This is a genomic window from Tardiphaga sp. OK245 (assembly GCF_900108575.1).
GTDB classification, from domain to species: domain Bacteria; phylum Pseudomonadota; class Alphaproteobacteria; order Rhizobiales; family Xanthobacteraceae; genus Tardiphaga; species Tardiphaga robiniae.
Genome location: NZ_FNWZ01000004.1, coordinates 308,420 through 421,744, shown reverse-complemented (window position 1 = coordinate 421,744; position 113,325 = coordinate 308,420). Strand labels below are relative to the sequence as shown.

The 113,325-nt window shown below is 62.4% G+C and carries 108 protein-coding genes and 1 riboswitch (2 of these 109 only partly in view); of the genes, 66 read left to right on the top strand and 42 right to left on the bottom strand.

Annotated elements, in window-relative coordinates:
• The 3 genes from BLW80_RS20605 to BLW80_RS20595 form a co-directional block, all read right to left on the bottom strand.
• A protein-coding gene (locus tag BLW80_RS20605) for a TonB-dependent siderophore receptor (protein ID WP_093759413.1) crosses the window boundary here: on the bottom strand, positions 1–1,642 show its 5' portion. 605 nt of this gene lie to the left of the window's left edge; only the first 1,642 of its 2,247 coding nucleotides appear in the window; its start codon is at positions 1,640–1,642; the stop codon falls past the left edge of the window.
• A 184-nt stretch (positions 1,643–1,826) separates the two neighbouring features.
• The gene (locus BLW80_RS20600; RefSeq protein WP_092139189.1) at positions 1,827–2,630 is read right to left on the bottom strand and encodes an SDR family NAD(P)-dependent oxidoreductase; all 804 of its coding nucleotides are present in this window, start codon (positions 2,628–2,630) and stop codon (positions 1,827–1,829) included.
• A gap of 95 nt (positions 2,631–2,725) precedes the next feature.
• Complete coding sequence (locus BLW80_RS20595; protein WP_093759412.1) at positions 2,726–4,900, bottom strand: TonB-dependent siderophore receptor; 2,175 nt, start codon at positions 4,898–4,900, stop codon at positions 2,726–2,728.
• Between the two features lie 331 nt (positions 4,901–5,231).
• On the opposite strand from BLW80_RS20595, the gene BLW80_RS20590 reads away from it, so the two are divergent.
• Entirely contained in the window at positions 5,232–5,879 is a 648-nt protein-coding gene (locus BLW80_RS20590) for a glutathione S-transferase family protein (protein WP_093759411.1), read from the top strand.
• Positions 5,880–5,884: 5 nt separating this feature from the next.
• Positions 5,885–6,250: a nuclear transport factor 2 family protein gene (locus tag BLW80_RS20585; protein WP_093759410.1), complete on the top strand. Its 366-nt coding sequence runs from the start codon at positions 5,885–5,887 to the stop codon at positions 6,248–6,250.
• A gap of 47 nt (positions 6,251–6,297) precedes the next feature.
• Here the strand turns inward: BLW80_RS20585 and BLW80_RS20580 are convergent, their stop codons facing one another.
• Positions 6,298–7,059, bottom strand: a complete 762-nt coding sequence (locus tag BLW80_RS20580; protein ID WP_093759409.1) for a pirin family protein — start codon at positions 7,057–7,059, stop codon at positions 6,298–6,300.
• 136 nt (positions 7,060–7,195) lie between these two features.
• The gene (locus tag BLW80_RS20575; RefSeq protein WP_093759408.1) at positions 7,196–7,789 is read right to left on the bottom strand and encodes an isochorismatase family protein; all 594 of its coding nucleotides are present in this window, start codon (positions 7,787–7,789) and stop codon (positions 7,196–7,198) included.
• 31 nt (positions 7,790–7,820) lie between these two features.
• Here BLW80_RS20575 and BLW80_RS20570 point away from each other — a divergent pair, with 31 nt between their 5' ends.
• The 16 genes from BLW80_RS20570 to BLW80_RS20495 all read left to right on the top strand — a co-directional run bounded on the left by BLW80_RS20570 (position 7,821) and on the right by BLW80_RS20495 (position 25,440).
• Positions 7,821–8,807 (top strand): LysR family transcriptional regulator, encoded by a 987-nt coding sequence (locus BLW80_RS20570; RefSeq protein WP_244528360.1) that lies wholly within the window; start codon positions 7,821–7,823, stop codon positions 8,805–8,807.
• A 265-nt stretch (positions 8,808–9,072) separates the two neighbouring features.
• Positions 9,073–9,489: a YciI family protein gene (locus tag BLW80_RS20565; protein ID WP_093759407.1), complete on the top strand. Its 417-nt coding sequence runs from the start codon at positions 9,073–9,075 to the stop codon at positions 9,487–9,489.
• 27 nt (positions 9,490–9,516) lie between these two features.
• The gene (locus BLW80_RS20560; protein ID WP_093760011.1) at positions 9,517–9,942 is read left to right on the top strand and encodes a YciI family protein; all 426 of its coding nucleotides are present in this window, start codon (positions 9,517–9,519) and stop codon (positions 9,940–9,942) included.
• Between the two features lie 163 nt (positions 9,943–10,105).
• Complete coding sequence (locus BLW80_RS20555) at positions 10,106–10,810, top strand: TetR/AcrR family transcriptional regulator (RefSeq protein ID WP_093759406.1); 705 nt, start codon at positions 10,106–10,108, stop codon at positions 10,808–10,810.
• A 107-nt stretch (positions 10,811–10,917) separates the two neighbouring features.
• Positions 10,918–11,397: a DUF2852 domain-containing protein gene (locus tag BLW80_RS20550; protein ID WP_093760009.1), complete on the top strand. Its 480-nt coding sequence runs from the start codon at positions 10,918–10,920 to the stop codon at positions 11,395–11,397.
• 388 nt (positions 11,398–11,785) lie between these two features.
• Entirely contained in the window at positions 11,786–12,499 is a 714-nt protein-coding gene (tolQ, locus tag BLW80_RS20545) for a protein TolQ (protein WP_089261977.1), read from the top strand.
• A 37-nt stretch (positions 12,500–12,536) separates the two neighbouring features.
• A complete protein-coding gene (locus tag BLW80_RS20540) occupies positions 12,537–13,010 on the top strand; it encodes a biopolymer transporter ExbD (protein WP_093759405.1) in 474 nt (157 codons plus the stop codon).
• Positions 13,011–13,056: 46 nt separating this feature from the next.
• The gene (gene tolA / locus BLW80_RS20535; RefSeq protein ID WP_502688626.1) at positions 13,057–14,094 is read left to right on the top strand and encodes a cell envelope integrity protein TolA; all 1,038 of its coding nucleotides are present in this window, start codon (positions 13,057–13,059) and stop codon (positions 14,092–14,094) included.
• Between the two features lie 76 nt (positions 14,095–14,170).
• A complete protein-coding gene (gene tolB / locus BLW80_RS20530; protein ID WP_093760005.1) occupies positions 14,171–15,496 on the top strand; it encodes a Tol-Pal system beta propeller repeat protein TolB in 1,326 nt (441 codons plus the stop codon).
• 186 nt (positions 15,497–15,682) lie between these two features.
• Entirely contained in the window at positions 15,683–18,010 is a 2,328-nt protein-coding gene (locus BLW80_RS20525; RefSeq protein ID WP_089261975.1) for a putative bifunctional diguanylate cyclase/phosphodiesterase, read from the top strand.
• A 161-nt stretch (positions 18,011–18,171) separates the two neighbouring features.
• Positions 18,172–18,912 carry an N-acyl amino acid synthase FeeM domain-containing protein gene (locus BLW80_RS20520; protein WP_439057254.1) on the top strand — a complete coding sequence of 247 codons (741 nt, stop codon included), beginning with the start codon at positions 18,172–18,174 and terminating at the stop codon, positions 18,910–18,912.
• A gap of 269 nt (positions 18,913–19,181) precedes the next feature.
• Positions 19,182–19,676: a peptidoglycan-associated lipoprotein Pal gene (pal, locus tag BLW80_RS20515; RefSeq protein WP_068733555.1), complete on the top strand. Its 495-nt coding sequence runs from the start codon at positions 19,182–19,184 to the stop codon at positions 19,674–19,676.
• A 164-nt stretch (positions 19,677–19,840) separates the two neighbouring features.
• Positions 19,841–20,848, top strand: coding sequence for a tol-pal system protein YbgF (ybgF, locus tag BLW80_RS20510; RefSeq protein ID WP_093760003.1), 1,008 nt, complete (start codon positions 19,841–19,843; stop codon positions 20,846–20,848).
• 47 nt (positions 20,849–20,895) lie between these two features.
• On the top strand, positions 20,896–21,927 hold the full coding sequence (gene tilS, locus BLW80_RS20505; RefSeq protein ID WP_093759403.1) for a tRNA lysidine(34) synthetase TilS: 1,032 nt from the start codon (positions 20,896–20,898) through the stop codon (positions 21,925–21,927).
• Positions 21,928–22,160: 233 nt separating this feature from the next.
• Complete coding sequence (gene ftsH, locus BLW80_RS20500) at positions 22,161–24,077, top strand: ATP-dependent zinc metalloprotease FtsH (RefSeq protein WP_093759402.1); 1,917 nt, start codon at positions 22,161–22,163, stop codon at positions 24,075–24,077.
• A gap of 166 nt (positions 24,078–24,243) precedes the next feature.
• Positions 24,244–25,440 carry a glycosyltransferase family 87 protein gene (locus tag BLW80_RS20495; RefSeq protein ID WP_170849746.1) on the top strand — a complete coding sequence of 399 codons (1,197 nt, stop codon included), beginning with the start codon at positions 24,244–24,246 and terminating at the stop codon, positions 25,438–25,440.
• Here the strand turns inward: BLW80_RS20495 and BLW80_RS20490 are convergent.
• The gene (locus tag BLW80_RS20490; protein ID WP_093759400.1) at positions 25,412–26,053 is read right to left on the bottom strand and encodes an HD domain-containing protein; all 642 of its coding nucleotides are present in this window, start codon (positions 26,051–26,053) and stop codon (positions 25,412–25,414) included. The genes BLW80_RS20495 and BLW80_RS20490 overlap by 29 nt on opposite strands.
• A 172-nt stretch (positions 26,054–26,225) precedes the next feature.
• Here BLW80_RS20490 and BLW80_RS20485 point away from each other — a divergent pair, with 172 nt between their 5' ends.
• Complete coding sequence (locus BLW80_RS20485; protein ID WP_093759399.1) at positions 26,226–27,185, top strand: GlxA family transcriptional regulator; 960 nt, start codon at positions 26,226–26,228, stop codon at positions 27,183–27,185.
• 6 nt (positions 27,186–27,191) lie between these two features.
• Here BLW80_RS20485 and BLW80_RS20480 read toward each other — a convergent pair whose 3' ends face one another.
• On the bottom strand, positions 27,192–27,389 hold the full coding sequence (locus BLW80_RS20480; RefSeq protein ID WP_093759398.1) for a hypothetical protein: 198 nt from the start codon (positions 27,387–27,389) through the stop codon (positions 27,192–27,194).
• Positions 27,390–27,566: 177 nt separating this feature from the next.
• A riboswitch (cobalamin riboswitch) is annotated at positions 27,567–27,781 on the top strand.
• Positions 27,782–27,900: 119 nt separating this feature from the next.
• Here BLW80_RS20480 and BLW80_RS20475 point away from each other — a divergent pair.
• The 5 genes from BLW80_RS20475 to BLW80_RS20455 all read left to right on the top strand — a co-directional run bounded on the left by BLW80_RS20475 (position 27,901) and on the right by BLW80_RS20455 (position 34,123).
• On the top strand, positions 27,901–30,831 hold the full coding sequence (locus BLW80_RS20475; RefSeq protein ID WP_093759397.1) for a ribonucleoside-diphosphate reductase subunit alpha: 2,931 nt from the start codon (positions 27,901–27,903) through the stop codon (positions 30,829–30,831).
• Positions 30,832–30,977: 146 nt separating this feature from the next.
• Positions 30,978–32,102, top strand: coding sequence for a ribonucleotide-diphosphate reductase subunit beta (locus BLW80_RS20470; RefSeq protein ID WP_093759396.1), 1,125 nt, complete (start codon positions 30,978–30,980; stop codon positions 32,100–32,102).
• Between the two features lie 111 nt (positions 32,103–32,213).
• Positions 32,214–32,963 (top strand): AzlC family ABC transporter permease, encoded by a 750-nt coding sequence (locus tag BLW80_RS20465; RefSeq protein WP_093759395.1) that lies wholly within the window; start codon positions 32,214–32,216, stop codon positions 32,961–32,963.
• On the top strand, positions 32,960–33,277 hold the full coding sequence (locus BLW80_RS20460; RefSeq protein WP_089261953.1) for an AzlD family protein: 318 nt from the start codon (positions 32,960–32,962) through the stop codon (positions 33,275–33,277). Before BLW80_RS20465 ends, BLW80_RS20460 begins: the two co-directional genes overlap by 4 nt.
• 171 nt (positions 33,278–33,448) lie before the next feature.
• Positions 33,449–34,123, top strand: a complete 675-nt coding sequence (locus BLW80_RS20455; protein ID WP_089261951.1) for a TetR/AcrR family transcriptional regulator — start codon at positions 33,449–33,451, stop codon at positions 34,121–34,123.
• A 68-nt stretch (positions 34,124–34,191) separates the two neighbouring features.
• Here BLW80_RS20455 and cycA read toward each other — a convergent pair whose 3' ends face one another.
• Entirely contained in the window at positions 34,192–34,587 is a 396-nt protein-coding gene (gene cycA, locus BLW80_RS20450; RefSeq protein WP_089261949.1) for a cytochrome c-550 CycA, read from the bottom strand.
• A gap of 203 nt (positions 34,588–34,790) precedes the next feature.
• Here cycA and BLW80_RS20445 point away from each other — a divergent pair, with 203 nt between their 5' ends.
• The 6 genes from BLW80_RS20445 to BLW80_RS20420 all read left to right on the top strand — a co-directional run bounded on the left by BLW80_RS20445 (position 34,791) and on the right by BLW80_RS20420 (position 41,787).
• Positions 34,791–36,284, top strand: a complete 1,494-nt coding sequence (locus BLW80_RS20445) for an FAD-linked oxidase C-terminal domain-containing protein (RefSeq protein ID WP_093759394.1) — start codon at positions 34,791–34,793, stop codon at positions 36,282–36,284.
• Positions 36,285–36,492: 208 nt separating this feature from the next.
• Positions 36,493–37,731, top strand: a complete 1,239-nt coding sequence (locus BLW80_RS20440) for an FAD-binding protein (RefSeq protein WP_093759393.1) — start codon at positions 36,493–36,495, stop codon at positions 37,729–37,731.
• A 12-nt stretch (positions 37,732–37,743) separates the two neighbouring features.
• The gene (gene glcF / locus BLW80_RS20435) at positions 37,744–39,057 is read left to right on the top strand and encodes a glycolate oxidase subunit GlcF (RefSeq protein WP_093759392.1); all 1,314 of its coding nucleotides are present in this window, start codon (positions 37,744–37,746) and stop codon (positions 39,055–39,057) included.
• A 100-nt stretch (positions 39,058–39,157) separates the two neighbouring features.
• Positions 39,158–39,751 carry a hypothetical protein gene (locus BLW80_RS20430; protein WP_089261941.1) on the top strand — a complete coding sequence of 198 codons (594 nt, stop codon included), beginning with the start codon at positions 39,158–39,160 and terminating at the stop codon, positions 39,749–39,751.
• 466 nt (positions 39,752–40,217) lie between these two features.
• A complete protein-coding gene (locus BLW80_RS20425; protein ID WP_089261939.1) occupies positions 40,218–41,204 on the top strand; it encodes a TorF family putative porin in 987 nt (328 codons plus the stop codon).
• Positions 41,205–41,274: 70 nt separating this feature from the next.
• Complete coding sequence (locus tag BLW80_RS20420; RefSeq protein WP_093759391.1) at positions 41,275–41,787, top strand: HPP family protein; 513 nt, start codon at positions 41,275–41,277, stop codon at positions 41,785–41,787.
• A gap of 16 nt (positions 41,788–41,803) precedes the next feature.
• Here the strand turns inward: BLW80_RS20420 and BLW80_RS20415 are convergent, their stop codons facing one another.
• On the bottom strand, positions 41,804–43,549 hold the full coding sequence (locus BLW80_RS20415) for an ABC transporter ATP-binding protein/permease (RefSeq protein ID WP_093759390.1): 1,746 nt from the start codon (positions 43,547–43,549) through the stop codon (positions 41,804–41,806).
• 277 nt (positions 43,550–43,826) lie between these two features.
• Between BLW80_RS20415 and BLW80_RS20410 the strand changes: the two genes are divergently transcribed.
• Both BLW80_RS20410 and BLW80_RS20405 read left to right on the top strand, forming a co-directional pair.
• The gene (locus tag BLW80_RS20410) at positions 43,827–45,494 is read left to right on the top strand and encodes an L-lactate permease (RefSeq protein ID WP_093759389.1); all 1,668 of its coding nucleotides are present in this window, start codon (positions 43,827–43,829) and stop codon (positions 45,492–45,494) included.
• 167 nt (positions 45,495–45,661) lie between these two features.
• Positions 45,662–46,057 (top strand): META domain-containing protein, encoded by a 396-nt coding sequence (locus tag BLW80_RS20405; protein ID WP_439062707.1) that lies wholly within the window; start codon positions 45,662–45,664, stop codon positions 46,055–46,057.
• A gap of 194 nt (positions 46,058–46,251) precedes the next feature.
• On the opposite strand, the gene BLW80_RS20400 is transcribed toward BLW80_RS20405, so the two are convergent.
• The 3 genes from BLW80_RS20400 to BLW80_RS20390 all read right to left on the bottom strand — a co-directional run bounded on the left by BLW80_RS20400 (position 46,252) and on the right by BLW80_RS20390 (position 49,764).
• A complete protein-coding gene (locus BLW80_RS20400; protein WP_093759388.1) occupies positions 46,252–47,460 on the bottom strand; it encodes a hypothetical protein in 1,209 nt (402 codons plus the stop codon).
• Positions 47,461–47,661: 201 nt separating this feature from the next.
• Complete coding sequence (gene groL / locus BLW80_RS20395) at positions 47,662–49,317, bottom strand: chaperonin GroEL (protein WP_068733597.1); 1,656 nt, start codon at positions 49,315–49,317, stop codon at positions 47,662–47,664.
• Positions 49,318–49,467: 150 nt separating this feature from the next.
• Positions 49,468–49,764 (bottom strand): co-chaperone GroES, encoded by a 297-nt coding sequence (locus BLW80_RS20390; RefSeq protein WP_089261928.1) that lies wholly within the window; start codon positions 49,762–49,764, stop codon positions 49,468–49,470.
• 311 nt (positions 49,765–50,075) lie between these two features.
• Between BLW80_RS20390 and BLW80_RS20385 the strand changes: the two genes are divergently transcribed.
• Both BLW80_RS20385 and BLW80_RS20380 read left to right on the top strand, forming a co-directional pair.
• Positions 50,076–50,603, top strand: coding sequence for a hypothetical protein (locus BLW80_RS20385; protein ID WP_068733601.1), 528 nt, complete (start codon positions 50,076–50,078; stop codon positions 50,601–50,603).
• Positions 50,604–50,665: 62 nt separating this feature from the next.
• Positions 50,666–51,874 (top strand): MFS transporter, encoded by a 1,209-nt coding sequence (locus BLW80_RS20380; RefSeq protein WP_093759387.1) that lies wholly within the window; start codon positions 50,666–50,668, stop codon positions 51,872–51,874.
• A gap of 29 nt (positions 51,875–51,903) precedes the next feature.
• On the opposite strand, the gene BLW80_RS20375 is transcribed toward BLW80_RS20380, so the two are convergent.
• Positions 51,904–52,677 (bottom strand): protein phosphatase CheZ, encoded by a 774-nt coding sequence (locus tag BLW80_RS20375; RefSeq protein ID WP_089261924.1) that lies wholly within the window; start codon positions 52,675–52,677, stop codon positions 51,904–51,906.
• Positions 52,678–52,974: 297 nt separating this feature from the next.
• On the opposite strand from BLW80_RS20375, the gene BLW80_RS20370 reads away from it, so the two are divergent.
• On the top strand, positions 52,975–53,766 hold the full coding sequence (locus BLW80_RS20370) for a L,D-transpeptidase (RefSeq protein WP_093759386.1): 792 nt from the start codon (positions 52,975–52,977) through the stop codon (positions 53,764–53,766).
• A gap of 255 nt (positions 53,767–54,021) precedes the next feature.
• Here BLW80_RS20370 and BLW80_RS20365 read toward each other — a convergent pair whose 3' ends face one another.
• Complete coding sequence (locus tag BLW80_RS20365; protein WP_093759385.1) at positions 54,022–54,831, bottom strand: DUF2076 domain-containing protein; 810 nt, start codon at positions 54,829–54,831, stop codon at positions 54,022–54,024.
• A 136-nt stretch (positions 54,832–54,967) separates the two neighbouring features.
• Positions 54,968–55,873: a LysR family transcriptional regulator gene (locus tag BLW80_RS20360; protein ID WP_093759384.1), complete on the bottom strand. Its 906-nt coding sequence runs from the start codon at positions 55,871–55,873 to the stop codon at positions 54,968–54,970.
• A gap of 135 nt (positions 55,874–56,008) precedes the next feature.
• On the opposite strand from BLW80_RS20360, the gene BLW80_RS20355 reads away from it, so the two are divergent.
• Positions 56,009–57,082, top strand: a complete 1,074-nt coding sequence (locus BLW80_RS20355) for a tartrate dehydrogenase (RefSeq protein ID WP_093759383.1) — start codon at positions 56,009–56,011, stop codon at positions 57,080–57,082.
• A gap of 75 nt (positions 57,083–57,157) precedes the next feature.
• The gene (locus BLW80_RS20350; RefSeq protein WP_093759382.1) at positions 57,158–58,126 is read left to right on the top strand and encodes a tripartite tricarboxylate transporter substrate-binding protein; all 969 of its coding nucleotides are present in this window, start codon (positions 57,158–57,160) and stop codon (positions 58,124–58,126) included.
• Here BLW80_RS20350 and BLW80_RS20345 read toward each other — a convergent pair.
• From BLW80_RS20345 to BLW80_RS20325, 5 genes are all read right to left on the bottom strand, one after another.
• Positions 58,123–58,968 (bottom strand): ChbG/HpnK family deacetylase, encoded by an 846-nt coding sequence (locus tag BLW80_RS20345; RefSeq protein WP_093759381.1) that lies wholly within the window; start codon positions 58,966–58,968, stop codon positions 58,123–58,125. The genes BLW80_RS20350 and BLW80_RS20345 overlap by 4 nt on opposite strands.
• Positions 58,965–60,008 (bottom strand): glycosyltransferase family 2 protein, encoded by a 1,044-nt coding sequence (locus BLW80_RS20340; protein WP_170849769.1) that lies wholly within the window; start codon positions 60,006–60,008, stop codon positions 58,965–58,967. Before BLW80_RS20340 ends, BLW80_RS20345 begins: the two co-directional genes overlap by 4 nt.
• Before the next feature lie 93 nt (positions 60,009–60,101).
• Positions 60,102–61,079, bottom strand: coding sequence for an ATP phosphoribosyltransferase (gene hisG / locus BLW80_RS20335; protein WP_093759379.1), 978 nt, complete (start codon positions 61,077–61,079; stop codon positions 60,102–60,104).
• Positions 61,076–62,242 (bottom strand): ATP phosphoribosyltransferase regulatory subunit, encoded by a 1,167-nt coding sequence (locus BLW80_RS20330; protein ID WP_093759378.1) that lies wholly within the window; start codon positions 62,240–62,242, stop codon positions 61,076–61,078. The genes hisG and BLW80_RS20330 overlap by 4 nt, the downstream gene beginning before the upstream one ends.
• Positions 62,243–62,355: 113 nt before the next feature.
• Positions 62,356–63,120 (bottom strand): 16S rRNA (uracil(1498)-N(3))-methyltransferase, encoded by a 765-nt coding sequence (locus BLW80_RS20325; protein WP_093759377.1) that lies wholly within the window; start codon positions 63,118–63,120, stop codon positions 62,356–62,358.
• 205 nt (positions 63,121–63,325) lie between these two features.
• Between BLW80_RS20325 and BLW80_RS20320 the strand changes: the two genes are divergently transcribed.
• The 9 genes from BLW80_RS20320 (at position 63,326) to BLW80_RS20280 (ending at position 71,949) form a co-directional block, all read left to right on the top strand.
• A complete protein-coding gene (locus tag BLW80_RS20320) occupies positions 63,326–64,033 on the top strand; it encodes a hypothetical protein (RefSeq protein WP_244528406.1) in 708 nt (235 codons plus the stop codon).
• Between the two features lie 25 nt (positions 64,034–64,058).
• Positions 64,059–64,991 carry a 4-hydroxybenzoate octaprenyltransferase gene (gene ubiA / locus BLW80_RS20315; RefSeq protein WP_093759376.1) on the top strand — a complete coding sequence of 311 codons (933 nt, stop codon included), beginning with the start codon at positions 64,059–64,061 and terminating at the stop codon, positions 64,989–64,991.
• Between the two features lie 33 nt (positions 64,992–65,024).
• Complete coding sequence (locus BLW80_RS20310) at positions 65,025–65,963, top strand: LysR substrate-binding domain-containing protein (RefSeq protein ID WP_093759375.1); 939 nt, start codon at positions 65,025–65,027, stop codon at positions 65,961–65,963.
• 147 nt (positions 65,964–66,110) lie between these two features.
• The gene (locus BLW80_RS20305) at positions 66,111–66,653 is read left to right on the top strand and encodes a thiamine pyrophosphate-binding protein (RefSeq protein ID WP_089261903.1); all 543 of its coding nucleotides are present in this window, start codon (positions 66,111–66,113) and stop codon (positions 66,651–66,653) included.
• Positions 66,641–67,237: a thiamine pyrophosphate-dependent enzyme gene (locus BLW80_RS20300; RefSeq protein WP_093759374.1), complete on the top strand. Its 597-nt coding sequence runs from the start codon at positions 66,641–66,643 to the stop codon at positions 67,235–67,237. The genes BLW80_RS20305 and BLW80_RS20300 overlap by 13 nt, the downstream gene beginning before the upstream one ends.
• 115 nt (positions 67,238–67,352) lie before the next feature.
• Entirely contained in the window at positions 67,353–68,348 is a 996-nt protein-coding gene (locus BLW80_RS20295; protein WP_093759373.1) for a Bug family tripartite tricarboxylate transporter substrate binding protein, read from the top strand.
• A 20-nt stretch (positions 68,349–68,368) separates the two neighbouring features.
• Positions 68,369–69,805 carry an FAD-binding oxidoreductase gene (locus BLW80_RS20290; protein WP_210185342.1) on the top strand — a complete coding sequence of 479 codons (1,437 nt, stop codon included), beginning with the start codon at positions 68,369–68,371 and terminating at the stop codon, positions 69,803–69,805.
• A 63-nt stretch (positions 69,806–69,868) separates the two neighbouring features.
• Positions 69,869–70,525 carry a GDSL-type esterase/lipase family protein gene (locus BLW80_RS20285; RefSeq protein ID WP_244528358.1) on the top strand — a complete coding sequence of 219 codons (657 nt, stop codon included), beginning with the start codon at positions 69,869–69,871 and terminating at the stop codon, positions 70,523–70,525.
• A gap of 35 nt (positions 70,526–70,560) precedes the next feature.
• A complete protein-coding gene (locus tag BLW80_RS20280) occupies positions 70,561–71,949 on the top strand; it encodes a tetratricopeptide repeat protein (protein WP_139285869.1) in 1,389 nt (462 codons plus the stop codon).
• A gap of 54 nt (positions 71,950–72,003) precedes the next feature.
• Here the strand turns inward: BLW80_RS20280 and BLW80_RS20275 are convergent, their stop codons facing one another.
• On the bottom strand, positions 72,004–72,528 hold the full coding sequence (locus BLW80_RS20275; protein ID WP_093759370.1) for a DUF6101 family protein: 525 nt from the start codon (positions 72,526–72,528) through the stop codon (positions 72,004–72,006).
• A 284-nt stretch (positions 72,529–72,812) separates the two neighbouring features.
• Between BLW80_RS20275 and BLW80_RS20270 the strand changes: the two genes are divergently transcribed.
• From BLW80_RS20270 to lpxK, 6 genes are all read left to right on the top strand, one after another.
• Positions 72,813–74,213: a TldD/PmbA family protein gene (locus tag BLW80_RS20270; RefSeq protein ID WP_093759997.1), complete on the top strand. Its 1,401-nt coding sequence runs from the start codon at positions 72,813–72,815 to the stop codon at positions 74,211–74,213.
• Positions 74,200–75,009: a 3'(2'),5'-bisphosphate nucleotidase CysQ gene (locus BLW80_RS20265; protein ID WP_093759369.1), complete on the top strand. Its 810-nt coding sequence runs from the start codon at positions 74,200–74,202 to the stop codon at positions 75,007–75,009. The genes BLW80_RS20270 and BLW80_RS20265 overlap by 14 nt, the downstream gene beginning before the upstream one ends.
• Positions 75,010–75,070: 61 nt before the next feature.
• The gene (locus BLW80_RS20260) at positions 75,071–75,316 is read left to right on the top strand and encodes a DUF4170 domain-containing protein (RefSeq protein ID WP_068733639.1); all 246 of its coding nucleotides are present in this window, start codon (positions 75,071–75,073) and stop codon (positions 75,314–75,316) included.
• Positions 75,313–76,026, top strand: a complete 714-nt coding sequence (locus BLW80_RS20255) for a lysophospholipid acyltransferase family protein (protein WP_089261893.1) — start codon at positions 75,313–75,315, stop codon at positions 76,024–76,026. Before BLW80_RS20260 ends, BLW80_RS20255 begins: the two co-directional genes overlap by 4 nt.
• Entirely contained in the window at positions 76,019–77,323 is a 1,305-nt protein-coding gene (locus tag BLW80_RS20250; protein WP_093759995.1) for a 3-deoxy-D-manno-octulosonic acid transferase, read from the top strand. The genes BLW80_RS20255 and BLW80_RS20250 overlap by 8 nt, the downstream gene beginning before the upstream one ends.
• Complete coding sequence (gene lpxK, locus BLW80_RS20245) at positions 77,316–78,326, top strand: tetraacyldisaccharide 4'-kinase (protein WP_093759368.1); 1,011 nt, start codon at positions 77,316–77,318, stop codon at positions 78,324–78,326. The genes BLW80_RS20250 and lpxK overlap by 8 nt, the downstream gene beginning before the upstream one ends.
• 118 nt (positions 78,327–78,444) lie before the next feature.
• Here lpxK and BLW80_RS20240 read toward each other — a convergent pair whose 3' ends face one another.
• Positions 78,445–78,672, bottom strand: coding sequence for a DUF2093 domain-containing protein (locus BLW80_RS20240; RefSeq protein ID WP_089261889.1), 228 nt, complete (start codon positions 78,670–78,672; stop codon positions 78,445–78,447).
• Between the two features lie 121 nt (positions 78,673–78,793).
• Positions 78,794–80,392 carry an exodeoxyribonuclease VII large subunit gene (xseA, locus tag BLW80_RS20235; RefSeq protein WP_093759367.1) on the bottom strand — a complete coding sequence of 533 codons (1,599 nt, stop codon included), beginning with the start codon at positions 80,390–80,392 and terminating at the stop codon, positions 78,794–78,796.
• A 122-nt stretch (positions 80,393–80,514) separates the two neighbouring features.
• Between xseA and BLW80_RS20230 the strand changes: the two genes are divergently transcribed.
• From BLW80_RS20230 to BLW80_RS20200, 7 genes are all read left to right on the top strand, one after another.
• A complete protein-coding gene (locus BLW80_RS20230) occupies positions 80,515–81,501 on the top strand; it encodes an alpha/beta fold hydrolase (RefSeq protein WP_093759366.1) in 987 nt (328 codons plus the stop codon).
• 4 nt (positions 81,502–81,505) lie between these two features.
• A complete protein-coding gene (locus tag BLW80_RS20225; protein ID WP_244528355.1) occupies positions 81,506–82,057 on the top strand; it encodes a hypothetical protein in 552 nt (183 codons plus the stop codon).
• A 1-nt stretch (position 82,058) separates the two neighbouring features.
• Positions 82,059–82,361, top strand: a complete 303-nt coding sequence (locus tag BLW80_RS20220; protein ID WP_093759365.1) for a winged helix-turn-helix domain-containing protein — start codon at positions 82,059–82,061, stop codon at positions 82,359–82,361.
• A gap of 35 nt (positions 82,362–82,396) precedes the next feature.
• Positions 82,397–82,900, top strand: a complete 504-nt coding sequence (locus BLW80_RS20215) for a DUF6622 family protein (RefSeq protein ID WP_093759364.1) — start codon at positions 82,397–82,399, stop codon at positions 82,898–82,900.
• Positions 82,901–83,003: 103 nt separating this feature from the next.
• Positions 83,004–84,287, top strand: coding sequence for a phosphoribosylamine--glycine ligase (gene purD, locus BLW80_RS20210; protein ID WP_093759363.1), 1,284 nt, complete (start codon positions 83,004–83,006; stop codon positions 84,285–84,287).
• Positions 84,288–84,325: 38 nt separating this feature from the next.
• Complete coding sequence (locus BLW80_RS20205) at positions 84,326–85,396, top strand: CBS domain-containing anti-phage protein (protein ID WP_244528353.1); 1,071 nt, start codon at positions 84,326–84,328, stop codon at positions 85,394–85,396.
• A gap of 152 nt (positions 85,397–85,548) precedes the next feature.
• On the top strand, positions 85,549–85,803 hold the full coding sequence (locus BLW80_RS20200; RefSeq protein WP_093759362.1) for a DUF6894 family protein: 255 nt from the start codon (positions 85,549–85,551) through the stop codon (positions 85,801–85,803).
• Here the strand turns inward: BLW80_RS20200 and BLW80_RS20195 are convergent.
• Positions 85,774–86,220 carry a nucleoside deaminase gene (locus BLW80_RS20195; RefSeq protein WP_170849744.1) on the bottom strand — a complete coding sequence of 149 codons (447 nt, stop codon included), beginning with the start codon at positions 86,218–86,220 and terminating at the stop codon, positions 85,774–85,776. The genes BLW80_RS20200 and BLW80_RS20195 overlap by 30 nt on opposite strands.
• A 160-nt stretch (positions 86,221–86,380) precedes the next feature.
• Between BLW80_RS20195 and BLW80_RS20190 the strand changes: the two genes are divergently transcribed.
• From BLW80_RS20190 to BLW80_RS20180, 3 genes are all read left to right on the top strand, one after another.
• On the top strand, positions 86,381–88,729 hold the full coding sequence (locus BLW80_RS20190; protein WP_093759360.1) for a pseudouridine synthase: 2,349 nt from the start codon (positions 86,381–86,383) through the stop codon (positions 88,727–88,729).
• 197 nt (positions 88,730–88,926) lie between these two features.
• A complete protein-coding gene (gene rsmD, locus BLW80_RS20185) occupies positions 88,927–89,481 on the top strand; it encodes a 16S rRNA (guanine(966)-N(2))-methyltransferase RsmD (RefSeq protein ID WP_093759359.1) in 555 nt (184 codons plus the stop codon).
• A 23-nt stretch (positions 89,482–89,504) separates the two neighbouring features.
• The gene (locus BLW80_RS20180; protein ID WP_089261869.1) at positions 89,505–89,894 is read left to right on the top strand and encodes a VOC family protein; all 390 of its coding nucleotides are present in this window, start codon (positions 89,505–89,507) and stop codon (positions 89,892–89,894) included.
• Positions 89,895–90,005: 111 nt separating this feature from the next.
• Here the strand turns inward: BLW80_RS20180 and mutL are convergent, their stop codons facing one another.
• The 3 genes from mutL to arfB all read right to left on the bottom strand — a co-directional run bounded on the left by mutL (position 90,006) and on the right by arfB (position 92,856).
• Positions 90,006–91,826: a DNA mismatch repair endonuclease MutL gene (gene mutL / locus BLW80_RS20175; protein ID WP_093759358.1), complete on the bottom strand. Its 1,821-nt coding sequence runs from the start codon at positions 91,824–91,826 to the stop codon at positions 90,006–90,008.
• Positions 91,827–91,996: 170 nt separating this feature from the next.
• Positions 91,997–92,392 (bottom strand): VOC family protein, encoded by a 396-nt coding sequence (locus tag BLW80_RS20170; protein ID WP_093759357.1) that lies wholly within the window; start codon positions 92,390–92,392, stop codon positions 91,997–91,999.
• A 47-nt stretch (positions 92,393–92,439) separates the two neighbouring features.
• Positions 92,440–92,856 (bottom strand): alternative ribosome rescue aminoacyl-tRNA hydrolase ArfB, encoded by a 417-nt coding sequence (gene arfB, locus BLW80_RS20165; protein ID WP_093759989.1) that lies wholly within the window; start codon positions 92,854–92,856, stop codon positions 92,440–92,442.
• Positions 92,857–93,011: 155 nt separating this feature from the next.
• On the opposite strand from arfB, the gene BLW80_RS20160 reads away from it, so the two are divergent.
• The gene (locus BLW80_RS20160) at positions 93,012–93,695 is read left to right on the top strand and encodes an ROK family protein (protein ID WP_093759356.1); all 684 of its coding nucleotides are present in this window, start codon (positions 93,012–93,014) and stop codon (positions 93,693–93,695) included.
• Here the strand turns inward: BLW80_RS20160 and BLW80_RS20155 are convergent.
• From BLW80_RS20155 to BLW80_RS20120, 8 genes are all read right to left on the bottom strand, one after another.
• Positions 93,692–94,594, bottom strand: a complete 903-nt coding sequence (locus BLW80_RS20155; protein WP_093759355.1) for a ketopantoate reductase family protein — start codon at positions 94,592–94,594, stop codon at positions 93,692–93,694. The two genes, BLW80_RS20160 and BLW80_RS20155, sit on opposite strands and share 4 nt — an antisense overlap.
• A 9-nt stretch (positions 94,595–94,603) precedes the next feature.
• Positions 94,604–95,938, bottom strand: coding sequence for a M16 family metallopeptidase (locus BLW80_RS20150; RefSeq protein ID WP_502688625.1), 1,335 nt, complete (start codon positions 95,936–95,938; stop codon positions 94,604–94,606).
• Positions 95,939–95,967: 29 nt separating this feature from the next.
• Positions 95,968–97,365, bottom strand: a complete 1,398-nt coding sequence (locus BLW80_RS20145) for a M16 family metallopeptidase (protein WP_093759353.1) — start codon at positions 97,363–97,365, stop codon at positions 95,968–95,970.
• A gap of 129 nt (positions 97,366–97,494) precedes the next feature.
• On the bottom strand, positions 97,495–98,208 hold the full coding sequence (locus BLW80_RS20140; RefSeq protein ID WP_089263592.1) for a hypothetical protein: 714 nt from the start codon (positions 98,206–98,208) through the stop codon (positions 97,495–97,497).
• A 100-nt stretch (positions 98,209–98,308) separates the two neighbouring features.
• Positions 98,309–98,806: a signal peptidase II gene (lspA, locus tag BLW80_RS20135; RefSeq protein WP_093759352.1), complete on the bottom strand. Its 498-nt coding sequence runs from the start codon at positions 98,804–98,806 to the stop codon at positions 98,309–98,311.
• Entirely contained in the window at positions 98,803–101,835 is a 3,033-nt protein-coding gene (gene ileS / locus BLW80_RS20130; RefSeq protein WP_093759351.1) for an isoleucine--tRNA ligase, read from the bottom strand. The genes lspA and ileS overlap by 4 nt, the downstream gene beginning before the upstream one ends.
• A 179-nt stretch (positions 101,836–102,014) precedes the next feature.
• Positions 102,015–102,575: a sugar O-acetyltransferase gene (locus BLW80_RS20125; protein WP_093759350.1), complete on the bottom strand. Its 561-nt coding sequence runs from the start codon at positions 102,573–102,575 to the stop codon at positions 102,015–102,017.
• A complete protein-coding gene (locus BLW80_RS20120) occupies positions 102,572–103,543 on the bottom strand; it encodes a bifunctional riboflavin kinase/FAD synthetase (RefSeq protein WP_093759349.1) in 972 nt (323 codons plus the stop codon). Before BLW80_RS20120 ends, BLW80_RS20125 begins: the two co-directional genes overlap by 4 nt.
• Before the next feature lie 260 nt (positions 103,544–103,803).
• Between BLW80_RS20120 and BLW80_RS20115 the strand changes: the two genes are divergently transcribed.
• Positions 103,804–104,199 (top strand): response regulator, encoded by a 396-nt coding sequence (locus BLW80_RS20115; RefSeq protein WP_089263591.1) that lies wholly within the window; start codon positions 103,804–103,806, stop codon positions 104,197–104,199.
• A gap of 1,145 nt (positions 104,200–105,344) precedes the next feature.
• Here BLW80_RS20115 and BLW80_RS20110 read toward each other — a convergent pair.
• From BLW80_RS20110 to BLW80_RS20095, 4 genes are all read right to left on the bottom strand, one after another.
• Positions 105,345–106,199: a TIGR01459 family HAD-type hydrolase gene (locus tag BLW80_RS20110; protein WP_093759348.1), complete on the bottom strand. Its 855-nt coding sequence runs from the start codon at positions 106,197–106,199 to the stop codon at positions 105,345–105,347.
• A 14-nt stretch (positions 106,200–106,213) separates the two neighbouring features.
• Positions 106,214–107,689, bottom strand: a complete 1,476-nt coding sequence (locus BLW80_RS20105; protein WP_093759347.1) for an EAL domain-containing protein — start codon at positions 107,687–107,689, stop codon at positions 106,214–106,216.
• Positions 107,690–107,842: 153 nt separating this feature from the next.
• Entirely contained in the window at positions 107,843–108,970 is a 1,128-nt protein-coding gene (locus BLW80_RS20100) for a YihY/virulence factor BrkB family protein (RefSeq protein ID WP_093759346.1), read from the bottom strand.
• The gene (locus BLW80_RS20095) at positions 108,970–109,563 is read right to left on the bottom strand and encodes a phage holin family protein (RefSeq protein WP_244528351.1); all 594 of its coding nucleotides are present in this window, start codon (positions 109,561–109,563) and stop codon (positions 108,970–108,972) included. Before BLW80_RS20095 ends, BLW80_RS20100 begins: the two co-directional genes overlap by 1 nt.
• A 185-nt stretch (positions 109,564–109,748) precedes the next feature.
• Here BLW80_RS20095 and hisS point away from each other — a divergent pair, with 185 nt between their 5' ends.
• Together hisS and BLW80_RS20085 are read left to right on the top strand one after the other, a co-directional pair.
• On the top strand, positions 109,749–111,257 hold the full coding sequence (gene hisS, locus BLW80_RS20090; RefSeq protein ID WP_093759345.1) for a histidine--tRNA ligase: 1,509 nt from the start codon (positions 109,749–109,751) through the stop codon (positions 111,255–111,257).
• 130 nt (positions 111,258–111,387) lie between these two features.
• On the top strand, positions 111,388–111,594 hold the full coding sequence (locus BLW80_RS20085; protein WP_093759344.1) for a tautomerase family protein: 207 nt from the start codon (positions 111,388–111,390) through the stop codon (positions 111,592–111,594).
• Between the two features lie 4 nt (positions 111,595–111,598).
• On the opposite strand, the gene BLW80_RS20080 is transcribed toward BLW80_RS20085, so the two are convergent.
• The 3 genes from BLW80_RS20080 to BLW80_RS20070 all read right to left on the bottom strand — a co-directional run.
• Complete coding sequence (locus BLW80_RS20080) at positions 111,599–112,390, bottom strand: thioesterase family protein (RefSeq protein WP_093759985.1); 792 nt, start codon at positions 112,388–112,390, stop codon at positions 111,599–111,601.
• A 115-nt stretch (positions 112,391–112,505) separates the two neighbouring features.
• The gene (locus tag BLW80_RS20075; protein WP_502688624.1) at positions 112,506–112,997 is read right to left on the bottom strand and encodes a DUF3617 domain-containing protein; all 492 of its coding nucleotides are present in this window, start codon (positions 112,995–112,997) and stop codon (positions 112,506–112,508) included.
• Positions 112,998–113,098: 101 nt separating this feature from the next.
• Positions 113,099–113,325: the 3' portion of a hypothetical protein gene (locus BLW80_RS20070; RefSeq protein ID WP_068731365.1), read on the bottom strand. 67 nt of this gene lie beyond the right edge of the window; 227 of the gene's 294 nt are visible here — the last part of the coding sequence; its start codon lies beyond the right edge, outside the window; it ends in the stop codon at positions 113,099–113,101.

Below are 113,325 nucleotides of genomic sequence, written 5' to 3'. Positions count from 1 at the left end.
CGAATACCGGGTTGAACGATTGCGCCCAGGACACATAGGGCGTCACGCCGAACGGCAGCTCATACATCAGCGCGGCGCGGCCGGTGGTGGCCCTGTCATTCTGGGTGGGCAGTCCCTCGACACTATAGCTGACATAGTCCTGCCGTACGCCGAGCAGCGCGAGCCATGGTCCCAGCCGCATCTGGTCCTGGGCATAGAAGCCGGTCTGGCCCTGTTGTGCCTGCCGATCGTCGGTCAGCGAGGCTGAGAAACTGCTATAGACCGGCGCATACAGATCGAACGGCCGCGGATCGAGGCCGGTGCCGCTGCGGGTTTTCTCGTGCAGGCCGAGATAGTCGATGCCCACCAGCACCTTGTGCGACACCGCTCCGGTCTGCAACTTGATTTCGGCATTGCTGTCGGAGGTGAAGGCGTCCTTCGCGGCCTGACGGGCATAATAGATCCGCTGCACGGTACGCCGGCCGGCGTCGAGGAATGGATTGGTGGGGTTGGAATACAGGTCCGGATACATGATGGCGTAATCGCCGTCGGTGTGGCTGTAGCGGAAGCTCTGCTTGATCTTCAGCGCATCGCCGAAGCTCTGCTCGTAGAGGCTGGTGATGCCGCCGGTGGTGATGTTGTAGCGATCGTAATTCGGCTCGCCGGCGAAGCGGTTGACCGGGATATAGCCGTTCGGGCCCGGCTTCAGCACGCCCTCGATGGGCAGGAAGGCGCTGAACGAGCTGGAACTGTCCTTCTGGTAGTTGCCGAGCACGGTCCAGGAGATGTCATTGGTCGGGCGCCAGGTCAGCGACGGCGCCAGCAGGATGCGGTCGTTCGGCACGTAGTCGACCTGCGAGTTGGAGTCGCGTAGCACGCCGACGAAGCGATACAGCCACTCGCCGTCCTTGGTCAGCTTGCCGGTGGAGTCCATCTGCAATTGCTTGCGGTCGAAGGAACCATATTGCACGCCGATCTCGTTGCGGGATTCGGCCTGCGGGCGCTTCGATACTTCGTTGAGAACGCCACCGGTGGACGAGCCGCCATACAGCACGGACGATGGCCCGCGCAGCACTTCGATGCGCTCCAGCGCGTAGGGATCGCGGCGCCATTCCAGCACCTGGCTCAGCCGCGAGCCCTGCATGCCATCGAGATAGCGGCTCGGTTCCTGGCCACGGATCAATGTGTAGTCGCCGCGGGCATCGCCGCCGAACGGATCGGCGGTCACGCCGGGCACATAGCGCAGGGTTTCCTGCACGGACAGGCCGCCCTGGTCGGTAATGCGATCGGCGGTCACGACCGAGATCGACTGCGGCGTCTCGCGCAGTGGCGTGTCGGTCTTGGTGCCGCCCATGCCGCGATTGGCGAGATAGCCCTGCACCGGCCCGGTGGCGGTTTCCGCACGAACGCCGGAAGCCGCGGCGGCAGCAGCAACTGGCGCGTTGTTGCGCGCAGCAGCCTGGCGCGTTGCACGCGCGCGTGCCGTCGATGGGCGGGTCGCGCGTGCACGCGCGGCCTGTCGAACGGGTTGATCCACCACCACGGCTGGCAACGCTGTGCTGCCTTGCGGCGATTGCGCCTGCGATGGCGTCGTGATCAACGCCAGCATTGGCAGTGCCGTCCCGACCAGCCATCCCAGATGTGTGGAAGATTTGAATGTCATTTGCCCGCACCCCATTACCAAGTGATGCAGGCGACTTATCACGCAGCGACGCAGCCGAAAGACGTCCGGGGCGTCATACAATTAGTCTGGAATTAGTATCTCTCTAAGTTGGCAAAGCTGCGCGATCGAATCGGCAGCCGCGCAATCCGGATGATGCTGCACGTCATCCGGGCACGGACCTTCGCTAGCCGTTGATGCCCTCGCGCCGCAGCGTCGGCAGGCCGATGCCCGTGGCGTCAAAACCGCCGTCGACCGCCAGCATCTGGCCGGTGATATAGCTCGACCGGTCGCTGCACAGGAAGAAGATCGCGTCGGCGAGTTCGTCCTCGCCGCCGTAGCGATTGAGCGGAATCGCATCGTGATAATCGGCGCGGATCGCCGGCGTATGCACGGCCTTGGCCATCGCGGTTTCCACCGGGCCCGGCGCCACCGCATTGACGCGAATGCCGAGCAGCGCAAGCTCGACAGCGGACTGTTTGGTGAAGTGAATGATGCCGGCCTTGCTGGTGCCGTAGGCGACGCGCAGGGTGGACGCGCGTAGCGCCGAGATCGAGGCGATGTTGACGATGGCGCCGCCGCCATGCTCGCGCATCAAGGGGGCCGCCGCCTTGGTGCACAGGAACGGGCCGGTAAGGTTCACGGCCATGATGCGTTCCCACTCCTCCAGCGTCGTCTCGAGCAGAGGCTTGAAATTCGCAATGCCGGCATTGTTGACCAGCGCATCGAGCCGGCCGAAGCGGGCCTGCGTGGCAGCAAAGGCCTTGTCGACAGCAGCGGCGTCGGAGACATCCGTATGCAGCGCCAGCGTGTTGTCGGGATCGTTCAGCGCCTTGACGCTGGCGTCGAGCAGCTCGCGTTCGATATCCAGCAGCGCGACACGATAGCCCTCGCCGAGAAAGCGCTTGGCGACCGCAAGGCCGATGCCGCGCGCGGCGCCGGTGACGAGTGCAACCTTGCGAATCTGTTCCTTGCCGTCAGCCTTGGTCATGTCCTGCCCTGTCGTCTTGATCGTTGCAGGCTGTTTAGAGAACGACAACGGCCGGGACAAGCCCGGTCGCTCTTCGATCAGGTGACGTGTGGAGTTCAGAACCGATAGGTTGCGGAGCCCAGCACCGTGCGTCCCATGCCGGGGAAGCAATCGCCGCGGGCAAGGCAGGTGGTCATGTGGCGCTTGTCGGCGAGGTTGCTGGCATTGATCTGCAGCCGCCACGGACCGGTCTCGTATTTGATCATGGCATCGAACAGCGTGTAATCCGGCGTCTGCAGCGTGTCGGTGCCATCCCAGGAAACGCCAATGTAGCGCACACCGCTGCCGATGGTGACCTCTTGCAGGCCGAGCGCGGACAGCCGATAGGTGCCCCAGAGCGAGGCCTGCTGTTCCGGCACGATCTCGACGTGCTTGCCGGCATTGTCGCCGCTCTCGACCTTGGCATCGAGATAGGTATAGGCGCCGATCAGGTTGAGATCCGGTGTGACCTTGGTGATGACTTCAAGCTCGGCGCCGCGGATGCGAACCTGGCCAGTCTGGATCGACAAGTTCGCGTTGTCCGGATCGGCAGCGAGCCTGTTCTTCTCGACGGTGTCGAAGATCGCGCCGTTGATCGCAGTTCCGGGGAACGGATTGTACTTGAAACCGACCTCATAGATTTCGCCGCGCTGTGCCTTGCAGATATCGGCACAGACATTGGCGCCGAACACCGGATTGAACGACGTCGCATAGGTCACATAGGGATTGAAGCCAACCGGCGTTTCATACATCAGGCTGGCGCGTCCGGTGGTTGCGCGGGTGTCCTCGTCGGGGCTGCCGATGACGTCGTTGCCGACGAAATCCTGCCGGATGGCAAGAGTGGCGAGCCATGGACCATAACGCAACTGATCCTGCACATAGAGGCCCAACTGGTTTTGCCGGACGCGGGGATCGTCGAGCAGCGTCGGGGCTACGGTCGTCGTATAGACTGGCGCATAGAGATCGAATGGCGTCAGGTCGTCGAACTGGCCGCTGCGGCTGCGTTCGTTGATCTCGCGATAGTCGGTGCCGACCAGCATCTTGTGACTGACCGGACCGGTGAAGAACTTGAACTGCAGATTGTTGTCCATCGTCAGCATATCGCGTGTCGTCTCATTGTTGGAGACGACACGCGCAACCGTCCGGCGTTCGGGATCAAGGAAGGGATCGGCCGAGAAGCTGTTCGAATAACCGGTGCGATAGATGCCCTCGACATGGGCGTAGCGCAGGTTCTGCGTGAACTTCACCGCATCGTTGAAGTGATGCTCGAAAATGCTGCCGATGGCGGCGGTTTCGGTCTGGTACAGATCGTAGCCGGGATAGCCGGCGAAGCGGGTGATCGGGATCAGGCCATTGGGGCCAGGATAGAGCATGCCTTCATGCGGCAGGAAGCCGGTCCCCGTGCTGGTCTTGTCCTTCTGGTAGAAGCCCTGAATGGTCCAGTTGGTGTTGGTGGTCGGTCGCCAGGTCAGCGACGGGGCGAGCAGGATGCGGTCATCCGGCGTGAAATCGGTCTGCAAGTGACCGTCCCGGAACACGCCGACGAAACGATAGAGCCAGTCGCCGTCTTTGGTCAGCTTGCCGGTCGTGTCCAACTGGATCTGCTTGCGTCCGAAGTTGTCGAACTGCACGCCGATCTCATTGAAGCCTTCTGCTCGCGGCCGTTTCGAGATCAGGTTGATCAGGCCTGCCACCGAAGTGTCGCCATACAGCACGGAAGGCCCACGAAACACCTCGACGCGCTCCAGCATATAGGGGTCTTGCCGCCATTCGCCGAACTTGAAGGTGTTCACGACGCGGGTGCCATCGAGGAAGATGTTGGGGTCCTGACCGCGGACGCGCGGATAGTCGCCGCGCGAGTCCATGCCATAGGGGTCGGCGAGCACGCCGGGCACATAGCGTATGGCTTCCTGAACATTCGTGACCCCTTGATCGGTCATGCGGTCGGCGGTCACCACCGAGATCGATTGTGCGGTCTCGCGCAGCGGCGTGTCGGTCTTCATGCCGGTGGTGCTCTGCCCGGCGAGATAACCCTGGACCGGACCCGTGCCGGATTCGAAAGCCGCAGCAGCCGGAGCGGCGGTCGCGGCCGGCGCCGTCGGCCCCCGCGCTGCAGTTCGACGGCTGGCGGCGGAGTGCGCCGCTTGTGACCGCTGCGGACGTGCCGGCGTGGCACGCGGTTTGGCCTGCTCGACAACGACGGGCGGAAGCTGGCTCTGCGCCTGCGCCGGAGCTTCGATCGCGAAGGTCATAAGAACTGCGATAGACGCTCCGAAGAGTCGCTGTGAGGTTTGGGAAATGGCCACGCTTACGCTCCTTAGCTAATTTTCAGCTAAGTCGGTAACGCGCGCGTGAAGCGGTGTGAACGGCAAATGGCCATTTCCACAGGCTGCCAGCTTAGTATCGTTCTACTTTTCGAGCTCTGAATATGTCCAAGGCCCCCATGGAAGGATTTTGGCTCCCCTGTCGCGAAAATAGGCCGATACTTGTCGGGACGCGTCGAGCCCATTCGTCCTTGGTTGACGTCATTCGCCAGGCTCATGCAGCGGCGATGTATTTCATCCATCCTGACAGGAGGTTCCCTTGTCCCTCACACTGCATTTCCATCCGCTGTCGTCCTATTGCTGGAAGACGCTGGTTGCGCTGTACGAGAACGACACGCCGTTCACGCCGCATATGGTCAATCTCGGCGACGAAGCCGAGCGTGCTGCGCTGTTGAAACTGTGGCCGATCGGCAAATTCCCCGTGCTGCAGGACGATGCGCGCGGCGCGATCGTGCCGGAGTCCTCCATCGTCATCGAGTTTCTCGACCGGCATTTTCCCGGCCGCACGCGTTTCATCCCCGATGGCGACGCCGGCCTGCAGATGCGGTTACGCGACCGCTTCTATGATCTCTATGTGCACACGCCGACGCAGAAGATCGTCGGCGACCGTCTGGTGCCGGCTGACAAGAAGGATCCGCATGGCGTCGCCATGGCGCGGGCCCAGCTCACCACGTCCTACGGCATGATCAACAGGCAGATGGCGACGAACGTGTGGGCGATGGGCACAGCGTTCACGCTCGCCGACTGTGCGGCTGCGCCGGCGCTCTATTACGCGAACAAGGTGCATCCGTTCGGAGACGCGCATCGCAACGTCTCCGCCTATCTCGGCCGGTTGCTGGCGCGTCCATCATTCGCACGGGTGGTGAAGGAGGCGGAGCCGTACGCACACATGTTTCCGGAGGAGTGAGCATCATGAGTGCCGACAAGGCCAGGATCATCCGAGACTTGTTTGCAGCCTATCTGCGCAATGACCGCAAGGCCGTCGAAGATGCGTTCACGGACGACTTCACCTTTACGAGCCCGTTCGATGACGGGATCGACAAGGTGACCTATTTCGCCCGCTGCTGGCGTGTCGCCGACTGGATCGCGCAGCATGATCTTGAGCGTATCGCCGTCGATGGCGATACGGCTTTCGTGACCTATCGTTGCGTGGCGAAGGACGGCAAGAGCTTTCGCAATACCGAAGTCTTCGGCTTCGAGGGCGATCTCATCCGGTCGATCGATGTGTATTTCGGCGCGACATACAGGGATGGGGTATTCCAGAAGCAGGCGTCGTAAGGTCGCAATCATATGAGCGCGGACAAGATCCGAACCATCCATTCGGATCAGCCGCTGATAGTTCCTCCACGCGAGAACTTCGCGTTCCGATCGACGAGGAAAACAACGAGGTCCGTTTCCTGGACGGCGGTAACGTTCATCTCGGCCTGATCCGCGGCAAGCATCAGCGCGGTATGTGTTCCGACGTCGTGCTGTCCCGCAGATATTCTGCCCTGAAAAACATATAGCCAACGATCGAACCCGGGTTTGGACGGGAGGTCGATACTTTGACCTGCCGATAAGTGGGTATCGTACAAATAGACGGCCTGACGTACGAAGGTCGGGGCGTCGGATCCTTTCGGTCCGGTCAGCAACCGCCATTGATCGTTTCGCTTGATCTCATCGAGTTGGACAAATTGAACGATTGGCTCTTCGTCTGCGGCCTCAGGCCGAACGAAAATCTGCAGCATTTCGATCTGGTCGTCTCCGACAACTCGTTCTTCATGATGAAAACCGCGGCCTGCGTTCATCACCATCAACCGGTCGGGCGATATAAGTTCACTCTTTCCGGCGGAGTCGGTGTGTTGCATGCGGCCTGCGCGCATGTAGCTTATGATCTCGTCATTGCGATGCTCGTGCATCCTCACGACGAGGCCGGGTTGCAGCCGGGCGTGGTCGATAACGCCAAGCCCGCCGAAGCCTGCGTCATTTGGCTGTCCCAGAGAGATACCGGGATGGATTCGACGCAACTGGAATGGCCCTTGCGACCGGACCTGATGGCTTTCGGGCGAGACGACACCGATCCCTGCGATGGTTGGTGCTGAGGTCATGTTTTTTCTCCTTATCGCGTTTTCGAGCGAAGTGGATGCCGGTTCGCGTCAAGAAAACGCGTCAAACAAAAAGCTGGAGCCCGGTTCTGCTTCAATCAGAACCAATGAGGCTCCAGCTTCGGCGGGCGCGATGTCGTTACGGATTGATCGGCGGAAGGACCTCGGTGAACAGCAACTGGATGAGCTTTTGCCCATTGGGCGTGCCCCAGTTCTGAGCGAGCTCGGCGATCATCGTGTTGGTTGCTGTTAAAACAACGCCAGCATCCTGCATGCGCCGGCGGGACATATCCTCGGAGAGCTCGAATGGAGACCCGGAAGCGTCCATGACTGCCTGGACGCTGTAGCCTTCGGTCACCGCATCGATCGCCGGGAAGACGAGGCAGACGTCGGTCGTGACGCCGGCCATGATCAGGTTCTTTCGTCCCGTCGCTTCCACCGCTGCCTTGAAGTTGACGTCGGTCCAGGCATTGACGATGCCTTCGCGCTTGACGCGCGCTTTGAAGGCGTCTGGCAGGATCTCCTGCAGCTCCGGCAACAGCGGCCCCTGCAGGCGATCTTCCTGGCTCGACGTCAGGACGGTTGGAATGTTCAGGATGCTCGCTGTTTTCGCCAGTGCCAGCGACATGCGCTTGGCCCGGGCGACGTCGATGTTCTTGATCAACTGCATCGTGCCGATCTGATGATCGATGAGCAGAAGCGCGGAATTTTCCGGGGTGAAGTACTTGGGCATGATCTGACCTCGTTTGGCTCAAAGAGCGTCATTGCTCGCCCATAAGGGTAGAAATGAAACAAAGCCTGCGGCAGACTTGAAAAATGACCTCATCATGTTTCATAAATGGAACATGACAATCTTCGGAGATTTCGACGGCCTTGCGCTATTCACCCGCATCGTCCAGGCGGGAGGGCTCGCGGCGGCCGAGCGTGCGACGGGCATTCCGAAAGCGACGCTGTCCCGGCGACTGTCGGTGCTGGAAAATACCTTGAACGTCCGACTCGTCCGGCGGACGAAAAAGGGCGTCGTGCTCACAGAGCAGGGGCAGCAACTTTTCGAACGAAGCCGTGCGGCCTTCTCGCTCGCTGAAGAGGCCGTAGCCGAGGTTCAGGACGAGCGCGCAGCCCTGTCGGGCAACATTCGTCTTTCCTTGCCGCCCGATATCGCCACTGCAGTGCTTGCGCCTGCGTTGATCCGGTTCGGAGTCAGACATCCCGATGTCACGATTGAGATAACGCTTGCCGATCGCAGAGTGTCGCTGATTGAGGAAGGATATGACTTGGTGGTTCGGATGGGGCCGGTCGCGGACTCCGAACTGGTCTTCAGGAGAATTGCCACCTTGCCGAGAGTGCTGGTCGCCAGCCCGGACTTTTTATCGGCGCACTCCAGTTTGAACGAGCCGCAGGACCTCAGGGAAATTCCCGCGCTTGCGATCCGTCGCGATCTGGTCGAATGGGACCTGCGAAACGACAAAGGCGTGACTGCAACTGTCCATCCCAAAATCGGCTTTGCGATCAACCGGCAGACGATATTGGTGGACGCAGCAATTGCGGGCCTCGGGATTGCCAACCTGCCATTCTTTTTGGTTGAAGCCGCACTGACATCCGGTGCGCTTGTTCGCGTCCTGACGGGGTGGGAGCCATCTCCTGTCGAGATGACGGCGCTGTGGCAAAAGGATAGATTCAGCGGCCGCCTGATAAAGGCAATCGTGACCGAATTCGCAGATGCGCTGAAAGATGATCGGGCGTCGCGCTAGTCGATCATTCGAAATGCTGTTGAGCGATGATTGCGTTTCCGGGAGAGCCACACGGGCGGCCAGTTGTGATCCGGTAATTGTAGAAGCCTGGACCAGGCCGATTGGGCAGCAGCATAGCCCAATTTCGCAGCGGGATTGCCGCTGACCATGGTTGAAGGAAAAAATCTATTGGTCATGACGTCTGAAATAATTTCACCGGTCATGTCGGACTGGCAAAAGCTGCTTCGTCATCCTTGCAGTCGAACCTTCCAACGGAGAGAGACCGATGCGTTTCATGGTGATCGTGCATGCGAACAAGGACACCGAAGCCGGCGTGATGCCGACGACGGAACTGCTGACCGCGATGGGCAAGTTCAATGAGGAGATGTGCAATGCCGGCGTGATGCAGGCCGGCGAGGGGCTGCACCCGACGTCGAAAGGCGCGCGCATCACCTTTACCGGCAGTGAGCCAGTGGTGAAGCAGGGGCCGTTCGATGTGACGCGCGATCTGATAGCGGGCTTCTGGCTGATCGACGTCGCCTCGAAGGACGAGGCGATCGCGTGGATGAAGCGCGCGCCGTTTGCGGCCGGCGACGAGATCGAGATCCGTCAGGTGTTTGCGGCCGAGGATTTCGGTGACGCCCTCACACCCGAATTGCGCGAGAAGGAAGAGCGCCTGCGCGCGCAAGCCGCCAAGAAATAAGCGACGAGATCAACGAGGATAATGTCCATGCGATTCATGATGCTGATGATCCCCAGCGGCTATGAGACTGCGGCGCCGGGCACCGTGCCGGAGGATGTCGAGCGCGTCGCCGCGATGATGGCCTATAACAAGGCGCTGATGGATGCCGGTGTGCTGATCACCTGCGACGGATTGCACCCGCCGTCGATGGGCGCGCGGGTGTCCTTTCCATCCGGCAAGCCGGTGGTGACCGATGGGCCGTTCGCGGAATCCAAAGAAGTGCTCGGCGGCTACTGGATGATCGACGTCGCCTCGCGCGACGAGGCCATCGCCTGGGCCAGTCGCTGCCCGGCGACGCCCAACGAGGTGATCGAGGTCCGCCAGGTGCAGGAAATGGCCGATTATCCGGAGGACGTGCAGGCCGTCGCCTCAGGATTCGAGGTGATGCAGACCACCGCAAAGCGGCTCGGCTGAGGCAAAATCACTGCGACGGGCATGAAACGGTCGTGTCGCAACACGGCCGCATGCCTGCCGCAGGATTTCCGCATGCGGCGGGCGTTGATTTGTTGAGGGAATTTGCGCCGGTCACACCGTTTTGGTGTGACCTTTTGGCCCGGCTCATGTTAAAGCCCTTCACATGAGCTGGCGCAAAGACAGCCGCGGCGAGCGCGGTTATCACCACGGAAATCTGAAAGAGGCCCTGCTGCAGGCAGCGCTGGGGCTGATTGCGGAGAAGGGGCCTGCGGGCTTCACCTTCGCCGATGCCGCGCGCACGGCCGGCGTCAGCGCGGCCGCGCCCTATCGCCATTTCCGCGATCGCGACGATCTTCTCGCCAGCATCGCGCAGCGTGGCTTCGAGCAGTTCGAGCTGGTGCTGACGGCGGCGTGGGATGATGGCCGTCCGAATACGGTCACGGCTTTCGAGCGGATCGGCAAGGCGTATTTGAACTTCGCCCGCACTGAACCGGCCTTCTATTCGGCGATGTTTGAATCCGGAATCCCCGTAGATTCCAGTCCTGAACTCGCCGCGGCGGGAGAACGCGCCTTCGGTGTCATCCGTGCGGCGGCAGAACGTTTGGCCGCCTTGACGCCGCCCGGTGTGACGCGTCCACCGGCGATGATGATGGCGCTGCATATCTGGTCGCTGGCGCATGGCGTGGCCTCGCTGTTCGGCCGCGGCGATGCCGCGCGGCGCAAGCTGCCGATGTCGCCGGACGACCTGCTGGAGGCCGGCGCGCTGATTTATTTGCGCGGACTGGGCTTTCCAACCGACCAAAACGTCCACAAGTCCGACACATCTACAGCGCCCAAATCGGGTCCTTGGGGAACCGCCCCAAAATAATTCGCGGCGCTCCCCTTGCGGTCGCCTTGACAAAATCTGGCCGTGAGCTACGTATGTAAATGTTATTTACATTCACAAGCGGCATGGTGCCGCTGATGGAGAGGAAAATGGCCAACGCTGCAGATTACAATCGATGGGGTCCACCCGCCGATGATCGGGTGTCCTACCAGATGCGCTCACCATGGCACATCGTATTGATCGTGCTCGGTTTTATCATCTGGTGGCCGGTTGGCCTCGCACTTCTCTTCTTCACACTCGGGAGCAGAAAAATGGGTTGCTGGGATCGTCACGGCCGTTTCGAGAACAAGATGGAGCGAATGCAGTACAAGATGGAGCGCATGCGCAACCGCATGGAGCGCTCAGGCTTCGGGTCGGGCTTCGGCTTCGGCCCGCCGACCTCGGGCAACCGCGCCTTCGACGAATATCGCGTCGAAACCCTGCGCCGCCTCGAGGAAGAACAGCACGAATTCAAGAACTTCCTCGATCGTCTGCGTCACGCCAAGGACAAGGAAGAGTTCGACCAGTTCATGGCGCAGCACCGACCAAAGCCGACCCCGCCATCGGATAACAATCAGCCGCAGGGCTAACAGCCCGAAACTGATAGGCGTCAGGCGGTAGCGCCCCCTTCGCCCGATGCCGACATCGCCGCCCGTCTGATCATTCAGGCGGGCGGTTTTGCTTTGTCACGGGCCCTTCACGAACAAGCGAATACCGCTTCATTTCTCGGCCAAAACACGCTTTGGTAACTCTGCATTAACCATGACTGGCGTCTGTTAAAAGCCGCAGAAACGCGTGCAAGCCCTTGTTTTGACATGTTGGCAGGGAATTTAGGGCTCGGCTTCGGACAAGCCCTCCATGCGACACAACAAGAACATTGCACTGGCGTTCCGCGCCGCGCGCGATGCGTGGCCGCGGCACCAGCGATGAGCAAGTCGCTGGCAAATTGAGGATTTTTGCGTTGAGAGGATACCGTTCATGAATCCGGCCGATGTGGCGCAGTCAGCCCTGCCGCTGGCTTCATCCGACGTTTCGCTGATCGCGCTGTTCCTGCAGGCCCACTGGATCGTGAAAGCGGTCATGCTGGGACTGCTGGGCTGTTCGGTGTGGGTCTGGGCGATCGCGATCGACAAGATGTTCCTGTATGCGCGCACACGCCGCGCGATGGACCGGTTCGAGCAGGCCTTCTGGTCCGGCGAGTCCATCGAGGATCTGTACCGCGCGCTGTCCGCCAAGCCGACGCAGTCGATGGCGGCGTGTTTCGTCGCGGCGATGCGCGAGTGGAAGCGGTCTTTCGAAAGCCAGGCGCGCTCCTTCACCGGTCTGCAGATGCGCATCGACAAGGTGATGAACGTCTCCATCGCCCGCGAGGTTGAGCGGCTCGAGCGCCGGCTTCTGGTGCTGGCAACGGTCGGTTCGGCCGGCCCCTTCGTCGGTCTGTTCGGCACCGTCTGGGGCATCATGTCGAGCTTCCAGGCGATCGCGGCGTCCAAGAACACATCGCTGGCGGTGGTCGCACCAGGCATCGCGGAAGCGCTGTTTGCCACGGCCATCGGCCTTATCGCCGCCATCCCGGCGACTATTTTCTACAACAAATTCACGTCAGAAGTGAACAAACAGGCCCAGCGCCTGGAGGGGTTTGCCGACGAGTTTTCAGCGATCCTGTCGCGCCAGATCGACGAGCGCGTCTGATGGGTGACGAATTGAACCTTGAAGTGAGCACCCTGTCATGGGGATGAATATGGGCTCGGGCGGTGGTGGCGGAGGTCGGCGCGGGCGCCGGCGTGCTGCCGTCATGGCCGAGATCAACGTCACCCCGATGGTCGACGTCATGCTCGTGTTGATGATCATCTTCATGGTGTCGGCGCCGCTGATGACCTCGACCATCGATATCGACCTGCCGATCGCGAGCGGCGGCAAGTCGATATCGCAGAATGCTCCGCCGCTCACCGTGTCGGTGAAGCGCACCGGCGGTGGCTGTAATTCGGCGGTCGAAATGTATGTCGGCGACGCCCTGGTGCCGGTGAGTGAGCTCGACGCCAAGATCAAGGCGATCCGGGCGACGCGTTCGGAAACAGACAACACCGTGTTTCTCCGTGGTGACAAGGACGTCTGTTACACGGACATGATGAAATTGCTCGGCACTGTTCGCTCTGCCGGATTCAAGGCCAATATCGTGATCCTGCCGGAGCAGGGGACGTAAGCTCGTGGAACAGCCGGTTGATCTGGGCAGGAGCAGGATTGGAAATCTGATCGTGAAGGTCGACAAGACACTCATCGCATCGGTAGCCCTGCACGTCATCGTGATCGGGTGGGGACTTCTCACGTTCTCTTCCAAGGCATTGGAAGTGATGCCGGAGGATTCCGTCGGGGTCGACATCAGCGTCGAAAGCCAGTCCATGGTCGGTCAAAAGACCGGCAAGAAGGAAAATCCGAAGCCGAAGGTAGAGAAGGTTGCCGAGGCCAAGCCGCCGGTCGAGGATACCGTCGGCAAGATCGACGACAAGAAGCCGCCGGTGATCACCGAGACGGCGCCGAAGGAACAGCCGAAAACTGACGAGAAAGCGGCGGCCGAAGCGGCGAAGGCGGAGGCTGCGGCAAAAGCCGAGGCTGCAGCGAAAGCCGCGGCCGATGCCAAGGCAGAGGCAGAAGCCAAAGCGGCGGCGGTTGCCGACGCCAAGGCAGAGGCTGAAGCGAAGGCCGAGGCTGACGCCAAGGCGCAGGCAGAAGCCAAGGCGAAGGCCGAAGCGCAAGCCAAGGCTAAAGCAGAAGCCAAAGCGAAGGCTGAGGCCAAAGCCAAGGCTGACGCCGAAGCGAAAGCCAAGGCCGAAGCACAGGCCAAGGCAGCAGAGGCCAAGAAGGCCGAGCGCGTGTTCGATCAGTCAAAGATCGCGGCGCTGATCGATAAGCGCGATCCGACCCGGAATTCGGTGACGGGGTCCGACCTCAATCCGAACGAGGCTCTGGGTTTGGCGAAAGGCAATGCGAGCAACAACGTCGCCACTTGGGGCGCAATGTTCAAGTCGCAGGTCGAGCGCTGCTGGAAGAAGCCCTATGGCGGCATCGAAGCGCAGATGACCGAGTCGATTTTCAGCGTCAAGCTGAGGCGTGATGGGTCGTTGGAAACGACGCCGGTTGCCATCAGCAATCCATCGACGCCGTATTTCCGCGTCTATCAGGAGAGCGCACTGCGTGCGATCATCGAATGCGCGCCGTATAAACTGCCTACGGCGTTTTTTGACGAGTGGAAGTTTTTCGAACCCGTTTTCACCGAACGACGGTCATGAGCACGTCACTCCTGGTGACGATCACGAATACCGAGCAAAGCCCGCAATAATGACCGACAAGAATGGATTGCCCCCGATGTTGTTTCGCCCAAGTCGCCGACAGATCATCACAGGAATGGCGGCGACAGGTCTGCTGATGGGCACCAGTGCGCGAACCGCCTTCGGGCAGGCGCGCGTGCAGATCACGGAAGGCAATGTCGCGCCGCTGCCGATCGCGATCCCGAACTTCTCCGCCGGCACCGGTGCGGATAACGAAGTCAGCGTCGGCGTCTCCCAGGTCATCACCAACAATCTGAAGCGCAGCGGCCTGTTCGCGCCGATCGATCCGGCCGCCTTCGTCGAGAAGGCCATCAATATCGACGCGCCGCCGAACTTCGTGAACTGGAAGACCGTCAATGCGCAGGCGCTGGTCACTGGCCGCATGACCCGACAGGGCGATGGTCGCCTGAAGGCCGAATTCCGGCTGTGGGACGTCGCCACCGGTCAGCAATTGGCTGGCCAGCAATATTTCACCTCGCCGGAATACTGGCGTCGTATCGCCCACATCATTTCCGACCAGATCTATGAGCGCCTGACCGGCGAGAAAGGCTATTTCGATAGCCGCGTGGTCTTCGTTGACGAAACGGGCTCCAAGGAGCGCCGCGTCAAGCGATTGGCCCTGATGGATCAGGACGGTGCCAATGTGCGCTACCTGACGCGCGGGGCGGATCTGGTGCTGACGCCGCGTTTCTCGCCGTCGACGCAAGAGATCACTTATATGGAATTCGGCCAGGGTGATCCCAAGGTCTATCTCTTCAATATCGAGACAGGCCAGCGTGAGGTTGTCGGCAACTTCCCGGGCATGTCGTTCTCGCCGCGTTTCTCGCCGGATGGCCAGCGTGTCATCATGAGCCTGCAGCAGGGCGGCAATTCGAACCTGTTCGTCATGGATCTGCGGTCGAAGTCGACGACGCGCCTGACTGATACGCCGGCGATCGATACCTCGCCGTCCTATTCGCCGGACGGGGCACGGATTTGTTTCGAATCCGATCGCGGCGGCAAACCGCAGATCTATACGATGGCGGCCACCGGCGGCGGTGCCCAGCGCATCTCGTTCGGCGAAGGCAGCTATTCGACCCCGGTCTGGTCGCCGCGCGGCGACTATATCGCCTTCACCAAGCAGGGCGGCGGGCAGTTCTCGATCGGCATCATGAAGCCCGATGGCTCCGGTGAGCGGCTGCTGACGTCGGGCTATCATAATGAGGGTCCGACCTTCGCGCCGAACGGTCGCGTGATCATGTTCTTCCGCGATACGGGCGGGGGCCCGTCACTGTTTACGGTCGACGTGTCCGGCCGCAACGAGCTCAAGGTCCCGACCCCCGGCTTCGCGTCCGACCCGGCCTGGTCGCCATTACTATCGTAAACAAACGATTGGCGACGACGGGCGGATTACCGGCTATTCCCGGCAAACTTTGCCCACCGCGCTGAAATCACGAGCAGATTTGCTGTTTATGCGAATGCGTAAACAGTTCGCTAACGATGTTCCCTCAGAAAGACTTCATCAGGACCCGGTACCAATGTGCGCCTGAACAGGACGCATTTACGCCCGATGCAGCTCGCCGACCACAACCGGACGAACAGCAAATCGATGTCGCCGTCGATCTACACGGCGCTCGTCGATTCCTTGTTCGAAAACCCGATTCCGATGCTGGCCGGTGCGGTCTGCGCCGGGACCGGCGCAGTCATGACTGCGGTGAAGACCGGCAACCCTTTGCTGTGGCCATGCGCCGCCCTGATCATCGTCATTGGCGCTTTGCGGGCCCTTCAGCTTAGCCGCTATGAAAAGCGCGAGACCGCGCTGACGCCTGACGAGGCGATCCGCTGGGAATTCAATTACATGGTTGGCGGCTCGCTCTATGCAGCCGCGTTGGGCCTGTGGTGCTGGGTCGTTCTGCTCGGCAGCGATGATCCGGTCGCGCATATGCTGGGTACGGCAGTCACCGTCGCCTATATCGCGGCCGGTGCCGGCCGAACCTATGGCCGTCCGAAGATCGCGCAGTTGCAGGTGCTGCTGGCGTGCGGTCCGATGGCGCTGGCGCTGATTATCCACGGTGACTTCTACTATATCGGCTTTGCGTTTCTGAACGTCCTGTTCTTTGTCGGCCTGCGCCGGATCACGCTTCGTCTGCATGACGTCTACGTCAAAGCGCTGCTGGCCACCGAGCGGGTCGGCTCCATCGCCGGCCAGTTCGATACGGCGCTGAACAATATGCCCAACGGCCTGTGCATGTTCGGCGCCGATGGTCGGTTGGCGGTGCTCAACAATCGCTTTACCGCGATGATGGAGATTTCAGAGGATCTCGTGCAGCGCGGCGTGACTGCTCGCGAAGTCGTCTCGCTCTGCGTCAATGCAGGGACAGTGTCATCGGCCAGCGCGATGACCATCATCACCGAGATTGAAAGCTCGAAGGCAGCCGAAATCACGACCCTTGATCATGCCCACGAGAGTGAACGTGCATTGTCGTGGAAGTTTCAGCCGATGGTCGGCGGCGGCACGGTCGTTCTGCTTGAAGATATTACCGAGCGCCGCAATTCCGAAGCGCGTATCAGCCACATGGCGCGTTTCGACGAATTGACGGGGCTGCCGAACCGGGTCAGTTTCCGGAACGAAATCGGCCGCATGCTGAAGAGCTCGGACCAATCCACGCTGTCGGCCCTGCTGTTCGTCGATCTCGATCAGTTCAAGCAGGTCAACGATACGCTTGGTCATCCATGCGGTGATCAGCTGTTGTGCATGGTCGCCGATCGGCTGCGCGAAATGTTGCGCGCGGATGACTTCGTGGCTCGTTTCGGCGGTGACGAATTTGTCGTGTTCCAACGTGCCATCAAGACAAATCATGATGCAGCCGATCTGGCGCGTCGCATCGTCGAACGGCTCAGTGAGCGCTACGAGGTCGACAATCATCAGGTCGAGATCGGCGCCAGCGTCGGCATCGCCTTGACGGAACCCGACGTCAGCGCCGACAACCTTTTGAAGAACGCCGATATGGCGTTGTATCGTGCGAAGGCCTCCGGCCGTGGCACCTTCTGCTTCTTCCGCGACGAGATGGCCCAGACGGTCGAGGCGCGCCGCGTGCTCGAACTGGATCTGCGCCAGGCGCTCGCCAATGAAGAATTCGAGATTTACTACCAGCCGCTGGTCAATCTGAAGTCGGGACGCATCTCGACCTGCGAAGCGCTGCTGCGCTGGAATCATCCTGTCCGCGGCACTGTTTCGCCGGTCGATATCATTCCCGTCGCAGAAGACATGGGCCTGATCGTCGATCTTGGCCGCTGGATTTTGCGCAAGGCCTGTATCGAATGCATGAAGTGGCCGGACGCGGTCAGCGTCGCCGTCAACTTCTCGTCGCAGCAGTTTCATCAGCGCGATGTGTTGAGCGAGGTACGCTACGCCCTCGATGTGTCCGGGCTGCCGGCGCGTCGTCTCGAGATCGAGATCACCGAATCGTCGCTGCTGCGTAATACGCAGTGGACCCACGATGCCCTCGCGCAGCTTCACGCAGCAGGTTGTCGGATTTCGCTCGACGATTTCGGTACCGGCTATTCGAGCCTGAGCTATCTGCACAATTTCCCGCTGCAGAAGGTGAAGATCGATCGCTCATTCCTCGAAGGGATCGATACGGACCGTCCGTTGACGCTGCTGCGCGGCGTTGCGCGCCTCAGTGCCGATCTGGGAATGACGGTTGTCGTCGAAGGCATCGAGACCAACGAGCAACTCGAGCTGATCAGTGCCGATGGCACGATCAGCGAGGCGCAGGGCTATCTGTTCAGCCGCCCGGTGCCTGCGACCCGGATCAGGCAGCTCCTGGACGCATCCCACGGACGTCGCGTGATCGAGCCCGGCGCCAATGTCGAGGCCACGCGCGCACCGGCCTGACCAGCCGCGGGCCACACTCTCGAATTTCCATTTCCATTCGTTTCGCGCGCCGAATAGGCCAAAAGGGTTAACCACATTGTGGCAGAACCTTTGACAACTTTTAAGAAAGCTTTAACCTTTCCTTACTCGCGTAGTCATGGCGTTGGTGCGTAGGAGACGGAATGATGGCTTCGGCCGATCAAGCGACTGAAGCTTCGAAGCGCAGCGATATTCTCGACCGGGTTGACTACCGTCTTGCCGAAACCGAAGCTGAGAAAGAGGCGATCTATAGCCTGCGCTATAGAGCCTATCTCCATGAGGGAGCCATCGAGCCTCGCGCGGATCGCCGTCTCGCCGACCGTTTCGACGATTTGCCGAATTCATGGACTTTCGGGATATTCGTTGATGGCGAGCTCGCCAGTTCGCTGCGCGTTAGCGTAGCGACGCCGGACAATCCGGAAACGCCTGCCGTCGATGCATTCGGGGACTTGCTGCGTCCCGAGCTGGACAAGGGGAAGATCATCGTCGACCCGAACCGCTTCGTGGCCGACCCGAACAACCGCACCAAGTTTCCTGAACTGCCCTATATGACGGTTCGGCTGGGCTATGTAGCCTGCGGCTATTTCAAAGCCGATATCGGGACGGCGACCGTGCGCGCCGAGCATCGCGCATTCTATCGCAAGGTTTTTCTGCAGACGCCGATGTGCGAGCCGCGGCCCTATCCGACGCTGACCAAGCCGTTATGCCTGATGGCGGCCGACTACGCCGCGGTGCGCGAACGCATTTTTATGCGCTACCCGCATTTCCGCTCCAGTCTCTTCGAGCAGCGGGCTCTGTTCGAGCGCAAGAGCGAGCCCCTGGCGCCGGATCTTCATTCATCCGAGTTCCATATCGCCCAGGCCGCGATGTTGCCCCGCACCTGAGGGTGAGGGGGGCGACGGTCCCATCGCTGGCCATTGCTGACTATCCCAGCAGTCCCGCCGCAGGATTCTGCCTAAAACCAGCTGCTTTCTCAGAACCTTCACCGTCGCGCCACATTTGCCAACCATTAACCACGTCGTTGCTTTTTCGCGGCCTGTGGCTTTTGATCGGTTTTGGCAACACCTCATCAAGGTTGACGGAACGTTCGCTTAACCAACGCCCTGTAGACCGAATGACAGTTGGGTAAAGCGTGAGCGTGGAGGCTCCGGGAATGAAGCATCAGATGCGTATCCTCCAGGGATTAAAACTGGCTGCAGTGCTGGCCGTGGCGCTGTCGATGGGCGCCTGCGCCAACAAGAACGGTTTGGGTGCCGATGGCGCGATGGCCAATGCCGCCACGCCGGGCAGCCAGCAGGACTTCGTCGTCAATGTCGGCGATCGCGTGTTCTTCGAGAGCGATCAGACCGAACTGTCGCCGCAGGCGATCGCGACCCTGGACAAGCAGGCGCAGTGGCTGCAGCAGTACAACCGCTATTCCTTCACCATCGAAGGTCATGCGGACGAGCGCGGCACCCGCGAATACAACATTGCCCTCGGCGCCCGCCGTGCCCAGTCGGTTCGCACCTTCCTGGCCTCGCGCGGGATCGATGCCAGCCGGATGCGCACCATCTCTTACGGCAAGGAACGTCCGGTCGCGGTGTGTAACGACATCTCGTGCTGGTCGCAGAACCGCCGTGCGGTCACCGTGCTGAACGCCGGCGCGTAAGCGACGTCTGATATCAAACAAAACGGCGTCTGCCCCCGGGGCAGGCGCCGTTTTTGTTTTCAACGGGCGCCTTTGTCGCTGTCGAAAGTCACATTTTTGGCGTAGTGAAATCCTCATCGTGATGCGCGCCAATGGGGCGCGAAACCGGTCATTTTCAGGCTCAAATGTCATCCAGATCTCATTCGCTCGCCGGCGCCGCACTCGTCTCCATGCTGCTCGTCACGGCTTCGCCGGTTTGGGCGCAGTTGTTCGGTCAACCGGCTCCCCGTCAGCAGGGCTACGGCCAGCAGTCGGGCGACGACGATGCCGATCAGGGCTTGCAGATCGAGCGGTTGCAGAACCAGCTGCGGCAGCTCACCGGCCAGAACGAGGAGCTGCAGTTCCGTAACCGCCAGCTCGAGGATCAGCTTCGGCAGCTGCAGGCCGGCGGCGCCCCGGCCGGTGCGCCTCCCGGTGCTGCCGGCGGCCGGCCCAATATCGCTGCCGCCCCGGTGCAGCAGGCACCGCAGCCCGGTTACAATCAGCAACAGCCGCAGATCGCGGCACCTGCACCAATTGCTCAGGATCCCGCGCCAGCTCCTCGCGCTGGCCGTCGCAACGATGCGTTCGATCCCAATGCAAACCCCAATGCGCCGGGCGTGCCGCGCGCGCTGGGTGGCGGGCAGCAGCCTATGCCCGCAAACGCACCGGTCGGTGTACAGGGCGGTCGTGGAGCCGGCGAGCCGCTCCCGCTGGGTAATGCCACCCCGGCCGGAGCAGCGCCAGCACTGACGACCTTACCGCCGGGCGCGACCCCGAAGGACGAGTTCGATCTCGGCATCGGCTATATGCAGCGTCGTGATTACGCGCTGGCCGAAGAGACCATGCGCAACTTCGCCCAGAAATATCCCGGTGATCCAATGATTGCGGATTCGCAGTATTGGCTCGGCGAGAGCTTCTTCCAGCGCCAGAAATATCGCGATGCCGCCGAGACATTCCTGGGCGTGACCACGAAATACGACACCTCTGCCAAGGCGCCCGATGCGTTGCTACGGCTCGGCCAGTCGCTGGCCGCGCTGAAGGAAAAGGAAGCGGCCTGTGCCGCCTTCGGTGAAGTGACACGGAAATATCCCCGCGCCTCGGCTGGCGTGAAACAGGGCGTGGACCGCGAGCAAAAACGCGTTAAGTGCTAGGTGATCGCCCCGGACGATGAGCCGGGTCGCAACCGGTTCCGACGCGCATGTCCGACGACGACCAGTCGCCGATTTCGGCCCAGATGGCGAAACAGCTATTCGCTGACTGGGCGTCCGCACCAGCATTGGTCCTGGCCGTGTCCGGCGGTCCTGATTCCGTCGCCCTGATGTGGCTCGCCGCGCGTTGGCGGCGTGCGCTCAAACGCGGCCCCGACCTTATTGCCGTGACCATCGACCATGGTTTACGACCTGAAGCGGCCCGCGAGGCCCGCGACGTGAAGCGGCTCGCGGCATCTCTCGATATTCCTCACCGCACTCTTCGCTGGACTGGCGCCAAGCCGAAAACCGGACTGCCTGCCGCGGCCCGCGATGCGCGCTATCTGCTGCTTGCCAAGGCCGCGCGCAGCGTCGGAGCATTCCATGTACTGACTGCTCATACCCGCGACGATCAGGCCGAGACCCTGCTGATGCGGATGGCGCGGGGCAGCGGTATCGCCGGGCTCGCAGGCATGGCGCGACTAACCGAGCGTGACGGCATCCAGCTCGCGCGTCCCTTTTTGCACATCGCGAAGGCGCAGCTTGTTGCCACGCTGACCAAAGCGAAAATCGACTTCGCGACCGATCCGAGTAACTCCGATCCGAGCTACACCCGTCCGCGGCTGCGGGCTCTGATGCCAGCGCTGGCGTCCGAGGGCTTCGATTCGCGTAACCTCGCCCGGCTGGCGACGCGGCTCCGGCGTGCCGATGCCGCGCTGGAGCTGATGGTCGACGGGGCAGAGCGGTTTCTGGCACTGCACAGCCCGGGCAGGGTGCCTGAAGCCATCGATGCGCGAGCATTTGCGGGGCTCGCGGAGGAAATTCGCGTTCGGTTGTTGCTGCGGATGATCGATCAGGTCGGGCACGAAGGGCCGGCCGAGCTCGGCAAGGTCGAAACGCTTGTATTCGCCATCGTTCAGGCCGCGCGATCGGGCGGGAAAGGTACTCTGCTGAAGCAGACGCTCGCCGGTGCCATGATCACGCTGACGCAGGACCGCCTGAGAATCGTTCCGGCGCCGCCCAGGCGTCGCCGCGCCGATTGAGTGCAAAGACCTACCTGTGGCCCCACAGTACCTTAACCACCGTGGGAAAACCCTGTCAGCACTGCCATTATTTGAACCGGAAATGCGCGTAGATGCGTTAAATAGTCCATCCCAGTTCCCTTGGCAGCGCCCTCGGTCGCACCTAGATTGTATCGGACCGACCCAGGGTGAACCCTTGTGGCGACCCACAAGGGAATAAGGCCGCGATTTCGCGCGGCGACGAAGGAAGATCGATGAACGCGAACCTGCGCAATTTTGCCCTCTGGGTCATTATCGTTTTGTTGCTGCTGGCGCTGTTCACGCTTTTCCAGAATCCTGGTCAGCGCACCGCCTCGCAGGACATTTCGTTCTCGCAGCTCCTCACCGAAGTTGATCAAAATCACGTCCGCGATGTCGTAATCCAGGGTCCCGAGATTCACGGCACCTTCACCAACGGCTCCAGCTTCCAGACCTATGCCCCGAGCGACCCGACCCTGATCAAGCGTCTCTATGACGCCAAGGTCTCGATCACCGCCAAGGCTCCGGGCGACAACGTGCCGTGGTTCGTGTCGCTGCTCGTCTCATGGCTGCCGTTCATCGCGCTGATCGGCGTGTGGATCTTCCTGTCGCGCCAGATGCAGGGCGGCGCCGGCAAGGCGATGGGCTTCGGCAAGTCGCGCGCCAAGATGCTGACGGAAGCGCATGGCCGCGTCACCTTCGAGGACGTCGCCGGTGTCGATGAGGCCAAGCAGGACCTGCAGGAAATCGTCGAATTCCTGCGCGACCCCGGCAAGTATCAGCGCCTCGGCGGACGTATCCCGCGCGGCGTGCTGCTGGTTGGCCCTCCCGGCACCGGTAAGACGCTGATCGCGCGTGCGGTCGCGGGCGAAGCCAATGTGCCGTTCTTCACCATTTCGGGTTCGGACTTCGTCGAAATGTTCGTCGGCGTCGGCGCATCCCGTGTGCGTGACATGTTCGAGCAGGCCAAGAAGAATGCGCCCTGCATCATCTTCATCGACGAAATCGACGCCGTCGGTCGTCATCGTGGCGCCGGTCTCGGCGGCGGCAATGACGAGCGCGAACAGACCCTCAACCAGTTGCTGGTCGAGATGGACGGCTTCGAGGCCAATGAAGGCGTGATCCTGATCGCCGCCACCAACCGTCCGGACGTGCTGGATCCCGCGCTGCTGCGTCCCGGCCGTTTCGACCGTCAGGTCGTGGTACCGAATCCGGACGTCGTCGGTCGCGAGCAGATCCTCAAGGTCCATGTCCGCAAGGTGCCGCTGGCGCCGGATATCAACCTCAAGACCATCGCACGCGGCACGCCCGGTTTCTCCGGCGCGGACCTGATGAATCTCGTCAACGAGGCCGCACTGACTGCCGCGCGCCGTAACAAGCGCATGGTGACGCAGAGCGAGTTCGAAGAGGCCAAGGATAAGGTGATGATGGGCGCCGAGCGCAAGTCGCTGGTGATGTCCGAGGAAGAGAAGATGCTGACGGCCTATCACGAGGGCGGCCACGCCATCGTCGGCCTCAACGTCGTCGCCACCGACCCGATCCACAAGGCGACTATCATTCCGCGCGGCCGTGCGCTCGGCATGGTCATGCAGCTGCCGGAACGCGACAAGATGTCGATGTCCCTGGAGCAGATGACCTCGCGCCTCGCCATCATGATGGGTGGCCGCGTTGCTGAAGAATTGATCTTCGGCCGCAACAAGGTCACCTCGGGTGCGTCCTCCGATATCGAGCAGGCCACGCGGCTGGCTCGCATGATGGTGACGCGCTGGGGCCTGTCGGAAGAACTCGGTACGGTGTCGTACGGCGAGAACAACGACGAAGTCTTCCTCGGCATGCAGATGAACCGCACCCAGGCGGTCTCGGAATCCACGGCGCAGAAGATCGACTCCGAAGTGAAGCGTCTGGTCGCCGAAGGCTATGACGAAGCGACCAAGATCCTCACCGAGAAGCGCGATGACCTCGAAACGCTGGCCAAGGGCTTGCTCGAATTCGAAACCCTCTCGGGCGACGAGATCACGGATTTGCTGAACGGCAAGAAGCCGAACCGCGAGTCGGTGCTGGAGCCGTCGGGTCCGCGCACTTCGGCTGTGCCGCCCGCTGGCAAGCCGCGCCCGCGTCCGGACGGTGGCCTGGAGCCGCAGCCGCAGGCGTAAAGTCGTTCACACGCAAATATGCAAAACGCGGCCGAAAGGCCGCGTTTTTTGTTATCTGTAGCTCAAATGGAGCGAGGCTCGATCTGGGGACCACGTCCCACTTAAACCTTCCTCAAACTTCCCTCGGCACTGTCGCCCGGCGCCCTTGATGCGCATTGGGGACCCTATGCCAGCGCCGCTCACCATGACTTCGACACCCGAGCGTGGCCCAATTCCGCCGGCGCTGCTGATTGTCTGCATCATCCTGGCGATGTTGCATCTCGCCTTCTTCCCGACCTTCTACGGTCGCGGCTGGATCTATGAAGACGGCCTCGGCTCGCCCACCGATTTCGTCAATGTGTGGTCTGCCGGGCGATTGGTGCTCGATGGTCATCCGGCCTGGGCCTATGACTGGGACATCCAGAAAAAGGTCCAGATCGCTGTTCTCGGTCAGACCTATCCCGGCAATTTCGCCTGGCACTATCCGCCGCCGTTCCTGTTCATCGCGGCACTGCTCGCAAAGCTGCCTTATGCCGTGGCCTTTGCCGGCTGGGCTGCAGTCAGCTTCGTGCCGTATCTGGCGGCGATGCGTGCGATCGTCGGTCGTCCCTTTGGCCTTTTATTGGCTGCGGCTTTTCCGGTGGTGATGACCAACGGCCTTGTCGGGCAGAACGGATTTCTGACAGCGGCGCTGATCGGCGGGATGCTGGTGCTGCTGCCGACCCGGCCGATCCTGTCGGGGATCTGTCTGGGCCTGCTCAGCTACAAGCCGCAATACGGATTTCTGTTTCCGCTGATGTTGATCGCGGCGTCACAATGGAAGGCGTTTGTCAGCGCAGGTATCACCACCGTGCTGCTGGCCGCGGTGTCGTGGCTCGCTTTCGGCACCGAGAGCTGGCAGGCGTTTTTTCACTGGATGCCGATGTTCTCGCAGGCCTTCCTCACCGAAGGCCGCGCGCCATGGGGCAAGATGCAGAGCATCTTCGCACTGGTGCGCTATTTCGACGGTAGCGAGCCGCTGGCCTGGACATTCCAGTGGATCATGATCGGCGCTGTTGTGATCGTGCTGGTGTCGTTGTGGCGCAGCAACGTGCGCTATGAACTAAAAGCCGCTGCGCTGGCAGTCGGCGCCTTGCTCACGACGCCCTACCTTTTCCTGTACGACGTGATGGTGCTTGCGATTGCCATCGGCTTCATCGCCCGTATCGGTCTCGCCGAAGGCTTTCGCAGCCACGAACTGCCGGTCCTCGGCCTTGCTGCTGTGCTCCTGATCGCCTATCCGTTCCTCGGCGCCCCCACAGGTTTTGGCGCAACGCTGCTGGTGGCAGCGTTGATCGCCATGCGCGTCCGGGAGTCTATTCGCTCCACGCCGAGTTCAGGATGATGCTGCAGAAATTCGCGCGCTTGTAGGTGGGGTCGCGGAGGTCGAGCACGTCGGCCTTGACGTTGCCGAAGGTGGTCTCCGGCTTGTGGATCGTCCCTGCAGCGAACGCATCGATGATCCCGTTCTTGAAGTCATGGCCGCGCGGATGGCACGTGCACACTTCTTGGCGCTGATGTTCGGTGAAGGCATCGTAGTCCAGACCCAGGACGTCCATCTCGACGCCTGCGGTCACCAGCGCGACGACAGGCCGTTTGTGCTTGGGAATGCCGGGTGTCGTGTGAAGCGCGATGGCGTCCCAGACATCGTCGATGTCGCGCTCATCGATCCTGTGGCTGCGCAGAAAGTCCGCGGCAGCATTTGCACCATCGACTTCGAAACGTTCATCCTTGCTCGCATAAGGCGCCTGCAGGCCCATGTCGTGAAACATCGCGCCGACATAAAGTAACTCGGAATCGACCTTGAGACCCTTGCGCTGTCCGGCGAGCGCGCCGAACAGGAAAACCCGATTGGAATGATGATACAGAAGATCGCTTTCGGTATCGCGCACCAGTTGATCGACCTGGCGGGCGAGGGCGCTGTCGGGGACTTTGATGCCGGCGATGGTCTTGCTCATGGGATGCTCCTTGCACTGTCGCTATGATGCATCCGTTGTCGTCCGGGGGCTGTGTCCTCGCAATCGCGCCGCACCCTGCAAAGCTGCCATTCGCCCGTGATTTCCTGCCGCAAGACGACTATCTATTCAGAATGACTTGGGCCCGTCCTCGCCGTTGGAATGAAGCCTCACCATGAAGAGCGTTGCCCTCGCGATATTCCCCGGCGTCCAGTCGCTGGATGTGGCCGGTCCGCTCGATGTGTTCATGGAAGCCAATGGCTTCGTTGCGCCGGGCGACGGCTACGACATCACACTTGTCGCTGCAGACTGCGCGCCGCAGCGTGCATCGAACGGTTTGCGGATATCCGCCGATCTGGCGTTCAGTAATGCGAACAAGCCCTGGGATCTGGTGCTGGTGGCCGGCGGGCCTGGGCTGCCGACGGCCGAGGCCGACCCGCAGCTTACAGAGTGGCTGGCCAATGCGGCGCTCCAGGCGGGGCGTTATGGTTCGGTGTGCACCGGGGCATTCGCGCTCGGCCATGCAGGCCTGCTCGACGGAAAGACGGTGACGACGCACTGGCAGAATGCGCCGCTATTGGCGGTGCGTTTCCCCAAAGCGCATGTGGAGTTCGATCGCATCTATAGTCGTGACGGCGCGCTGGTGACGTCGGCCGGCGTCACCGCAGGGATCGATCTCGGTCTCGCACTGGTCCAGGAAGATCATGGCGCGGACGTTGCGTTGGCTGTGGCCAAGCGTCTGGTCGTGGTGGCGCAGCGCCAGGGTGGCCAGTCGCAATTCAGTCCGTATCTGGTACCGCCGGCCGAGCCGGACTCGCCGATCGCGCGAGTCCATGCCCATGTGATGGCGCATCTGCGTGACGCACACAGCGTGGATGAACTGGCCGATGTGGCGGGCATGAGCGCGCGCACCTTCGCGCGGGTGTTCAAGCTCGAGACCAAAATGACGCCGGCAGATTTTGTGGAGGGCGCCCGGATCGACACGGCACGCAACCGCCTCGAAGGCAGCGATCTGCCGCTGAAGGTAGTGGCTTATGAATCCGGTTTCACCACCGCCGAACATATGCGTCAGGTCTTCGTGCGGCGGCTGGGTCTGACACCCAGCCAGTATCGGGCCAGCTTTCGCGCGGTCTGATTCTGCTCAGGCGAGTTGCAGCGAAGAAATCGGATCGCTCGCAGGAAAGCTGTCCATCAGCGCTTCGTTCAGCATCTCGTCGAGTCGGCGCCGGGCGATCTGCTCCGGTGTCTCGAACGCCGTGAGCGCGCCTGCGTGCTCCACGAAAGCGTTGAACTCGGTTCTCTCAGTGCTCGTTGCCAGGTTCCGCACGGCATCCTCCATCGATTGATGTGGCTCTTCTGCGCCTCACGGTCCTTTCGGACAACGAATCGCATCGTGCAGAAACCGCCAACGATCCCGCGGTTTCCGCCACACAAGCGGTTGTCCACTGAACCAACAGCCCTACCGAATTTGTTGCGTTCGGCGCCAATGCTCGCTTGACACTTCACCGCGGGTCACACCAAATGTAGATGTCACGGTCCGCCTGGTCGCAAGACTTGGTGGCTAAGAGGGAAGCCGGTAAAGACGCTGTTTTGCGTCATATTCCGGCGCTGCCCCCGCAACTGTAAGCAGTGAGTCTGTTTCGATTGAAGTCACTGATGCGCAAGCATCGGGAAGGCTGAAACAGACATTGACCTGCGAGCCAGGAGACCTGCCGCGACACCAGAACGTCCATGGGCGGGGTGTCCCAGCGGTCGCTTGCAGGCAATGCCGGCGGATCTCCGCCGTGTATTTTGCAGCGTCCTTTCGGCCCCAGCCCCCATTGCTTGATGCATCACACGGGGTCTTGCCGATGCCTACTTCCTCTTCCGCTTTGTCCAACGGACGCGATGCGGCTCATGCGCCGCTGATTCAACTGTCGCCGGAAACGCTCGCTGCGCCTGCGCGCGAACCCTCGATGCAGATCATCCGGCGCAACGGCACCGTATCTCCCTTCGACGGCAGCAAGATTTCCGTGGCCATGACCAAGGCCTTTCTGGCCGTCGAGGGCCACACGGCAGCGGCCTCGCGCCGCGTCCATGAGGCGGTGGAACAGCTGACCGGCGAAGTCGTGGCGGCGCTGACTCGCCGCGTCGGTGAAGGCCGCACCTTCCATATCGAGGACGTCCAGGATCAGGTCGAGCTGGCGCTGATGCGCAGCGAGCACCACAAGGTGGCGCGCGCCTATGTGCTGTACCGCGAGGAGCGCGCTCGCACCCGCGCGGAGGAACTGGCGGCGAAGCCGGCGCTCGTCTCCACCGCACCGGTGCTGCATGTCACGCTCGCCAACGGCACCCGCGCCCCGCTCGATTCGGCGCGTCTCGCGCTGATCGTCAACGAGGCCTGCGCCGGCCTTGACGGCGTCGATGCCGCCCCGGTGCTCGAGGAAACCCGACGCAATCTCTATGACGGCATCACGCTGGATGAGCTGGCACTGGCCGGCATCATGGCCGCGCGCACGCTGGTGGAGCAGGAGCCGGACTACACCTTTGTCAGCGCCCGCCTGCTGCTCGACAAACTGCGCACGGAAGTCCTTTCCTTCGTTCATGGCAGCCCGACCCACGCGTCGCAGGCCGACATGACCACGCGCTACGCCGAATATTTCGGCGCTTATATCAAGACCGGCATTGCGGCCGAGCTGCTCGATCCCGAACTCGCGCGCTTCGACCTGAAGCGAATCGCTGCCGCGCTGAAGCCGGAAGGGGACCTTCAGTTCCAGTTCCTGGGCCTGCAAACGCTCTATGACCGCTACTTCCTGCATGTGCAGGGCAATCGCATCGAACTGCCGCAGGCCTTCTTCATGCGCGTTGCCATGGGCCTCGCGCTGCGCGAGATCGACCGCGAAGCCCGCGCCATCGAATTCTACAACCTGCTGTCGTCGTTCGACTTCATGGCCTCGACGCCGACGCTGTTCAATTCCGGCACGCTGCGGCCGCAGCTGTCGTCCTGCTTCCTCACGACGGTGGCCGACGATCTCGACGGCATCTTCAAGTCGGTGAAGGACAACGCACTGCTGGCGAAATATTCCGGTGGTCTCGGCAATGACTGGACTCGCGTGCGCGGTCTCGGCGCGCATATCAAGGGCACCAATGGCGAGAGCCAGGGCGTTGTGCCGTTCCTGAAGGTTGCCAACGATACGGCCATCGCCGTCAACCAGGGCGGCAAGCGCAAGGGCGCGGTCTGCGCTTACTTGGAAACCTGGCACATCGACATCGAGGAGTTTCTCGATCTCCGCAAGAACACCGGCGACGATCGCCGCCGCACGCACGATATGAACACCGCCAACTGGGTGCCGGATCTGTTCATGCAGCGCGTCGAGGCCGATGGCGAATGGACGCTGTTCTCGCCGGACGAGACGCCCGAGTTGCACGACCTCTATGGCAAGCCGTTTGCCGAACGCTACGCGGCCTATGAGGAGAAGGCTGCGCGCGGCGAGATCCGCGTGTTCAAGAAAGTGCGCGCAACTGACTTGTGGCGCCGCATGCTGACCATGGTGTTCGAGACCGGCCATCCCTGGATCACCTTCAAGGATCCCTGCAACCTGCGCTCGCCGCAGCAGCATGCCGGCGTCATCCACTCGTCGAATCTCTGCACGGAAATCACGCTGAATACGTCGGACGACGAAGTCGCCGTCTGCAATCTCGGATCGGTCAACCTGCTCAATCATATCGGCAAGGATGGTCTCGACCACGCGCAGCTCAAGCGCACCGTGACCACGGCGATGCGGATGCTCGACAATGTCATCGACATCAATTTCTACACCATCCCGGAAGCGCGCCGCTCGAACCTCAAGCATCGTCCGGTGGGTCTGGGTCTGATGGGCTTTCAGGATGCACTGCAGGTGCAGGGTATCGCGATGGCGTCGAATGCGGCCGTGGCGTTTGCCGACACCAGCATGGAAGCGATTGCCTTCCATTCCATCTCGGCATCGGTGGATCTCGCCGCCGAGCGCGGCCGCTATCCGTCCTTTGAGGGATCGCTGTGGAGCCGCGGCATCCTGCCGATCGACTCCATCGAGATACTTGCGGAGGCACGCGGCGGCGTGCAGATGGATCGCTCGACCACGCTCGACTGGAACGGCCTGCGTGACCGCGTGAAGTCCACCGGCATGCGCAATTCCAACGTGATGGCGATTGCGCCGACAGCGACGATCTCCAATATTTGCGGCGTCGCGCAGTCGATCGAGCCGGCCTATCAGAACCTCTATGTCAAATCGAACATGTCAGGCGATTTCACGGTGGTGAACGCCTTCCTTGTGCGCGATCTGAAAAAGAGGGGCCTGTGGGACGAGGTGATGGTCTCCGACCTCAAATATTTCGATGGCAGCGTCGGATCGATCGACCGCGTACCTGACGATCTCAAGGCGCTGTATGCGACCTCGTTCGAGATCGACAGCGCGTGGCTGATCGAGGCGGCCTCGCGCCGGCAGAAATGGATCGATCAGGCGCAGTCGCTCAATCTCTATATCGCCAATCCCTCAGGCAAGAAGCTCGACCAGCTCTATCGCCTGGCCTGGACGCTGGGATTGAAGACGACCTACTACCTGCGCTCGCGCAGCGCGACGCATGTGGAGAAGTCGACGCTGAAGGGCACCGACGGGAAGCTCAATGCCGTGTCAGCAACAGTCGCTGCGGCGAAGACAGCAGGTGCGCCGATCCTCGTTCAGTCCTCCGTCACGGCGCCGGAGCTGAATGTCGCGATGGCATGCTCGATCGACAACCCCGAATGCGAGGCGTGTCAGTAAGGGTGCGCCAAACACACTGACCTCATCCTGAGGAGCGGCCTCTTGGCCGCGTCTCGAAGGATGGCCCCACGCTCATGGTTCGAGACGCCCGCTGAAGAAGCGGGCTCCTCACCATGAGGGCCGAACAAATACGCAAGGAACACCCCATGCTCGACTGGTCCGATACCTCATCCGCTCCCAAAGCCCCCGCCTTCATCCCGATCCCGCAATCTCCCACCGACGCCACCGGCCTTGGCACCATCGACCGCTCCGGCGGGCGCGTCTCGGTGGACGAGAAGCGCATGATTAACTGCCGCGCCGACGTCAATCAGCTGCTGCCGCTGAAATACAAGTGGGCGTGGGAGAAGTATCTCGCCGGCTGCAACAATCACTGGATGCCGACCGAAGTCTCGATGCAGGCGGACATCGCGCTGTGGAAGTCGCGCGACGGCCTGACCGAAGACGAGCGCCGTGCGATCAAGCGCAATCTCGGCTTCTTCGCTGCGTCAGAGAGCCTTGTCGCCAACAATATCGTGCTGGCGATCTATCGCCACCTCACCAATCCGGAATGTCGGCAATATTTGTTGCGGCAGTCGTTCGAGGAGGCGGTGCATACGCACACCTTCCAGTACATCGTCGAGAGTCTCGGCCTCGATGAGGGCGAGCTGTTCAACATGTATCGCGAGGTGCCGTCGATCACCGAGAAGGCCGCCTGGGCGCTCAAGCACACCCAGCATCTCGACGATCCCGACTTCAAGACCGGCACGCCGGAGACCGATCAGGCCTTCATGCGCGATCTCGTGGCGTTCTATGTGATCTTCGAAGGCATGTGGTTTTATACGGGTTTTGCGCAGATCCTGTCGCTCGGCCGCCGCAACAAGATGGTCGGGATCGCCGAACAGTATCAGTACATCCTGCGCGATGAATCGATCCACCTGAATTTCGGCATCGACGTCATCAACCAGATCAAGATCGAGAATCCGCACCTCTGGACCAAAGCGTTCCAGGAGGAAATCCGCGACATGATCCGCACCGCGGCCGAGCTCGAGGCGGCCTACGGGCGGGACACCATGCCGCGCGGCTTCCTTGGACTGAATGCGGCATTGTGCGAGACCTATATGCACTTCATCGCCAACCGCCGCTGCGCCCAGATCGGTCTCGTACCGGTGTTCGTTGAGACGGAAAATCCGTTCCCGTGGATGTCGGAAGCCATGGACCTGAAGAAGGAGAAGAACTTCTTTGAGACCCGGGTGATCGAATACCAGAATGGTGGCGCGCTGAATTGGGAGTAGTCTTTGGTCTCATATCCACCGCTGCATGGCGCATATGAATCCGCATCGCTTGACCTGATCGCGTGATGCCCGCAGGCATGATTGGCCTGCGGGCGTCATGCGGATCAGTCGATGCACGCCACCCACATCCCTAAAGCACCAGCCTATTGGTCGAAGGCCGCCATCGTGCCTGGCATCATTGCCATCGGTCCGATGCTGCCCGGCACGCTGGCCTTCGGCATGGCATTCGGTGCGCTGTGCGCGCAGAAGAACCTCTCGCTTGCCGAAGTCGAGGTGATGATGGCGACGGTCTATGGCGGGCTTTCGCAATTTGTTGCGGTGCAGTCATGGCCTGATGTTTTGACGCCGGGCGCGATCGCGACGCTGGCGCTGCTCACACTCACCGTAAACATCCGCTTCTTCCTGATGAGCGCGACATTGCGCCCGTGGTTCGGCACGTTGCCCGCGTGGCAGGCCTATCCGTCGATGCTCTTGGTCACTGATGGCGGCTGGCTCGCAGCAATGCGCTATCGCGATCATGGCGGGGCCGATGCGTCGTTCTATCTCGGTGGCGGTATCGTGCTGTATTTTACTTGGCTGTTCTCGGCGATCCCGGGCTTCCTGCTGGCCGAACAGCTCACTGACCCTAGAAAGTATGGTGTCGATCTGGTGATGCCGGCCTTCTATGCCGCGATGCTGGTGCCCGCATGGAAGGGCCCCCGCCGTGCCATCCCTTGGGTCGTGTCGGGCGTCGTTGCCGTCGCGGTGCATTGGTTAGTGCCGGGCTGGTGGTTCATCATCGCCGGCGCGCTATCGGGAGCGATCAGTGCCGGGCTCATGGACGAACCCGAACCGCAACATCCGGCGGGTGTGTCCGCATGACGGAATTTTTGCGCAGCGATGTGATGGTCGCCTTCGCGGTCATGACTGCGGTCACGGTGGCGTCGCGCCTCGGTGGCTACTGGCTGATGGGCTATGTCAATGTCACGCCGCGGGTTCGCCGGATGCTCGATGCATTGCCGGGCTCGATCATCGTCGCCGCCGCGTTGCCGGTAGCGGTCAATGGCGGTCCGGTGGTGGTTTTCGCGATCCTCGCCGCGATGGCCGTGACCATCATCCGCCGCAACGACTTCATTGCCGTCATCACCGGGATGGCGGTAGCCGCGGCCGCCCGGGCGCTCGGCTTTGGCGGCTAGGTCTACCCGAAAAGTTGAATCCCGCTATGCGCAAAACACCTTGTCAACGAGTCTGAACTAGTGTTCAGTTCTTATCGCGAGCACCTCGAAGTTCGCTCAAAACCTTGAAGTTACGCACCTTATTTGTGACAGCCGTCAGGTTGGCCAAGGGGTGCCGGGGATGAGACGCTCATGGTTTACCGACGGACCCATCAAGTCGTGAAGCGGCTTGCGGCGCGGCGCAGCGCCATTCTGGCGGCGGCACGCGAAACCTGTGCCGAAGGTGGCATGGCGGCGGTTCAGATTGCGCCGGTTGCGGTTCGCGCCAATGTCGCGGCGGGCACGGTTTATCGGTATTTCCCGTCTAAGGCCGACCTGATTTCCGAACTCATCGCTGACGTCTCGCGCGACGAACTCGCCGCGATCCGCCGGGCTGCGGATGCCGCGCCGGGTCCGTCATCGGCGCTCGCCGCTGCGGTGACCACGGTCGCCGTGCACGTCGTTTCTCACCGCAAATTGTCGTGGGGCATCCTGGCCGAACCGGTCGAGGTCGATGTGACGGAGTCGCGACTGGCCAGCCGCCGCGAGATCGCCGGCGAGATCGAATCCCGCATTTCGGCCGCTATTCGCGCCGGTCATTTGCCGGCGCAGGATACGGCGCTGGCAGCCGCTGCACTGCTCGGCGCGTTACATGAAGCGCTGGTCGGGCCGATGGCGCCTGACAATCTCGAAGATCAGGCCAAGCTGCGCGACGCGGTGCAGACCGTCACGCTGCTGGCGCTGCGCGCCGTCGGCGTGATGGATGCCCGCGCCCGCGGGCTTGTGGTGCAGGCCGTGTTGCCGACCAAGATGGCGGCCGGCGCCTAGCGCGTTTTCAAGCGCAGTGGGCACCGGTTCGCATCAAGAAAACGCGCCAAACCAAAAGGCTTCAGCGCTTACGGCTTGATTTTGCCGTCCTTGTCGAACTGCGCGAGGAAGGCCCAGAGGTCATTCACCTCGGATTCCTTCTTGATGCCGGCAAAGGCCATCTTGGTGCCCGGGATCTTGGCCTTCGGGTCTTTAATGTATTCCTTGAACGTCGCTTCATCCCAGGTGATGCCGGAATTCTTGTTGGCGTCCGAGTAGGAATAGCCCTCGGCGGTTCCAGATTTGCGGCCGTTCAACCCGTTGAGTTCCGGACCGACCTTGTTCTTGGCGTTGTCGCCGACAGCGTGGCAGGCGAGGCACTTGTTAAAGGAGGATTTCCCGGCGGCGACGTCCTGTGCAAGTGCGAAGGAGGAGGCGGTCGAGGCGGCAAGAACGATCAGGGCGCCGAAAGTGACAGACTTCATGGATGGCTCTTTTTGTTGGTTGGCTTTCCAGCTTAGTTTGTTGCACACGCTCCGAGTAGTCCACAAGTGCGATGGCGGCTGCCGCGCGTTCCGGCACCATGCGACGCGTCATGCTTTGGTAAGCTACCCAAAGCCACACGGACGTGGTTGATTCATGGCAAAGCAGCCGAGTGATCGCTGCGATCTTCGGGAGTGCGCGTTCAATGACCATCATGATGCCGGCGGCGGATCAGGCTGTCCTCGCAAGGCGCGAGGCCATTGTCGCTGCGCTGCACAAGCTGGTGCCGGGCGAGGGCGTGATCTCAAGCGCTGCGGAAATGCTGCCCTATGAGTCGGATGGGCTGATGGCCTATCGCCAGCCGCCGATGGTCGTCGTGTTGCCCGATACGACCGAACAGGTCTCCAAAGTTCTGAAATATTGTCACGAGAACGGCATCAAGGTGGTGCCGCGCGGTTCGGGCACGTCGCTGTCCGGTGGCGCGCTGCCGTTGGCCGACGCGGTACTGCTTGGTCTCGGCAAGTTCAAGCGCGTGCGCGAGATCGATTTCGACAACCGCGCCGTTGTTGTCGAGCCCGGCGTCACCAATCTCGCCATCAGCCAGGCGGTAGCGCATGCCGGCTTTTACTACGCGCCGGATCCGTCGTCCCAGATCGCCTGTTCGATCGGCGGCAATGTCGCGGAAAATTCCGGCGGCGTGCACAGCCTCAAATACGGCATGACCACCAATAATCTGCTCGGCTGCGAGATTGTATTGATGTCGGGCGAAGTCATTCGCGTTGGCGGCAAGACCGCGGAGACATCGGGCTACGACCTGATGGGGATCATTACCGGCTCCGAAGGTCTGCTGGGTGTCATCACCGAAATCACCGTGCGTATCCTGCAGAAGCCGGAAACGGCGCGTGCGCTGATGATCGGCTTTGCCGAGGTCGAGCAGGCCGGCCAATGCGTTGCCGATGTCATCAGCGCCGGCATCATCCCTGGCGGCATGGAGATGATGGACAAGCCCGCCATTCACGCGGCGGAAGCCTTCGTGCATGCCGGTTATCCGCTGGACGTCGAAGCCTTGCTCATCATCGAGCTCGACGGCCCAGGCGTCGAAGTTGACGAACTCATCAAGCGCGTCGAGAAAATCGCGCTCGGCTGCGGCTCGACCACCTGCCAGATATCGACCTCCGAACAGGAACGCCTGCTATTCTGGTCCGGCCGCAAGGCAGCCTTCCCTGCAGTTGGGCGCATCTCGCCGGACTATCTCTGCATGGACGGCACCATTCCGCGTGCGGCATTGCCACTCGTCCTGCGTCGCATGAAGGAGATGTCAGCCAAATACGGCCTCGGCGTTGCCAACGTGTTTCATGCCGGCGATGGCAATCTGCACCCGCTGATCCTGTACGATGCGAACAAGCCCGGCGAGTTGCAGCTCGCGGAAGACTTCGGCGCAGATATTCTGAGGCTGTGCGTCGAGGTCGGCGGCGTGCTGACCGGCGAGCACGGCGTCGGCATCGAGAAGCGCGATCTGATGCCGGAGATGTTCAGCGAGGTCGACCTCAATCAGCAGCAGCGTATCAAATGCGCCTTCGACGCGCAGGGTCTGCTCAATCCCGGCAAGGTGTTTCCGACATTGCACCGCTGCGCCGAACTCGGCCGCGTACATGTGCATGGCGGCAAGCTGGCGTTTCCCGATCTGCCGCGGTTTTGATGATGAGAACTGTGAAGTTAGTAGTGCCATCTGCTTTTGCAGCACGCGCGGACAAAGTGCTCCCTCCCCCCTCCGCGCGAAGCAAAGCTTCGCTAGGGGGGAGGGCCGGGGAGGGGGGTAACCCCAATCTCCGGAGCGTGTGGCTACCCCCCTCCCTAATCCTCCCCCGCAAGGGGGGAGGGAATCTACAGCGTGTAGGGCATCTATCGTGGACATTTTGAAAGTACGCGACGCTCAGGACGTCGAGCAGGCGGTGCGCGCGGCAATTGCAAGCGAGCAGCCGCTGGAGATCATCGGTCATGGCAGCAAGCGCATGATCGGCCAGCCCGTTGCGACCAATGCGGTGCTCGATCTGTCGGCGCTGAATGCGGTGACGTCCTATGAGCCGAACGAATTGATCCTCACCGTGCAGGCCGGCGCGCCGATGGCCGACGTGCTCTCGCTGATCGATTCCAAGAACCAGCAATTCTCCTTCGAGCCGATGAACACGTCACAGCTCCTGGGCACGCCGGATATCGGCACCATCGGAGGCATGATCTCGGCCGGGCTCGCCGGGCCACGGCGCATTCAGGCCGGCGGTGCGCGCGATCATTTGCTCGGCGTGCATGCCGTGTCCGGCTTCGGCGACAGCTACAAGGCTGGCGGCCGGGTGGTGAAGAACGTCACCGGTTACGATGTCTGCAAGCTGCTCGCCGGCGCGTGGGGCACGCTGTCCGTGATGACGGAGGTGACCCTCAAGGTCATGCCGCGGGCGGAGAGCGAGCGCACCCTGGTGCTGCGCGGGCTCGATGCTATCGCAGCGAACAAGGCGATGACCGCGGCGCTGGGGTCGCCCTTCGATGTCTCAGGTGCCGCACATCTGCCGGGCTCGGCGTTGCGCACTACGCAGGGGGCGCTTGGCGAGATCGCGTCGCCCGACCAATCGGTCACGCTGATCCGCCTCGAAGGCATCACCGCGTCCGCGTCGCAGCGCGCGGTGTCACTGAGCACGACGCTGAAGTCATTCGGCGTGGCCGAGATACTTGAAGATGCTGCGTCTGCGGTGCTGTGGGCGGCCGTCCGTGACGTAACGCCATTTGCGGCAAGCGGGCCGCGCGCGATGTGGCCGGTGTGGCGCATCGTGACGCCGCCGGCATCCGGCGGTGCGCTGGGCCAGGCCATCGCCAAGGGCTCGCAAGGCGAGGTCATCTATGACTGGGGCGGCGGGTTGATCTGGGCTGCACTACCGCCATCGGCCGATGCGCAGGCAGCGCAACTCCGCAAGCTGGTCAATGCAGCCGGTGGCCATGCGACGCTGATCCGCGCGCCGGAAGATGTGCGCCGTATCATTGATGTGTTTCATCCGCAGCCCAAAGGCATCGCGGCGCTCGGCGAGCGTGTGCGTCACAGTTTCGATCCGAAGACCATTCTCAATCGCGGCCGGATGTCGCGTGGCCTTGGTACTTGAAAGACTTGCGACATGAAAACCGAATTCACCCCGACCCAACTGGCCGATCCGGATATCGCGGAGGCCGACAAGATCCTGCGCAAATGCGTGCATTGCGGATTCTGCACGGCGACCTGTCCGACCTATGTGCTGCTCGGCGACGAACTCGATAGTCCGCGCGGCCGCATCTACCTGATCAAGGAGATGCTGGAGAAAGATCAGAAGCCGACGCAGGAGGTGGTCAAGCATATCGACCGCTGCCTGTCGTGTCTGGCCTGCATGACGACTTGCCCGTCCGGCGTGAACTACATGCATCTGGTCGATCAGGCGCGGGTCAAGATCGAGAAGGACTACACCCGGCCGCTCTCCGAGCGGTTGCTGCGTGACGTGCTGGCCTGGGTGCTGCCGCGTCCCCGTCTGTTTCGCCTGAGCATGACCATGGCCCGGCTGGCGCGGCCGCTGGCGGCGCTGCTGCCCTCGACCAGCAAGCAATCCAACCCGAACCTGCTTAGCCGCGTGAAGGCGATGCTGACGATGGCGCCGAAGCAGTTACCCGCCGCCGGTCCATTGGGTGGCAGCATTTTTCCCGCTATCGGCGCTCGCCGTGGCCGGGTCGCACTCCTGCAGGGCTGCGCCCAGCAGGTGCTGGCGCCGCGGATCAACCAGGCCGCCATCAGCCTTTTGACCCGACATGGCGTCGAGGTCGTGCTGGTCCGGGACGAACAGTGCTGCGGTGCGCTGACCCATCATCTCGGCCGCGACGGGGATGCGCTGGCGCGGGCCAAGGCCAATATCGGCGTCTGGCTGGGGGAGGCAGACCGGGGCGGTCTCGACGCCATCCTGGTCACGGCGTCCGGCTGTGGAACCGTTATCAAGGACTATGGCTTCATGCTGCGCGAGGACCCTGAGTTCGCCGCGCCGGCCGCCAAGGTCTCTGCGCTGGCGAAGGATATCAGCGAGTATGTCAGCGCCATGGATCTGCCGAAGCCTGACAAACAAAGCGACCTTGTCGTCGCCTATCACTCGGCGTGTTCGCTGCAGCATGGGCAGAAAATCACACAGGCTCCCAAAGAATTGCTTTCCAAGAATGGATTCGTGGTGAAAGATATCCCAGAGAGCCATTTGTGTTGCGGTTCGGCGGGGACGTACAACATTCTCCAGCCTGATATTGCGAGCCGGTTGCGCGATCGAAAGGTCGCCAACATCGCGATGGTCAAGCCGGATATCATCGCTGCCGGCAACATCGGCTGCATGGTTCAGATCGCCGGAGGGACGTCAGTCCCGGTCGTACATACGATTGAGCTACTCGATTGGGCGACAGGCGGTCCCAGGCCAGGATTGAACTGATCTAATTGTGACAACGGCCCCGCGTTAAACTGGCCCCGCGCTGGCGCGGAAGACTTGAAACGCCGGTCCCTTTTGGATCGGCGCCAACAGGAGGACCACGATGGCTAAAGGCAAGAAGTCGAAGAAGGACAAGAAAAAGCAGAAGAAGCTTTTGACGGCGGCGAAACCCGCGAAGAAGTCCTCCAAGAAGTCAGTCAAGAAATCCGCGAAGAAGGCTGTGAAGAAAGCGGCCAAGAAGGCTGCGAAGAAATCAGCCAAGAAGACGGTGAAGAAGGCGGCCAAGAAAGCCACCAAGAAGACTGTCAAGAAAGCCGCGAAGAAGTCTGCCAAGAAGGCGCCGAAGAAAGCTCCCGCCAAGAAGGCAGTGAAGAAGGCTGCGCCGAAAAAGGCCGCCAAGAAAGCAACACCGAAGAAAGCTGCCAAGAAGTCCGTGAAGGTTCCTTCTACGCTGTTGTCGAGCACGGCGCCCGCACCCGCTGTGACAGAAGCTCCAGCGCCGGTTGCGCTGCCGCCGAAGCCGCCGCGCAAGCCGCGTGCTCCCAAGCCCAAGCCGGTCGCACCGGCAATCGCTGAGACACCGAGCTGGGCGACGCCGGAGCCTGATCCGTCACCGGTCGAAGGGCATTCTTCAGGCGAGACGACGGCAATCGAATCTCCTGGCGATACGTCGCCCGATCACGACGAAACCAGATAGTCGAACCGGATTAAGTCCGCGTTCCTGACTCGCCAATAAACTCCGGAAAACCGCAGCGCTCGCCGCTGCGGTTTTTGCTTGGTCAGGCTCTGTCGCGCATGCGTATTTCAACCGATGCCCGGGTGTCCTGAATTTGCAGGCGATTCGAGTGATCGTCGGCCCGGAGGCTCTGACGGGCAGCTGTTAACCGCTCCACGGACGGCAATCCACAATTCGCAGTCAGTGGTAATTCCCCGTGGTGGTATTTTCGGGCTGGAATCCCTCCAAAAACGTTGTGCTTTTGCAACACCGCGCCACAACCTCTCACGGAAACGTCAGAACGCCTATTTAGGCGGCACTTGCTCGTTTTTTTTCCTTCACCACTGCGACTTTGCGCCTCAAAGTTGCGTTCAGTCGATGAATTTCGCGGTCTCGCCGTCTTTCAGACACGGAACTGCCTCTGGTTTCAAAAGTGATGGGGAATGTCATGAAGAAAATTGTTGTCGCCTCTGCTGCGGTGCTCGCCATGGGGATGAGCTCGGCTTCCGCAGCCGATCTGGGCGCGAAGATGTACAAGAAGGCGCCGCCGATCGTGGCGGCCTACGATCCTTGGGACATCGCTTTCGGCGCTGCCGTCATGAGCAACTACGTGTTCCGCGGTATCACCCAGTCGAACGGCAACAAGGGTTCGGTCGCAGCTTATTTCGAGCCGCGCTACAACATCACCAAGGACGTCCAGATCTACGCTGGTGTCTCCGGTGAGAGCATCGCCTTCCCGAACCGCGCGTCGATGGAACTCGATGGCTACTTCGGTATCCGCCCGACCTGGGGCGCAGCAGCGTTCGACTTCGGCTTCTTCTATTACGGCTATCCGGGCGGCCAGTGCTTCAACACCCCCGCCTTCTGCGGTGGCGATCTCTCCGCTGTCGCGCTGCCCAACGGCAGCGTCGCCAAGAAGAACGCAAGCTTCTACGAAGGCTATGCCAAGCTCAACTACACCTTCAACGACTACTTCTCGCTGGGCGGCAACGCGTTCTACTCGCCGAACTTCCTGAACACCGGCGCCGAAGGTACCTATGCTTCGATCACTGGTAAGGTGATCGCGCCGTCGACCTGGTTCGGTTCGACCGGCATCGGCTCCTACGTTTCGGGCGAGTTCGGTCGCCAGTGGCTCGGCACTTCGGATTCCTTCTACGGTACCGTCGCCTTCCCGAACGGCATCAAGTACGCCGACTACAACACCTGGAACATCGGCATTGGCTTCACCTACAAGGTCTTCACGCTTGACCTGCGCTACTCGGACACCAACCTGTCCAAGGGTGATTGCAACGCCTTCACTTCGGACTTCACGGCTCCTGCCGCCGGCACCAACTTCACCGCGATCAACCCGTCGGGCGCTGGCTCGAGCTGGTGCGGTGCCACCGGCATCGTCAAGCTGTCGGCTGACCTGACCGCGATGACCAACCTGAAGTAATTGACTTCGACTGAGATCGAAGGGGCGGCAGAGCAATCTGCCGCCCCTTTTCTTTTGGGATAGAGCTTCCATGAATCGAGACTGGTTGCGGCGCGCAGCGAAGACGATCCGTCGCAACAATCATCGCAATGCGCTGGCTGGTGCCGTTGCCGGGCTGGGGGCCGGGATTGCCATCGGTGTGATGGAGTTCTTCTCGGCCGTTGCGCATTATCCGCTGGTCATCATCCCCTTTGCGACCTCGATCGTCCTCGTGATCGGCTCACCCGAAGCCGAGCCGGCGCAGCCGCGCGCACTGGTCGGCGGACACATCGTCGCGACGCTGGTAGGGCTCGCGGTGCTCAAGCTGACCGGCCCCCATGCCTGGGCCGCCGCCATGGCAGTCGGCCTCGCTGTGCTGGCGATGTATGTCACCGGCACATTCCACCCGCCCGCCGGGATCAACCCGCTGCTTGTCGTGTCTCACGCACTACCGTGGACGTTCCTGGTCGCGCCGGTGCTGGTCGGCGCGCTGCTGCTCGCGAGCTTCACGTTTGTCTGGCATCGCTATGCGGCAGGCCGCGACTGGCCGCGGCACTGGCTTTAGCGGGGCGTGTCACGCCTCAGGCGGTTTCCGTCCTGGCCTTTGCATCTCCCAGCGCGAAGTGATCGCCGGACCGCGTTAGCGACACCTTGCGTTGATGCAAGTCATCGAGTGTGTTGCGGTGGCCGATCGAAACGATAGTCGTGCCAGGCAGCTTGTCTTCCAGCAGTCGGTACAAAGCCGCTTCCGATGGTTCGTCGAGCGATGCGGTCGCCTCGTCAAGGAAAAGGTATTGCGGCTTTTGCAGCAGCGCGCGGGCGACGCCGAGGCGCTGCTGTTCACCGAGCGACAGCATGCGATTCCAGTGGCCATCTTCATCAAGCCGGGTCGCCAGCGCAGGCAGACCCACGGATCTGACGGCATCGCCGACCTCCTGTGGGCTGAACGCGTCGGTCCCGGCAGGATAAGCCACCGCATCCAGCAATGTACCGACCGGGAAGTACGGCCGCTGCGGCAGCATCATGATCGCCGCATCCGCGGGGATCGAGATCTTGCCCTTGCCGAATGGCCAGATGCCGGCGATGGCGCGAAACAGCGTGGATTTTCCGGAGCCCGATGGGCCCGTAAACAGCGTGCGTTCCCCGCGGCGGAAGCTGAAGCCCGGCGTCTGCACCATGGGAGCGCCATTGGGGAGGGTGAGCGTCAGATCGCTCAGTGCGATGTCACTGGTGCCGGTCTCGGTGGCGTGAACGATATCGGGCTTGGTCGTCAGCGCCTGTACGTTGGCAATGGCTGTCTCGAAGCCATCAAGGCGCATCACGCCGGACTGCCATTCCGCCAGTGTGCGATAGGCCGTGACGAAGAATGAAAGCGCACCCTGCACGGTGCCGAACGCATCCGCGGTCTGCATCACGGCGCCGAGCTGGACCTTCTCCGCAAAATAGGCCGGCGCGACCAGAACATAGGGCAGAATGATCGCGATCTGCTGATAGCTGACCGTGAAGGATGTCAGCTTCTTGGTGCGGCGCATGATGTCGATCCAGTTGCCGACGACCAGCTGGAAGCGGGTCGAGAGTCGCTGGCGCTCGACCGGCTCGCCGCGCAAGAGAGCGATCTGCTCGGCATTTTCGCGCGCACGCACCAGATTGAAGCGGAAGTCCGCTTCATAGCGCTGCTGCTGGAAATTCAGTGCCATCAATGGTGCGCCGATATAGTGCGTCAGCGCGGTGCCGATCACGGCGTAAATAAGCGCGCCCCAGACGAGATAGCCGGGGATCGGGATATCCCGACCGAACACATGCAGCGGCGCCGCGTCGGACAGGCCCCACAGGATGATCACGAAGGAGAACAGCGTGACGACCGAACTCAGCAGGCCGATGCCGATGTCGAGCGTCTTCTCCACGAACAGCTTCACGTCTTCGGCGATGCGCTGATCCGGATTGTCGGCAGCGTCGCCCTGCAGCTGCATGCGATAGTGGTTGGCGTCGGCGAGCCAGTTGCCGAGATAGCGCTCGGTCATCCAGCGCCGCCAGCGGATCTGGAGCCACTGGTTGAGGTAGAGCTGATAGACCTTGAGTGCGATGTTGATCGCCGCAAGCACGCTGAAGTAAGCGAGCTGATAGGTGAAGACGTCGAGGTTTCTGTCCTGCAGTGCGTTGTAGAAGGTGTTGTTCCAGCGATTGAACAAAACGCTGAGACCGACCACCGCCAGCTCGATGGCGATCACCGCCGTGAGGAGGCCGAGTCCCGCCCATTTGTCCTCGGAACGAAAATAAGGAACTGCGATCCGCCAAACGGTCGCGAGTGTGGAGCGGATGTTATTCACAGGTCGTCTCCGGGAAGAGGGCTCTAAGCCCTTAAGATCAGAAATGAATTCCAGCGTTTAGACTAAAGTAGCTGGTTTGATGGCCTGCGGCACCTTGTCGCGAAACTGTGATTCACCCTAGCATGACGAAAAGCGAGGCATGGGGGCCTCGCATTCGCGTAGCCTATGGGCGCTATCGGCTTTGACCGATCGTGGATGCCCTCGCAAGTGAACAATCAGCAATTTGCCGATCGATAACGATCGAGCCGCTGCAATAATATAAAGGGGGAGAACGACCATGTGGAATCAGGTCTACAATCCATTCAATAGCTCGACGATCTCGACGCTTGTAGCCGCGATACCGGTGGTCGTCCTGCTGGTGCTGATCGCCACCAACAAGGTCAAGGCGCATATCGCTGCGATCATTGCGCTGGTGCTGGCCAATCTTGTGGCGATCTACGCATTCACGATGCCCGCCAATATGTCGCTTCGCGCATCTGCGCTCGGCGTCGTGACCGGTTTCTTCCCGATCGGCTGGATCGTTCTCAACGTCATCTTCATGTATCGCCTCACGGTCGATAGCGGCCGCTTTGAGGTGCTGCAGCGCGCGATCGGCGGCGTCACCAATGATCGGCGTCTGCAGATCCTGCTGATCGCGTTTTCGTTCGGCGCATTCTTCGAGGGCGCGTCGGGCTTCGGTACGCCGGTGGCCGTCACCGGCGCCGTGCTGATCGGCCTCGGCTTCTCGCCGCTGGCAGCATCGGGCCTGTCGCTGATCGCCAATACTGCGCCCGTCGCTTATGGCGCACTCGGCACGCCGATCCAGGGCCTCGCCACCGTCACCGGCTTCGACCCCTTCATCCTGGGCGCGATGGTCGGCCGGCAGTTGCCGATCTTCTCCATGATCGTCCCGTTCTGGGTGGTCTGGGCCTTTGCCGGCTGGAAGGGCATGAAGGAAGTCTGGCCTGCCATCCTCGTTACCGCACTCTCCTTCGCGATCCCGCAATTCGTGATCTCGAACTTCATCAATCCGTGGATCGTCGACATCGGCGCCTCGCTGATCTCGATGGGCGCGTTGATCCTGTTCCTGAAGGTCTGGCAGCCCAAGACGATCTGGACCTCGGCCGCGCTGCGCCAACATGACGACTCGGCGTCGACCGTGCCACCGGTGAAGCCGATGAGCACGGAGAAGCTGACCTCGGCTCAAGTCTGGAGCGCGCTGACGCCATGGATCATCCTCTGCGTCATCCTGCTGGTCTGGGGCACCAACTGGTTCAAGGGGATCGTCAACCCGATCTTCTCCTGGAATTTTCCAGTGCCTGAGCTGCACAACATGATCAACAAGGTGCCACCGGTGGCCTCTAAGCCGACGCCGGAAGGCGCGGTGTTCGCGTTCACTTACGTTTCCTATACCGGCAGCGGCATGTTGCTGGCTGCGATCATCTCCGGCTTCATCATGGGCTTCTCGCCTGCGAAGATGATTGTGGAATATGGCCGCACCATCAAGATCTGCGCCTACTCGCTGATCACCATCTCGGCGATGCTTGCCATCGGCACGCTCACGCGCCTGTCGGGTGTCGACGCGACGCTCGGTCTGGCTTTCGCTGCCACCGGCGTGCTGTACCCGTTCTTCGGCACACTGCTTGGCTGGCTAGGTGTGGCGCTCACCGGTTCGGACACCGCGTCGAACGTGCTGTTTGGCAACCTGCAGAGGATCACGTCCGAACAGCTCGGTCTGTCGCCGATCCTGATGAGCGCGGCGAACTCCTCCGGTGGCGTGATGGGCAAGATGATCGACGCGCAATCGATCGTTGTAGCGTCTACCGCGACCAACTGGTTCGGGCATGAGGGCACGATCCTGCGCTTCGTGTTCTGGCACTCGATCGTGCTGGCCTGCATGGTCGGCCTGTTCGTGATGCTGCAGGCCTATGTCTATCCGTTCACGCTGATGGTCCTGGCGCCGTAGGGCGCACGCAAGGAATCAATGACGAATCCCCGCGGCTGCAAGGCCGCGGGGATTTTTCGTTGTCGCGCCATATTGTTTCCCGACGGTTCTGGTCAACCGTCGCGGCCGCGGGTAGAACCGCGGCCATTGTCGCCGATCCCATCACGCCGAGAATTCATATGACTGCCATGACCACTTTGCTGCGGGCCGCTCTTGCCGGCGCTGCGTTTCTGATTGCCGTCCCTGCGCATGCCGCCGAAGAGTTTCCATTCGGCATGGAAATGACTCTGGATGCACAGCGTCAGCCCGGCTCGAAGCGGATTCCCAATCTGGAAATCGGCGAGGCCGGCGAGGCGCGGGTGGAGTTGTGGTGCAAGGGCGGCAAGGGCCAGTTCTCGGTCGCCGGCAACACCGTCGTCTTCGTCGCCGGCGCGATGGAGAACCGCAGTTGCTCGGACGCACAGGCCGCGATGGACGATCAGTTGCTCGCCGATCTCGGCGCGGCCACCAACTGGCAGCGGCGCGGTGATGCAGTGACGTTCGTCGGGCCGAAGTCGCTGCGGTTTCGGCTGAATACGAACTGATAGCTTAAGCTGCGTTGGTAGCGAAGCTTTCTTCCTTTTCCTCTCCCCTTGCGGGAGAGGGTGGATCGAACGCACGAAGTGCGTTCGAGACGGGAGAGGGGTGCCACAGGCGCTGAGTTTTGCTGCTACCCCTCTCCCGCCTTCGCTTCGCTCAGGCACCCTCTCCCACAAGGGGAGAGGGGAAGTAGCGGCGCTCACTTCCAGTTCGAATTATCTGCATCCCAACGCTGTGCCTTGAACTCCGCCGCGACAGCTGCAACCGCGCCGTTGTCGTCGCGCGGATCACTCTCTTCATCGGCCGTCGGCGAATCCGCGAGAGCCAGCTTCGCGCCCGAGTTCTCATCCGCGGTTGTTACTGACGGTGTGCTGACCCACAGGATTAGCTTATCCGTCGTGCCGGGCTTGTCGGGAGCGATGATCGCGTTGACCTCGACCGTCTCCGTCAATTCGAGCGCGGGCAGAACCTGACTCGGGCGCTTGAAGGTCAGCTTCAGCTTTCCGGTCTCGTCGTCCCATGACGCGGCGGCAGGTTTGCCCGACATGGTTCTGGCGAGCACATTCGCCAGCGTGGTCGCAACCTTGTTGCGATTGATCTTGTCACCATCGCGCCAGTCGGCGGCCGCAAAGCGCACGGTGCGATCCATGTCGATAGCGCCCGTGGTCCAGCCGACATTGACGACGCCGGGATAAGTCTTGGTTTTGGCGACGAAAGCCGCAGCGCGTTCCGGATCGATGGCGAGGCTGATGACCTGCTCGCCGGCGCGCAGTGCATCGCACGATACGGCCAGGCTGTTCAACGCGACCTCGACATTCTGCCCGCGCAGCGTGCGGACGAAATCGAGTGCGGCTTCGAGCTTGATCTTGACCGCGATCGCTTCGGGCGACACTTCAGTGAAATCCTTCGGTGCGGGCGCGATATTGTCGTCGGTGGACTGATTGTCCTGGAATTCCTTCTCGCTCTGGTCCGAATTGTCCGAAGACGTCACATTGTTGTTGGTCTGGCCGACCGAGATCTGTCCCTTGAATTCGAACGTGTCGCCGGTCGGCCGGCGGTTCAGCTTGATGGTCACCGGCAGCTTGTCGACCTGGGTCTGCGTTGCGCCGGTCAGCGTCGACCCGCTGACCGTGAGATTGGCGACGAAGCGATCCTTGCGGTCGCTGCCCTTCTCGGCGGGATAGCAGACATCAAGTGTCGCCGCCGTGACGGCTTTGCCTTGCCGCGTCTCCCGCAGGATGACGTCGGCATTGCCGTTCATGACGCCGTCGATCGAGGTGAAATAGCGCGTCTCGGGGCCTGCCGGCTGGCTCTTCGGCGCGGCTTTCACCTGCGCGAAAGCGTGGTGGACGGTCCCAACCGAGGCGGTGACCGTAAGGCCGAGCAGACAAAGATGAAGCGCGCGCATTTCAAAAGTCCCTGGACGTTATCGACGTGTCTCCGGGCGGATTTATCTGATTCCGCCCATGCGAGATTAATCACGGGATTGAATCAGAACCGCGACCAAGGCGAAAGGCCATAAGTCGCAAGCACGATGCGTGGCAGGCAAAAAAGAAGGCCGCCCGGAGGCGGCCTTCGATCACAATGCAGTTGAGCGTGAAAGCAGGGCTTAGAAGCCCATGCCTCCCATTCCGCCCATGCCACCCATACCGCCGCCACCGCCCGGCATCGCCGGTGCAGCTTCCTTCGGCAGTTCGGCGACCATGGCTTCGGTGGTCACCAGCAGGCCGGCAACCGAGGCGGCGTCCTGCAGTGCAGTACGCACCACCTTGGCCGGATCGATGATGCCCTTGGCGACCATGTCGACATAGGTTTCGGTCTGCGCGTCGAAGCCGAAGGTCTCGGACTTCTCGTCCAGGATCTTGCCGACCACGATCGAACCTTCAACGCCGGCGTTTTCGGCGATCTGGCGGATCGGAGCTTCCAGCGCCTTCAGCACGATGTTGATACCGGCCTGCACATCGGCGTTCTCGTTGGTGAGACGGCCGACGGCCTTCTTGGCGCGCAGAAGCGCAGTACCGCCACCGGGGACGATGCCTTCCTGAACGGCCGCACGGGTGGCGTTCAGCGCGTCATCCACGCGATCCTTCTTTTCCTTCACTTCGACTTCAGTCGCGCCGCCGACGCGGATGACGGCAACGCCGCCGGCCAGCTTGGCCAGACGCTCCTGCAGCTTCTCACGGTCGTAGTCCGAGGTGGTTTCCTCGATCTGCGCCTTGATCTGATTGACGCGGGCCTCGATCGCCGGCTTCTTGCCAGCGCCGTTGACGACGGTGGTGTTTTCCTTGTCGATCACGACCTTCTTGGCGCGGCCGAGCATGGCGAGCGTGACGCTTTCCAGCTTCATGCCGAGATCTTCCGAGACGAGCTGACCGCCGGTCAGGATGGCGAGGTCTTCCAGCATCGCCTTGCGGCGATCGCCGAAGCCCGGTGCCTTGACGGCAGCAACCTTGAGGCCACCGCGCAGGCGGTTGACGACGAGGGTAGCGAGGGCTTCGCCTTCGACGTCTTCAGCGATGATCAGGAGCGGCTTGCCCGACTGCACCACGGCTTCGAGCACCGGCAGCATGGCCTGCAGGCTGGAGATCTTCTTCTCGACGAGCAGGACGTACACGTCCTCGAGCTCGGCGGTCATCTTCTCGGCATTGGTGACGAAGTAGGGCGACAGGTAGCCGCGATCGAACTTCATACCCTCGACGATGTCGACTTCGGTCTCGAGCGACTTGTTCTCTTCAACCGTGATGACGCCTTCGTTGCCGACCTTCTGCATCGCCTGGGCGATCATCTTGCCGATGGCGGCGTCGCCGTTGGCGGAGATGGTGCCGACCTGAGCGACTTCAGCCGAAGACGCAACCGGCTTGGCGCGCTTGGTGATGTCCTTGATGACGGCGGCGACGGCGATATCGATGCCGCGCTTGAGGTCCATCGGGTTCATGCCGGCAGCAACCGACTTGGCGCCTTCACGGACGATGGCCTGGGCCAGCACGGTGGCGGTGGTGGTGCCGTCGCCTGCGGTGTCGTTGGTCTTCGAGGCGACTTCGCGCAGCATCTGCGCGCCCATGTTCTCGAACTTGTCCTCGAGCTCGATCTCCTTGGCGACGGTGACGCCGTCCTTGGTGATGCGCGGAGCGCCGAACGACTTCTCGATCACGACATTGCGGCCCTTCGGACCGAGCGTGACCTTGACGGCGTTGGCGAGAATGTCGACGCCGCGCAGCATGCGATCGCGCGCGTCTCCAGAGAATTTAACGTCTTTGGCTGCCATGTTGATGGTGCTCCGAGTGATGGGAATTTGAAATTAAAACGCTGTCATGGCCGGGCTTGACCCGGCCATCCATCTTCCTGCGAAGAAGCCAGATGGATGCCCGGATCAAGTCCGGGCATGACGTCCGAGTGTTTGGAGAGCGGACCGCCTTTAAGCGATCACGCCCATGATGTCCGACTCCTTCATGATGAGGAGTTCTTCGCCGTCGAGTTTGATCTCGGTGCCCGACCACTTGCCGAACAGAACCTTGTCGCCGACCTTGATGTCGATCGGGATCAGCTTGCCGGCTTCGTCGCGGCCGCCAGGGCCGACGCCGACGACTTCGCCTTCAGACGGCTTTTCCTTGGCGCTGTCCGGGATGATGATGCCGCCCTTGGTCTTCTCGTCGGCGACGATGCGCTTGACGACGACGCGGTCGTGCAGCGGGCGGAATTTGGTCTTGGCCATGGGAGTGTCCCTTTAGGGTTTGCGATTTCGTTGCCATCTCGGAGGCGGGCGGGAATCCAGCCGGAACGCTCAAGGCGCCCGGCTCATTCCCTTAGCAATCGCGCTCCGGGAGTGCTAATTGAGCGTCCGGGAAATATGGCCAGACGCTTTTTGAGTCAAGCTAGGCCTTAAGGCCTTGGTGAGGCCAATATAGGATGATCTGGAAACCATAATGGAGAGTCGGCGTAATTCTGCCGACCTCATTGCGCCGTCAGGTGTTTTGCGCTTGGCTGCCGGGACGGGCAGCCGGGGAATTTGCTCTAGGGGATAATATGATCAGGTCACGCTACGCCCGCACGGTTGCCCATCTGGCGATCGTTTCAACTTTGGCGCTGTCATTGGGCGGGTGCGGCACGTCTGGTGGATTGGGCGGGTTCAGCTTTGGGAACTCGCAGCCGACACCGCCGCCGGAGCCCCCGCCGGCGCCGGAACTGCCAGCCTCGATCCGCTCGGAAGAACTCGTCGGCCGCTGGGGCCTGGCGTCCTATATGAATCCCAATGATCGCGTTCGCACCGAGAATGCCGCGCGCGGCCAGTGCAAGCAGCCCTATATCATCGGCCAGGGCGCGACCGGCGGGGTCATCATGCATCTTGCCGACGAGGCGACGCCGCAGGAATTGCGCCTCAAGGGCTCGCCGAGCGGCAAGAACTATATCGGCCCGCCCGGTCCCGCCGGTGGCGAGAAGGATCGCGAGATCGTCTCCTTCGACGGCCGGATTCTCGTCACGCGCTTCATCGACAAGGACGCTGCGGTTCGCTACGGCAACATGGTCTATGTCCGTTGCGCACCCAAGGCCTGACCTGACAAGGCCTGACCTGAGGCGTAAGGCGGGTCCCGCCACTCCCTTGAAGACGTGAGCCCATGCACCGATTGCGTGACCTTGTTTTCGGACCGGGCCGCGCGGTCCTTGTGCTGGCATTCACCCAGATCCTGACCTGGGGCATCCTGATCTATCCACCGGTGCTGACCATGCCGCATGTCACGGCGGCACATGGCTGGTCGCTGGCCTTCGGCATGGCGGGCTTTTCGCTGGGGCTGATCGTATCGGGACTGCTGTCGCCGGTGGTTGGTGGATTGATCGACCGCCACGGCGGCAATGTCGTCATGGCATCGGGCGCGTTGGCCGGTGCCTTGGGTCTCGCTCTGTTTTCAGTAGCCGACCATCCCGCGACCTATCTGGCCTGCTGGCTGTTGCTCGGCGCTGCAATGTCGGCGTCGCTCTACGATCCCGCCTTCGCCACGCTGACGCGCATCTTCGGTGCCTCGGCGCGGCGGCAGATCACCTTCGTGACCTTTGCAGGCGGCTTCGCCTCGACGGTCGGCTGGCCGGCGACCCATCTTCTGCTTGAGGCTGTCGGCTGGCGCGGGACGTATCTGACCTTCGCAGCGATCTTCGCCTTTGTCGTTGCGCCGCTTCATGCTTTTGCATTGCCGCGCCACGTCGCCGTCGCGCCGCTGCCCGTGGTGGACGCCGTTGTCGTCCCCCAGCAGGCAACCCTGCGCCCGGAAGGCTGGTCGTTCATCCTGCTGGCGGCGGCTTTCTCGCTTTACAGCTTCATTCTGTCGGGCGTGACCTCGAACCTGCTCGCGCTGCTGGAGCGCGGCGGGCTCAGTGCTGCAACGGCGGTGACCATCGGTGCGATGTTCGGCCCGGCGCAAGTGGCATCGCGGTTGGCGGACTTCATGCTGGCGGGACGCACCCATCCGCTGTGGATCGCGCGCGGGGCGGTGGTGCTCGTAGTATCTGCCTTCGCAATGCTGGCATTGGCCGGGATTTCATTTCCGCTCGCGGCGCTGTTCGCGGTTGCTTTCGGCGCCGCCAATGGCGTCATGACCATCGCGCGCGGCGCGCTGCCGCTGCTGATGTTCGGTCCGGTCGGATATGGCCGCGTCATCGGCCGCATCGCGCGGCCGGCCTTGTTCGTGCAGGCCTTTGCACCGTTCGTGGTGGCATCCGCGGTCGAGACGCTGTCCGACCGCATGGTGCTGCTGCTTGGGACCGTGCTGGCGCTGGCGGTGCTGCTCTGTTTCGTGATGATAAAAACGCCGGGCGTTGCGGCCCGGCGTTAAACGATCTCTAACTGTGGTCGAAAATTATCTTAGCCGAACAGCGCGTCGATATCGTCCTGTGAAGCGTGGCCGACGTCGCCGTCCAGCTTCGGGCCGTTGAGCAGCTTGTCGTCTTCGCTGCGGTCATCGACCTTGGCCGGCGCATGCGCCTTGATCTCATCGACGCCACCCCAGATGTCCATCATCGCAGTAATGCGGTTTTCGATGAACTTCATCGTGGTCATCACCTTGCTGATGCGCTGGCCGGTGAGGTCCTGGAAGTTACAGGCTTCGAAGATCGCGACGACGTTATCGCCGATCTCTTCCAGCATCTGCTTTTGCTGATCGGGTGAGGTCACCTTGCCGAGCGCTGTCGATGCATTATCGATGGCTTCGGCTGCGGCGAGAATCTGCTGCGTGGCTTCTTCGGTGCCGCCGACGACAGCGCCGAGTTCACCGTTGACCTTCGCCATTTCGTCGCCTTCGAAGCTCTTGCCGTGAAGAACTGCGATTTCCATCTTGGTGCGGGTAATGGCGTCGTGGATCAGATCGAGTTCGATCTTGAGCTTTTCGCACTGCTCGATCTGAGCGCGGTAGGTTGCAAGCAGCGCCTGCGCTTCCGCGACCTGCTGATCGGCGGCGGCGCCGACCTGATCTGTCACGGCGTTGCGGGCCGGCGCTCCCATCTGCGCGCGGATCGCGCGGAGCTCAGCCATGATTTCGCGATGCATTGGCATCGGCTCGCTGCTGCCCACCACTTCATTGGGCATAGGTGCAGTACCGAAAACTTCTTCAATGCGAAATCGCTTGCGACGAACAGACATCAGGTCCCCCAACGTTCAATCAATCCCCCGTTCGTATACCCATGAGTTTAACGTGAAGTTCACGCGGGAACATCGCACCTATAGTCGAAATGTCTGCCAGAGAACTGTTAGTTAACCATGGGGCTTTCGCGTTCATTCAAAATAAACGCTACCAAATAGAACTGCGCCGTTTGACGACGTGGTGAATCCAAACGGCGATTGTGTTTACCAAACCGAGGCGATTTTAACCTTAAGTCGGAGTGTGCAAAGCGCTTCTCAGGTGAGAACGCGCACGACGAAACAGTGCAGAGTACGTCGATGTTCAAAAAATTCTCTCTCACGCTTCTTGCCAGCGCATCTTTCATCGCAGCTGGATCGCATCAGACGCTTGCGGTGGAAGCCGCGGCGCAATTCGCCGAGCCTCCGGTGGTGTATTCGCAGCAGCCGCAGCGCCCGATGCAGCGCACGGCCTATGCCGAACGCTCGCGCATGGGCGGCGGCTTCATCGAGTTTCTGTTCAGTGATGGTCCGGCGCAGCAGGGCCAGCGTTACCAGCAACAGCCGGACTACTCTTACGAGCAGCGCCGCTCGCTGCTGCCGCCGATGGATCCGCAACAGCGCGTCTATCAGCAGGAGGAGACGGCAGATGCCGCGCGTCCCGCGCTGGATCCCAAGTATCAACCGCAGATGGTCGAATATCAGGGCAGCGAAAGCGCCGGCACCATCGTCGTCGATACGCCGAACAAGTTCCTGTTTCTGGTGCAAGGCGGTGGCAAGGCGATGCGCTATGGCATCGGCGTCGGCCGGCCGGGCTTCACCTGGTCCGGTGTGAAGACGATCACGGCGAAGAAGGAATGGCCGTCGTGGACGCCGCCAAAGGAAATGCTGGCGCGCCGTCCTGATCTGCCGCGTTACATGGAAGGCGGTCCGGAAAATCCGCTCGGTGCGCGTGCGATGTATCTCGGCTCGACGCTGTACCGTATTCACGGCTCCAACGAGCCATGGACGATCGGCACCAACGTTTCCTCAGGCTGCATTCGTATGCGCAACGAGGACGTCATCGATCTCTATGGCCGCGTCGGCGTTGGCGCCCGGGTCGTCGTGATCTGATCTTGCTTAACCTCTCCCCGCTGTGCGGGGAGAGGTCGGCGCGCAGCGCCGGGTGAGGGGCGGGGCATGCGCTCTCATCACGAAGGGACTGTCGATCCCACCGTTACGCGGCCGGCCATCTTTTGCTGCTAAAATCCGATCCGATAGTTGAGCGACCGAGGCTCATATCGCGCGATGCCCCTCACCCGTCCGGCTTCGCCGGCCGACCTCTCCCCGTAAAAAACGGGGAGAGGTTAAGGCTGCGTCGCCCGACAATTATGCCAAATCGCTGTCGTCGGAGTCCATGTCCATGGCGTCGTAATCGCCGTCGTCCTGGTCTTGATCCTGGTCCTGATCGGCATCGGCCTGCGCCTGATCGAAGGATCCGGCGCGGGAGCCGCTGGACGAACCGATATCATTGACGCCGGCCTGATTGCCCAGGTTGCCACCGGACGAATCCGAACCGGAGCTCCACGGGCTCTTGCTCTCGCTGGCATTGGCGGCGTCGCCAAAACCTTGCTGATGGCTGCCGCCCATCATCGAACGGATGCTGCCGAGCAGAAGCGAGCCGCCGACCACGCCGGCTGCGGCTGCCGCTGCGGTACCCAGAAACGAACCGCCGCCACCACCAGCCTGAGGCTGCTGCTGGCCGAACTGGCCCGGTGCGGGACCTTGGCCATAGCCGCCCTGGCCGTAGCCACCCTGTGGCTGGGGCTGGCCGAGCACCTGTCCGGTGTTCCAGGCAGGACGGCTCGGCTCGGGCGGGCGAACGCTCGGCACGGAGCCGCGCGGCTGGTTCGGGTTCTGACCCTGACCGAACAGGGCGTCTCGCATCGAATCGAGGAAACCGCCCTGAGCCGCCTGTTCGGGGGCGCCGTTGCCTTCCAGTTGCTGGATGCGCTCATGGGCGCGCTTCAGCGCTTCGTCCTGCAGCAATACGGTCTGCACCAGCGCGTACAGCGCATTGGGTGCGCGGCGCTGGCCCTGCGCAATGGCGTCGAGCGCGTCCGGATCGCGTGGCGCGCCTTCGACCTTGCTGAGCCGGTCAAAGAGATCGTCAACCAGTTGGCGTTCTTGCGGTGTCATGGCGTCCTCTGTCTTCAAAGCGCGCTTGCTTTGCGCGCTGGAGATGTAGTGACGCTTTGTGTCGCAATAAGTGCCGCCTGGATTAAATTTAGTTATGCGACAAAACGACCGGCAAGCCTTGTCGTGCTTCCTCTTGTCATGCTTCCAGCGCGTAGCGCGCCAGATTGGCCTTCAGCATGTCGAGAATCTGATCCCGTGCCGGATCGCGGGTCCCTCTGACCCAGGCTGCGGCGAGCGGAAGCCGGTTCATTGCCGCCATGCCGAGCGGCATATAGCGCACGCCGCGTGCGGGCATGCGAGACGTCCAGCGCGGCACGATCGCCAGCCCGATTTCGGCGGCAACGAGATTGACGATGGTCTGCTTCTCGTCAGCGATCTGCACGACATTGGCCTGCAGTCCATCTTCTGCAAACAGCTTCATCGTCAGATCGTGACTGTGCGGCCGCGACCGTCGCTCCGGCACGATCAGAGGTTCGTCGGCGATATCGGAGATCGTCAGATGCGCGCGCGACGCCAGCGGATGGCGTTCGGAGACGGCCACGACGGCTGTCTCGTGAAACAGAAACATGAATTCCAACCGCTTGTCGGCACTCTCGGGCGGTCGGACAAAAGCCAGATCGAGCCGGCCCGACAGCAAGCGCGGCAGCAGCCGGATCGTCTTGTCCTCATCAAGCTTGATGGCAAGGTCAGGGGCGCGTTCGCGAAGATCGTGAAGCAGCGCCGGCAGAAGCCCGGCGGCGGCGCTGTCGATTGCGCCGACCCGGATCGTGGCTGCACGGGCCCGCACGCGTGCGCGGAAGGACGACGCGATCTGATCCGCGCGGGCGAGCAGGTCGCGCGCCTGTTTCAGAAACTCGACGCCGTCATCGGTCAGGGCGACGCTGCGCGTTGTGCGCGTCAGCAGACGTGTGCCGAGATCGTCCTCGAGGAGGCGGATGTAGCGGCCGAGTGCGGACGGCATCATTTCGAGCCGCTGCGCCGCGCGGCCGAAATGCAGTTCGTCCGCCGCCGTCACGAAACAGCGCAACTGGTGCAGATCCATCAAGCCTCCCGATGGCGCCCTTCGGCCGCCTCAGGAGTTATTATATCATTTATTTGTATAAACAACCGCGATTGAGCCCGGCGTGGCCCGCCTGCAGGGTGGGGAGAGCCAGTTCAACCCAGCAGAGACCTCACCATGCGCGAATATTCCATCGCGGCCATCCCGGCCGACGGGATCGGACCCGAAGTCATCGCCGCCGGTACACGCGTGCTGGAAGCGCTGCAAAAGCGCATCGGCGACGTGACTTTCAATGTCGAAACGTTTGATTGGGGCTCGGCCTATTACCGCAAGCACGGCGTGATGATGCCGGCCGACGGCCTGCCGAAGCTGAAGAAGTTCGACGCGATCTATTTCGGTGCGGTGGGGGCGCCCGATGTGCCCGATCACATCACGCTGTGGGGCCTGCGGCTGCCGATCTGCCAGGGCTTCGACCAATACGCCAATGTGCGCCCCACCAAGATCCTGCCCGGCATCACCTCGCCACTGCGCGGTGTCAAAACTGGCGATCTCGACTGGGTGATCGTGCGGGAAAATTCCGAAGGCGAATATGCCGGTTGCGGCGGTCGCGTACATCGCGGGCTGCCGGAGGAAGTCGGTACCGAAGTCTCGGTGTTCACCCGGGTCGGCGTAGTCAGGATCATGCGCTACGCGTTCAAGCTCGCGCAGTCACGTCCGCGCAAGCTGCTCACTGTCGTCACCAAGTCGAACGCGCAGCGCCACGGCATGGTGATGTGGGACGAGATCGCTGACGAAGTGTCGAAGGACTTCCCTGACGTCACCTGGGACAAGATGCTGGTCGACGCCATGACCGTGCGGATGACGCTGAAGCCGCAGAGCCTCGACACCATCGTCGCCACCAATCTTCACGCCGACATTCTCTCCGACCTCGCCGGCGCACTGGCCGGCAGCCTCGGTGTCGCGCCGACGGCGAATATCGACCCGGAACGGCGCTTCCCCTCGATGTTCGAACCGATCCACGGTTCGGCTTTCGACATCACCGGCAAGGGCATCGCCAATCCCGTCGCCAGCTTCTGGACCGCCGCGCAGATGCTCGATCATCTTGGCGAGCCGGATGCATCGGCGCGATTGATGCGTGCGGTGGAGAAGGTCTGTGAAGCCGGCATCATCACACCGGATGTCGGCGGCAAGGCCACGACGAAAGAAGTGACCGACGCAGTGGTGGACGCGATCCATAGTTCGAACGTCTGACGCGATTTCCGAACGCCCCGGTCTCACCGGGGCGTTCGCCTTCAATAAATCAAAACAATATTCAGGGAGGATCTCATGAAAGCCACAGCTACACTTGCGTTTGCGATTACGCTGGCAAGCTCCGCTGCCTTCGCACAGGGCTATCCCAACAGGCCGATCACCATGCTGGTGCCGTTCGCGGCCGGTGGGGCCACCGACACCGTCGCGCGCGTCACCGCTGCGACCATGTCAAAATTGCTCGGCCAGACCATCATCATCGAAAACGCCACAGGCGCCGGCGGCACCATTGCCGCCGCACGCGCGGCTCGCGCCGAGCCGGACGGCTACACGATCCTGATCCATCACATCGGAATTTCTACGGCTGCGACGCTGTATCGCAAACTGCCTTACGACACCAAGACCGCCTTCGCGCCGATCGGCCTCGTCACCAATGCGCCGATGACCATCATCTCCAGGCCGAACCTGCCGCCGAACACGCTCGCCGAGCTGATCACCTATATCAAGGCCAACGGCGACAAGATGACATTCGGCAATGCCGGCCTCGGCGCCGCCTCGCAGCTCTGTGGCCTGATGTTCATGAATGCCATCGACAAGCAGATCCTGTCGGTGCCCTACAAGGGCAACGGCCCGGTGATGAACGATCTGATCGCCGGCCAGATCGATCTCACTTGTGACCAGACCACCAACACCACCGGCCCGATCGCGGCGAAACTTGTGAAGAGCTACGCGATCACGACGAAGACGCGTTTGTCGTCCATGCCGGACCTGCCCACCGCGGATGAAGCCGGCCTGAAGGGTTTTGAGGCGGGCGCCTGGCATGGCATCTACGCGCCAAAGGGAACTCCTGACGATATCGTGCAGAAACTGGCGAAGGTGCTGCAGGATTCGTTGCGCGATCCCGAACTGATCAAGCGCTTCAACGACATCAACACCGATCCGGTGCCGCAGGATCAGGCGACGCCGCAGGCATTGAAGAAGCAGCTCGATAGCGAGGTCGATCGCTGGGCGCCGATCATCAAGGCGAGTGGACAGTTTGCCGACTAGCGCGCCAGCGTGACGTTGTTTGTCGCCAGCAACTGCACGAAGGCATCGCTTGCCAGATATTGATATTCGCGCTCGCGCTGGTCGGTGAACGGGTCGAGGTCGATCAGGATCTCATCGACATGACCCGGGTGGCACATCACGAGTCCGCCATCCGGAAGGTCGTTGAGGAAACCGGCCATGAGCGTGCCGAAGTCGGCATGCTTGGTGAAGTCATAGGCGCCGGCGAATCCCGGATTGAACGTCACGCCGGCGCGCGTCGCACGTCGGCGGAACGTGGCGCTGAGCGTGTCGAGCAGCAGCGCTTTCGGATTATCGAGGCGTTGGCCTAACGGCAGCACGCGGCCGGATTGCCGAACCCAGGCCTTCGGCGCACTTTTCTTCATTGCGGCGAGGAGGGCATCGCGCACCTGCGGGAAGGTCTGCACGTGCTGGTGTCCGTCGATATAGTCGGGGGCGCGCCCGAACAGGGCCACAAATTTCGCGATCTGCGTCGTCAGCTCGGTTTCGATCGCCTCGCGATCGAGTTTTCGCAACAGGCTGAAGCGCAGCATCTTGCCGAGCGGCAGGAACAGCTCGTCGAGCAGCGGCCGGTAGTGCATCGTCAGCGGATGAAACGGGGCGGTCAGTGTCGCGTGGAGGCCGATCTCGCAATTCGGATTCTTGGCGACGGCGTCCTGCAACGCACTCACGTCATCGCGCGAAATCACGGGACCGACCACCATCACGGATGTGGCGTTGAGGCGTCCAAGCGCAATGAGTTCGCGGATGCCCTGATTGACGCCGGGGCTGATGCCGTAATCGTCGGCGCAGAGTGTGATGCGGCGCAGGGCTGCGCCGGTCATTCGGCAGCGGTCCGGTCGGTGGTTTGCGCCGTGCTATCGGTCGCGTTACGCTTCACGCTGTGCTCGGCGACGAAATAGATCGGCCGCGCCTTCAGTTCGGACAGGATCTTGCCGATATATTCGCCGAGCACCCCGATCATGATCAGCTGCACGCCGCCGAGGGTCATCAGGCCGACGACCAGCGATGGATAGCCCGGGACAGACTTGCCGGAGACCCATGTCTCCCACAGGATCGACAGACCGAACAGGAACGCGCCGAAGGCGAGCAGCAGACCGAGCAGGCTGGCGAAACGCAGCGGAGCCACCGAGAACGAGGTCAGGCCTTCGATCGACAGGCCGATCAACTGCTTCGGATTGAACGAGGTCACGCCGTGCTCGCGTGCCGCCGGTTCGTAGTCGACGCGGAGCTGGCGGAAGCCGATCCAGGTCGCCAGTCCCTTGAAGAACCGGTTGCGCTCCGGCAACTGGCGCAACGCCGCAGCCGCACGCGGTGACAGCAGACGGAAGTCGCCGGCATCTTCCGGGATCTTCTGCCGCGCGCCCCAGTTGATCAGCGCATAGAAGCCGCGCACGGCCTGGCGGCGCAGGAAGGACTCGTTGTCGCGATGGGCCTTGGCGGTATAAACGACGTCATAGCCTTCGACGATCCAGTGCCGCACCAGCTGTTCGACCAGTGCCGGTGGATGCTGGCCGTCGCCATCCATGAACAGCACGGCGCCCTTGCTGACGTGATCGAGTCCCGCCATCAGCGCGGCTTCCTTGCCGAAATTGCGCGACAGCGACACGACCTGAACGTCGAGCGATGTGGCCTGCAGGCTGCGCGCAACCGCCAGCGTGCCGTCGGAGCTGCCGTCATCGACATAGACGACTTCGCAGGCGAGGCCGTGGCGTTCTTTCAGTGTAGTCGCAAGCGTCGCCAGCCGCTCATGAAACAAGGCAAGGCCGGGCGCCTCGTTGTAAACTGGCACAACGATCGACAGGCCTTGTGCCGCGGCGGTCGCGGCATCGGTCGACAGGCTCGATACGTCGCTGCCCAGCATCATCGATCAGATTCCGATATCCAAAATAAGCTCATGAATCATATGGTAATCAGCCAGTGCGTCCGCCAGCAAGGCGAAACGCCACGCTGCGCGTTACTGCCGCAAGAACGCCTCAAGTTTGGCGAACAGCGGATTCTCGCGATCCATCACATAGTCGAGCGAGGCGACCGAGACGGTATCTGCGCCGTTGGCGCGCAGGAAGCTGCTCAGCGCGTAAAGCTGCGCCGGCGGGCAGTGTAGCGTGATCATGCCTGACGAGGTCGGGCCGCCGAACGGCGACACCACGCCGAAGCGGTTATGAGCCTCGGTGAGGAGCGGCTGATTGCAGCCGGCGAAGCGGGTGCGCACTTCCTTGTATTTGCTGGCGCGGGCGCGCGCGGCAATGTGGTCGAGAATGATGCGCGCAGTTTCCAGGGACTGCGGCGACCAGTCGGCGGCGCGCGAGGCGACGAGATTGGCCTGGCTGCGCAGGATGACGCCGTCATCGAGCACCTTGAGACCGTTGGCGACGAGGGTCGCGCCGGTGGTGGTGATGTCGACGATCAGTTCGGCCGTGCCGGTGGCCGGTGCGCCCTCGGTGGCGCCGGCGCTTTCGACGATGCGATAGTCGACCACGCCGTGTGACGCGAAGAAGTTGCGTGTCAGGTTGATATACTTCGTGGCGACGCGCATGCGGCGATTGTGCTGCGCGCGGAAGCCGGTGGTGACGTCATCGAGATCGGCCATGGTGCGGACGTCGATCCAGGCCTGAGGCACGGCAACGACCACATTGGCGCTGCCAAAGCCCAGGCCATCGATCAAAGCGACCTTCTTGTCGGCGTCGGGGATGCTCTCGCGCAGCAGATCTTCGCCGGTGATGCCGAGATGCACGGCGCCGCGCGCCAGATTCGAGGCGATCTCGCTGGCCGAGAGATAGGCGATTTCGACATTGTCGAAGCCGGCAATGGTGCCGCGGTAATCGCGCACGCCGCCCGGCTTCGCCAGCGTCAGGCCCGCGCGGGTGAAGAAGGCTTCGGCGTTTTCCTGCAGACGGCCCTTGGACGGAACGGCGAGAACGAATGGTGCGGTCATGACGCGCTCCCGGAAACCAGCGCCGAGGACGCGTTGTGAGTGAGGGCTTCGATCCAGATCGAGAAGCCGACCGCAGGAATCGGCGTAGCGGAGCCGAGCTGCGTCAGCAGTCCATCATAACGGCCGCCGGCGACCAGCGGCTCGGTGCCGTTGCCCTTGCGGTGCAGTTCGAATTCGAAGCCGGTGTAGTAGTCGACGCCGCGGCCGAATGAGGTCGAGAAACGCGTCTTGGTGGTATCGATACCGCGCGCCGCCATGAAGCCGATGCGGCTTTCAAATTCGTCGATGGCGGCCGTGATGTTGAGTTTGGCATCGGAGGCGAGCTTGCGCAGTTGCTGCAGGGCATCGTCGGGATCGCCTGAGATCGCGAGGAAGCGCTTGATCAGCACCAGCGCGTCGCGCGGCAGTGCGCCGCCTTTCAGCGTCGACTGTTCGAGGAAGCGATCGGCGATTTCCGCCACCGAACGGCCACCGACATTGGTGGCGCCGGCGATCGACATCAGGTCGGTGACCAGTGCCAGCGCTGCCTTGCGGTCGGAGCCTGCGAGCGCGGCGAGCACACCTTCATATTCGTTGCGGACCGGCGACTCCGCGAGGGTCAGCCGGTCGAGGTCGTGGGTCAGGCTGACCTTGCGGTTGAAATCCTTCATCAGCCGGCGCTTCCACACCGGATAGAGGTCGAGCGCCTCGATCAGCGCTGCGAAGAGGGCGACGTCGCCGGTGCGGATCTCGATATCGCTGAGGCCAAAGGCGGCCGTTGCCTCCAGGCCGAGCGCCAGCATTTCGGCATCGGCGGCGGCGCGATCCTGACGGCCGAAGGATTCGATGCCGGCTTGCTGGAATTCGCTGGGCGTGCCCTGCCGATAGCGGAACACCGGGCCGAGATAGCTGAAGCCGGCGGGGTGGCCGGCCTGCGGTGAGGCGAGATAATCGCGCGCCACGGGGATCGTGAGATCCGGCCGCAGGCACAGCTCTTCGCCGGAGGCGTCAGTCGTCAAGTAAAGGCTTTTGCGGATGTCTTCGCCGGACATATCGAGGAACGGATCGGCCGGCTGCAGGATCGCCGGCTCGGCATGGGCGTAGCCGGCCTCGGCAAACGACAACAGCAGCGCATCCGCCCAGGCGGCGGATCCGGTCGCGCGAGGGGCGGCGGGTTTGGTCATCTCGAAGTCCAGCAATCTCAACAGAGTGGTCGTTGGCGCAGCCCATAGCATGGCGGTTGCGACGTTTCGACCACCATCGCCCGGTGGCCTTAATGTCGGGTCATGGCAGCGGGCTATTTGCCTACTTGGTTACCATTCCAGTCACCAAGGGCAGTCTGCACCAGCGCCAGCGCAGCCACCGCGGCTGTATCGGCGCGCATGATCCGGGGTCCCAGCGCCAGCCGGAGAATATTGGCCTGTTTCAGCAGAAGAGCCCGTTCTTCCTCGGCAAAGCCGCCCTCCGGGCCGATCAAGACGTCGATTCCGTTCGCTGCGGCCTCCCGGGCGCCGGTCAGCGCGGTCATGGGATCGGCCACCTCGGCGGCTTCGTCGCAGAAGATCAGCAGCCGTTTGGCATCCCGCTGGTCGAGATATTTGGGCAGGTTCAGCGGCTCGGCGACGCTGGCCACGCTCAGAATTCCGCATTGTTCGGCCGCCTCGACCACGTTGGCGCGCATCCGCTCGGTATTCACCCGGCTGGCCTGCGTAAAGCGCGTCATCACCGGCTGCAGTGCCGCCGCGCCCATTTCGATGGCCTTCTGGACCATGTAGTCCAGCCGGGCGTGTTTCAGCGGTGCAAACACGTATGTCACGTCGGGCAGGCGATCCTGCGGCCGGACCTGGGTCAGCAGGGTCAGGCGGTCCGCCCGCTTGCCGCCGGAAATGGCGGCCTGCCATTCGCCGTCCTTGCCGTTGAACACCAGCACCGAGGCGCCGGAGCCCAGCCGCAGCACATTGCCGAGGTAGTTGCTCTGGTTACGATCGAGCGAAATGGTCGTATCGGCTGCAAAAGGCGCATCGACAAACAGGCGGGGACTGCGGAAATCGGCTTGCGGCATCGTTCATGTTCCATTCAGAGGGCGAGCTTTAGCCCAACTGCGACGAATTATCATGCGAGAACGCGGGTTTGCGCCGCGCTGCCGCCCGAATCCGCGTGCTGTTGGTGGGTTGTTAAGGCTTGGCAGGAATCGTAGAAAGTCCTGAATCAGGATGGGCTTCGCCCCCGATCGATCGGGGCACTGAGCTGCCGGAGGAATATCTGTGATCATCCGTCGTTTGATTGTGCCGCTGTCCATGGCCGTGTTCGCCATGCAGGCTATCGAAGTTCATGCCCAGGGCGCGTTTCCCGCGCCGCTGCCGGGCAACAGCTCGGCTGCGCCTGCGAGTTCGTCGCCGTTCCCGCCGGTGAACGGTGCGCCTGCCAGCGCATCGCCATTTCCGCCGGTCAATGGTGCGGCCACTGCGCCCAGCGCGTTTCCCTCCAACGGCGCTGCGCCGATCGGTGGTGGCGGCTTTGGCGCTCCTCCGCAGCAACAGGCGGGGCCGCCCGGCGGCGAAGATTGCATGAAGGGCTTTCTGCCCCTGCGCCAGGACGCCGAAAAGAAGGGCGCTGCCATCAAGGCTGCGAGCGAGCGTCGCGCGCCTCCGGACGAGGCCTGCAAGCTGATCACCTCTTTCTCGCAGACCGAAGTCAAGATGATCAAATACATCGAGGCGAATGCGCAGAAGTGCGGCATTCCGCCCAATGTCGGCGAACAGATGAAGACCGGCCACAAGAACACTGAAGGCATGCGGCAGAAGGTCTGCAGCGTCGCGCAGCAGCAACGGGGTGGCGGTGGTGGCGGCCCGGTGGCAGCGCCGCGTCTGAGCGACGTGCTGGGCTCCTCAGCGTCGCTGCCGGAAGCGAATAATGCGCGCAAGAGCGGCGGCACCACCTTCGATACGCTGAACGGCAACGTGCTCACCCGATGATCGGGTGGCAGATCATTCTGTTCCAATGAGCGACGCGGCTGCCCGCGTTGCGGATGCGACCGGCAACTGGGTCGATCGCTCGGCGCCGTTGTGGTCGCGGCCCTATCTGCGGCTGTCGCGCTTCGATCGTCCGATCGGCTCATGGTTGCTGCTGATGCCATGCTGGTGGTCGGCGGCGCTCGCCTCCGGCATGGCGCATGATATCCATCAACTACCCAAGATGATCGCGCTGTTCTTTATCGGCGCCTTCGTCATGCGCGGCGCCGGCTGCACTTGGAACGACATCACCGATCGCGACCTCGACGCCAAGGTGGAGCGCACACGCTCGCGGCCGATTCCGGCCGGGCAGGTCACGGCGAAACAGGCTTTTGCATTTCTGGTGCTGCAGGCCCTCATCGGTCTCGTGGTGCTGCTTCAGTTTAACACTTTCGCCATTGCCACCGGCATCGCCTCGCTCGGCATCGTTGCCGCCTATCCCTTCATGAAGCGCATCACCTATTGGCCACAGAGCGTGCTGGGCCTCGCCTTCTCGTGGGGCGCGCTGATGGGCTTTGCTGTCGTGTTCGGCCGCATCGATGCAACAGCGCTGGCTTTGTACGCGGGTTCGATCTGCTGGGTGATCGCCTATGACACGCTCTACGCTCATCAGGACACCGAGGACGACGCGCTGATCGGCGTGAAGTCCACCGCGCTGTTGTTTGGGGAACGCACGCAGGCCGCGCTGACGCTGTTCTACGGGCTTGCCGTGTTGCTGATCGGCGCGGCGCTAGCACTGGCTGGCGCACGCTGGCCGGCATGGCTCGGCCTTGCAGCATTCGCCCTGCATCTGGTCTGGCAGGTCGCACGCACCGATATCAGCGACTCCGCGCTATGCCTGCGGCTGTTCAAATCCAACCGCGATGCGGGACTGCTGCTGTTTGCAGGATTGCTTGTGGATGCCATCATGCGGGCGGCGTAATCGCGCCTTCCTAGGCATTGGTGGACCGCAGAGATGGACGTCGCGCAGCTCAAGACACTCATTCACGTGGCCGAACTGGGAAGCCTGAGCAAGGCCGCCGATCGCCTTCGCATTGCGCAGCCGGCCTTGAGCCGGCAGATCAGACTTCTGGAAAAGGAGCTCGGCGCCGCGCTGTTCGAACGGCATGGGCGCGGCATGATCATCACCGAGATCGGCCGCGACGTTCTCAACCACGCGACCCGCGTGATGACCGAGCTCGATGCCATCCGCAATGTCACATCCGAAGAGAGCGCCTCGTTCAAGGGCGTCGTCTCCATCGGCACCACGCCGACCGTAGCCGAGATCGTCACCGTTCCCCTGGTGAAGAAGATCAAGGAGGTGCATCCGCAGCTCTCGATCCGGCTGTCATCGGCCTTCACGGGCCATCTGCTCGACTGGCTGCAACGCGGCGAACTGGAGCTCGCCGTGTCCTACGATCCGCAGCCGCTGCGTTCGCTCCGCATCGTGCCGGTGATGATGGAGAACCTGTTATTCGTCAGCGCCGGCAGCAAGGGATTGCGGATGGATCGTCCCGTTCCGTTCGCAGAGCTGGCTCACGAAGAGCTGGTTCTGCCGAGCCTCCGCCATGGCTTGCGCGGAATCATGGAGGAATGCGCGCGGCAGGCGGGCATTCGATTGCGCGGCAGCGTCGAGGCGGACTCCTTCGGCGCGATGATCGATCTGGTGCGCAACGGCGTCGGCTCCACCGCTTTGCCGCTCGCGCCGATCCATGCGCTGGTCGAGAGCGGCGTGCTCTGTGCGGCGCCGCTGATCGATCCCACACCGGCGCGCAAATTGGTGCTGGCCTATCCGGCAGACCGCTCGGTCAGCGCAGCGGCGCGCTTTGTCGGCGATACATTCACGGAGATCGCGGCCGATCTCGTCGCCCGGAATATCTGGGTCGGCCACATGATCGATCCCAGGAAAACGTAGCTGCGTCGCACCATTTGCGCGCTGTCGAGTGCTGCAACGCCAGAGATCAAATCTCGGCATATCTCTTCGAGCAAATCGGTATGCGTCGGGCCGTCTGCTTTGGGCTAAGCGTGAGTCAGCGCTATGCTGCAAGCAACGGAGACTGGAATGTCAGATGCAGGGCCCACGCCCGGTTCACAGGTGGATTGGCGGCACGATGTGTTCCGCATCCTGAAGGAGGCCGACGTCAAGCACATCGTCTATGTGCCCGATGCCGGCCATTCCACGGCGATCCGTCTCGCCGACGAAGACAATGCGATCAACTCCGTGGTGCTGACCACCGAGGAGGAAGGCATCGGCTATCTCGCGGGCGCCTGGCTCGGCGGTGAGCGCGGTGCGCTGTTGATGCAGTCCAGCGGCGTCGGAAATTGTATCAACACGCTGGCGCTGCAGGCCTGCACGCGCTTTCCTCTGCTGATGGTCGTGACCATGCGCGGCGACTGGGCGGAGTTCAATGCGTGGCAAAATCCGATGGGGCAGGCGACCGAGAAGGCGCTCAACCTGATGGGCGTGCTGACCTGGCGCGCCGATGAGCCGCAGGATGTCGCACCGCTGTTGCATGGTGCGGCATCGATGGCATTCAATGGTGATGCGGCCTGCGCATTGCTCCTGGGGCAGCGTTTGATCGGAGAGAAGCAGTGGGTCAAGTAAACGCAACCGGCGCGCTCGATCGCCGCGAGGTCGTGCAGAAGCTGCTGGCTGGCCGCAAGGATCTGCTTGTTGTGACTGGCCTCGGCTCACCATCCTATGACGTGATGGCTGCCGGTGATCACGACAATAACTACTATCTTTGGGCGGCGATGGGCAGCGCGGCCATGGTCGGCCTCGGGCTGGCGACGGCGAAGCCCGATCATTCGGTGCTGGTCATCACCGGCGACGGCGAGATGCTGATGGGCATGGGCGGGCTCGCGACCATCGCCACGCGTAAACCAGCCAATCTCACCATCGCGATTCTCGATAATGGGCATTTCGGCGAAACCGGCATGCAGGTCAGCCACGCCGGGCTCGGCGTCAATCTCGATCGCGTGGCGCAAGCCTGCGGCTTCGGCTGGACGCGCGAGATCCGCGATATGGCCGGCGTGGAGGATCTGCGCACTCGCCTGTCGTCGCGCGATGGCGTCAAGCTCGCGACGATCAAAGTGAAAGCGGAAAACCCGCCCCGCGTGCTGCCGCCGCGTGATGGTGTCTATGTGAAGAACCGATTCCGTGCAGCGCTGGGACACGCGCCGCTCTGAACAAACGGAAGGGCGCTCATCCATGTGGATGCGGCGCCCTTCTGACGATCGTCTGGAGACCCAATGCTGGAAAACCAGTGTGGGAAACAAAAACATCATCAAGGGTAGGGAAACAATGGCGAGCAAGATTACGCGCCGCACGTTCTGCCGCTCGGCAGCCGTTGCGGCGTCCAGCATGATGATTCCAGGTACCAGTGTCTGGGCGCAGGCAGACCTGCCGAAAAGCCCGATCACGCTGGTCGTGCCTTTCGCAGCTGGCGGGGCCACCGACATCGTCAGTCGGCATGTCGCCAAGAAGGTCTCCGATCAGATAGGGCAAACGATCCTCATTGAAAATGTCGGCGGCGCTGGCGGTGTGGTCGGTGCCACGCGGGTCGCGCGCGCGAAGCCTGATGGGCTGACATTGCTGATGGGCACGATCTCTACCCACACCATCAATCCGCTGATGGCGAAGGTGCCGCCTTACGATCCCGTCAAGGATTTCACGGCGATCTCGATGCTGGTCACGGTGCCCAATGTGCTGATGGTGTCCAAGCAGGTGCAAGCGACCACCGTGAAGGAACTCATCGCGCTGCTCAAGGCCGACCCGAGCAAATATAGTTACGGGTCGTCGGGCGTGGGAACGCCACCAAATCTGTCCGGCGAGTTGTTCAAGGTGCAGGCCGGCGTGAAGATGGAGCACGTGCCCTATCGCGGCGGCGCGCCGGCCATGAACGACCTGATGGGCGGACAGATCCCGGTTCTATTCGACGTGCTGAGTGGTGCGGCGCCGTTCATCAAGGCGGGCTCGATCCGCACGCTCGCCGTCACGACCAAGAAGCGGTCGCCGTCCTTCCCTGATATCCCGACCATTGCAGAGTCCGGCCTGCCTGACTACGAGACCTATACTTGGAACGCGGTGTTCGGCCCACCCGGCATGGCGCCGGCGCTGGCCGAGCGGTTGAGTTCAGAGTTCCGCAAGGCCGTCGCCGATCCGGACGTGGCGAAGCAGTTGCGCGAGCTGAGCGGCGATCCGGTGGGCTCGACCGGCGCCGAGCTCGAAGCACAGGTCAAGGCCGAGGGCGTGAAGTGGGGCCCGATCATCCAGGCCGCCGGTCTGAAGGCTGAGTAGCTCTGCGGAAGGATAGCGTGTTGACGTCTCTGAAAGCTGATCCTGCTGCATTTCTTGCTGCCGTGGCCGCAGTTATTAGCGGCAAATATGTGCGCACTGGTATGGATGCCGATTCCTATCAGCAAGACTGGCGCGCCCGTTATCGCGGGGCTGCTGTCGCTGTAGCCCTGCCGGGAAGTACGGAGGAAGTTGCGGCACTGATGGGCGTCTGCCGCAGCTTCGGTGTGGCGGTCGTGCCGCAAGCCGGCAATACCGGGCTCACCGGCGGTGCCATTGCGCCGGATGGACTGGACTGCCTGATCGTCAATGTCTCGCGGCTCAACCGCGTGCGCAATGTCGATCCGCTCAATAATGCGGTGACGCTGGAAGCCGGCTGCATTCTGGCGGATGTGCGTGCGCTGGCTGAGCAGCATGACCGCCAGTTTCCCGTATTGCTCGGCAGCGTCGGCAGTTGCGAGGTCGGCGGGCTGATCTCCACCAATGCCGGCGGCACCGGCGTGCTGCGCTACGGCAATATGCGCGAACAGGTGCTCGGACTGGAAGTGGTGCTGGCAGACGGTCGGATCTGGAATGGCCTCAAGGCGCTGCGCAAGGACAATACCGGCTACGATCTGAAGCAGCTCTTCATCGGAGCCGAGGGTACGCTCGGCATCGTCACCGCCGCTGTGCTGAAACTGTATCCAAAGCTCATGGTGTCAGCGACGGCAATGGTGTCGATGGACGAGGTCGGCCAGGCGATTGCGCTATTGCAGTATCTGCAGCGCACGACGGGCGGTCGTGTCGAGGCCTTTGAACTGATGTCGCAGAGCCAATTGCAGATCGTGCTTCGTCATGGTTCTGCGAGCGGCAGTCCGATGGCGGGTGAGGCGCCATGGTATGTGCTGCTCGAACTGGCGGACAGCGCCGCGGACTGGAACGCCGTGGAAAGCTTGGAGACGGCACTGGCCGCAGCGATGGAGGAAGGGCTCATCGGCGATGCGGTGATTGCGACCGATCAGGCCAAGGCCGAGCGGATCTGGAACCTGCGTCACACGATTTCTGAATCCAACAAGCGCGAGGGTTTTACGGTGTCGAACGATACGTCGGTGCCGATCTCGGCGCTGCCGGAATTCATCGACCGCGTCACGCGTCGGCTGCAGCGCGAACTGCCCAATGCGCAGGTCGCGCATTGCGGGCATGTCGGCGATGGCAATGTGCATGTGATCGTCGTGTTTCCCTACGACATCGGCGATGCGCAGGTCCGCGAGGCTGCGGCGCACGAGGCCAACACCATTGTGCATCAGGAAAGCGTCGCCTGTGGCGGCAGTATCAGCGCCGAGCACGGCATCGGCCGCATGCATATCGATCGGCTTCCGCTCTACACGTCGGAAGTCGAGCTCGATCTGATGCGGCGCGTGAAACTCGCACTCGATCCCGACCGGATGATGAATCCGGTCAAGGTATTGCGGTTGCCTTGAGTGAAGCGGCAGGAGATTCCTGACTGCTTCCCCCATGCGAGAGCGCGACCTCGAACATGTCCGATGCCGCAATCGGTCGATGCCATTTGCCCACGCTGGGCATCTGTCGACTTAAGAGTTGCGCTATCCCTGGAATGTAGCTACGCTTTCAAGATTGCCCGTGAATTGAGCTATCCTTCCCAGTTTCTGTATTTGATTTGGGGGATTGGCATGACGTTCTCGAAAATTGCGTGCGCTTTGCACATTGCGACATTTTTCTTTTTAGCTTTGCTTTGTCCCGCATCGGCGCAAATCGTTGCGATCGGTGGAAGTAACACTCAAGGTCGCGGGGTGAGTTCTTCCGAGTCTTATCCGGCGCAGCTCCAGACAATGTTGGAGGCTAAGGGCTCCAGAATGCGCGTGGTGAACGCCGGCATATCGGGCGACACGACGACCGGAATGCTGGCTCGCCTGTCGAGTGAGGTGCCCAACGGCACAAAGATCGTGATCTTGCAATTTGGCACCAATGATTTCCGCCGAGCGAATTTCGATCCTGCTGTGCGTCAGGCGAATATGGCCAGCATAGAACAGCAGTTGCGCGCCCGTGGGATCAGGATTGTTCACTCCGATCGTCTCGTATGGGCGGCGCTCGCGGCTGGCATGAAGCAGTCGGACGGTACTCATTTGACAGTGGAGGGCCATCGACGGGTTGCTGCTCAATTGCTTCCATCGATACGCTGATCGCCATTGTGGCGCCCGTCCGGTCAGCGAAAGCCGTGACATCGAAAACTGTGCCGCCGCGGCAGCGTGCGGCTGCTCCAAAAAAGAATTTCCTGAAATCCCAGCTGGAGAAGCGCACGTTCGGCGAGCTGGTGATCGTCGTAAAGGCGATCGCTGTCGTTTTTGTAACGGTCGTGCCCGCGGTGCTTGCGACAGTTGTCGTATCGAATGCGATACGCGATACCGGCGTCGTGATGTCATACCTTCGCGTACCGCAGTCGTTCGAGGCGATCGGCTATTCTTCTGAAACGGCCACTCAGCAATTGCTTGATGAGATATCGATTCTGAACAAGAGTTCAACCGCGGCCAAGCCCAAGACGCAGATAGGCGACGCGCACCTTCTGGAAGCTCTGTCTTCGATCGAAACGCCAACTGGCAACCTTGATATCAAATCGGTCCAGTCGTTGATACAACGTGTGCTTGGCAAGACACTCACTCAGATCTCGGGAGAAATCACGACCCGCAAGGAAGACGGTCGTGACCTGACGCGTTTGCGTTTGCGCCAGACTCCCGGTCGCGAGACTCTGATCGATGTCGAAACATCGCAAGGCCCTGACGGTCTCTTCAGAAAGGCTGCCTTGAACCTTCTTGAACATATCGATCCCGAAATCGCGGCGGGAATTTATTGGCGGGAGTATCGCGATGAAGAAAATGCATTGCGGCTGACGGCGATAGCCCTTGCGGGAGGATATCCCGACGCGGAAAAATACGCGATCAATCTGAAATCATTCATTCTGGCATCCCGCGGTCAAGCCGCTGAAGCCCTGCAGGCGTCGGATCAGGCAAGAGCCATGGACGCGGCTTTCGTCGGGGCCGAGTACTCTCGGACGTTTGCCCTGCTTGCCGGGCGGCGATTTGACGAAGCTCTGGTGGCGGCCAAAGCGGGTGTGGAGCGCGCTCCGGGCTCAGTCAACAGCTTCACCACGCTGGGATTTGCGCTTCGGGCTCTCAACCAGAATGACGAGTCGATCAAAGCTTTCAAGGAGGGCCTGCGCCTCGACCGATCCAACGTCTTTGCGTATCGCGCTTTGGCAAATATCTACAGCAGCCTGGGCCAATCCAAGGAAGCAAGCGACACACTTTTTACTGGCGTCGCGACTGTACCACGAAGTGCGTTCCTGCAATTCGATTACGGAGAGAATTTACGCAAGAATGGGCGTCAGCATGACGCTATTGGACCCTTGAGGAAAGCCTACGGGTTACAGCCCGATAATTTGATGTTTCTCATTGGATTGGCAGAAGTCGAACTGGGTGAAGGTCACGACGCCGAAGCGCTTCGAATGGCCTCCATTGTCAGGATGCGCGTCAACAGTGGCGAAAAGGTCGCGCAGAACTTCAAGCAGCGAGCTGACGCACTGATCTCACGCCTCGGAAACGCACCTTAGCGCCGACCGACTTATCGCAATCGGCGCGTTGGATCTATCAGGTCCCATCGCGATCTAGTCTCGTGCGATGATTTCGCGCTCATCCTTGTAGACACCGGCTTCGCCGAGCAAAGCGCCCGGACGACGACGCACAAGAAATTTCGGGCGACGTTCGCGAATCGCATTGCGGCGACGGCGGCGCTGCGACGGTTCGTAAGTCTTCTCTTCCGGCAATTGCGGAAGCGCGAAGATCTCGCTCCACATCTGCCAGGCCATGTCGATTTCTTCGCGATCCGAACTGACCAGCAATGGAATCGACAGTGAAGGATCGCGATGCGCGAGCATCAGCATCTTGCCGTCGTCGAGACCGCGCAAGGTGACGCCGAGAAAATCGCTGACGCGCACATTGATCGCCATACGCATGCCGCCGACGGCACGATGCAGGACGACGCGGGTGCGATGCAGTTCGATATGGCGGATCGCTCCGTCGGCGCGGGTATCATGCGCCTCGAAACGAACCGGAAGTGAATGGGGATCGAGCCGCAATGCGCTGCCCGATCCCGGGGCATGGGCCCCACCTGTCGCTGTTTGATGCCTCACGGCTTTTTATCTCCCCGCCGGAATTATGTTCCCGGTCGATGGGGAGACCTTGCCAGAGCCGGTTCGGAATCGGCTTAAAAAGGCTGGTTAATCGAATCCGACTGCCCTTCATGATTGACAGAAGCTTGGCAGGCATGATTGACGAACCGTTGCGAGAGCCCTGAAATTCTTTCCTTTTCGGCGCGGCAAATGCTTGAAGTCCCTGCGAAATAAGCACATCTCTAACAGCGGCCATCGCCGCTTCGGACCTGTTGAAATCGTCTCTCAATGTTGGGATTTTGTTCGTGAACTCTTCACCAAACGCGTCGTCGTCTGTCTCCACGAAATCCGACAATTCCGATCTGCTCGATCAGTCCGTACTCTCCACGCTGGCGCAGCGTCTCGTCGAGGCTGCCAGGAAGGCCGGTGCGGATGCCGCGGATGCGGTCGCGGTGCGCGGCGTGTCGCATGGCGTCGAAGTGCGTGATGGGAAGGTCGAAGCCTCCGAGCGTTCGGAAGGCGACGATATGGGATTGCGCGTGTTCGTCGGTCGCCGTCAGGCGGTGATCTCCACCAATGACATGTCCGGCGATAATGTCGCGCAACTGGCCGAACGTGCTGTCGCGATGGCGCGCGTCGCACCTGATGATCAATATGTCGGCCTTGCCGACCCAGTGCTGCTTGCGCGCGACTTTGCCAATCTCGATCTGCTCGATCCCGTCGTGCCATCGGTCACAGAGCTCGAACGCCGCGCAGTGGAAGCCGAAGCGGCGGCGCTCGCGGTGAAGGGCGTGACCAAGTCCGGCGGCGCATCGGCCTCGACCGGCATCGGCGGCATGGTGCTCGTCACCTCGACCGGTTTCCACGGCTCCTATCTGCGATCGAGCCAGGGCGTGTCCATGACCGCGATCGTCGGCGACGGCACCAAGATGGAGCGCGACTACGCCTTCACCTCGGCGCTGCATGCATCCGATCTGGACTCGCCGGCCAGCGTCGGCAAGCTCGCGGGCGAGCGCACGGTGGCGCGGGCCAATCCGCGCAAGGTGCCGACCTGCAAGGTGCCGGTGGTGTACGACCCGCGCGTCTCGAACTCGCTGGTCGGTCATGTCATCGGTGCCGCCAATGGCGCGTCCGTCGCGCGCAAGACGACCTTCCTCAAGGACAGTCTCGGCAAGCAGCTGTTCAGCAGCAATATCCGCATCATCGATGATCCCCTGCGCGTGCGCGGCCTGCGTTCGCAGTCCTTCGATGCCGAAGGTGTCGCGACGAAGCAGCAGGCCATCATCGACGGCGGCGTGCTCACCACCTGGCTGTTGGATTGCGCGACCGCGCGCGAACTCGGCATGACCACGACCGGCCACGCGCATCGCGGCGTGTCGTCGTCACCATCGCCCGGCGCGTATAACCTGCATATGGAAGCGGGCGACGTGAGCCCCGGAGACCTGATCGCCGATATCAAGGAAGGCTTTTACGTCACCGATCTGATCGGCTCGGGCGTCAATGGCGTGACCGGCGACTACAGCCGCGGCGCCGGCGGATTCTGGATCGAGAACGGCAAGCTGACCTACGCCGTCAGCGAGATCACCATCGCCGGTCATCTGTTCGAGATCTTCAAGTCGATGACGCCTGCGAACGACCTCACTTTCAAATACGGCGTCAACGCGCCGACCGTGCGCGTCGAGGGACTGACGATTGCCGGACGCTGATCTCGACACAGACAAACGGCTCGCGCACGATGTTGCCCTGATGGCGGACACGGTGCGGGCGGCCGGCGAGCTCGGCCTCGCAATGTTCGGTACGGAACTCAAGAAATGGACCAAGGGCGAATCCTCTCCCGTCTCCGAAGCGGATATCGCCGTCAACGATCTGATCGAGAAGCGGCTTCGTGCCGCGACGCCCGATTACGGCTGGCTCTCGGAGGAGAGCGCCGATGATGAATCCCGTCTCGGCAAGCGCCTGACCTGGATCATCGATCCGATCGACGGCACCCGCAGCTATCTCGCCGGTCGCGAGGATTGGTGTGTCTGTGTCGCGCTGGTCGAGGATGCCCGCCCGGTGATGGCTGCGGTATTTGCGCCATCCACAGATGAATTTTTCCTGGCCATCCACGGGCAAGGCACCACCTGCAACGGCGTTCCGGTTCGGGCCACGACCGGTTCCGCAATGGACTTTTCGCGCGTGGCGGGGCCGAAGCCTCTGGTCGAGCGGATGGTCCATCCCCGGCAGGACATTACCCTCTATCCGCGAATCGGCTCGCTGGCGCTGCGATTGTGCTGGATCGCCAATGGCCGGCTGGATGCGGCCTTTGCCGGGGGGCAGAGCCGGGACTGGGATCTGGCCGCCGCAGATTTGATCGTGCACGAAGCGAATGGTAGGATGACCGAGCTTTCGGGCGATCCCATCCTCTATAATCGCCGGGAAATCACGCACGGGTTGCTGGTGGCAGCGGGGGCCGATCGCCATGCTTACATCGTCGAGCAATTCCAGAACCGCCGGGTTTAACCGGCTGCACCACTATCTTTGACGTATCGGATCGCAGCCGGTCGCTGCAGGAACAGGATTCATGTCGGACACACCACAGCAACTGCTTCATCTGGTCATCGGGGGCGAGCTGACCAACCTGAAAGAGACGACGTTCAAGGATCTCAGCCAGGTTGAAGTCGTCGGCGTCTATCCGAATTACGCGACGGCATTTGTCGCCTGGAAGGCCAAGGCGCAGCAGACCGTCGACAACGCCCACATGCGCTACTTCATCGTCCATCTCCATCGGCTGCTCGATCCGGGTCAAGACGCGAAGCCGACCGCTTGAAACGACTGCTCCGAAACACGCTGCGCAGCAGCTGGGTTCAGCGCGCCGCGGGGTTTCTCGCGGCCGAATTTTTGCGTCTGGTCTGGAAGACCAACACCTTCACCTTCGATCCCGTCGATGTCTATGACATCGTCGAACCGCAGATGCCGGTCATCCTGGCGTTCTGGCATGGCCAGCACTTCATGACGCCGTTCATCCGGCAGAAGGACTATCGCGGCGCGGTGCTGATCTCGAAGCATCGCGATGGTGAGTTCAATGCGCTGGCTGCCGAGCGCCTTGGGATCGCCACCGTTCGCGGCTCCGGCGATCATGGCGGCGCGTTTCACCGCAAGGGCGGCGTCGGTGCGTTCAAGGAAATGGTGCGGGTGCTGGAGCGCGGTATCAATATGGCGCTGACCGCCGACGTGCCGAAGCGTTCGCGTGTCGCCGGCATGGGCATCATCATGCTGGCGCGTGAAAGCGGCCGGCCGATCATGCCGTTTGCCATGGCCACCAGCCGCTACGTCCAGCTCAACAACTGGGACCGTACCACGATCAATCTGCCTTTCGGTCGCGGCGTGCTGGTCGGCGGTGAACCGCTGAGCGTTCCTGCCGATGCCGACGCTGCCACGATGGAGGCGCTGCGCCTGCAGCTCGAAGCCACGCTGAACGAGGCGACGCAGCGTGCCTATGACGCGGTAGGTCGGCCGGAAGGTGCGCGTCGTGCCTAACGCGCTGCCGATCACGCTGCGCGCCTATCGCAGATTGTCGGCGGCGCTGACGCCGCTTGCGCCCGTCCTGATCAGGCAACGGTTGAAGAACAACAAGGAAGATCCCGCGCGCCTCGACGAGCGTCGCGGCATCTCGCAGATCGAGCGCCCCGCCGGGCCGCTGGTCTGGATTCACGGCGCCAGCGTCGGCGAGGTGCTGGCGGCGGCAGCGCTGATCGAGCGGCTGCGCGCACTGGGCATGCGTATCCTCTTGACCTCCGGCACGGTGACCTCGGCCGAGATCATCGCCAAGCGCTTCCCGATCGATATCATCCATCAATACATACCCTATGATTCACCGCGCTTCGTGGCGCGCTTCCTCGATCACTGGAAGCCGAGTCTGGCACTGTTTATCGAGAGCGATCTGTGGCCGAACCTGATCATCTCCGCCGCTAAGCGCCGTCTGCCGATGGTGCTGATCAATGCGCGCATGTCGCAGCGCTCGTTCCCGCGCTGGCAGAAATTTTCGGCGACCATCGGCGCCTTGCTCGGCCGCTTCGAGATTTGCCTGGCGCAGTCCGAAACCGACGCCGAGCGCTTCAGCGCATTGGGGTCGCGCAGCGTCGTCGTCACGGGCAATCTGAAGCTCGACGTGCAGGCGCCGCCCGGTGACGCCGTGAAGCTGGACAAGCTCATGGCGGTGACGCGCGGTCGCCCCATCATCGTCGCATCCTCGACGCATCCCGGCGAAGAAGAAATCATCCTCGAGACTCACAAAACACTTACCAGCTTCTTCCCGAAATTGCTGACGGTCATCGTGCCGCGCCACGCCCATCGCGGCGCCGATATTGCGCAGATGATTACGGTGGCAGGTGCGCAGGCTGCCTTGCGCTCGCGCGAGGAATTGCCCCATGCAGGCACTGACATCTATGTCGCCGACACCATGGGCGAGCTCGGCCTGTTCTATCGCCTGTCACCGGTGGTGTTCATCGGCGGCTCGCTGGTGCCGCATGGTGGGCAGAACCCGATCGAAGCCGTGAAGCTCGGTGCGTCCGTGGTGCATGGTCCGCACGTCTTCAATTTCACCGACGTCTATGAGGCGCTGGATGGCGCCGGCGGTGCAAAGCTTGCCGACTCCTCCGAGCAATTGGTGAAACAGCTCGGCCAGATGCTCGGCAACGAGGCGGCGCGCGATGCCGCGATCGAGGCTGGGCAGCGCGTGGTCGAACGGCTTGGCGGCGCACTCGACCGCACGCTGCATGCGCTGGAGCCTTATCTGATGCAGCTCCGGCTCGAAGCGGGAGCGCAGGATGCGTGAGCCGGCGTTCTGGCGGCCGCCATCGACATGGTTGTCGCGTCTGCTGATGCCGCTTGGCGCCATCTATGGCGAAGTCGCAGGCAGCCGCATGGCCCGCAAGGGCGTCGATGTCGGCATTCCCGTGCTTTGCGTCGGCAATTATCACGTTGGCGGTGCCGGAAAGACGCCGACCACGTTAGCATTGGTACAAGTGCTGCGCGATCTCGGCGAGACGCCGGTGGTGCTCAGCCGCGGCTATGGCGGCAGATTGCGCGGCCCGGTGAAAGTCGATCCTTCGCGGCATCAGGCGGCAGATGTTGGCGACGAACCGCTGATGATGGCACGGCAGATGCCGGTGGTGATCTCCGGGGATCGCGTCGCAGGCGCCGCGCTGGCGCGCTCGACCGGCGCCAGCGTGATCGTGATGGATGACGGCTTTCAGAATCCGGCTATAGCCAAGGATGCGTCGTTCATTGTGATCGACAGCAATCGCGGTCTCGGCAATGGCCGTGTGCTGCCCGCGGGACCTTTGCGCGCGCCGCTCGATCTGCAGATCGCACGCACGGATGCGCTCGTCGTGATTGGCGATGGTGTTGCAGCGACGGGCGTGGCGGCGCTGGTCGCGGGCCGGGGCGGTCCGGTGTTGACGGCGCGCCTTGTGCCGGATGAGGCGTCAGTGGCTGCCCTGCGCGGCAGGCGCGTGCTGGCCTTTGCGGGAATCGGCGATCCCCAGCGCTTCTTCCGGACGTTGCGTCATGCAGGTGTGGACGTGGCTGTGGAGAAAGCCTTTGCCGATCACCACCCCTATACGTCTGGGGAGATCGACGCGCTGACCCTGCAAGCGAAGCGTGATGGGCTAGTGCTGGTGACGACAGAGAAGGACATCGTCAAGCTCAGCAGCATGCCGGCCGCGGCGGAGATCGTACCATTCACCGTCACGCTGGCCTTCGAAGACAAGGCGGCACTGCAGGCTTTCGTGGTCGAGAAGCTCAATCGGGCAAGAGTGAAGACACTCGGAAGGTAGGATGAGTAGAGCCAACGGGTCGCGCGAAGCGCGCCCGATGATAAACTCCGCGAAACCCATCACCTTTCGTGCGGGGAGATGATGGGTTTCGCGAAGACGCGCTACCCATCCTACGGCCTTACTTCTGACCCTTCACGGCGTCCGGATAATGCCGCGCCAGCACCGCGTTCGGCACCGCATAGGCTTCCTGCCGATCGACGCTCCAGTATTTCAGCTCATCCAGCGGAATGCGCTCGCCTGTGATGGCGCAAGTTACATAGGTGCCGGGCGACACCACGCGGAAATCGCCGTCGAGATATTGCAACTGGGCTTCGCCGTGGCCCGAGGGGCCAAATTTGTTCAGCACGGCTTGTCTCCTGGATCGTCACTAAGTCGTCTTGCCGGATCGCTCACCGGCCCTGAATGTCGTCATCTCGTAGCATAAATAGGGCCGCAGCGTCGCCCAATAAAGGCGGCCTGCGAAACCTCTAGAACAGGCTGCCCTGATCGATTTTCGGCGCCTTTTTCGGCACGGCCGGCGACGCAGGCTTTGCTTCACGCACAGCGGCCGGGCGGTCGCCATCGGCGGTCACGCCGACGCGGCCATCGGCGAATTCGATGCTCAGGCGCGCGCCCGCTCCGATGTTGGCGGCGGCATGCAGCGCGGCGCCTTGCTCGTCGCGCACCAGCGCAAAGCCGCGGGCCAGCACGCTGCGATAGGAGAGGGCACCGAGCAACTGGCTCGACGCCTGTACGCGCGCCTGCTGGCGTTGCACCAGTGTCGTCAACGCACGGCGCGCGCGTTCGGCAAGGCGCAGAGCGCGCTCCCGATCGCGCGTGATGGCATTGCGCTGCGCCTGCGCATTGGCGAGCTTGGAGGCCTTCAATCGTGCTTCAAGGCCAGTGAAGCGATCGCGGCGCTGCCGAAGCAGTGCACGCGCGGAGAGGCTCAAGCGTTCATCCGATACCGTCAGTCGCTGCGTGGCGTGGGCGATCTGTGCGTGCAGCACGCGCAGCGTGAGACCCGAGCTCGCCTGAGCGAAGCGGCGATGATGCGCATGCGTATTAGCCTTCAACGCACGCGGCAGCGATGCGGTTGCGCCGTCGAGGCGCTGGCGCGGAATGGCGAGCAATTCGCTGAGATCCGGCAGGGCACGCGCCGCGGCGCGTAGTTCGTTGCGGCGGGATTCCTGCCCGCGCTGCCAGCACAGCATCATGCGGCGCTCGAAGCCGGATATCTCCACCATCAGTTCGGCGCGCACGGGCACCGCCATTTCGGCGGCGGCTGTCGGTGTCGGCGCACGCTTGTCGGCGGCGAAATCGATCAGCGTGATATCGGTCTCGTGGCCCACGGCAGAGATCAGCGGGATCATGCTCTCGGCGGCGGCACGCACCACGATTTCTTCGTTGAACGACCACAGGTCTTCCAGCGAGCCGCCGCCGCGCGCGACGATCAACAGATCCGGCCGTGGAATGGCGCCGCCTTCCGGCAGCGCATTGAAGCCATGGATCGCGGCCGCGACCTGCTCGGCCGAACCTTCGCCCTGAACCTTGACGGGCCAGACCAGCACGCGGCGCGGGAAGCGGTCTTCCAGCCGGTGCAGGATGTCGCGGATGACAGCGCCGGTCGGCGACGTCACCACGCCGATCACCTCCGGCAGCCATGGCAGCAGCTGCTTGCGCGCTTCGTCGAACAGGCCTTCCGCGCCGAGCTTTCGCTTGCGCTCTTCCATCAGCGCCATCAGCGCGCCGACGCCGGCGGGTTCGATGGCCTCGATGACGATCTGGTATTTCGACGAGCCTGGATAGGTGGTCAGCTTGCCGGTGGCGATGACTTCGAGGCCTTCCTGCGGCTTGAAGCGCATTCGGCCATGGACGCCCTTCCAGATCACCGCCTCGATCTTGGCGCTCTCGTCCTTCAGCGAGAAATAGCAGTGGCCCGACGAATGCGGCCCGCGAAAGCCGGAGATCTCGCCGCGCACCCGCACGTTCCCGTAAGTGTCTTCCACCGTCCGTTTCAGGGCTGAGGACAGCTCGGAGACGGTGAATTCGGGGGAATTGGTGAGGGGGGCAGCGGCTTTGGGCATCGAATCTCGGCTTTCAGGATCGTCGCAAAGTAGGGATGTCGGTCGCAAAACGCCAATCGGATATTGATTTACAGATAACTCTGTTATACAGAGTAATCTGTATTCAGAGAATGGCGGGTATTATGGCGTCGATATTGACCTTCGCGGTCCGTGGCATCGTTTGGCTCCTTGCTGCGGTGGGTCTGGCGGCCCTGGTGCTGGCCGGCATGATTGCGGTGCCGGTTTCCCGGCCCAAGGCACTGGCCTCCATTGCGGACACGGCGCGCAGTGCGTATCGCGGGGATGTGCCGCCACTGCAGTATTTCCAGGCGAGAGACGGCTCGAATCTGGCCTACCGGCGCTACACGCCATCCGGACCATCCGTGAACCGTGCCGCACTGCTCATTCATGGTTCGTCGGGATCGAGCATCGCGGTGCACGCTCTCGCGAAAGCGCTTGCCGCGCGGGGCGTCGAAAGCATCGCTCCCGACATGCGCGGCCATGGTGCGTCGGGGACCCGCGGCGATATCGCCTATCTCGGTCAGCTCGACGATGATCTCGCAGATCTCGTCGGCCATGTGCGCGGGCAGGGGCTGGCGTCGCCACTGACGCTCGCCGGGCATTCGTCGGGCGGCGGGTTTGCGCTGCGCGTAGCAGGGTCCGTCAATCAGGGGCTTTTCGCACGCACCGTTCTGCTGTCCCCCTATCTCGGCCTGAAGTCGCCCTCCACACGCGAGAACGCAGGCGGATGGGCCAGTCCGAATGTGCCGCGCATCATCGCGCTCAGCCTACTGCAATCGTTCGGCGTGACATGCTGTTCGCAGCTCCCGGTGGTTGCCTTTGCCGTGCAACCGGGGTCGACACGCATTCTGACGTCCGAATATTCGTTTCGGCTGCTGCAGAATTTCGGCACGCATCGCGACTACCGCCTGGATCTCGATCCGGCGAACGGGCCCATATCGGTCATCGCCGGGCGCAATGACGAGCTGATGTTCGCCGACAAATATCGCGAGGCGATGCAGTCGAAAGCCAATATCGACGTGCGCGTCCTCGACGACGCAAATCACATGGACGTCGTCAGCACGGCAAGTTTCATCGCCGTCGTCGCCGACGATCTCGCAACGAGGTGACACCGTGATCAACAGCCAGGAAGCCAGCGCTGCGTTGATGGAGATCGAGAGCCTCAGTCGGCTGGTCCGGCAGTCGGTGTTCTATCGGCACGCCAGCACGATGCTCATTCTATGGGGCGTTGCGACTTTTATCGGTTATCTGCTCTCGTTCTTTGCGCCTGCTGCGGCTCCCGTCATCTGGTCGGTCGTCATTCTCGCGGGTGTTATCTGCGCGATCATCATCGGGGCCCTCAACAAGAAGCGCGAAGGCGTCAGTACCTTCGATGCCCGTGCAACGGCAGCGTTTATCGCGTTCGTGGCTTTCGGCTGTCTGTGGAGCATCGTTTTCGGGAACATGGCGCCGCGGCAGATCGGCGCGTTCTGGACGACCTACTTCATGTTGCCTTACGTGATGACAGGGTTCTGGTTCGGCCGCGTCTTTGTCGTGATCGGCATGAGCGTGATCGCGCTGACGCTGCTCGGTTACTTCTTCGCCGGACCGTGGTTCACGCTCTGGATGGCTGTCGTCAATGGTGGCGGCCTGTTGCTCGGTGGCCTCTGGATGCGGCGCAGCTGACATGGCCGAACTCGACGACATCATCCATCAGCCTCTGCGGCTCAAGATCATGGCAGCGCTGAACGCTCTGCATCCGACACAGGGGCTGGATTTCCCGCGATTGAAGAAACTGACCGGCGCCACCGATGGCAATCTCGGCGCCCATATCGAGACACTGGCGAAAGCCGGTTATGTCAGCGTCGAAAAGGCCTTTGTCGGCAAGAAGCCGCAGACGACGGTGACGGCCACCGCGACCGGGCGTGCCGCTTTCGCGCGGCACGTCGCCACCTTGCGTGAGATCATCGCGGCTGCGGAAGGCAAGTAGAGCAAAGCAGGTAACGTAGAGCTCGGGAGATTGTCATGGACATCGCGTGGCGCATTCTGACCAACACGCCGATCTGGGTGTTCGCGTTGCTGGCGCTGCTGATCTGGCTCGGAAGTCTGTCGCTCCGGCCGCGCAAGACGCCGTTGCGCCGTTTGCTGATCGTTCCGATGGTGTTTCTCCTGATGGGGCTCTCGCGGCTGATCTTTGCCGGCGGCCAATTGCATCTGATCGGGGCGTGGCTGGCCGCGGCCATCGTGATGGCGGCCGTCGCTCTGTGGGTCGGTCCCGGCGAGATGACCGTCGATCGACAGGACGGCACCATTCTGCGTCCCGGGAGCTGGCTGCCGCTGATCCGCAACCTGTCGGTCTTTCTCCTGCAATATGCCGTGGCGGTCGCAACCGCGATGAAGCTGGGTTCGGGTGCTGCCGTCCCGCTGATCGGTCAACTGGTGTCGGGGGCGTGCGCCGGCTATTTCCTTGGCTGGACGGTGGGTTTGATCCGCCGCTATCGCGCGGAAACAAGTGTCGCCGTCGCTTGACGGGTTGGCCGCCTGGCCGGTTGATTACTCAGACCACTGATTGCTGTCCCGACGCGCCGTGCTAAACGGTGGGCGTGTTTGATTGCAATTGGTCTGGCTCGTTATGAACATTCTCCTCCTCGGTTCCGGTGGTCGCGAACACGCGCTGGCGTGGAAACTCGCCGCGTCCCCGTTGCTGACCAAACTCTGGTGCGCGCCAGGTAATGCCGGCATCGCCCGGGAGGCCGAATGCGTGGCGGTGGATATCACCGACCATGCGGCCGTGATTGATTTCTGCAAGGTGAACAAGGTCGATTTCGTCGTGGTCGGCCCGGATGCCCCGATAGCGGCGGGCATCGTCGACGATCTTGCTGCCGTCGGCATCAAGGCATTCGGACCCAGTAAAGCCGCCGGCCAACTGGAAAGCTCGAAGAGCTTCACCAAGGAACTATGCCGGGCCAATAACATCCCGACTGCGGCCTATGGCCATTTCCATGATGCAGAGTCTGCCAAGGCCTATATCCGGGCCCAGGGCGCACCGATCGTGGTCAAGGCCGATGGCCTTGCCGCTGGCAAGGGCGTTGTGGTGGCGATGTCTGAAGCCGAGGCGCTGGACGCGGTCGACATGATGTTCGATGGCGGCTTCGGCGAGGCCGGTGCGGAAGTCGTGATCGAGGAGTTCATGCAGGGCGAGGAAGCCTCGTTCTTCGCGCTGTGCGATGGCGAGCACGCGTTGGCGCTGGCAACTGCGCAGGACCACAAGCGCGCCTTCGACGGCGACAAAGGCCCGAACACAGGTGGCATGGGCGCCTATTCGCCGGCGCCTGTCATGACTGAGGCGCTCTGCGCGCAGGTAATGGACGAGATGATCATGCCGACCCTGCGCGCGCTCAGCGCCATGGGGACGCCCTATAAGGGCGTGATCTATGCCGGCGTCATGGTGACCGAGCAGGGGCCGAAACTCGTCGAATACAATGCCCGGTTCGGCGATCCGGAGTGCCAGGTGCTGATGGTCCGTATGATGTCGGATCTGCTGCCGGCGCTGATTGCCTGCTGTGACGGGCAGCTCAAGAATTTCGATCTGCGCTGGTTCCCGGATCCGGCGCTGACGGTGGTGATGGCCACGAAGGGCTATCCCGGCGACTACGACAAGGGCACGCGCATCGCCGGCTTGGACCGGGCCGAGAAGATCGAGGGTGTCGAGATTTTCCATGCGGGCACTAAGGCATCCGGCGACTGGATTCTCGCCAATGGTGGCCGCGTCCTCAACGTGACGGCGTCCGCCAAGACCGTCGCTGAGGCCCAGCGCCGTGCCTATGAAGCCATCGGCCTGATCAACTGGCCCGAAGGTTTCTGCCGCCGCGATATCGGCTGGCAGGCGGTGGCGCGGGAGCGCAAAGGACGGTAGCTTGCCACTTTAAGGCGTAGTTCCTTGGGAGGGGTGCCGTGGCGCGTATTGATGATGAGCTCAGCCAAATAGGGGCCAAGCTAAGGAACCGCGAAGACGTATCTTCAGTAACCACGCGAACGTTTCTGGCCTGGGCTGGCGCGCAGCGACGTAGCTATTGGAATGTTTTCTACATTCGGCAGGCTCTGAAGAGAGCTGCCTTGCGGACCGAACCCGATTTCCAATCGGCTTATATCGACTCCGATATCCGATTTGTTTTGGATGAAGATAAGAAGTTAGAAGATGAGCAAGGCGGAGTTACAGTAACCGTTCCGGCGGCAATCGCCGTGGCTGAAGTGAATGGTCCAGTTATATCCGCGATCCCGGCGGATCCGACCTATCGAATAAGTAAGCTTGAAGCAGCTAATAAACCTTTAGTTAGTATTTCTCCGGATGCCACCGTTCAACAAGCGGTGACGATGATGATGACTAATGATTACTCGCAGCTCCCAGTAATGACAGGGCCGCGCGATGTGAAAGGTATAGTCAATTGGAGCTCCATCGGGGCGCGAATGATCCTCGGAAAATGCGGCGACCATGTCCGTGACGTGATGGAGGTACATCAAGAAATTCGCGCTGATGCTTCTATGTTTCAAGCGATTTCGATAGTTGGTCAGTTTGGATATGTGCTGGTTCGCAATGCGCAAAATGTTGTCACAGGCATAGTGACTGCAAGTGACCTAAACTTGCAGTTCCAACAATTGGCCGAACCGTTTTTGCTATTAGGAGAAATTGAAAACCACATAAGAGCAATTCTCGATGGGAAATTCTCCCCCTTAGAACTTGAGACTATGAGGGACCCTTCGGATGAAAATCGAAAGGTCGAGGCCGTCTCGGACCTCACTTTTGGGGAGTATCTTCGGATACTTGAGAGCCAAGAGCATTGGTCGAAGGTTGATATACCGCTCGACCGGAAAACGTTTTGTGAGAAGCTGGATCGGGTTCGAAATATTCGTAACGACGTCATGCATTTTGACCCGGATGGTGTTCCTGCGGCTGATCTCAACCACTTGCGAGGTATCGCGCATTTTTTGCAACAGTTGCAGGTCATTAATTCCTATCGCAAGTAGCAAGTAGACTGCCTTCGATCTTGTTTGAAAATCAGCCGCGATATCGGCTGGCAGGCGGTGGCGCGGGAGCGCAAGGGCAAATAACGGTATTCAGGGGTTCCTCTGGGGGAACCGAAGGTTGTATGGCGCGTTGATGGGGCTGTGAGGTACCCATGACGCACTATTATTTCGACCTCAAGAACGGCACGACGCAGCGCGACCACGCTGGTCGAGAACTGCGCAGTGACGCCGAAGCGATTGCACAGGCTTATGTGATCGCTGACGAAGTCAGCGCACGGCCGGTGACGCATCAGGATCATGAGCGCCATGTCTGCGTCATTCACGAAGACGGGCACGAAGTAACCCGTGTTCCCGTCGATATAGCTGCCAGCAAAGCCTCAGCGCCGCGCTTTAAAAAACTCTCGTAACAGCGTGGCGGACTGGGTTTCGCCCACGGACGGATAGACTTCCGGCGCGTGGTGGCAGGTCGGCGAAGCGAAGAAGCGCACGCCGGAATCGACCCCGCCGCCCTTGGGATCGGCTGCGCCGTAATACAGCCGCCGGATCCGGGCGAAGGAGATTGCGCCCGCGCACATGGTGCAGGGCTCCAGGGTCACATACAGGTCGCACTCGACCAGCCGCTCGCTGCCGAGCCTGGCGGCGGCCTCCCGGATCGCCAGGACTTCGGCATGGGCGGTCGGGTCGCGGTCCCGGAGGGTGCGGTTGCCGGCTGTGGCGATCACCTCGTTATTCCCGACGATGACGCAGCCGATGGGGACTTCACCGGCATTTCCGGCGCTTTCGGCCGCTTTCAGCGCCAGATCCATGAAAGAAGGTGCGGTCAACGGCTCGTTTCCTGCGCAAAACTCTGCTACGGAGTTGCATTCAGCAAAAGTGGATACTGGTTTTGCGTGAGAATGCGCCCCAATGAGCGCGCATTTTCGGCCCGCGAACCCTGTCCGCACCGCTCAACCCAATTCAGCTTCCGCTGCAGTGAGACCCTTCATGCCCCGCGACAACGACAAAAACAACGGCCCCTCGCGCGGCCGGCCACCCGGTGGCAAAGGCGGAGCCGGCAAGGGCCGCTCCGGCGCCGCACGTGGACCCGACAAGAAATTCGCCAAGCGCGATGGCACATACACCCCGAAGCCGCCCGGTGCTGGCGGCGGTGAGAAGCGATCTTTCGGTGGCAAGCCTTCTGGCGGCAAATCTTTTGGCGCCAAGTCTTTTGGATCGAAGCCCTACGCCGGCAAACGCGATGACGACCGCGCGCCGCGCCGCGACTATGGCGATGCGCCGCGTCCGGCTCGCTTCAACCGCGACGACCGTCCCGCGCGCAGCGGCGGTGGTGATCGCCCCGATCGCGGTCCGCGCAAGGATTTCGGTGACCGCGAGAAGCGGCCCTATGCACCGCGCGCCGGTGGCGGCGACAAACGTCCCTACAGCCCGCGCGGAGAGGCACCGCGCGGCGACCGTCCGAATTTCAACAGGGATGACCGCGCCCCGCGTGGCGACCGCGGCGATGCGCGTCCGGCCGGACGTTTCTCCGACAAGAAGTTCGGTGACAAGAAGCCATATGCATCGCGTGATGGTGGTGGCGAGAAGCGCCCCTATACGCCGCGTGGCGAAGGTTTCCGCGGTGGCGATGGTGACCGTCCGCGTCCGCGCTTCGATCGGCCGCAAGGCGATCGCAACGATCGGCCACAGCGTGATCGCAACGAGCGCCCGCAGGGCGACCGCCCCTACAGCCCGCGCCCGTCGCGTGATGGCGATCGACCGTTCAGTCCGCGCCCCTCACGCGACGGCGATCGTCCGCGTGGCGACCGGCCCTTCAGCGCCGAGAAGAAATTTGGCGGCGACAAGAAGTTCTCGCGTGGCGCGCCGGATCGTGGCGGTCCGCGCAAGAGCTTCAGCGATCGTGGAGATCGCGGTGATCGTGGTGGGCGTGATTTCGAGCGTGGCCCTGATCGCAGCGAGCAGAAGCCTTGGCAGAAGCGCGAAGGCGGGTCGGATGATCGCGGCAGCCGCAGCGCGCGTCCGCCGCGCGATGGCGCGCGCAATTTCGACCGGCCGAAATTCGACAGGCCGAAATTCGAGCGTCCGCGCGATGATCGCCCCGAGCGCAGCGACAGCGAGCGTCCGCGTTTCTCGCGTCCGCGTGAGGACCGTCCAAGCTTCGATCGTCCGCGCGAGCCGCGTGGCCGCACCGACTGGCAGGAGCATGGTCGCAGCGAGGCTCGCGACGGTGATGAGCGTCCGCGTCGTGAAAACGAGGACGACAGCAGGATCTTTGCGAAGCGTCCCGCCTTCGGTGGTCGCGGTGAATATCGCGAGCGCGATCCCGAGCAGCGCCGCCCGGCGCGCGTCCCCGCGGCCAAGAAGGCCGGCGAGCGTATCGCCAAGGTCGTGTCGCGCGCGGGCCTGTGCTCGCGCCGCGATGCCGAGGAATGGGTCACGCAGGGCCGCGTCGCCGTCAATGGCCGCGTCATCAACTCGCCGGCGCTCGATGTCTCGACCAACGATGTCATCACGGTCGATGGCAAGCCGTTGCCGGCGCCGGAGCGCACGCGCTTGTTCCTGTATCACAAGCCGCGCGGTCTGATGACGACCCATGCCGATCCCGAGGGACGGCCGACGGTGTTCGATCATCTGCCCGAAGGCCTGCCGCGTCTGATCTCCATCGGCCGGCTCGATTTCAACACCGAAGGCCTGCTGCTGCTGACCAATGACGGCGGCCTCGCGCGCACGCTGGAATTGCCGGAGACCGGCTGGCTGCGGCGCTACCGCGTGCGTGCGCATGGCGAAGTCACGCAGGCGCAGCTCAACGAGCTCAAGAACGGCGTCGAGGTCGATGGCGTCAAATATGGCTCGATCGATGCGACGCTGGAGCGCGACAAGAGCGCCAATGTCTGGATCGTGTTCGCGATCCGCGAAGGCAAGAACCGCGAAGTACGTAACGTGCTGGCGCATCTTGGCCTCGAGGTGAACCGCCTGATCCGCATTTCCTACGGTCCGTTCCAGCTTGGCGAGATCGAAGAAGGCCAGGTCGACGAGGTGAAGACCCGCGTGCTGCGCGAGCAGCTTGGTGAGAAGATCGCGGATGCCTCCGGCGCCGATTTCGGCCGGCAGTTGCCGAGCAAGGGCGATGTGTCGCTCGACCCGGTGATCGTCAAGAAGCCGGTTCTGAAGCGCTCGACGGTGGAAGACCGCAAGGGCCGTCGCATTCTGGTGCAGCGCGCCGGCTCGGAAGAGTCGCGTGCCCGCAATGAGGACGCGGCCACATTCGGCGGCCCGCCGAAGAAGCCGAAGCGCGGCTATCACGGCAAGCGCGATCTGAAGCCGCGGGACGCGTAAGAGAAGTCAAAGAGAAATACGATGTACATCGCGACGGCAGTTGTGCTCCCTCCCCCCTTGCGGGGGAGGGTCGGGGAGGGGGGTCCACGAGCGAAGGCCTTACCGTGGGGCACCCCCACCCCCGACCCCTCCCCGCAAGGGGGAGGGGAGTTCACAGCGCCCGCGGCAGCGGCGCAGTATTCATTGCGAGGCATCTGATGCGTGTCGTCGGTGGCCGGCTGAAGGGCCGCAACATCGCGTCGCCCACGACGCAGGCGATCCGTCCCACGGCGGATCGACTGCGCGAGGCACTGTTCAACATCCTGATCCACGCTTACGAAAGTCCGATCGCGGACGCGCGCGTGCTCGATCTGTTTGCCGGCACCGGTGCGCTCGGCATCGAGGCCGTATCGCGCGGCGCCAAGTTCACGCTGTTCGTCGATAACGGGTCCGAGGCGCGTGCGCTGTTGCGCAACAATGTCGAGGCGCTCGGCCTCGGCGGCGTCACCAAAGTGTATCGCCGGGATGCGGCCGATCTCGGCCCCGCCCATCCGGTCGAGCCGTTCTCGCTGGTGTTCCTCGATCCACCCTATCGCATGAAGCTTGCCGAAAAGGCGCTGGCCTCGCTGCGCGATGGTGGCTGGCTGACGCCGGGCGCTTTGCTGGTGGTGGAAGAGGCGAAGGATGCGGCTTTCGCGGCGCCCGAAGGGTTCGAAGAACTCGAGCGCCGCGCCTATGACGATACCGAGTTTACGTTTCTGCGATTTTTGTAAAAAGACTTCAAAAGGAGCCGCCGATGTCTGCGATCGAATACACCTGGGATCATGTCCATATCCGCACGCCGGACACCGAAGCGACCGCGCAGTGGTTTGCCGATATGCTCGGCGCCGAGATCCTGCGTGCCCCTGGCCGCATCGATATCAGGCTTGGCGGCGGCATGATCTTCCTCGCCCCCGTGACGCCGGAGATGGGCGTCAACCCGCCGCCGGTCACGCCCTATCAGGGCCTCGATCATTTCGGCCTGAAGGTGAAGGACATCGATGCCGTGGCCGCTTCGCTGAAGGCCAAGGGCGTCGAGTTCACCAAGGAGCCCCATACGCTGAAGCCCGGCCTGCGCATCTGCTTCATCCGCGCGCCGCAGGGCGTGTCGATCGAGCTTTTGGAACGCGATCCGAAATATACGTGAGTCGAGCACCAGCCCGTCCACGTCATTGCGAGGAGCGAAGCGACGCGGCAATCCAGTCTTCGCTTGCGGCTCTGGATTGCTTCGCTGCGCTCGCAATGACGGCTGAGGGGTCTATCGTCGCCCGAACAGCTTCTCGATATCGCTGAGCTTCAGCTCGACATAAGTCGGCCGGCCGTGGTTGCACTGGCCGGAATTCGGCGTGTCTTCCATTTCGCGCAGCAGGGCGTTCATTTCCTCGGGCCGCAGGCGGCGGCCTGAGCGCACTGAGCCGTGGCAGGCCATGGTCGCGGCCACATGCAGCAGGCGGCGCTCCAGCGGCAGCGCTTCGTCCCATTCGGCCATGTGTTCGGCGAGATCGCGCAGCAGCGATGCGGCATTGGTCTTGCCCAGCAATGAAGGCGTTTCGCGGACGGCGATGGCGCCGGGGCCGAAACTGTCGATGGCGAGACCATAGCTCGCGAGTTCTTCGGCGCGGTCGAATAGTTTCTCCACGATGGCCTCGTCGAGTTCGACAATCTCGGGGATCAGCAGGATCTGCCGCTGCACGCCATTGGCGGCCAGCGACGCTTTCAGCCGCTCATAGACGATACGTTCATGTGCGGCGTGCTGATCGACCACGATCATGCCGTCGCGGGTCTGCGCGATGATGTAGTTCTCATGCACCTGCGCACGCGCCGCACCGAGCGGCCGGTCGACCAGATCGGTCTGCGGCGTCTCTTCGAAACGCACATCGGCCGTGGGCGTGCCGACATCGAAAGCCGCCTGGCTGCGTTCGGCAAACGCCGCCGAACCATCGAAGCCCGGCGTTGGATTGACCGGATAGGCCGGCGAGCGCTGCCAGTCCCAGTTCGCATTTGCGCGCGGCGCGAAATTGGGTGCGAAGTTGGGGCGGAACGAGTCCAGCACGGCGCCGTCGCTATTGGCCGCGGTGCGGCGTCCTTCGCGAGCCAGGCCTTCTTTCAAAGCATGCACGATCAGCCCGCGCACCAGCCCGGCATTGCGGAAACGCACCTCGGTCTTGGCCGGATGCACATTGGCATCGACCTCCTGCGGATCGAGCGTGACGAACAGCGCGACGATCGGATGGCGGTCGCGGGGCAGATAATCGGAATAGGCCGCGCGCACCGCGCCGATGATCAGCTTGTCGCGCACCGGACGGCCATTGACGAACAGATACTGTCCAAGCGCATTGGCGCGGGTCAGCGATGGCGCCGCGGCAAAACCTTCAACCACCACGCCTTCGCGCTCGCTGCGCACTTCGATGGCGCTGAGACGAAACTCGGGTCCGAGAATATCGCCGAGCCGCGTCAACTGTCCGGCCGGACCGGGCAGGGCCGCCGCCCATGTCACCGGCGCGCGTTCCTCGCCGGCCATGGTGAAGGCGATGTCCGGCCGCGCCATCGCAAGGCGGCGCACCACTTCGCGGATCGCTTCGGCCTCGGTGCGGTCGGTCTTGAGAAATTTCAGCCGGGCAGGCGTCGCGTAGAACAGATCGCTGACCTCGACGCGGGTGCCCTGCGACAGCGCCGCGGGTGCGATCGGCGATTTCTCGCCGCCATCGACGGTACGCGACCAGGCATGCGGTTCCGACGCGTGGCGCGTGGTGATGCTCAGCCGCGCGACAGACCCGATGGAGGGCAGCGCCTCGCCGCGAAAGCCAAGCGTGCGGATCTGCAGCAGGTCCTCGTCATCGAGCTTCGAGGTGGCGTGACGGTCCACTGCGAGGGTGAGATCGCCATGGGTCATGCCGCCACCGTCATCGGTGATGGCGATCTTCCGCCGCCCGCCGCCATCGGTGAAGATCTCGACCCGGCTCGCGCCGGCATCGATGGCATTCTCCACAAGTTCCTTCACCACGCTGGCCGGCCGCTCCACCACCTCGCCGGCGGCGATGCGGTTGACGATGGTTTCTGGGAGCTGGCGAACGGGCATGAATCTCGGGGCGTGGTGATGGGTCGGGATTATGTAGGGAACCTGAAGCGCCATTCTATGGCCCCGGGCGTCCGATGTCCCCGCCGTAGCCCGCTTTTCCCCGGTTCTGGCTTTTCGTTTTGACGCGTTTTCCCGACGCGAACCGGTATCCACGTCGCTCGAAAACGCTTTTAGGCGAATCGGCCGCCCTTCTGGATCACCTCGATCTTGTAGCCGTCGGGGTCGGTGGCGAAGAAGAACTGCGCCAGCGTGCGGCCCTCATGCTTGAAATCGCGCAGCGGCCCGGGCGCGAGCTTCTCGCACTCGAAGCGGGCATGTTCCGCCGCCACGTCGTCCACGACAACCGCGAGATGGCCGTAACCGTCGCCCAGCACATAGGGCTCGGTGCGGTCGAAATTCACCGTCAATTCGAGCTCGAAGGGCGAGGAGGGATGGCGCAGATAGATCAACGCAAAGTCGGGAAATGCGATGCGCTCGGCAATCTCGAGGCCAAAGGCGCGCTTGTAGAAGTCCAATGACCGCGCTTCGTCGAGCACGCGGATCATCGAATGAACGGGTTTGGCCATCGGGAAATTCCTTGAAAAAGTGGTCTGGCTTGTTGTGTGGGCGCCGCTCAGTCGTCGAAGCGGCCGCCGCGGCCGGCCTTGACGTCGCTGCGGCGCTTCTTGCCGTCGAGGCGGCGCATTTTCGAGCCGAGCGTTGGCTTGGTGGCCCGCCGCGGCGCCTGCCGGAAGGCGGCTTCCTGCATCAGCTCCACCAGCCGCTCGATGGCGTCGGCCTTGTTGCGCTCCTGGGTCCGGAAGCGCTGGGCGTGGATCACGATCACGCCGTCCTTGGTCATGCGCTGGCCAGCGAGGGTCCGCAGCCGGATCGCGGTATCCTCGGGCAGCGTCAGCTTGCGGCTGTCGAAGCGCAATTGCGCGGCGGTGGAAACCTTGTTGACGTTCTGCCCGCCGGGTCCGGACGCGCGGACGAAGACGATATCGATATCGTCTTCGTCGATGGCGATGGAGCGGGTGATCCGGAGCAGCATTCTGTCTCCGTAGCACAGGATACCGCGTTTTGCTTGGTGCACCCGTGCGCTTGATCGCAGATCGCAAAGATATGCCCGGGACATAGCGGCAATGCTGGAACTGGCGCCCTGCCGAGGCTTATCGTTGCACCATCAGTCAATCCGGACGTCTCATGACCAAGACCCCCCGCAATATTCTCACCATCGATATCGGCGGTACCCATGTGAAGGTGATGACCAGCCGTGAAGGGATCAAACGCGAATTCGAATCCGGTCCGGACCTGTCCGCGAAGGAAATGGTGCGCAAGGTCAAGGCGCTGACCAAAGACTGGCGCTATGACGTCGTCTCAGCCGGCTATCCCGGCCCGGTGGCCGGCAATCGTCCGCTCAAGGAGCCACACAATCTCGGCACGGGCTGGAAGGGTTTCGATTTCGAACGGGCATTCCGCAAGCCCACGAAGCTTGTGAACGACGCCATGATGCAAGCGGTCGGCAGCTATGATGGCGGCCGGATGCTGTTTCTCGGCCTCGGCACCGGACTGGGTGCGGCCATGATCATCGATGGTCTGTCCGAGCCGATGGAGCTCGGTCATCTGCCCTATCGTCACAAGACATTCGAGGATTATGTCGGCGCAGCCGGCCTGAAGCGGCTGGGCAAGAAGAAGTGGCGGCAGCGCGTGGCTGATGTCGTTGCTGATCTGACGGCTGCGCTGGAGCCCGACTATACGGTGCTCGGCGGTGGCAATGTGGAGATGCTCGACAAACTCCCGCACAAGATCCGGCGCGGCGACAACGCGAATGCGTTCAAAGGCGGCTTCCGGCTCTGGGATCCACCGAAGCCAGTGAAGCGCCGCTAGGCGCGCCGCGATCCACTGCGTTCGACCAGCTTCACCATGACCTGCAGCGCATGGTTGGTCGGCGTCGGAATGCTGTGCTCGGCGCCTTTCCGGACAATGAAGCCGTTGAGGAAGTCGATCTCCGACGGCTTGCCACGCGCGAGATCCTGCGACGTCGAGGATTGTTGAAGCGGCATGCTGGCCGCGAGGGCGAGCGTCTTGTCCAGGAGGTCGGCGGGAAGCGATACGCCGCAGGCGCGCGCCACCGCCAGGCACTCGGTAACGGCATCGGTCACGATGTCAGGCACGCCCTCGACCTTGAACATCTCGCCATAGGCAATCCCGGCCACCGCCGATAATGCATTATAGGCGCAATTGTTGATGAGCTTCGACCACTGCACCGCGTCGATGTCGCCGGCGACGGTGGTCGGCACGCTGGCGTCGGACAGCAGCTTCGCCAGCGTGTCGCTCTCGGACGAGGCGCCGATGATGAGTTCGCCGCGGCCATTGTGCTTCACATGACCGGCCCCCGGCATCTCGGCGGCCACATAGACGGCTGCAGCGATCACCGGCTGGCTGAGGATGGCGCGCAGGCGCTCGGGATTGTCGACGCCGTTCTGCAGGCTCAGCACGATGGAGTTGGGCTTGAGCACAGGCTTCAGCGCTGTTGCCGAGCTGTCCGTATCGCCGGACTTCACGGCGAACAGAACGAGATCCGGCGGCGCGAGATCGGTGATCTGCGTCACCGCCTTCGCCGGAATGAAACCGTCGAACTCGGCACTCTCGAACCGAAGGCCGTGCGCATTGATGGCATCGACATGGATCTGGCGTCCGACCAATGTCACGTCATGGCCGGCGCGCAGCAGCTTGGCGCCGTAGTAGCAGCCAACCGCGCCGGCACCGATCACCGCGATCCGCACGGCGGCGCCTCAGTTGGCCTTCGGTGCCGGGGCTACCGGCGCTGCGGCCGCCTGCGGCGCGCGGCCGACGACGACGGTCAGCAGGCCATCTGCCCACAGCTTCTTCGCTGCCGCCTTGGCCTGGTCCAGCGTCACGGCATCGACCACGGCATTGCGCTTCTCGATGTAATCAATCGGCAGTCTGTCGAGCTGGTATTGCAGCAGTGCGCCGGCCAGTTTCGACGAGGTGTCGAGCGCCAGCATCTGCGAACCCTTGAGATAGGATTTGGCCTCATCCAGCTCGCGCTGGGTCGGACCCTGCTCGGCCATGCGTTTGACTTCGCTGGTCACGGTATCGACCGTCTCGGTGGCGCGATCGGCGCGAGTCGCGGTGCTGCCGATATAGATGCCGGAATGCTGCATCCACAGCAGCGAACCACTGACGGAATAGACCAGGCCGCGCTTCTCGCGCACTTCGTGATACAGCCGCGACGACAGCGTGCCGCCGCCGAGGATGTGATTGACGATATAGGCGGCCATGAAGTTCGGATCGTCGCGTTTGACGCCGGGGCTGCCGAAGGTGATGACCGTCTGCGGCACGTCCAGCGTCACGGATTCCTTCTGCGGCGGCTTAGCCGCTGTGACTTCCGGGATCGGCGTCAGTGTCGCCTTGGCGGGCAGGCCACCGAAGGTCTTGTCCAGCAATGTCGCGAGCGTGTCGGGGTCGACGTCGCCGACCACGGCAATCTTCAGCGTGTCCTTCGCGACGATGCGTTGCTTGTAGGCCCTGATGTCATCGACATTGATGGTCGGCACGTCGGTCAGGCTGCCGTTGGACGGCCGGCTATAGGGATGGTCGCCGAATGCCACCTGCAGAAACTTGCGCGTCGCCAGCGAATTCGGGTTCGATGTTTCGCGGCGCAGGCCGGACAGGATCTGCGCGCGGATGCGCTCGACATCGGGGGCATCGAAGCGTGGCGACGTCAAAGCAAGGCGGGCGAGGTCGAACGCCTCGTCACGATGCTCTTTCAGCATGCGCAGCGAGCCACGCAGGTAATCGCGCTGGGCGTTGAAGTTGAGCTCGATGGCGCGGCGTTCCATGCGATCGCGGAAGGTCGTGGAATCGAGATCGCCCGCGCCTTCGTCCATCAGGCTGGCCACCATGTTCGCAGTGCCGGATTTATCCTTCGGATCCTGTGCCGCACCGCCACCGAACGCATATTCCATGGCGATCAGGGGAACGGTTGCATCCTGCACGAACCAGGCTTCGATGCCGCCCGGCGTCACAAGCCGCTGCACCTTGGCGGCGGCGAAAGATGGCGTCACCGTCAGGGTGACGAGTGAGAAGGCGGTGGCGACGGCAATGCCGAGGCGGCCGGCGTTGAAGATGATGCTCACGACCGCTTCTCCTCGCGCTTCGGCGCAGATGTATCCTTGATCAGATAGCCGGTGACCGAGCGCTTCTTGTCGAGCCAGGTCTGCGCGGCTGCGCGCACCTGCTCGGCAGTGACCGCCTTGATGCGATCGGGCCAGCTACGGATGTCCTCGACGCTGAGGCCCGTGGTGAGTGCCGCGCCGTACCAGCGCGCCAGTGAGGCCTGGCTGTCCTGCGCATAGGTGGCCTCGGCGACAAGCTGCGTCTTGACGCGTTCGAGGTCGGCAGCCGGCACCGGGTTGGTTGCGAGGTCGGCGATCACAGCGTCGATGGTCTTTTCGATATCGGCGAATTCAGCGCCCGGCTTCGGCGAGGCTGAAATCATGAACTGTGCGCTGTCGAGTGCCGTGCCCTGGTAGCTGGCACCGGCATTGATCGCGAGCTGTTTGTCGATGACGAGGGCGCGGTAGAGATATGAGTTCGCGCCGCCGCCGATCAACTGGCCGAGCACATCGAGTGCCTGGCTCTCGCCGGCCGCAGCGGTGGTGGCCGATGGCACCAGATAGTAGCGGCGCAGGCTTGTCTGTTCGACACGCGGATCGGAGAGCGTCACCGTGCGCGGCGCGGCGGGCGTCGGCTCCTGTGGGCGCATGCGGCGTTCGGGGATCGCCGGTTGCGCCGGGACCACGCCATAGGTGCGCTCCACCATCGGGCGGATCTCCGCCGGGTCGACATCGCCGGCGATGATCAGCGTCGCATTGTTGGGGGCATAGAAGCGCTTGTAGAAGGCGAGCGCATCCTCGCGGTCGAGCTTCTCGATCTCCTGATGCCAGCCGATGATCGGGCGGCCATAGGGGTGGTTGAGATAGAGCGCGGCCATGATCTGCTCGGACAGCCGGGCATCCGGGCTGTTGGCGACGCGCATGTTGTATTCTTCCAGCACGACGTCGCGCTCGGGCAGCACGTTCTCGTCCTTCAGCACGAGGCCGGTCATGCGATCGGCCTCGAATTCCATCATCTTGCCGAGCTGGTCCTTGCTGATGCGCTGGTAGTAGCCGGTGTAGTCGGTCGAGGTGAAAGCGTTCTCCTCGCCGCCGACGCGCTGCACGGTCTGCGAGAATTCGCCGACCGGATGTTTCGCGGTGCCCTTGAACATCAGATGTTCGAGGAAATGCGCGAGGCCTGACTTGCCCGGCGTCTCATCGGCCGAGCCGACCTTGTACCAGATCATCTGCGTCACGACGGGCGTGCGGTGATCCTCGATCACCACGACCTGCATGCCGTTATCGAGCTTGAACGTGGTTGGCGGCTTCGCCGTCACCGTCTGCGCGCGGGCGCCCGATATGGCGAGGGCGGGAGCCAGCAGCACAGCGACGACTGCGACGGATCGTACTGCAAGTCGGAATGAAGAGGTCATGGCGGGGCTAGCAGCTCCAAAGCATGGGAAAAGGCGTGACCAAGCCATCGCGCGGGACATATCCGCGCGTGCAGGCTGATCGCAGTGAAAGGACGTCTTTGGAATGGCAGCGCAAAGGGAGCGCTGCGATCAGAACTTACCCGTCATCGGGTTGATGTTGTAATCGTTCTTCATGGTTTCCTTCGGCCCGGTGCCATAGGCATAGCCCGAGGCAGGCGTCTGGTAACCGGCCGGCGGCTGGGTCAGCGACTCGCGTGTCGGCTCGCCCTTGAATTCGGCGGTCTCACCCTTGTTGCTGCCGAACATGTTCTTGAACAGGCCACCCTCATAGCCGAGCTGCTTCGGGCTCAGCACGATGTTCTTGTTCGGGTCGCCTGGCGAGGAATTGTCCACGGCGGACGAGGCGCCACGTGCGCGCTTCGGCGCCATCTCGCGCGGGGTCAACGGACGCGCGGCTTCCAGCACTTCTTCCGGACGTCCAGTCTTGGCGTTGGCGGCGGCTGCGCGGCGCTGCTGCACGTCCGGATCCTTCGGCCAGTTGGCGACAGGCGCGGGGCCCTTGGCGTCCGGTGGCGGCAGGTCGATCTTCGGCGGGACCACCAGCGGCGAGCGCTCACGGTAGTCGATCCCGGTGTTTTCCATATTGGTGCCGCCGAGACCGGTCATGATCTGCTTGATGACCTTCTGCTCGAACGGCTGGTCTTCTTCCTCGGCATCCTGGGCGCGTGCGGCGCCTGCGGACATCACGAGACCAACGCTGAGGGCAACGGCGGTGAGGCGCAGGGCGCGCATCCAGGCGCCCGATGAAGTGTGCAGAGCCCAACCGGTTTCGGTCTCGCGCATCGTGTTCATCCTGTTCAAATATCTGGCGGATCGGCAAGAATCCGAAAAAACCTGCTGCGGTTCCGCTGGTATCGCCCTTGGCCTTGCGTATCGGCTGGGATCAGGGCGCTTTTGCGGCGGGTACCGTGAAGAAAGAGTCATACAGCAGGGCCGCTACACCGGCAACAATGGCGACATCGGCAAGGTTAAACACGTACCAGTTGTAGGTCTTGCCGGCGATTTCCACGTGAAGGAGGGCGAAATCGACCACGGCGCCATAGGCGAACCGGTCGATGGCATTGCCGATCGCGCCCCCGATGATCAGCCCCAGCCCGATCGTGGCCAGTTTGGTCTCCGATTTCGCCATCCAGACGGCCAGCGCCACCACCGCGATTGCCTTGATGGCCACCAGCACGACCTGGCCGGTCGGGCCGGAATCGGAGAACCAGCCGTAGCTGATGCCGGTATTCCAGGCCAGGACGAGATCGAAGAACGGCGTGACCGGGACCACGCCGCGATGGCCGAGATCGAAGGCATAGAGCAGCCACAGCTTCGTCGCCTGATCGAGGATCAGGACGGCGATGGCTGCGATCAGCCCGGAGCGGACGGCTGGTTTCAAACAGCCACTCCCAGCGCCTTCCACTCCCGCAGTGCCTGCGCGTCGCGCGGGGTAACATCGGGATACTCCTTGTCCTCGCCCACCGTCGGCAGGATCTTCCACGACCGCGCACATTTGGTGCCGACGGCCTTTTCGACCACCACGGCCACGCCGGGCACGTCGTTCAGCGCGAAGGCGCGTGCGGGCGCTTCGGCATTGGTCAGCATCGCATTCGAGGTGATGCAGATTTCGGCCAGATCGACGTCGGCCAGAATGGCGAAGATCGCCTTGTCGGTGACATAGACCAGCGGCGAGGCTTCCAGCGACGAGCCGATGTTCTTGGCGGCGCGCTCCACTTCCAGTGCGCCGGTGACGACGCGGCGCACATTGCGGATGGTCTCCCACTTCGCGGCGAGCGCCTCGTTACGCCATGCCGGCAGCGTCTTCTGGAACGGTTCGAGATGCACCGACACGGAGCTGCTGCCATAGCGCGACAGCCACGCCTCCTCGGCGGTGAAGCTCAGAATGGGTGCGAACCAGGTCACGATCGAACGGAACAGGTAGTCGATCACGGTTAGCGACGCCTTGCGCGTCACCGACGACGGCGCGTCGCAATACAGCGTGTCCTTGCGGATGTCGAAGTAGAAGGCCGACAATTCGGTGTTCATGAAGGCGGCGAGCGTGGCCACCACGGTCTTGTAATCGAAATCGGCATAGGCCTGTCGCACAACACCGTCGACCTCGGCGAGACGATGCAGCATCAAGCGCTCGAGCTCCGGCATATCGTCGGCCTTGACGCGATCCTCGTCGCGGAAATGCGCGAGGCTGCCAAGCATCCAGCGCACGCTGTTGCGCAGCTTGCGATAGGTCTCGATGGTGTTCTTGATGATCTCCGGGCCGATGCGCTGGTCGTCGGCATAATCGGTGGCGCAGACCCACAGGCGCAGGATGTCGGCGCCGGAGTCCTTGATGATCTTCTGCGGCTCGATGGTGTTGCCGATCGATTTCGACATCTTGCGGCCGTTCTCGTCGAGCGTGAAGCCGTGGGTCAGCACGACGTCGAACGGTGCGCGGCCGCGGGTGCCGCTGCTCTCCAGCAGCGACGACTGGAACCAGCCGCGGTGCTGGTCGGAGCCTTCCAGATACATGACGGTGTCCGCACCGCCCTCTACCTTGCGCTTGATGCCGGCAAGGCCAGGGAAGTGCACGGGGTCTTCGAGCACGAAGGCATGTGTGGAGCCTGAGTCGAACCAGACGTCGCAGATGTCGTCGACCTTCTTCCACTCCTCATTGGCAAGCGAGCCGAGGAAATGTTCGCGCGCGCCTTCGGCATACCAGGCGTCGGCGCCTTCCTTCTCGAACGCGTCGGCAATGCGCTTGTTGACGGCCTCGTCCTGCAGGATCTCGGCGGAGCCGTCGCCTTTCTCGCGCACGAATACCGCGATCGGCACGCCCCAGGCGCGCTGGCGCGAGATCACCCAGTCGGGCTTGGTGTTGATCATGCCGTTGATGCGGTTCTGGCCGGTGGCCGGCACCCATTGCGTGACCTTGATGGCTTCGAGGGCACGGTGACGCAGCGTGTCACCGGGCTTCGCCTTGCCGTCGTCCGCCATAGCTCCCGGCTTGCCGGGAGCGTTCACTTCCAAAATGTCCTTGTCCATCGCGATGAACCATTGCGGCGTGTTGCGATAGATCACCGGCTTCTTCGAGCGCCAGGAATGTGGATATTGATGCTTCAGGCGCGCACGCGCCACCAGCATGCCGCGCTCGACCAGCGCCTTGATGACGGCCTCGTTGGCGTCGCCCTTCTCGCCCTTGTCGTTGATCACGCGGGTGCCAGCGAAGCCCGGCGCCTGTTCGGTCAGCGCGCCGTTCTCGTCGACCGTGTAGGGGATCGTGGTGGCGATGCCGCGCTCGGTGAGCTGGCGGCCATTCGACGTCCAGATATCAAAGTCGTCGCGGCCATGGCTTGGCGCGGTATGCACGAAGCCGGTGCCGGTATCGTCGGTGACGTGATCGCCGTCGAGCAGCGGCACGATGAAGTCATAGCCGCCGGCGAGACCCTTGAGCGGATGACGGCATTCCAGATCCTCGAGGATGTCGGACGACAGCTCGCTGCTCTTCTTCCATGACGTGACGCGCGCCTGTTTGAACACGCTCTCGGCCAGCGCGTCGGCGAGGATCAGCAGATCGCCGGTCTTCAGCCAGTTATCCTCCGGCGCCTCGGTGACTTCATAGAGGCCGTAAGCGATCTTGCTGGAGAACGAGATGGCGCGGTTGGCCGGCAGCGTCCACGGCGTGGTGGTCCAGATCACCACCGCGGCCTTGGCGAGCCGGCCGAACTCGGCGGCGACCGGGAATTTCACCCACACCGCATCTGACGTGTAGTCCTCATATTCGACTTCGGCTTCGGCCAGCGCGGTCTTCTCGACCACGCTCCACATCACAGGCTTCGATCCGCGATACAGCGTGCCATTGGCCGCAAACTTCATCAGCTCGCGCGCGATCTGCGCCTCGGCGAAATAGTCCATGGTGGCGTAGCGGCCGGCCCAGTCGCCGATGATGCCGAGTCGCTTGAATTCCTCGCGCTGGATGTCGAGCCACTTGTTGGCATAGGCGCGGCATTCCTGGCGGAACGCGATCATCGCCGCGCCGTCCTTGAAGTTCGGCTTGACCTTGCCCTTGGAGCGGTAGTTCTCTTCCTCGATCTTCCACTCGATCGGCAGGCCGTGACAGTCCCAGCCCGGCACGTAGTTCGAGTCAAAGCCCAGCATCTGCTGGCTCTTGGTCACCACGTCCTTGAGGATCTTGTTGAGCGCATGCCCGATATGGATATTGCCATTGGCGTAGGGCGGGCCGTCATGCAGCACGAATTTCGGCTTGCCCTTCGCGGTCTCGCGCAGCTTGCCGTAGAGGTCGATCTCGTTCCAGCGCGCCAGCATTTTCGGCTCGCTGGTCGGCAGACCGGCGCGCATCGGAAATTCGGTCTGCGGCAAATAGAGGGTCTTGGAATAGTCGTGGGTATCAGATTTGGCGGGCTTGTCGGACATAATGGCTCTGGCTTGCTCGAATGGCGCTGAAACGCGTGAAAACGCGATGAAACTGGACGGTCCCGGTCTTGCGCCGAGCGAAGCTCAGGCGGAAGCCGGGCCGATAATGCTTATGATGGGGCGCCGTGCAGACATCCGGCACTCAATAGCAGCCGGGGAGACGATCGCAAAGGGTCGGATTAGCCCCGTTTGCCAATCACCCGGGCTGGATTACCTGCCACGGTGGCGCCGTCCGGAACGTCCCGGGTCACGACACTGCCGGCGCCGATCACGGCGCCGTCACCGATGGTGACGCCGGGCACGATAATGGCCCCGCCGCCGATCCAGACATCGGCGCCGATTTTGACCGGCCGGCCGAATTCCAGTCCGTTGCGGCGGGTCTCGGCGTCGCGGGGATGGTCGGCGGCGTAGATCTGCACGGCCGGGCCGATTTGCGTCCGGTCGCCGATGGAGACCGCGACGATGTCCAGGATCACGCAGTTGAAATTCAGGAAAACGTTGTCGCCGAGATGGATGTTGTAGCCGTAGTCGCAGAAGAACGGCGGCCGGATCACGCAGTCGGCGCCGACCTTGCCGAAATGCTCGGCGAGCAACGTCCGTCGTTCGGCCACGGGCCGGTCCAGCTGCGCGTTGTATTTCGCGAGCCAGGCCTTGTTGGCCTTCTCGTCAGCGACCAGTTCGGGGCTGCCGGGGCGATAGAGTTCGCCGGCGAGCATTTTCTGCTTTTCGGTCCTGGTCAGTCGATGTCTCCCAGTTTCGGAAACGCATCCGGCGCAGCCGCCAGCGCGGCCCGCGCTTTGGCGCTGTCGTCGTCCATCTGGCGGATCAGGGGTTCGATGCCCTCGAATTTCATTTCATCGCGGATGAAGGCAATGAAGGCGACGTCCAGTGCCTGGCCGTAAAGGTCGCCCTTGAAGTCGAACAGGAACACTTCGAGCAAAGGCGCGCCGTTATCGAAGGTCGGGCGCCGGCCAAAGGATGCAACGCCGTCGAAGCGCTCGTTTCCGCGGCCGACCCGCACGGCGTAGATGCCGTGCTTGAGGCCGCAATTGTTATTCAGGCGGATATTGGCGGTGGGATAGCCGAGGTCGCGGCCGAGCTTCTTGCCGTGGATCACTTCGCCGGTGATGAACCACGGCCCGTTCAGCATCTCGGTGGCCTCGGTCACCTGGCCCTCAGCCAAGGCCATGCGGATGGCCGTCGAAGACACCGGGCGCTCATCGATATCGACATGCGGCTGGATGTCGACCTCGATGCCGAGGCGTGGCGCTTCGTTGGCCAGCAGGCTGGGCGAACCGACGCGGCCTTTGCCGAAATGAAAGTCGTAGCCGACGGCGATGCCGCTGATGCCGAGACGCTCAATGAGATCGTGGTGAATGAAGTCTTGCGCCGTGGTGCTGGCGCGTCCCTTGTCGAAGGTCATCACGACGGCGCCGGCGAGGCCGGTTCCCGCCAGCAGGCGCAGCTTGGCGGCTTCGTCGGAGAGCCGGAACTGCGGCGTGTTCGGGCTGAAGAAACTGCGCGGATGCGGCTCGAAGGTCACCGCCAAAGCGCTTGTTTTATGCAGTTCCGCCATGCGTAACGCAGCACCGATGACGGCGCGGTGGCCGAGATGGACGCCGTCGAAATTACCCATTGCCACGACGCATCCGCGCGGGATGGCATTGGCGGGCGTTGTGTCGCGGATCACGCTGAAAGCAGTCGTCATGATTGGATTCGTTGGTGGTTTTGGCGGGTGAGGGACCGTGGCGCGCCCACCACGTCGAAGTCAAGCGAAGGTAAAATCGGCTTTCTTCTCGAATTTGACGAATTTCGCGCCATGGGGCGGTTAACTGGAAATTTAACCCACCCTGCTAATTCTGGCTCCGGGCCGCGGACAGCAATACTCGCCAATCCCGGTTGGAACGGTTTGCCTGACGGCAAATATCATTTTTTGCATTTGCGTATCGTGCCTCAGGGGGAATGAAGATGGCGGTTGATTTGTCGATGACGGTGCTGGTGGTGGACGATTACAACACCATGATCCGCATCATTCGCAATCTTCTGAAGCAGCTTGGTTTCGAACACATCGACGATGCCAGCGATGGTTCGATGGCGCTGGAAAAGATGCGTACCAAGAAGTATGGCCTGGTGATTTCCGACTGGAACATGGAGCCGATGACGGGCTACGACCTGCTCAAGGAAGTCCGCGCCGACCCGAACCTGTCGCAGACCCCGTTCATCATGATCACGGCAGAATCCAAGACCGAGAACGTGATTGCCGCCAAGAAGGCCGGCGTGAACAACTACATCGTCAAGCCGTTCAACGCGGCGACGCTGAAGACCAAGATCGAAGCCGTGTTCCCGGACACCGTGCCGGCGTAAGCCGCGCAGCTTCGCTCAGAGCTTTCGAATTTCGCAATGCCCGGCCTTGTGCCGGGCATTTTGCATTTTGGCTCCCCCTGTCATTCTGGGGCGTCGGAATGCGACGACGTCACGCGCAGGCGAACTTCAGCCACTCCAATTCGAGTGGCGGGGAATCTCGATCCACACTCGTCATTCCGGGGCGCACGTAAGCGGCAGAGCCGCTGAAGTGCGAACCCGGAATCTCAGAGTGTTTTGCGCTGAACATGTCGGGATTCCGGGTTCGCGATACGCCGCCTTCGGCGCCTCCTCGCGCCCCGGAATGACAGTGTAGGGTACCCGAACATTTTTTCCTATCTCTCATTGACAGCATCCCCATCAGGTTTATATTCCCCTCTGTCCTGCCCCACCGAGAGGGGCGATCGCGATCGTCACGTTCGCGGGGTGGGATGCGGTGGACGCCGGAGATGCGGCGTCACGCGGTTCATGGGGAACGTCTGTCTTCGGGCAGGACGGATCTGCGCCAGCACTGCCACTGGCAAGGACACGGCCGACCTTGGGATGGACAGACCCTGGACAGTGTGACGGACGACCAAATCGAAACGCGTTCGGCCAAGTGCTTTGCGGCTACCCTGTCCCTCCGCCCTGGGACATTAATTTTGGTGATGGGACCGTTCGCCATGGCAGATGTGCAAGCAACCGAAAAAACACCGCATGCGGAACGCCGGGCAATCGCTCGGCGCCTCCGAAAGTCCTGATGCATTATCCATGCGGAAGACCGCATTCGCATCAGGCCCAAGGGTGCAACGGGCACCCGGCGTTCCGCACGCCCTCTCACAAGAGGGTGGGAATGCAAACCACGACGGCGCCCCCGCGCCGCAAACAATGGGGGCGATGACGCATGTCTGAAGAGCAGTGGCTGTTTGAAATTCACATCCGCAACGACGCACAGGCGTTTGTGGCATCCCTCCCCCTTGCGGGGAGGGTCGGCCGAACGAGGCGATGCGCAGCATCGACGAAGTGGAGGCCGGGGTGGGGGTGCCACGAGCGACGCCCTCACGTGGGGCACCCCACCCGTCACGTTTGTTCGCTTCGCTCTCAAACGCGCCACCCTCCCCGCTGCGCGCGGCTTCGCCGCGCTTGAGGGAGGGAGAAGTCGCCTCAGCTCACCACTTCAATTCACGCATCAGCGCTTTCGGTGGATGGCCGAACAGTTCCTTCACTTCCGAGGCGCCCATCTGTTCGATGCCTTCGAAGTCGCCGGCATGGATGCCGCGGGTGACGAACAAGAGGTCGATGCCATAGGCATGCGCGCCGGCGAGATCGGTGCGCACGGAATCGCCGATCGCCAGCACGCGATCCAGCGCCGTGTCCTTGCCGCGCTTCGCCTTGGCCAGCGCCATGGCCTGATCGTAGATCGGCCGATGCGGCTTGCCGTAGAAGATCACCTCGCCGCCCATCTCGCGATAGAGTTCGGCGACCGCACCGGCGCAGTAGATCAAGCGGTCACCGCGCTCGACGATGATGTCGGGATTGGCGCATACGAGCGTCAGCTTTCGCGCCAGCGCCTGGCTCATCATGTCGCGATAGTCGTCGGCGGATTCGGTCTCGTCGTCGAACAATCCGCTGCAGACGATGTAGTCGGCCTGTTCGAGTGGGGTGAGCTTCACATCGAGGCCGCGATGGATCGAACTGTCGCGGTCCGGTCCGATCAGATACATCGCCTGACCCGGCCGGCCGGCGACGAAATTGCGCGTGAGGTCGCCGGACGAGACGATGGCGTCATAGGTGTCGTCAGCGACGCCGAGCTTGCGGAGCTGTCGCTGCACGGAGTCGGCGGGGCGCGGCGCATTGGTGATCATGATCACCGTGCCGCCATTGGCGCGAAACGTATGCAACGCCTCGCAGGCTTCGGGGAAGGACTCGAGGCCGTTATGGACGACGCCCCAGATATCGCTGAGGACGACGTCGACATGTCCGGTGAGGTCGCGCAAGCGCTCGACGAAACGCAGTGTGGTCATGAATTGAGGGCCGATCAGTTCGGGCCGGTGGCGCGGCGCGCCAGCGCGGCATTGCCGGTGGAGCGCGGCGGCTCAGGCCGCGCAGGCGTGGTTGGGGCGGATCTCGCTAGGCCATTGGGGTCGGTGGGCGCCTTTGCGGGGTCCTTGGCGGAGGGATTTGGCGCACCGCCATTGGCCGGCGTTTCCGGCCGGAGCGGGCGGGGCGCCGCGAACAGGAAGCCTTGCCCGAACCGGACGTCGAAGTCGAGCAGGTCGACCACGGCCCGTTCGCCCTCGATTCGCTCGGCGATCAGATCGATTCCGAACCGGCCGAGCAGGTCGGAGAGATCGGCGGGGTGAATGTCGGAATTCGACGTCTGCTTGGGGTCGAGCAGGAGTGCTGCCGGTACCTTGATAAAGCGCACGCCGCGATCGGCGAGGTCGCGCGGCTCGATCCGCAAATCCGTGACGTGATCGATGGAGAAGCGGTAGCCGCGCTGGGCGAGGGCGGCGAGATGCTCGCTCTCGATCGGGCCGAGATTGCGGAACACGTTCTGCTTGAATTCCAGCACGAAGGATGGCGCCAGCGCGCGGTTGGCTTCGAGGAAGTCGATGCATTGCGCAAAGGTCTCGGCATTCGACAGGGTCGCGCCAGCCATGTTGCAGAACACGCCGACATCCTTGTTGCGCACCATCAGGCGGCGCAGCACCTGCATGCAGCGCAGCAGCACGATGTGATCGATCTGGCCCATCAGGCCCGCGGCTTCTGCGGGACCGATGAACTCGTCGGCCGTGATCACCTGATCCTTGTCGTCGCGCAGCCGGGTCATCGCCTCGTAGAAGCGCACCTTGCGCTGCGGCAGCGTGACCATCGGCTGCAGATAGATGTCGATACGATTGTCGGCGATGGCACTCTTCACCATGGCGGTGAACTGCGCATTGTCGCGCGCTGGCGCTGCCTCCGGCTTGACGATGATCGCAGGTGCCGTCGGTGTCACGGTGTCCTCGGCGACTTCGACGGCGAGCGGGACCTCGGCTGACGTCACCGTCTTGACGGGTGGTGAGGGCGGCGCGATCGCTGGAGAAACAGTCGCCGTCGCCGGCATCGCCGTCAGCATGTCCTCGTGGGTGGCGACCGATGTGGCGAGTTGCTTCACCAGCGCGCCCAATTCGCCGATCTCGCCGGCGACGGTCTGGATACGGTCCTGATTGGCTGTGCCAGCGGATGCGATCTTGCTCTCGACCACCGCGAGGCGGCGGCCGAATTCGGCGACCTGCCGGGCAAGGTCGGCGGTGCCGCGCGACAGGTCGGTGATCTGGCCGGTGGATTCGGTGCGGTCTTTGATGCGCATCGACACCGCGTTGTAGAGGATCATCACGGTGAGCGCTGTCAGTGCGACGATGGCCGATTCGTAGCCACTGATGCCGGCGATCGCATACAGCACCAGGCCAAGCGAAGCCGAGACCAGCACCATGCAAATGCCGACAAAAATCGTGGAGATGCGGATCATAACGCGCGCAACATCCTCAAATCCAAACTCCTGCACGGCACGACAAAGGTCCGGCCGCGAGCGCTCCCGGCGCTAAGTACCCGGCCAACCTTAGCATTATTGTTGATTCGGAAAGCAGGGCTGGGAGAACTTGCCCACCGGTGCTTTTGCACCTCAGGTGCTGGCGCGGCCGAGCGTATCGGCCATGGCGGCGCCACGTGCGCCCATCGGCCGTCCAGGTCCGACGGTGGTATCCACGGCGGTCTGGTGTTCGATCTCGGAATTCAGTTCGGCCCCGCACAGAACGATGATCGCGGACATCCACATCCACATCATCAGGCCGATGGCGGCGCCGAGCGAGCCGTAAGTGGCGCTGTAATTGCCGAAATTGGACAGGTACCAGGACAGCAGCGCCGAGCCGGCAAGCCAGAGCAGGGCTGCAGCGAGGGTGCCGATGCTGAGCCATTCCCAGCGCGCGCCGGGGCGGCTCGGACCAAAGCGGTAGAGAATGCCGAGCGCCAGCACGACCACAAGCAGCAAGAGCGGCCAGCGGGCGAGGCTGATGATCGTCTTGCTGTCGGTGGCGAGACCGATCCGGTCCAGCGTCAGCGGCAAAGCGACCACCGCGCTGACCATCAGCAGCAGGGCGGCAATGGCACCGGCGGTGAAAGTGAGCGAGAGCATATTGAGCCTGATGAAGCTGCGTTTCTCGCGTTCGCCATAAACGACATTGAGCGCATCGATCACGGCCTTCACGCCGGCATTCGCGCTCCACAGCGCCAGCGCAAGGCCGAACAGGAAGGTGAGGCCGAGTTTGGCCTGCCCGTTGGCGAGCACGCGCGCGATCTGGTCCTGCACGATCTGGAACGAGCCATCCGGCAGCATCAGCGCCAGCGTCTGCAGATTGTCGGAGATCGTCGAGGCATCGGCGAACAACCCGTAGCAGGAAACCAGCGCAGTGATCGCTGGAAACACGGCGAGCAGGCCGAAGAACACGACGCCGGCCGCTATCGCCAGCAGCCGGTCCTCATTGATCTGCTCATAGGTCCGCCACAGCACGTCCTTCCAGCCGGTCCATGGAATCTGCAGCGGACTGGACGAATGGCGGCCGCGGCCGGACTGGGCGAGTTCGCGGGTGAATGTCTGTGGTGGCGGGATGTCGGTGTCGCCGATCGGTTGCGGCTCATCGACAACGGACCTCTCTACCGTGCGCGTCGAGAAAAAGCTCTGCAACGCGAGCACCGCGAAGGTCGTCGCTGCCACCAGCAGCAGACTGTCCGTGTCGGATCGGCGGACGACCATCAGGCGTTCGCTTTGCTCACGGGTCTGCGGGCAGGGGCCGGCTGCGCAAGGCTGCGGCGCCGGGCGAAAGCCCAGCCGGCAAGCGTCGCGGCCAGAACGAGGCCGGCTTTGACGGGGCCATTGTTTGGCAGGGGCTGAGCTGGGCGTGTGCTCGGCCTGAATTCGTTCGGCGCGGGTGCGCGATGCGGTGCGGCCGATGTGACCTGCTCATGCTTGCCGGGGCTCGCATTGATCGCGACGCGCAGTCGGCTGCCCAGACTCGGAAACTGTTTCGTGGGGCGCTTCAAGCGACTCGCCGCGAGGATGGCGAAGAGCGCAGCGAGCACCAGCAGTAGTGCACCGGTTGCGCCAAAGGCCTGAAACAGGCCGTAGCGCAGTTCGACCCAGCGAAACAGCGCGGCAGCGCCGACGAGCAAGGTGGCAATCAGAAAGACGCCTGCGGCAGCATAAAGTCCGGCAGCAACCGCGTAAGACACCGCGATGCCCTGGGTCTGCTCACTGCGGTCACGGACATAGGACGACGTGGCGCGCTTGACCTGATTGAGCTTGAGCGCGAGCCCTGTTCGCACCAGGGCGCTTGCGAGCGGTGGCATATGGAAAGCCTCGTTCTGCGCCGGCAGATGTCTGAAATGGTATCGCGGCCGGCATATGAAAATGAACGGGGAGGCATGACGAAGGTTCCGCCGTGGCGAACCTTGTGGCGTCGCGCATGGCCAACCTCAGGTGATCGCGGGGCCGAACGCTTGCCGGTTCCTGCCTGCGCTGGTACCACGCCGCTATGAGCGAAAAGTCTGAAAAGCCCAAAAAACTCCAGAAACTGCGCGCGCGCTTGCCGCGCGGCCTTGGCGACCGCGGACCGGCCGATATCGCCGCGACCCGGCGCATGACCGACACCATCCGCGAAGTCTATGAGCGCTACGGCTTCGAGCCGGTCGAGACCCCGACGATGGAATTCACCGATGCGCTCGGCAAGTTCCTGCCCGATCAGGACCGGCCGAACGAGGGCGTGTTCTCGTTCCAGGACGATGACGAGCAGTGGATCTCGCTGCGCTACGACCTGACCGCGCCATTGGCGCGCTACGTCGCCGAGCATTGGGACGCGCTGCCGAAGCCCTATCGCAGCTACCGTGCAGGTTATGTCTATCGCAACGAGAAGCCGGGGCCCGGCCGCTTCCGCCAGTTCATGCAGTTCGATGCGGACACCGTCGGCTCCGGCTCGCCGGCGGCGGATGCCGAGATGTGCATGATGGCGGCCGATGCGATGGAAGCGCTCGGCATTCCGCGCGGCAGCTATGTGGTGCGCGTCAACAATCGCAAGGTGCTCGACGGCGTGATGGAGAGCATCGGTCTCGGCGGCGACGAGAACGCCGGGCGACGCCTCACGGTGCTGCGCGCCATCGACAAGATGGACAAGTTTCCGCTCGACGAGATCAGGAAGCTGCTCGGCCCCGGCCGCTGGGATGGCGGCGAAGAAGGCAAGGGTGATTTTACCAAAGGTGCGGGACTCTCGCCGGACGATTCCGAAACCGTGTTGCGTAGCCTCGACGCTGCGAGCGAGCCGACTGCGAAGCTCGATAGCTCCGATGCATACAAGCAGGGACGCGCCGAGCTTGCCGAGATCGAAAAGCTGATCACTGCGGCGGGCTATCAAACCGATCGCATCAAGATCGATCCGTCTGTCGTGCGCGGCCTCGAATACTATACCGGCCCCGTCTATGAAGTTGAACTCACGCTTGAAACCAAAGACGAAAAGGGCCGCCCCGTTCGCTTCGGCTCCGTCGGCGGCGGTGGTCGTTACGATGGTCTCGTCTCGCGCTTCCGTGGCGAGCCGGTGCCCGCTACCGGTTTCTCCATCGGCGTCTCGCGCCTGCAGGCGGCGCTGACGCTGCTCGGCAAGATCGACACCACGCCGGATTTCGGCCCGGTCGTCGTCACCGTGTTTGATCGCGACCGTGTCGCCGATTATCAGAAGATGGTTGCGAGCCTGCGCAATGCCGGCATCCGCGCCGAACTCTATCTCGGCAATCCCAAGAACATGGGCCACCAGCTGAAATATGCCGACCGGCGCAATTCGCCCTGCGTGATCATTCAAGGCTCCGACGAAAAGGCGACCGGCGAAGTGATGCTGAAGGATCTGATCCTCGGTGCCGGACTGTCGGATCTGGAAGGTGACCGCGACGCCTATCTGCAGAAGCAGGCAGAGGCGCAGACCAAGATCGCGGAAACCGATCTCGTCAGTGCGGTCCGCAAGATTCTCGACAAGCACGGCGTGAAGTGGAGCTCATAACCATCAGTTGATCGTCATGCCCGGGCTTGTCCCGGGCATCCACGTCTTGTTTGATGCGGTCGATACGAAGTCGTGGATGGCCGGGACAAGCCCGGGCATGACGAGAGTGAAATCATAAAAGGAGACATCAATGCCTGAGATCACGATCAACCTGGCGGCCGGCCGCACCGACGAGCAGAAGAAGGGCATGATGCTCGACATCACCCAGGCGCTGGTGAAGAATCTCGGCGTCACCGCCGATGCCGTCGTCATCCAGATCAACGAAGCGCCGCTCAACAACAAGATGAAGGGTGGCCAGACCTTCGTCGAGCGCGCAGCCGCCGCGGCGAAGAAGTAAGCGTCTATCCAAACACTGCAATATTCTGACGGCTGGCCATGATGGGCCGGCCGTTTCGATTCCACAGCGTCATCGCCTGGCTGGAATAACCGCCGGCGATCTGCTCGGCGACATTGCGGATCAGCCACCAGCCGTCATCGGTGGTGATCTCGTCGGTGAGCATGTCGATCGACCAGGTCATCGTGCTGATCGGCGAGGGCGTTGTGGATCGGACGGAAGCTGCCGGCGGCGGCGCGTCGGCCAAGGCCAGCAACGCCACCAGCGATGGCTGGATGCCGGGCTCGCGGTGGCGCAGCCACAGCATCATCTGCGGATCCTCGCTGCCGCTGAACGGCATCGAGCCCCCCATATGCCGGCCTTCGATATGCTCCAGGAAACGCAGCGTCGGCGGCGCACGGCGAAAGAAGTCCGGGCAATGCTCCGGTGCTTTCAGTTCCGGCGTCCCGGTAACCACATGGGCAAAAGCCGATTCACGCGCGGCGCCGAAGCAGAACATCGCGCGGGTCGCGAGGCCTGCTTCGCCGACAAGATCGACGCTGGCGAACAAGGTCGATTTGCCCTTGCGCAGAACGCTGGCGCGCAAATGCAATGGACCGGGGGCCGGGCCGATGAAGGCGATCTGCGCCGAGCGAAGCGGCGGCACGGCGCCGAATTCATTGAGCGCAGCCTGCATGCACAGTGCCGCGGCCAGACCGCCATAGACGGTACGGCCCTGTAGCCAGTCGTCGCTGACGCTGACGGCCCAGCCGTCGCCGGAGCGCGTCATGGACGACATCAATGCGGTGAATTCGGTCATTGCGTGTTCCTGATGTTTCCTGTCGCCGGCGTCGTAACGCGCCATTGGGATGATTACCATCATCTATAGCGGAGAACGCAGCGGTGGAAAACATCGGCGCAGCGGGCGCGCGGCTCTATTGCGGCCGGTGCATGCCCTTCATCTTCTCGATGTCTTTGACATTCATCTTCATGCCGCCGGGCATCATGATGTCACCGGGCTTCTGGTCCGGCTTGCAGGCGCCGAGCCATTTTGCTTCCAGCTGCGTGGTGTTGTCGCCCGCATTGGCCTTGGCGGCGCCCGAGCTCTGCGACGTGATCTTCATCGTATAGGCAGAATTGAAATCGCCTGTGATCTCGGCATGCGACGTGCTGGTGGTGCCGCCGATATTGCAGACCGAATCCGTGACATAGCCCGTCGCGGTCTTCTTCATCTCGTTCTTCGAACACATGTCCTTCGCCATCGGCGAGAAGGTCGTGTTCATGAACTTGTCGGTGGTCTCGTCCGTGCAGTGCTGCATCGTCATGCCGGGCATCCCGGCGCTGCCCTGCATCTTCATTTCCCAAAGCCCAGCCTTGCGTGCCGGCAACTCGATGGGATCGGCGATGGCGGGGATTGCCCACAACATCGCAGTCGCGCTCAAAACGGAAACATTCAACAGTGAAACATAGCGTCGCATCATGCTTGGTTCTCCCCAAGCCGATGAGACGCTGTGTCGCGTAAAAAGGTTCAGTAGCGAACGCGGAGCGGCCGATCCGAGGCGCCATAGGGCACCCAGCGGCAGGCGAACGAGACGTAGGCGCCATATTCCTGCGGGGCGCTCAGGAACTTCACGACCTTGCCGTAACGCGCGCAATGATCAATCGCCAGGGCGCGAATGTCGGTCTGGCTGATCAGGGATGTGGAGATGATGCCGCCGGTGTCATTGCCCTTGAATGGCGGCACCCAGTCGGCCT

What these genes read in the sequence shown, in the direction of transcription:
- BLW80_RS20600 (WP_092139189.1), bottom strand. Translation starts at nt 2,630, where the DNA reads ATGACCAAGGCTGACGGCAAGGAACAGATTCGCAAGGTTGCACTCGTC.
- BLW80_RS20595 (WP_093759412.1), bottom strand. Translation starts at nt 4,900, where the DNA reads ATGACCTTCGCGATCGAAGCTCCGGCGCAGGCGCAGAGCCAGCTTCCG.
- BLW80_RS20585 (WP_093759410.1), top strand. Translation starts at nt 5,885, where the DNA reads ATGAGTGCCGACAAGGCCAGGATCATCCGAGACTTGTTTGCAGCCTAT.
- BLW80_RS20580 (WP_093759409.1), bottom strand. Translation starts at nt 7,059, where the DNA reads ATGACCTCAGCACCAACCATCGCAGGGATCGGTGTCGTCTCGCCCGAA.
- BLW80_RS20575 (WP_093759408.1), bottom strand. Translation starts at nt 7,789, where the DNA reads ATGCCCAAGTACTTCACCCCGGAAAATTCCGCGCTTCTGCTCATCGAT.
- BLW80_RS20565 (WP_093759407.1), top strand. Translation starts at nt 9,073, where the DNA reads ATGCGTTTCATGGTGATCGTGCATGCGAACAAGGACACCGAAGCCGGC.
- BLW80_RS20560 (WP_093760011.1), top strand. Translation starts at nt 9,517, where the DNA reads ATGCGATTCATGATGCTGATGATCCCCAGCGGCTATGAGACTGCGGCG.
- BLW80_RS20555 (WP_093759406.1), top strand. Translation starts at nt 10,106, where the DNA reads ATGAGCTGGCGCAAAGACAGCCGCGGCGAGCGCGGTTATCACCACGGA.
- BLW80_RS20550 (WP_093760009.1), top strand. Translation starts at nt 10,918, where the DNA reads ATGGCCAACGCTGCAGATTACAATCGATGGGGTCCACCCGCCGATGAT.
- tolQ (WP_089261977.1), top strand. Translation starts at nt 11,786, where the DNA reads ATGAATCCGGCCGATGTGGCGCAGTCAGCCCTGCCGCTGGCTTCATCC.
- BLW80_RS20540 (WP_093759405.1), top strand. Translation starts at nt 12,537, where the DNA reads ATGGGGATGAATATGGGCTCGGGCGGTGGTGGCGGAGGTCGGCGCGGG.
- tolB (WP_093760005.1), top strand. Translation starts at nt 14,171, where the DNA reads ATGTTGTTTCGCCCAAGTCGCCGACAGATCATCACAGGAATGGCGGCG.
- BLW80_RS20525 (WP_089261975.1), top strand. Translation starts at nt 15,683, where the DNA reads ATGCAGCTCGCCGACCACAACCGGACGAACAGCAAATCGATGTCGCCG.
- BLW80_RS20520 (WP_439057254.1), top strand. Translation starts at nt 18,172, where the DNA reads ATGATGGCTTCGGCCGATCAAGCGACTGAAGCTTCGAAGCGCAGCGAT.
- pal (WP_068733555.1), top strand. Translation starts at nt 19,182, where the DNA reads ATGAAGCATCAGATGCGTATCCTCCAGGGATTAAAACTGGCTGCAGTG.
- ybgF (WP_093760003.1), top strand. Translation starts at nt 19,841, where the DNA reads ATGTCATCCAGATCTCATTCGCTCGCCGGCGCCGCACTCGTCTCCATG.
- tilS (WP_093759403.1), top strand. Translation starts at nt 20,896, where the DNA reads ATGTCCGACGACGACCAGTCGCCGATTTCGGCCCAGATGGCGAAACAG.
- ftsH (WP_093759402.1), top strand. Translation starts at nt 22,161, where the DNA reads ATGAACGCGAACCTGCGCAATTTTGCCCTCTGGGTCATTATCGTTTTG.
- BLW80_RS20495 (WP_170849746.1), top strand. Translation starts at nt 24,244, where the DNA reads ATGCCAGCGCCGCTCACCATGACTTCGACACCCGAGCGTGGCCCAATT.
- BLW80_RS20490 (WP_093759400.1), bottom strand. Translation starts at nt 26,053, where the DNA reads ATGAGCAAGACCATCGCCGGCATCAAAGTCCCCGACAGCGCCCTCGCC.
- BLW80_RS20485 (WP_093759399.1), top strand. Translation starts at nt 26,226, where the DNA reads ATGAAGAGCGTTGCCCTCGCGATATTCCCCGGCGTCCAGTCGCTGGAT.
- BLW80_RS20480 (WP_093759398.1), bottom strand. Translation starts at nt 27,389, where the DNA reads ATGGAGGATGCCGTGCGGAACCTGGCAACGAGCACTGAGAGAACCGAG.
- BLW80_RS20475 (WP_093759397.1), top strand. Translation starts at nt 27,901, where the DNA reads ATGCCTACTTCCTCTTCCGCTTTGTCCAACGGACGCGATGCGGCTCAT.
- BLW80_RS20470 (WP_093759396.1), top strand. Translation starts at nt 30,978, where the DNA reads ATGCTCGACTGGTCCGATACCTCATCCGCTCCCAAAGCCCCCGCCTTC.
- BLW80_RS20465 (WP_093759395.1), top strand. Translation starts at nt 32,214, where the DNA reads ATGCACGCCACCCACATCCCTAAAGCACCAGCCTATTGGTCGAAGGCC.
- BLW80_RS20460 (WP_089261953.1), top strand. Translation starts at nt 32,960, where the DNA reads ATGACGGAATTTTTGCGCAGCGATGTGATGGTCGCCTTCGCGGTCATG.
- BLW80_RS20455 (WP_089261951.1), top strand. Translation starts at nt 33,449, where the DNA reads ATGGTTTACCGACGGACCCATCAAGTCGTGAAGCGGCTTGCGGCGCGG.
- cycA (WP_089261949.1), bottom strand. Translation starts at nt 34,587, where the DNA reads ATGAAGTCTGTCACTTTCGGCGCCCTGATCGTTCTTGCCGCCTCGACC.
- BLW80_RS20445 (WP_093759394.1), top strand. Translation starts at nt 34,791, where the DNA reads ATGACCATCATGATGCCGGCGGCGGATCAGGCTGTCCTCGCAAGGCGC.
- glcF (WP_093759392.1), top strand. Translation starts at nt 37,744, where the DNA reads ATGAAAACCGAATTCACCCCGACCCAACTGGCCGATCCGGATATCGCG.
- BLW80_RS20430 (WP_089261941.1), top strand. Translation starts at nt 39,158, where the DNA reads ATGGCTAAAGGCAAGAAGTCGAAGAAGGACAAGAAAAAGCAGAAGAAG.
- BLW80_RS20425 (WP_089261939.1), top strand. Translation starts at nt 40,218, where the DNA reads ATGAAGAAAATTGTTGTCGCCTCTGCTGCGGTGCTCGCCATGGGGATG.
- BLW80_RS20420 (WP_093759391.1), top strand. Translation starts at nt 41,275, where the DNA reads ATGAATCGAGACTGGTTGCGGCGCGCAGCGAAGACGATCCGTCGCAAC.
- BLW80_RS20410 (WP_093759389.1), top strand. Translation starts at nt 43,827, where the DNA reads ATGTGGAATCAGGTCTACAATCCATTCAATAGCTCGACGATCTCGACG.
- BLW80_RS20405 (WP_439062707.1), top strand. Translation starts at nt 45,662, where the DNA reads ATGACCACTTTGCTGCGGGCCGCTCTTGCCGGCGCTGCGTTTCTGATT.
- BLW80_RS20400 (WP_093759388.1), bottom strand. Translation starts at nt 47,460, where the DNA reads ATGCGCGCGCTTCATCTTTGTCTGCTCGGCCTTACGGTCACCGCCTCG.
- groL (WP_068733597.1), bottom strand. Translation starts at nt 49,317, where the DNA reads ATGGCAGCCAAAGACGTTAAATTCTCTGGAGACGCGCGCGATCGCATG.
- BLW80_RS20390 (WP_089261928.1), bottom strand. Translation starts at nt 49,764, where the DNA reads ATGGCCAAGACCAAATTCCGCCCGCTGCACGACCGCGTCGTCGTCAAG.
- BLW80_RS20385 (WP_068733601.1), top strand. Translation starts at nt 50,076, where the DNA reads ATGATCAGGTCACGCTACGCCCGCACGGTTGCCCATCTGGCGATCGTT.
- BLW80_RS20380 (WP_093759387.1), top strand. Translation starts at nt 50,666, where the DNA reads ATGCACCGATTGCGTGACCTTGTTTTCGGACCGGGCCGCGCGGTCCTT.
- BLW80_RS20375 (WP_089261924.1), bottom strand. Translation starts at nt 52,677, where the DNA reads ATGTCTGTTCGTCGCAAGCGATTTCGCATTGAAGAAGTTTTCGGTACT.
- BLW80_RS20370 (WP_093759386.1), top strand. Translation starts at nt 52,975, where the DNA reads ATGTTCAAAAAATTCTCTCTCACGCTTCTTGCCAGCGCATCTTTCATC.
- BLW80_RS20365 (WP_093759385.1), bottom strand. Translation starts at nt 54,831, where the DNA reads ATGACACCGCAAGAACGCCAACTGGTTGACGATCTCTTTGACCGGCTC.
- BLW80_RS20360 (WP_093759384.1), bottom strand. Translation starts at nt 55,873, where the DNA reads ATGGATCTGCACCAGTTGCGCTGTTTCGTGACGGCGGCGGACGAACTG.
- BLW80_RS20355 (WP_093759383.1), top strand. Translation starts at nt 56,009, where the DNA reads ATGCGCGAATATTCCATCGCGGCCATCCCGGCCGACGGGATCGGACCC.
- BLW80_RS20350 (WP_093759382.1), top strand. Translation starts at nt 57,158, where the DNA reads ATGAAAGCCACAGCTACACTTGCGTTTGCGATTACGCTGGCAAGCTCC.
- BLW80_RS20345 (WP_093759381.1), bottom strand. Translation starts at nt 58,968, where the DNA reads ATGACCGGCGCAGCCCTGCGCCGCATCACACTCTGCGCCGACGATTAC.
- BLW80_RS20340 (WP_170849769.1), bottom strand. Translation starts at nt 60,008, where the DNA reads ATGCTGGGCAGCGACGTATCGAGCCTGTCGACCGATGCCGCGACCGCC.
- hisG (WP_093759379.1), bottom strand. Translation starts at nt 61,079, where the DNA reads ATGACCGCACCATTCGTTCTCGCCGTTCCGTCCAAGGGCCGTCTGCAG.
- BLW80_RS20330 (WP_093759378.1), bottom strand. Translation starts at nt 62,242, where the DNA reads ATGACCAAACCCGCCGCCCCTCGCGCGACCGGATCCGCCGCCTGGGCG.
- BLW80_RS20325 (WP_093759377.1), bottom strand. Translation starts at nt 63,120, where the DNA reads ATGCCGCAAGCCGATTTCCGCAGTCCCCGCCTGTTTGTCGATGCGCCT.
- ubiA (WP_093759376.1), top strand. Translation starts at nt 64,059, where the DNA reads ATGAGCGACGCGGCTGCCCGCGTTGCGGATGCGACCGGCAACTGGGTC.
- BLW80_RS20310 (WP_093759375.1), top strand. Translation starts at nt 65,025, where the DNA reads ATGGACGTCGCGCAGCTCAAGACACTCATTCACGTGGCCGAACTGGGA.
- BLW80_RS20305 (WP_089261903.1), top strand. Translation starts at nt 66,111, where the DNA reads ATGTCAGATGCAGGGCCCACGCCCGGTTCACAGGTGGATTGGCGGCAC.
- BLW80_RS20295 (WP_093759373.1), top strand. Translation starts at nt 67,353, where the DNA reads ATGGCGAGCAAGATTACGCGCCGCACGTTCTGCCGCTCGGCAGCCGTT.
- BLW80_RS20285 (WP_244528358.1), top strand. Translation starts at nt 69,869, where the DNA reads ATGCCGCAATCGGTCGATGCCATTTGCCCACGCTGGGCATCTGTCGAC.
- BLW80_RS20260 (WP_068733639.1), top strand. Translation starts at nt 75,071, where the DNA reads ATGTCGGACACACCACAGCAACTGCTTCATCTGGTCATCGGGGGCGAG.
- lpxK (WP_093759368.1), top strand. Translation starts at nt 77,316, where the DNA reads ATGCGTGAGCCGGCGTTCTGGCGGCCGCCATCGACATGGTTGTCGCGT.
- xseA (WP_093759367.1), bottom strand. Translation starts at nt 80,392, where the DNA reads ATGCCCAAAGCCGCTGCCCCCCTCACCAATTCCCCCGAATTCACCGTC.
- BLW80_RS20230 (WP_093759366.1), top strand. Translation starts at nt 80,515, where the DNA reads ATGGCGTCGATATTGACCTTCGCGGTCCGTGGCATCGTTTGGCTCCTT.
- BLW80_RS20220 (WP_093759365.1), top strand. Translation starts at nt 82,059, where the DNA reads ATGGCCGAACTCGACGACATCATCCATCAGCCTCTGCGGCTCAAGATC.
- BLW80_RS20215 (WP_093759364.1), top strand. Translation starts at nt 82,397, where the DNA reads ATGGACATCGCGTGGCGCATTCTGACCAACACGCCGATCTGGGTGTTC.
- purD (WP_093759363.1), top strand. Translation starts at nt 83,004, where the DNA reads ATGAACATTCTCCTCCTCGGTTCCGGTGGTCGCGAACACGCGCTGGCG.
- BLW80_RS20200 (WP_093759362.1), top strand. Translation starts at nt 85,549, where the DNA reads ATGACGCACTATTATTTCGACCTCAAGAACGGCACGACGCAGCGCGAC.
- BLW80_RS20190 (WP_093759360.1), top strand. Translation starts at nt 86,381, where the DNA reads ATGCCCCGCGACAACGACAAAAACAACGGCCCCTCGCGCGGCCGGCCA.
- rsmD (WP_093759359.1), top strand. Translation starts at nt 88,927, where the DNA reads ATGCGTGTCGTCGGTGGCCGGCTGAAGGGCCGCAACATCGCGTCGCCC.
- BLW80_RS20180 (WP_089261869.1), top strand. Translation starts at nt 89,505, where the DNA reads ATGTCTGCGATCGAATACACCTGGGATCATGTCCATATCCGCACGCCG.
- mutL (WP_093759358.1), bottom strand. Translation starts at nt 91,826, where the DNA reads ATGCCCGTTCGCCAGCTCCCAGAAACCATCGTCAACCGCATCGCCGCC.
- BLW80_RS20170 (WP_093759357.1), bottom strand. Translation starts at nt 92,392, where the DNA reads ATGGCCAAACCCGTTCATTCGATGATCCGCGTGCTCGACGAAGCGCGG.
- BLW80_RS20160 (WP_093759356.1), top strand. Translation starts at nt 93,012, where the DNA reads ATGACCAAGACCCCCCGCAATATTCTCACCATCGATATCGGCGGTACC.
- BLW80_RS20145 (WP_093759353.1), bottom strand. Translation starts at nt 97,365, where the DNA reads ATGACCTCTTCATTCCGACTTGCAGTACGATCCGTCGCAGTCGTCGCT.
- BLW80_RS20140 (WP_089263592.1), bottom strand. Translation starts at nt 98,208, where the DNA reads ATGCGCGAGACCGAAACCGGTTGGGCTCTGCACACTTCATCGGGCGCC.
- ileS (WP_093759351.1), bottom strand. Translation starts at nt 101,835, where the DNA reads ATGTCCGACAAGCCCGCCAAATCTGATACCCACGACTATTCCAAGACC.
- BLW80_RS20120 (WP_093759349.1), bottom strand. Translation starts at nt 103,543, where the DNA reads ATGACGACTGCTTTCAGCGTGATCCGCGACACAACGCCCGCCAATGCC.
- BLW80_RS20115 (WP_089263591.1), top strand. Translation starts at nt 103,804, where the DNA reads ATGGCGGTTGATTTGTCGATGACGGTGCTGGTGGTGGACGATTACAAC.
- BLW80_RS20110 (WP_093759348.1), bottom strand. Translation starts at nt 106,199, where the DNA reads ATGACCACACTGCGTTTCGTCGAGCGCTTGCGCGACCTCACCGGACAT.
- BLW80_RS20105 (WP_093759347.1), bottom strand. Translation starts at nt 107,689, where the DNA reads ATGATCCGCATCTCCACGATTTTTGTCGGCATTTGCATGGTGCTGGTC.
- BLW80_RS20100 (WP_093759346.1), bottom strand. Translation starts at nt 108,970, where the DNA reads ATGGTCGTCCGCCGATCCGACACGGACAGTCTGCTGCTGGTGGCAGCG.
- BLW80_RS20095 (WP_244528351.1), bottom strand. Translation starts at nt 109,563, where the DNA reads ATGCCACCGCTCGCAAGCGCCCTGGTGCGAACAGGGCTCGCGCTCAAG.
- hisS (WP_093759345.1), top strand. Translation starts at nt 109,749, where the DNA reads ATGAGCGAAAAGTCTGAAAAGCCCAAAAAACTCCAGAAACTGCGCGCG.
- BLW80_RS20085 (WP_093759344.1), top strand. Translation starts at nt 111,388, where the DNA reads ATGCCTGAGATCACGATCAACCTGGCGGCCGGCCGCACCGACGAGCAG.
- BLW80_RS20080 (WP_093759985.1), bottom strand. Translation starts at nt 112,390, where the DNA reads ATGACCGAATTCACCGCATTGATGTCGTCCATGACGCGCTCCGGCGAC.
- BLW80_RS20075 (WP_502688624.1), bottom strand. Translation starts at nt 112,997, where the DNA reads ATGTTGTGGGCAATCCCCGCCATCGCCGATCCCATCGAGTTGCCGGCA.